The organism is Formosa algae, assembly GCF_001439665.1.
In the GTDB taxonomy this organism is placed as follows: domain Bacteria; phylum Bacteroidota; class Bacteroidia; order Flavobacteriales; family Flavobacteriaceae; genus Formosa; species Formosa algae.
On sequence record NZ_LMAK01000014.1, the window covers coordinates 1 to 115,343 of the forward strand.

Sequence of the window (115,343 nt, forward strand, 5' to 3'; positions counted from 1 at the left end):
GCTATGGAAGCATTTGTGCGCTGGCATTTTTAATAGTATAATATGTTGTTCCTTATTTGATTATTTATAAAATGAGCAAATTTCTTTATTTTCAAGATGCTGAGACGATACCTCTTTGGAAGACAAAAATTCCTAATGAAATATCAAATTCAGATTATAAAGAATTGCCGGTTTATAAAGAAAATTTGTTAGTAAGTACATCTCATGTTTCAACCCCAACTTTAACCATTTTCCAACCAAAGTTCGAAAAACCGAATCAGACAGGTGTGTTAATTTTTCCTGGTGGAGGGTATTCTCGTTTATCGATAGATAAGGAAGGATTTAAAATAGGAAAATGGTTAAGTAGTATAGGAATTACTGCATTTGTGTTAAAGTATAGGTTACCATCTGATGTAATCATGGAAGATAAGACAATAGGTCCATTACAAGATGCTCAAGAAGCTATGCGGTATGTCAGAGAAAATGTTAAGAGGTACAACTTAAATATTGATAAAATAGGAGTTCTAGGTTTTTCGGCAGGTGGACACCTTGCCGCAACATTATCAAATTGTTATAATGATGTTGTTTATAAGTCAAATAAAACAAGTGCGAAACCAAATTTTCTATTGCTAATTTATCCAGTGATCAGCATGGAAGAAACCATAACACATAAAGGCTCTAAAAGCAAATTACTGGGAATATCGCCATGTAAATCGTCTGTTATAAAACATTCAGCAGAATTACATATTGATAAAAATAGTATAATGACTTTTATAGTTCATGCATCTGATGATTTATCAGTACCGGTAGAAAACAGTCTTAAATATTATTTAGCCTTAAAGAAACAGAATGTTTCAGCAGAGCTACACGTGTTCGAAAAAGGTGGTCATGGATTTGGGTTATGTAATGATAAAACTAATTTACATTGGAAAAATAATTGCCAAAGTTGGTTAAAGCTCCATGGATTTCTTTAATCATATTTTGTAATTGTAGTCATTCTAGAAAAGGGATCAAGAAGGCAAAAATTTGGCTTCTGTAATAATAAATTACTGAGATATATTTTTTTGATTAAAAATGTGCTCGAGAACACTAATAACTTAACTTTAAAACCAACATTATGAGAAAAACCAACATTTATTATGTAACAACTTTATTTTTTATAAGTCTAATTAATATTCCGAATTTAATGGCTCAAGAGGCACAAATTTGGAAGAAATATATTGGAGAGATTAATAATTCAGAGATTCCAGATCTGCCAAACTATAGTTATGCAGGGTATAAGCTAGGAGCAGAATCCATTCCTAGTAGTAACGCTACAATATTTAATGTTACAGATTATGGAGCTATAGCAAACGACGACACTTCAGACGAAGATGGTATTAGAGGAGCCATAGCTGCGGCAGAAGCAGCAGGAGGAGGAATAGTGTTTTTTCCAGAAGGTGAATTTATTGTTAATGCGACTTCGGGGAATGATCAATCAATAATAATTTCGGGATCTCATATTGTGTTAAGAGGTAGTGGCTCAGGTATTGGAGGTACTATTATTAATATGAAGAATGTTATGGCTCAAGAACCAGGAATGGTGGGTGTATCTCAATGTAATCCTATGTTTAGTTTCATTGGTACAGAAGAAGTATCAACTCACACAAATTTAATAGCTGATAGCGATAAAGGTACAAATTATATAACCGTTGATAATGCTAGTGTTTTTAATGGATTTAAATTTATCCGAATGTATATGGCTCCTAATATAGATGCAAATAGTTTGTATCTAGATGGTATTACAGAAGTAAATAGTATTTGGACAAATATTAATGACACAGGAGTGGAAGCAAAAGAGTTCCATGAAATTGATTATATATCTGGTAACAAAGTGTACTTAAAAGATGAATTTATTGATGATATTGAATCAACTCATGGTTGGACTGTTCAAGGGTGGAATATGATTGAAGAGTCAGGGTTTGAAGATATTCATTTTAAAGCAAACTTTAAAGGACCATATGTTCATTTACAAAACTACCAAGGAGATTCAGGATGGAGAGCTACCAGATTTACAAATGCAGCTCATTGTTGGGTAAGACGTTCACGATTTACAAATGTATCTTATATAGCATCTACAGTAGACTCTTATGCGATCTCTATAATTCAAATTTTATTAGATGGAGTTCGTGGACATAGTACTGTAGATATTGCTAAAGCCTCACGATCATTAGCTGGATTAATTTGGGACAATACTAATACAGGTCAATACCATGGTGTTAACATGTCTGGATATACTACAGGATCGGTTGCTTGGAGAGTAGAATCTACAAATGGGCGAGGTATAGATTTTCATGGTAGTTTTCCTAGATCAAACCTCTTTGATGCTTACGAAGAATATGATCTTGTAGGAAATGGAGGTGCAACAGAAAACTTACCAAATCACCTAGGAGGGTTAACATTATGGAATTTAAGTAGAGTCGGACCTTTAGCTGTTTCTAATTATAATTTTTGGTGGTTTTGTAATTATTGTGCAGCTGTAGTAGCAAATCCAATTATAGTAGGAATGCATGGTACATCAACGACCTTTAATCAAGAAAGTGTAAAATATGAAGAAAGTAATGGTGCTAAAGTGTATCCTGAATCTTTATATGAGGCCCAAATAGAACATAGGTTAGGAACTAAACCGGCTTGGATTGATGCCGCAATGTCTGAATTTGAGGAGTTAAAAGATGAATGGTATTTAGTGGCTGATAATTACACAGAGACCATCAATAATTTAGAGCTAGATACTTGGGGAAGCGTATCCTACATCGGAGATAATGGCTTTAATTGGAATGTGAATGCTAAAGGTGTTAGTGGGTTTATAGACGATACTAAAGAAATATATTTTCAGAAAGGCGTTACCGGAATTACTTCTAGCCCAATTCGCGGAGGTTTAAATTCATTTTCAGTGGAATGTAAAAATCTTTGGGATTTAGCCGAAACCAGAAAAGTGGAATTACTTATAAATGGAGTTGTTGCTGGCTCTATTGAACATAAAGGAGATGAAGTTTATACTTTTTCTGTTGATAATATTGATGTTACAGAAGACTTTGTATTGGCCATTCGCAATGCAAGTGTCCCTGACTCAGGAGAGGAATATAGAAGTTTGGCTATAGCATTCGATAATATTAAATGGTCTCGAACGTCAACACTAAGTGTATCAGAAAGTGATTTTTTAGATGTTAAATTATACCCTAACCCTTCCAATACGGGAGTATTTAATTTAAAACTCGATAAACCAGCTACTGCTGTTATTTACGATATTGGAGGAAGAATTATCCAAAAAGAAATAAATTTAGATAGTGGAGTAAATCCAATAAATATTCCAAATACTAACGTGGGAGTCTATTTTCTTAGCTTGACTAATGATATAGGGGAGACTAAAATTTTTAAGCTTTTAAAAAATTAATTTTTCACAGAATTTCAAACCTATATTTTTTTAGTAAATACTATAATTATTTTATAAGTGAAGTGGGTATCTTATTGTTAGATACCCATTTAATATTTTTTAAAACATTAAATCACAGTTTTTTATGTGTTTTTGTGTTTAAATCAATTCTATGAATGTTTATTTATAATATTCATCGGCTTTCATATATTATAAATAATTTGATTACTCTATTTTTAATCGGAATGTTCATTTGATTTCTCATCCTTTGTCTCATTGTGGTTTGTCTTGTCATTCTTTTCTTTAGGCTTATCTTCATCGATATAGACAAGCGGATGATCTTCAACGCCCAGTCCTACAATTTTAATAATGCTCGCTACAGTATAGTAAAGCATTAATACAACGACAATTAGACCACCACTAATTATGGCCGATAAACCCAAACTCATGTAGTACACTACGGTAAACCAAGAAGGAGGCACACTATCTGCTTCCACAATGGGAATATTAAACAGTTGAAAGATAATCATGGAGGTTACGAGTACGATGGTTACTGTTTTGGCAATGGTTAGAATGTGCTTGTAATGATCGTCTGTTAATTTCGATTTGGTATTCGAGCTTACACTTAATAAGGTCAGTAATAAAGCTAAGATAGTAGCCGAAGCAAGCACTACTGTATTGCATAACGTATTAATTCCAGATAAGGAGGCTCTGATTAATTGTTGGGCTTCATAGCCACTTACGGATCCTAAAACAAAAGCTCCAATTCCAACAATAATGGTTGCTGTGAGTCCGCCCAAAAGCGCTTGCATGTTGTGTTTTGATAGTTTCATAAGCTGGTAGACATGTGGTTATACTGGTATTGTTTGTGACGGTTATCTGTATATTAATATCTAGAATAGAACAATGGTTGTACTATGTCTTGTATACAGTCATTATAATGAAAATATTTTCTCTTAAATGCGTCTGCCGTCAATCAAATTGTTAGAAATGGCCATTAAGGCTACCACAAGCAATACATGCGTTAAACTCTCTTGAGTCAGACTAGCGATGACTCCAAAAAATCCTAATATCCAGGTTACAATACAAATTAGAGCTATTAGCCAAAGTATATTTCTCATATTACAGTTTTTTAGGTTTTACATTGTATTTATTAGATTTTTAATTCTACAACTTCCGTTGCAAGACCTAAATTAGTAGACTTTAAGGATATATATTAACTCAAAGCATCTCGGATGTTAACTCTATTCATTTTTAGCGTCTGTGTTAACTACTTATAACGAGTGTGTTATATGTGGTTTTTGTCGTTTTTAATGTCTGAAGTAGGGATGAGATTTGTAATCTGATGAATTTATAGACGTGAGTTTGATTGATCTAGTTGTATAAAATATTGCTCTTCAGCTTAGTATTTATGGAAGGAGACTCTTAATAAGAAGTATCTCATGTTATTTAAAATATTGACAATTGGTACGAGAAGTGCAGGTCATTTTTCATGGAAACCAAATCTCTTGAAGTAATGCGTAGTACGTTGCAGTTGTTATTAGGCGGTATTAATTGCTATGTTGTCAATCATTATAGTAATGAGGTATCGACACTAAAAACCCGCATCCACATAATTTATCTGTTTCAGCGGGTATTAAGGATTCAAAAATTTAATACCGTAAAATTACTTATTGAGTTTCTTAAGGTTTAACTCGAATGCACTAAATATTGTTCTTAATCGACTGTTTATCTGTGTATTTTACTAGTTTGACCTAAATAACAAGCATCTAAACTGTCAAATAAAGATATGATGTGTTTTAGTATTTACGCCTAGAGAGGTGTGTTTGGTAATGGTGAAATAAGCTGCTGAGCTTAAGACTTTTTTTGACAATTGTTAGTCTTAGTCTTATTTCGTGTTTATAGTTTAAGTATGGCAAAATGATAGTTAAGAGCTTTGTTTTATGTGCTTTTGGATAATATGGTTACTTGTTGGTATGAATTGAGGTAATTTTTTTATCAAGTGATTTTTAAAATAAAATGGTTGTACAATAAAACCTATAATTATTACGGCTTTCCGTAAGACAATATGCAATGTGTTTTGTATTTTTAGAACGTGATAAATTATTACTACCCGTCTATGTCTAAATACAATACAGTTCACCTTTTAAAAACAAGTTCTATAGATTCGTTGCAAATTACTTGTCTATTGAAGTTAATAAAATGCTTCTTTGTAGTAGGTTTTAAATACATTTAAAATAATGCAAAGTTTCAATATTATCCTTTTAATAACACTAAGTGTTATTCTAATAATAGTTGTTTATGTTTTAAGTACGCGTATTAAAGTCTTAGAAAATGCTTTAGAAGAGGTTGTACAAGAGATTGATTTTTTAAATAAAAAAGTTTTTAAAATACATAATCAATTAGATTTAAGCTCTAAATCTCAGACAAAACCTTCAGATAAGTTATCACCACAAAGAGGTATATCACCAAAAGAATTTACTGGCCTTGACACAGGTCTATCGGATCTAAAAAGACTAGGTAAAGGTGCTACGATCTATTTTATAAATAAAGATCAAGATCGTTATGATCTTACCACTTCGAATACACGTTTTTCAAATATAAACTCAACAGTGCCCGTATGGTGGTTTGATATTCCTATTGAATTATTTAAACAAGATTTGCATTTACTTTTAAAAGGAAAACGTCAATTGTATTGGCTACGACTGCCAAAAGGAACCTTTGACTTACCACAACGGTATTTTTACATCAGACAGGATAATGGGAAAGTTCAGTTGCGTATTTCAACAGAACCTGGACGTTACTTTATGTGCGATACAGCACCTACCAGTCGAGGAATTGCCTTTGAAAAATATGTGGTAAAAATTTATAAATAGAATTAAGATTAAGTAGATTTTTTTGTTCAAATAAAACAGGTCATAATAACACAATATGAATACAGCATTATATACATTAAAAGTAGATTTTTTAGCCAATTGGCCCATTGAGAAGTTAGAACAGATGACCTTGGAGGAGTATACAAATCTAGATAAAACATCTTTTTGTTATTGGGTAGAAGCTATAACATCTGATTTGGGAAGTATTTGGGGTGGGTCTTCTTATAAATTTGGAATATTTAAAAGAAGAGATTTAGAATCTGTAAATTATGATGATAAAAGAAAATCTGATGGAGATTATGCTTGGTATGGAAAATATGGCGACACTAAAGAAGATGCTTTTACTACTATTAAAACGATTATTATAAAAATAGCAAAAGCTATTCAATTCGGAAACCTAAAAGCAATAGACGCTATTGATTTAGGCCATGCCTATAAGTGGAAGATCGCTTTTTTATATGGAGAATATAATTGCTTAAATGTGTTTAAGTTGGATGCCTTACGTGTTATTGCTAGTAATCAAAATATTAATTACACTAATAAAACACCTGTTTCTGAATTTCATCAATCTATACTGGCTTTAAAGCCAAAAGAGACCGATTATTTTATCTATGTCCATGATCTTTGGAAACAATACGAAATGCGATTAATTAATGTAAAAAAGGATTTTGCAAAATGGTTAAATATAAACACTTTCGAGTCGTATAGAGCCTATTTTGGTAATTCGACACTTTCTATTGAAGAACGATTAGATGAAATTAATACTTATTTTGAAGATATAGACTTTTTCTTAGTAGATCCTAAAAAAATAAATGACTTAGTAAGTACAATACTGTTTTTGTTAAGTAAGAAAGAGCGAAGTAAAAATCCTGATTTTGTAGCATACGATTCTAAACATAGTAATGGTATTCCAAAAGCTATTTTAGGTAAAAATAATTACATTAAATTTTTAAAGGAGCAATATGATTATACGCCACCTAATTATTGGCTATATGCACCAGGAAATAATGCAGAGCATTGGGATGCATTTTATAAGAATGGTATTATGGCCTTAGGTTGGGACGAAATAGGTGATTTAACGCAGTACAGCTCTAGAGACGCAATAAAAGAGGCTTTAATAAATAGTTACGGTGGCGATACAGATAAAAGGAATGATGTCACAGCAAATGACGATTTGGCTAATAAAATAAAAATTGGTGATGTTATTATATCAAAAAACGGGCGCAATGTATTGTTAGGGTATGGTACCGTAAGTTCTAATTATTTTTTTGATGATCACCGAGAGGGGTATAAACATTGTAGAAAAGTAGATTGGAAGCTTAAAGGTAGATGGGAGGTATCTCATAATATGATTACAAAAACGCTAACAGATATTACAACCTATAATTCGGAATCTTCTAATCACGAATTTTATTATCAATACCTTATGAGTACAATGAATGAAGAAAAAACGGAAAGATCAGCTTTGCCTGTTATAAAATTTCCTCTAAATCAAATTTTTTACGGTCCTCCAGGAACTGGGAAAACCTATAATACTATAAATACAGCCATTGCTATTGCTAATCCTGAGTTTGATGTAAATCAAGATCGGACTATTCTAAAAAATGAATATAACAGGCTCGTTCAAGATGGGCAAGTTATGTTTACCACTTTTCATCAATCTATGAGTTACGAAGATTTTGTCGAAGGGATAAAACCCGTACTAAATCAAAACGACAAAAATATAGCATACGAGATTCAAGAGGGTGTTTTTAAAATTATTTCTAACCGTGCCAAAGGGGTTCAAGGCGATATAAAGTCAGGATCTGTAAATGTCGATTTTAGAAATTGTAATTATTTTAAAATGAGTATTGGCGGAAAAAACCGTAAGGATGTTCACGATTGGTGTATTGCCAATAACAAAGTGGGGCTTGGTTACGGAGAAAATAATGATTTATCTAGTCTAAGGTCTAAAGATTGGAATACTTACAAAAAAGACTTTATAGCTAAGTTTCCAGATTTAGCAGAGCAAACAACCTATTCCATAACGGCTACTCATAGGTTTATAAATACGATGAAAAAGGGGGATGTTGTTCTAGTATCTTTGGGAAATCATATTATTGATGCTATTGGTGTTATAAAAGGCGATTATGAATATGTCGAGTCTTCAGATATTAAATATCATCAATTTAGAGATGTAGAATGGATTGCTACTGGGGTGGACGCAAACCCCAGTGTATTTGTTGAAAAAGGCATATCGCAACAAACAATTTATCAGTTTGATAATGATGATATTAAAATATATTACCTAGAAAGCTTGTTATCTAATAAAACAAAGCCTTCAAATCATCTTAATTATGTTTTAATTATCGATGAAATAAATAGAGGTAATGTATCTGGAATTTTTGGAGAACTGATAACGCTTTTGGAATCCGATAAAAGAAAAGGGAATAAAGAGTCCTTAAGTCTCACGCTTCCCTATTCAAAAGAATCATTTTCTGTTCCTAAAAATCTATTTATTATAGGTACGATGAATACCGCCGATAAATCGGTTGAAGCTTTAGATTCGGCCTTAAGACGGCGTTTTGAATTTAAAGAAATGGCGCCCAGACCAGATTTGCTAGATGGTGTTACCGTAGATGGTATTGATTTAAAAGAATTGATGAATAATATAAATAGTCGGATTGAAAAACTTATAGATAAAGACCACTGTATAGGGCATAGTTACTTTTTAAAAGTTAAAGATTTAGAGGGTTTAAAATCCTGTTTTAGAAATAACGTAATTCCTTTACTCGAAGAATATTTTTATGGTGACTTTGGAAAATTAGGTCTAGTACTAGGTGGTAGTTTTGTTGAGAAAGTACCGACTTCAAATTTTAGTTTTTCAAGTTTTAATGATTACGATGGCGACGTTATTTCAGATTTAAAAGAACGGCCTATCTATATAATTCGAGACGAACAATTTTGGGATTTTAAAGCCATTTAAGTTATGAATCAACTCATTCAGGTCTTCGAATTTGAAACTTTAAAAGCTAATGATACGCGATATTTTACCTCGGAATCTATAGGCTTAAAAGTTATGAATACTTTATGGCAATATAACGATACGCATCACAATATGTATTTTGAAGGTGTGAGAAATGGCGTACGTTTTAAAAACTATGTTGGCGTTTTACAAGTTGGTAGTGTGACCATTGAGATATTGCCGAAAGCCGACAAAAATATTGGAAATTCAGGAGATAAGAAAACATGGCATACCGTTTTACTACATATGCTAGCAAAATGTAAACGTATAAAAGTTGATGCTGTTAGTGATGCCGCCTTAAGGCAAAGAAATAATTCTTTACTCGATCTGTACTTCGGTATTTTTATTCAAGAAGTGAATATGCTTTTAGGGCAAGGATTGGTAAAGCAATATCGGAAGTATTCAGGAAACATAAAGGCCTTAAAAGGTCAGTTACAATTTAGTCAACACATTCAACAAAATAGTATTCATAAGGAACGTTTTTTTACCAAGCATCAAGTTTATGATCAAAACCATTTAATCAATCAAATTCTGTATCAAACGTTACTTGTTTTAAAACAGATGACTCATCAATCTGTCTTAAGTGATGCTATAAACCGAACACTTTTTCGGTTTCCAGAAATGCGTACACCAAACATTACAAAAAGTAGTTTTACTAGCTTAAAATTAGGACGAAAAACGGCATCGTATGCAGAAGCTTTAAAAATCTCTAAAATGATTTTGTTTAATTATTCTCCAGATATAAGAGGTGGCTCAGAACAGATGTTAGCCTTATTATTTGATATGAATAAGCTTTGGGAAGAATATGTGTATAGAGCCTTAGCAAAATATCAAAACGATTGCTTTAAAGTGAGTTTTCAAAATGGGACCAAGTTTTGGGAGCATAAACGGATTAAACCAGATATTGTTATTCAGTTTAAAAAAATGGGGATAGACAATACTTGGGAAACGGTCGTTATTGACACAAAATGGAAAATGATTGATCCAGCACACCCTAGTGATGCTGATTTGAAACAGATGTATGCTTATAATATGTATTGGAATGCACCTAAAAGCATGCTATTATACCCAACAAATAACCATATAGTTACCACTTTTGGAAATTTTCATAAAGGAAGACCTGAAGTCAATCAATGTAAATTAGGATTTATTGAAGTGTTAAAGGATAATAAGCTGAATGCTGATTTAGCCCGTGATATTATCCACTTATTAGATTTAGGATTAAGTATAAATTAATAGCGATTTAAATGATTGATTTAGTAGTAATAACAGCATAATACATGGATAAAAGTATAGCATTTATTGATACAGAAGTTGATGTTAAAACTCATAAGTTGTTGGATTTTGGAGGTGTAACACAAAATGGTTCCGTTTTTCATTCACATTCCATTAATGAGCTACTTGAGTTTATATATCTAAATGATTATTTGTGTGGTCATAATATTATAAAGCATGACTTACCTTTCATAGAAAAAGCAACACAATTTGATTTTTCTGGCTTTAGAATTATAGACACGCTTTTTTTATCTCCCTTACTATTTCCTTCCACTCCTTATCATGCCCTACTTAAAGATGATAAGTTGCAAACAGAAGAGTTAAACAATCCCTTAAATGATGCTAAAAAGGCCAAAGACTTATTTAATGATGAAGTCAGTGCTTTTTACGATTTAGATACAGAATTAAAATACATTTACTTTACCTTACTTAAAGACAAGAAAGAGTTTGCTGGGTTCTTCGAATATTTAAATTTTCCCACTCACTCTTGCGATGTTGTCACTCTCATTCAAAGTAAATTTAGAGATTATATATGTGAGCATTCCATCTTAGAAAAAATTATAAAAGATAATCCAGTAGAATTGGCGTACTGTTTGGCTTTAATAAATACAAATAGTAGATACTCGATTACGCCAGCTTGGGTAATTAAAAATTATCCAGAAGTAGAACGCGTCATGTATGTCTTACGAAATTCTCCTTGTTTGTACGGTTGCACCTATTGCAACAATCATCTTGATTCCAAAAGGGGGTTAAAAAAATATTTTGGTTATGAAGCTTATAGAGTATATGGGAGCAAAGCTTTACAAGAGGAAGCTGTTAATGCCGCCATTAATAATAAATCTGTTTTAGCTGTTTTTCCTACAGGTGGAGGTAAATCTATAACATTTCAAGTCCCAGCTCTAATGAGCGGAGAAAGTGTGAAAGGTTTAACTGTAATCATTTCACCACTTCAATCTTTAATGAAAGATCAAGTCGATAATTTAGAACGGTCCAATATTACCGAAGCAGTAACCATTAATGGTATGTTAGATCCTATAGAACGTGCTAAATCTTTTGAAAGGGTAGAAAATGGTTCCGCTTCATTGTTGTATATCTCTCCAGAATCGCTAAGATCAAGGTCAATAGAACGCTTGCTATTGAATAGAAATGTGGTAAGATTTGTTATTGATGAGGCCCACTGCTTTTCATCTTGGGGACAGGATTTTAGAGTAGACTATCTATATATAGGTGATTTTATAAAAAATCTTCAAGACAAAAAGCGACTTGAGACACGTATACCAGTTTCTTGTTTTACGGCAACCGCTAAACAAAATGTAATTCAAGATATTATTACATATTTTAGATCCAAATTGTCTTTAGAATTAGAGTTATACAGTTCTAAGGTTTCTAGAACAAATTTAAGTTACAAAGTTATTCCAAGAGAATCGGACATTGATAAGTATGATATGTTACGTAATCTAATCGATGGTAAAAATTGTCCGACCATTATTTATGTGTCTCGTACTAAGCGGGCATATGAAATAGCTGAACGGTTGTGTAGTGACGGCTATTTAGCTAAGCCTTACCATGGCAAAATGGATAAGCAAGAAAAATCGGAAAATCAAGATGCATTCATTCGTGGCGATGTGGATATTATGGTGGCAACCTCTGCTTTTGGAATGGGCGTAGATAAAAAAGATGTTGGTATCGTGATCCATTACGAATTGTCGGACTCTTTAGAAAACTATGTTCAAGAAGCAGGGCGAGCAGGTCGAGATGAAAATATTACAGCAGATTGTTATGTGCTTTTTAATGAACAAGATTTAGATAAGCACTTTATCTTACTAAATCAAACTAAGTTGAGTATAAAAGAGATTCAACAAGTTTGGAAAGCTATAAAAGAGTTAACACGGTTTAGATCTAATGTTTCAAACTCAGCCCTAGAGATAGCAAGAAAAGCAGGTTGGGACGATAGTGTTATGGAAATAGAGACGCGAGTAACAACAGCCGTTTCAGCCCTCGAAGAAGCAGGCTATTTAAAACGCGGGCAGAACATGCCACGGATCTTTGCGAATAGTATCCTTTCCAAAAATGCACAAGAAGCTATAGATAAAATTAATACATCTGTTAATTTCAACGAAAGACAAAAACTACATGCTGTCCGCATTATAAAAAAGCTTTTTTCAAGTAAAAGTAGAAAACAGGCTTCGGATGAAGAAGCCGAATCTAGAATTGATCATATCTCAGATCATCTTGGTATTAAAAAGGAAGAGATTATTAATATTGTAAACCTGTTACGTGAAGAAAAAATATTAGCAGATACTAAAGATCTTACAGCATTTATAAAACGAGGCGAAAATAAGAATCGTTCTTTAAGCATTGTTAATTCCATTAGTAAAATAGAAAAGTTTCTATTGACGCAATTTGAGGAACAAGAAAATACGTTTCATATAAAAGAACTTAATGAATTGGCAGAGGAACAAGGTTGTTTAGATGTCTCTCCAAACAAATTAAAGACTATAATTAATTTTTGGGTAATAAAGAATTGGATAAAGCGCAAACCAAAAGATTTCTCGAAAAATCAACTGACTATAATTGCAAACTACTCGCAAAAAGAGCTTACTGAAAAATTAGAAAAGCGTCATGAATTAGCAGGTTTTATTGTCGATTTTCTATATTCAAAAAGTAATGAAGGTCTATCCGGAGCAGATAAAAAAAAGGAAGAGTTACTTGTCGAGTTTTCTGTTCATTCCCTAAAAGAGGAATATGAGACTCAGAATGCTTTATTTAAAATGGGCGTTTCGATTGACGATATTGAAGATGCTCTATTTTATTTGTCAAGAATTAGTTCTATTAAAATTGAAGGAGGATTTCTAATCGTATACAATAAATTAACAATTGAAAGACTCGAAGAGGATAATAAAATAAGGTATAAAAAGGAAGACTACGAAAAATTAGATAACTTCTATAAAAACAAAGTGCAACAAATCCACATTGTTGGAGAATATGCTAAGAAAATGATTTTAGATTACAAAGAAGCTTTGCAATTTGTAGAAGATTATTTTCAGCTTAATTATACATCATTCCTAAAGAAATATTTTAGGGGAGAGCGGGAAAAGGAAATTTTGGTTAACATTACACCTAAAAAATTTAGACAACTTTTTGGAGAATTATCACCTGCACAATTGGGTATAATTAAAGATGCTACTTCACCATATATTGCCGTAGCTGCTGGACCTGGAAGTGGTAAAACAAGAGTATTGGTTCATAAACTTGCTTCCTTATTACTTATGGAAGATGTTAAGCATGAACAGTTATTAATGGTAACATTTTCGAGAGCAGCAGCAACAGAATTCAAGAAAAGATTACTTGACTTGATTGGAAATGCTGCTAATTTTATTGAAATTAAAACATTTCATGCCTATTGTTTTGATCTTCTTGGAAAAATAGGTTCCGTAGAGAAATCGCAAACTATAATAAAAGCCACTGTAGAGAAAATACAAAATAAGGATATTGAATCAAACCGCATTACCAAAACAGTTTTGGTGATTGATGAGGCTCAAGACATGGACAAACATGAGTTCGATTTAATTACTGTCTTGATGGAATATAATGAAGATATGAGAGTCATTGCAGTAGGGGATGATGATCAAAATATTTATGAATTTAGAGGTGCCAGTTCTAAATACCTAGAACAATTTATAACGGAACAAAAGGCAAAAAAGATAGAGCTGATTGAGAATTTTAGGAGTAAAGCGAATCTTGTAGAATTTACTAACATTTTCGTTGAAAAAATAAAATCTCGACTTAAGGATAGTCGTATATTTACTCATACCAATGAACTAGGAGAATTAGAGATAATTAAATATACTACAAATAATCTTATGCTTCCCGTTGTAAAGTCGATAATAGATACAGACTTTGTTGGTACAACTTGCGTTTTAACGCATACCAATTCAGAAGCATTACAACTTACAGGATTGTTATTACAAGAAGGATTAAAAGCAAAACTGATTCAAACTAATGAAGGGTTTAGTTTATACAATCTAATTGAAGTGCGTTATTTTATTGAACAACTTAATTTTAGCAAAGATAAGTTTATTATAAGTGAAGCTAATTGGAAGGCGGCAAAAAGAAAGTTATGGAATAATTACAAGGAGAGTAATAAAATAGATATATGTATTCATATCATAAAAGATTTTGAACTGTCTAACCCTAAAAAGAAATATCAATCGGATTTTGAGATATTCATTAAAGAATCGAAACTAGAAGATTTTACTAAAACAAATGGTGAAACCATTTTTGTATCAACTATTCATAAATCAAAAGGAAAAGAATTTAACAATATAATCCTTCTTTTAAACAAATTTAATCCCGATAACGATGCAAAGAAACGTGAGCTTTATGTGGCCATGACTAGAGCTAAAGATAATCTATCCATTCATTTAAATGGAAATTATTTGGATAATATTGATTGTTCAAACGTGGATCTTAAATTTGATGGTTCGGAATATAAATTATCTAATTTATTATTAATAAATCTATCATTTAAAGATGTTTGGTTGAATTATTTTGCATCAAAACAGCATATTATATCTAATTTCAGAAGTGGAGATTCATTAAAAGTAAATGATCTTGGGTGTTATGATAATTCAGGCCATTGTGTTCTGAAGTTTTCAAATAGTTTTAAAGCTAAAAAAATAGCGTATCAAAATAAAGGATTTATGATAAAGGAGGCTAAAATTAATTATATACTTTATTGGTATAATGAACAAACGGATAAAGAGTTATTAATTATTTTACCCGAGCTCACTTTTATCAGAAGTATGTAGTAATCATAAATTTGAGAAATTAAAGTATTAGCTTAAATTCGTGTAATTATAGACTTAATTCACCCATTAAATCAGCTCTCAAACAATGTTAAAGTCTTCTTAATAAATCGATTGCGTTAAAAATATCTAAATGGGTATTTTATTTTTAAAAAAAAGCATTGATATGACTACACAAAAATTACTTGTAATGCTTTGTGTTATGGGCGCTTTATGGTCCTGTAAGACGAAGACTGAAGACAACAACACGGAAACGCTATCTGAAACTGTGACTGACGCCGATACGGTGCAAACAGCTATTGGTCCGCTAATATTACCAAAGCCTTATGCGACCAAATCTGTAAGGAATGAAAATAAACTAGTCGATTGGCCGGAAGGCAAACAGCCCGTGGCTCCAGAAGGATTTACAGTGTCTGTATTTGCTGATGGCTTTACCCATCCGCGATGGACGTATATTGGTCCGAATGGCGATGTGTTTGTTGCAGAATCGGATACTAAAAATAGTGCGAACCGCATTACCATTTTAAGAGATACAAATCAAGACGGAAAGTTTGAAGTCCGCGACACCTTTTTAGACGATTTAAAGCAACCTTTAGGGATGCTTATTATTGGCGATGCCTTTTATGTAGCGAATACAGACGGACTCTATAAATATCCGTATCAGGCCGGGCAAATTTCTTTAGAGGGTGTTACAAGCGAAAAATTAGTAGACTTGCCAGCTGGCGGGTATAATAATCACTGGACACGTAATATTATTACGAATGCTACTCAGGATAAGATTTATATTTCGGTTGGATCGGCCAGTAATGTCGGGGAGCATGGAATGGCTGAAGAAGAGCGACGTGCTAATATTTTAGAAGTTGGTTTAGACGGGAGTAACGAAGTGATTTATGCTAGTGGTTTACGTAACCCTGTAGGTATGGACTGGAATCCTGTCGATGGTACGTTATGGACGGCGGTAAACGAGCGCGATAAGATAGGCGATAATTTAGTACCCGATTATGTGACAGGTGTTAAACGCGGTGGTTTTTACGGCTGGCCTTATGCGTATTACGGCCCGATAGAAGATCCGCGTTTGGCAGGGAAAGCACCAGATTTAGTGAATAAAACCCTAGTGCCCGACGTTTCTGTTGGTGCACATACTGCATCTTTAGGTCTTACATTTTATACCAAAGACCAGTTTCCATCCAAATACAAACACGGGATATTTGTAGGTCAGCATGGGTCATGGAACCGTGCAGTATTGTCAGGATATCGTGTGGTTTTTATTCCTTTTGAAAAGGGTGAGCCAGCAGGTGAACCTCAAGACTTTCTTACGGGATTTATTGCAGAAGACAATAATTCTGAAGTGTATGGGCGTCCGGTATGTGTAATTGAAACTCCTGAAGGTGATTTGTTGGTTAATGACGATTCGGGGAATTTGATATGGAAAGTCAGCTACACCAAATAAACTAAATATTTTAAATTCCAAACCCATATTATAATGAGGATACCACCTTTAAAATACGTACTGGTGATGGCATTGCTGTGCGGTTTGCAGTCGCTTAGGGCACAGCAACTTCAGGGTAAGATTCAAAACTCAGAAGGTGCTGGCATCTCTTGCGTTGAATTGTACGTCAAAACCACACTAATTACGACCACAGATGCCACAGGAGCATTTCAGCTTTCAGATGCGTGGGACGTTCCATTACGGCTCACATTGAAGCATCCCGATTATTACGTGAAAACGGTTAACTTAACATCAGATGATGAAGTGTTGACGCTTTTACCATTGGACCATGATCCAGAGTTAGACCCTGTTGTAATCTCTTCTACTTATCAGAAGGCGAGTCAGCTTATCATTCCTACAACAAAAGTCACTTCAGAAACCTTTGATGCATATAGTCCGATAGATATCGTGTCTGCACTCAACCAAACTCCAGGTGTTTACATTCAAAGTGGCGCGCTAAACACGAATAGAATTACCATTCGCGGTGTGGGGTCTAGAACGCTCTATGGCACCAATAAAATTCGAGCTTATTATGATGGAATTCCGATAACCAACGGAGCAGGAGAGACTTCTATTGATGCCTTTGATCCTGAATCTATGGCAAATGTAGAAGTGGTTAAAGGCCCTAAAGCTACACAGTATGGTACCAATTTGGGAGGAACCTTATTGCTGAATACCAAACATGCGCTTGCGGGAGAGACTTATATACAGAATAATTTTAGTGTGGGGAGTTTTGGATTGCTAAAAAATAGAGTTGCTTTGGGGACTGCAGAAGATCGCTATGCCATACAGTTGCAGTATGATCATTTGGAAACCGATGGATTTCGTGATAACAGCCGCTATCGTAGAAATGCACTGTTACTCACGTCGCGCTATCAGTTAAATACTAATAATGAGTTTGGGGTGTTATTAAACTATACCAATTATTTTGCGCAAATACCCAGTTCTATTGGGAAAACAGCCTTTGAAACCGATCCTTCTCAGGCAGCTTATACCTGGTCACAAGCTCAAGGTTATGAAGATAATGACCAAGTTTTAGTGGGCTTGAATTATACCCACCGTTTTTCTGAGCGCTTTAGTAATACCATGGCTGTATTTTATTCGTACTTGGATCATTACGAACCACGTCCTTTTAATATTTTAGATGAATACACTAACGGTTACGGAATACGAACTTTATTTGCTCAAGATTTTGATTTTTTTGACCGTCAGTCGACTTTAAGCTTTGGAACCGAATTGTATCAAGATGCTTACACTTGGCGTACTATTGAAAATCTATATGAAAGTAATGATGGCAATGGAAGTTTAGAAGGGGAGTTGTTGAGTGATAATTTGGAAAAGCGATATACCGCACAGCTATTTGCGACAACCACTTTACAACTTACAGGCGCGTTGAAACTCCAAATGGGATTTAATCTGAATTCGACACGCTATCAGTTTACCGATTATTTTAATGTGGGAGATTCTAATACTTCTGCCGATCGTAATTTCGATCCGATATTTGCTCCAAATCTTAATCTTCTCTATCAATTAACCTCAGATATAAAGTTGTATGCCAACGTGAGTCGCGGTTTTAATTATCCGTCTATAGAGGAAACGTTGACGCCAAGCGGACTCATTAATCCAGATTTGGGGCCAGAAACCGGTTATAATTATGAATTGGGGAGTGCCTTTTATACCTTTCAAGGACGGATGCACGTCCAATTGTCTGCCTACTTACTCGATATTGATAATTTGTTAGTTGCCGATCGGGTGGGAGACGACCAATATATTGGTAGAAATGCAGGGCAAACCGAGCATAAGGGTGTTGAAGTGGCTGTATCGTTCTCGCAATTGTTTGCCAACGGCTGGTCGCTGCGACCGTATGTGAATGCCGAATTTAGTGACAACCGTTTTGTGAATTTTGTTGATGGAGAAACTGATTATTCTGGGAATGTATTAACGGGTGTGCCGAGTACCAAAATCAATGGAGGCCTGCAATTGGCTTACAAATATTTTAGTTTGAACACTAATGTATTACACATAGGAGATATGCCTTTAGATGATGCCAATACGCTGTATTCTGATCCGTATACGGTATTAAATACGAAACTCACATACCGTAGCGATTTGAGTCCACGGCTTTCGTTTGAACTTCATGCGGGTATCAATAATTTTACAGATGAAACTTATGCATCTTCGGTATTGATTAATGCTGTAGGTTTTGGGGATTCCGAACCTCGGTACTATTATCCTGGAGATCCAAGAAACTGGTATGGTGGGCTAAAACTTAATTATGCATTATAATAATTAGAATAGATTACATTTTTAAGTGTAAACCGTTGTGTATACTAGGATTTTTATAAAGACCTATAGAAATGGCGAATCGGTATGCTTATGTGTATTAGCCTTATGGATTTTCTTGTAACCAGTTTTGATAGCATTGGACTAAGAAATCGGTGCCAGCTTGTTTGTACTCATCTGTAAATAGAGTGAAATGGTCGCCTGAAACATAACTAAATTCCATTTGAGCCTTTAATGCGTTCATTTCTTTTTCTAACAGTGCTACAGAGCGGTTTAAAAATATATTATCGCTGGTGCCCACAGATATTCTAATTTTACCGTTCAGGTCTTTTTTAAGACTGTCCCAATGGTTTCTAAGTAATATAGAGAGGTCGTATCTTTTCCAAAGCGGGATGGCATTCTTGTTAATTTTACCCGTTGCATCATCGACTAATCTGATGCGTTTTCCATCGGTATCATATCCGCCAAACACCGCATCAAAAGCATGTAATTGCGAGCCTCTGTAAATAACATCTTCAGTTTGATAGAAGTCCTTAGAAAAGGTCACGGGAAAACGACCTGCTATGGTAAAAAGCGGACGTGATTGCCCTTTACTGTTGTAATATATATTATCGGCATCATAAATATTTACGTCTTGATAGTTTCTAAAATCCACTTGATCTGGCGCACTAGCCCAAGCTCCAACAAAAGTTTTCGGATAATTAACCTGTAACCAGAGGCTTGTCCAGCCTCCACTACTATGGCCATGCAGTAAAAAGGCGCCATTTGTTCTGTAGGTTTTTTGTAATGCTGGGATAAATTCTTTGACAAGCGCATCTCCCCAAGGTCCGTTTACATCACTATTGGCATAGGTAGAATGGCCTTCGGGGCAATTACCATCCAGATAAATAACGATGGTGGGTTGGTCGCCCAATTGCTCTAAAAATGTGTTGTGTCCGGAGTATAATTTGTAATTCGCACCAAAACCAAAAATTGAGAAGATAACGGGGTAAGTTTTATCAGGTTGCTTGTAGTAGTCTTTAGGTAAACTGACGGCCGCATTTACAAAGATTGCTGTGTTGTGAAAGGCACTTAATAGAGGTGATTGTACTTTGAATTCTTTTAAATAGTCTGTTTCATACATACGTATAGGCTTCACAGACTTAGTGGCCTCAATTTGGATGACTTTAAGAAAAGCCTTATCTATTTCTACTCTTACAGGTTCAGAATATAGGTTGCCTGTACCGGAACCTATATTCCCATCGCCAAGATTTAAGTCGAAAACCACTTGCACATAATAAGTTCCTCGTTCTATATTTGATAATGCAACCGGATATGAGATTGCGTGATCGTCAAAACGGACGGCCTCACCAGGTTTTAAATCCGTGACCGACACTCTGAATACGGGTGTCAACTCTAAGCCTACAGCAATATCTTTAGGCGATGTATTTACTTTAGACATATAGAGCAATACTTGTCCTGTAAAAGAGTCTTGCCTGAGATTGGTATTAAAGTTAACTTCAAATTGTTGTGCATCTACGTGGAACCCAATTAAGATAAAGCACAGACTTATAAGGTATATTTTTTTCATGAGTACACATTTTAAGATCATATTTAACCGTTACATTAGAAATATGAGTGCTTAATATAGTGTAAAAGCATGTATTTTAGCGTGTTAATCTGTTGTAATGCGAAGAATTTAGTTGTAAAAGCTTTACTGCTAAACTTTAATCTGTGGTATTTATATACACATCGCCACCTTTCATAACGAATACTACAGAATTTATAGTTGTTATGAAATTATGGATTAGGTCTCCTTTTACAGCAATAATATCGGCATAGGCCTGCGGAGCAATATACCCTATATCATTAGTCTTATTTAAATGTACTGCAGAGATGTAGGTGCTAGATTGTAAAATATCTAACGGTTTCATTCCTGCTTCAGCATAATATCTAAACATATCTTTAGACGATTCGCCTCGCGAGACTTTAATATCTGTATAATTATCAGAACCAGCAACTATAGGCACGCCTAGATCTATCGCTCTGTGTAGTCTGTCTTTCATTTTTTTTATATAACTATCTATCCAACCTAACTCATTCGGATTGTAACCGGCAAGTTTTGCATACGTATCCATATAGGCTCTACTGTTTTCTGTAGGTACTAAATAGATGTTTTTTTCTGCCATTTTAACAAGTGTGCTATCGGCTAAATTAAATCCGTGTTCAATACCGTCTACACCAGCTTCTATAGCATTCCAAGCCGATTGGTTGGTAATACTGTGGGCGGTGACTTTTAAATGGTAAGCATGTGCTGTGTTTACGACAGATTTAATTTCATCTACGGTTAAATAGGTTTTATTGGGAATATTATCTGCACAAATTTTAATAACATCAACATTCTGATTTACATGTTCATTAACCGCATTTTTTGCATCTTCAGGACCTGAAATGATACGATATTCTAAACCAATTATATCTTGATGTTCAGGTAGTACCCCATAAATTTGTCCGCCCTCAGCTGCTAATATTGGTCCAGACGCAAAAATACGTGGTCCAAGAATACTACCTTCGTTAATGGCATCTCGTAGCGAGACATCAAGATATATCCCGGAGTTTCCTAAATCTTTAATACTAGTAATGCCTTGGTCTACATAGCTTTTTGCTCTTTTAGAACCGCGCAATACTCTTAAAGCGTCACTTTCCATGGTTAGAGAATGTACACTGTGTTCAGCAAAATCTTCTTGCGCTTCTTGAGAAAATAGCACATGAGTATGCGCATCTATAAGTCCAGGAAGTACGGTGTATTCTGATAAATCTATAACTTGTTGTGTTTTAGGAAGTGTTTTAAAATCTGTAATCGCTATAATTCTTTCACCTTGAATTTCTATCAGTTTATTTTTAAGCAAGGTGTTAGATTTGCTATCGTATAAGAGGCCGGCTTTTATGTAGGTTGACTTTTGTTGCGCTAGTATTTTGGTTTGCGCCGTTATAAGAAATGTGAGTGTTATGAAAAGTATTTTGTACATGTCTCTGTATTAATGCATGCCCAAGATAAGCATAGTTTTAGAGTGAAGTGCTTCCAAGAGACTGTTTTATGTGATTTTTTTAATGTAATATATGGTAGTTCTGTACCTTAAGGATTTTAAACTCTTAATTTAAATGTTCTAATTTTCATTTCTGAATCTGTGTTCTATAGATCACTTAAATCCCAAAAGACCTTTTTGCTAGTGTGATGTAATGCTGTTAAACCAAAACATAATATGGTTACAAGCTTCACCGTGAAACCTGTAACCATATTTTATAATTACTGATGCTAAATTTCTTAGTATATCACTAGGAAAATAATCTAGAAATTGACTAATTAGTGTTTAGGTCGTCTTCCTGATATAACATTATATAATACGACAATTATCGCTATAACTAACAATATATGAATTAAACCACCTATTGCAAGTCCTGCGAAAAATCCTAAAAATCCTAAAATCCATGCGATAATACAAACCACCGCAACTATCCAAAGTATACTTCTCATAATTCCATTATTTTAAATTCATCACACATCATTATGTGCTTCTACAAGTCAAAGCTACATGTATTTTAATCTTCCACTTGATGCATATGATGATGTTTTTTATCGCAATCCCTATGGCATCAAATTTAAGACTTAGACTTGATTATTAAATAATGCTACATTTAAATGAGCTACTTTTTTATTGATTTGTGTCAATCTAAAACATTTATAATAAAGAGTTTAGTGTGATTTTATTTAGAAAACCTTATCAGCTAACACTAAAACATTAAAAACATGGCAAAAGACAAAAGTAATTCACCTAAACTCAAAAAGATAGAAGATTTAGAAGCATCGTACAAGGAAATGGATAACAAGGCGATGACGACAAATCAAGGATTGAAAGTTAACGATACCAATAATTCTTTGAAATCGGGGACACGAGGCGCGACACTTTTAGAAGATTTTTTATTACGTGAAAAGATAACAAACTTTGATCATGAAAGAATTCCAGAGCGTATTGTACATGCTAGAGGTAGTGGTGCTCATGGTTATTTTGAGCTTTATGAAAGTATAGAAGAGTACAGTAAGGCTGGAATATTTACAGATGTTAATCGTAAAACTCCGGTATTTGCTCGATTTTCAACGGTTGCCGGTTCTAAGGGATCTACAGATTTGGCCCGAGATGTGCGTGGATTTGCTGTTAAATTTTATACTGAAGAAGGGACTTGGGATTTGGTAGGAAATAATATGCCGATCTTTTTTATTCAGGATGCTATGAAGTTTCCAGACTTAATTCATGCTGTAAAGCCCGAACCTAATAAGGAAATTCCTCAGGCTGCTTCTGCTCACGATACATTTTATGATTTTGTATCTCGTACTACCGAAACACTTCATAATCAGATATGGGTGATGAGTGATAGAGCAATTCCGCGTAGTTTACGTATGATGGAAGGTTTTGGAATTCATACATTCCGATTAATCAATGATAAAGGAGAATCTCATTTCGTGAAGTTTCATTGGAAACCAAAATTAGGTGTGCATTCTGTGACTTGGGACGAGGCCGTAAAAATTAGTGGAGCAGATTCCGATTTTCACAGACGCGATCTATGGGATGCGATTGAAGCTGGAGCATATCCAGAATGGGAATTGGGTGTGCAAATTGTGCCCGAAGAAGATGAGTTTAAATATGATTTTGACTTACTTGATCCTACAAAATTGATTCCTGAAGAATTGGTGCCAGTTAAAATTATTGGGAAAATGACGTTAAACAGGAATCCAGAAAACTTCTTTGCAGAAACAGAGCAAGTTGCCTTTTTACCAGGACATATTGTACCAGGAATAGACTTTACTAACGATCCGTTGTTACAAGGCCGTTTATTTTCATATCGAGATACGCAATTGTCTAGATTAGGCGGACCAAACTTTCATCAGATTCCTATAAATCGCCCTGTAGTAGATACGCATAACAATCAACGAGATGGGAAAATGCAAATGGATATACCTAAAGGCCAAACGGCATACTTTCCAAATAGTATAGGTGGTGGTTGTCCTCATTTATCTAAAATGGCTGAAGGTGCTTTTCATTCGTATGAAGAACGTATTGATGCTAATAAAATAAGAACTCGTAGCGAAAGTTTTAACGATCACTTTTCACAGCCAGCATTATTTTATAGAAGTTTATCTGCTTGGGAACAACAGCATGTGGCGGATGCGTACACCTTTGAACTTGGTAAATGTAACCATCAAGATATCCAAGAACGTATGTTATGGGTTGTCGCTCAAATTGATACAGATTTAGCAAAACAAGTGGCAAAAGGATTAGGATTAGAAATACCGAGTACAATAGAGCAACCTATTAATCAGGCCATAGGTGCCGATGCTAAGGTAGAAGACCAGCAGCCTCCAAAAAAGAAAAATTATTTAGATGCTGCACCTTCATTAAGTCAAGCACACACTAAGTTTGAAAGTATAGCCACCAGACAGATAGCTGTATTGGTTTCGGATGGATTTTCTATGACCAATTTCAAAGCGGTAAAAGCGCATCTTGAAAGTAAAGGCGCGGTTATACAGTTAATCGCTCCACATGGCGGACAAGTGACTTGCGATGAGAATATGAAACATAAAGTGGATGCTGCAATTATGACGACTGAAAGTGTGTTGTATGATGCAATTTATATTCCAGGCGGTAAAAAATCTATTACTGACTTAAAAAGCACTTCAAAATTTATAAGCTTTATTAACGAAGCTTTTAAACACTGTAAAGCCATTGCAGTGGATGATGAAGGGGAAGATTTAATTGATAAAACTTATGTCGCGGACTATAAAGACGATGCAGCCGTTTTTATTAATGCAGATGTTACAGCATTTGCAAAAGCTATTGCCAATCACCGTAATTGGGATAGAATGGAGATTGCAGACAGTTTAGCGGTGTAAATTTTCACTTCTAAGTATATTAAATATCAACTTGTTTCATTACTAATGTAGTGAAACAAGTTTTTTTTTGTTTAAGTCAATATATTATAGGAATACTATTCACTTCTATATTCAGAATATTTAATACCTACTAAAAATGAAGACTAAGACGTTTTGGTTTTAGCGTATTCAAACTTGTTAATTTGTATCTGTAATATCTATGGTAATCACTTGGTTTGTGTTTTTGTCGAAAAGGAGCAAAGCTTGGTCCCATGGCGTATCGAAAAACCAATAAGCGTGTTCAGGGGCGTAGGTAAAACTATTGACTTCGTTAAAGCGATTGTCAAACTCGTCTTGAACAAAATCTAAAGCTAAAGCCCATGCTTTTTTTGTTTTTATACTGTTGTAAGCACCGCCGTAATGTAAGGTGCGTGCCAATTGGCCTGGTAAATCAAAGATATCACTAAACCATTTGGTTTGTTTACAATTTGGAGTATCGGTATGGTAATCTAAATCTGTTCTATACTGCTGTAATTCTAGTCTGTTAAAAAAATGCGCGATAAAATATATATCGCTTAATCTGTTTCTGGAAGCAAACCATTGCAGACACTCATGGTCTGATATTTGAAATTTATGTAATTGTATACCTCCATTAGTGTGCGTTGTAGTACAAGCTGCTTTAAAAGCCTCTGCACCAGCAGACCATTCCTGAAGTTCGGTAATGGTAAGCTCCTGCCACATGTTTACAATCTCTTGCTCTGATGGCATATCTTGAGTAAAATCTACTTTTAGTCTGTTGGTCATAATAGAGTTGTAGGTGTTTGTGTGTGTTTTTGGCTTTGCTTGGGACTAAAATAGAAAAGTAAAGGGTGTGTTGCGCAAAAAAAAATCGGGAGTTTTATTTGATAACATGTTCTAAATAGGCTTTGGCCTTTTTAATCATGGCTTTAGCAGGTTCACCTTTTACCACAATAGATGATTCTTCTCTAAAATATTTACTTTCTTGATTACGAAGCGCAGAAAACCAATTAAAGGAACCATCAATAATAATTTCATTATCAATTATAATGGTTTTGCTATGAATACCGTCTACAAGTTTTAATGTAGCGCCACTTTCTTTAATTAACTCTCGCCCTTTTTGTGCTGTAGTTTTTAACTGATTGTTGCATATATCAAGCGTAGAGTCTGTGATTATTAAAACTTTGACACCTTTATTTACTGTAGCATGTAATTGTTCCTTTACCGAATGTATCTCGATTGAATTTAAAATCTGTGTGTTCCCACCATCAAAGTAATTAATTGTATTGCATTCTATTGCGTTTGAAGAAATAAACGGAGAGACAATAATGAGTTCTGATTTCGCAATTTCAAATGCTCGATTAAGGGTGCCAATATGTGTCTTTAAGTTGCTAAGACGTATTACTCCATTTTCAGTATTTGTGTTTTCAAAAACAATTTTGTTAGATAATTCACAATCTTCATCTTCTTGTAACCATTGTTTTAAACGACCTAGAGGATTGTGTTTTGTGGCATTTATAGCATTTAAATTACCAAAAACAAGAAAACTAGATTTAGCTCTTGAAACTGCAACATTAAGCATATTAAGATTGTCTGCAAAAAACGTACTATCACCTGGAGTTAATACAGATGAGAAAATGACAACATCAATTTCTGCACCTTGTAAGGCATGTACAGTACCAGATATTAAGTCTTTATAGACTTTCTTGTTAATTTTTAACAACTCGGATTTAATAAGTGAGGCCTGAGATTTATAAGGTGTAACTATGGCCAGTATTTTGGAAATACACTCATTATTAAAAGCTTTTTCAAGCTCAGGACGCTTATTTTCAATCCATTTGGCAATGGTGATGGCATCTTGAACGTTGTGTCTGCTATTTCCAATTTTTTCACTACCGCTTTCAATATGCATAAAGCCTTTTAAAGGTAAACCTGTGTCTGCTTTTATTGTATTCCCTTTTGTTAATATCAGTTTGTCATTATACACATTCTGATTTGAATAAGAGATAATTTTGTCTGGACATCTTCGGTGCTCTCTTAAAAGAGTTCCTCCCAAATCTTCATCTTTTACGAAACATGAATTTTGAGCTATTTTCATTAAGTTCCCAGAAGAACAAAGTAATCCTGATGCTTTATAATTATTAATCACATCTTCAGAAGCATCTTCTGCAAGAACATGATTCATTTTAAGATTAACAAGATCGAGTTTTTCTTCTACAGACCAAACCGGTTCAATTTGAAATATATCGCCTACAATTAATGCTTTTTTTGCAAGAGAAAATGAAGGGATTGCAATATCTGGAGCCACCTGACCAGCTTCATCGACTATAATTAAGTCGAACAAATTATAATACGCCTTTTCTCCTTCTGCTTTATCATAATACGTACTAAATCTAGGGATAGAATGAAATGTTGAAATATAGATAGGAGTTATTCCTGCAAAACGCTGTAATTTTTCTTTATATCTAATTTTACCACGTTCTCGGTCCTTATTATTTTTTTTCAGATTTGCTTCTAGAGTTAACAAATATTCTGCTTCTCTAAAGTGTATGGCAAGCCAGAATGCTTCAAAACGACAAGATATATCCATTCTAACATGCATGTCTTCTAAGGGATGAAGCTTTTTATATTCTTCACCCGTTAAATTATGAAGTTTCTTTAATTTATTCTTATACGTGCTGTTCCAAGCCTCAATACAAGATTTGTAAGTAGAAGTCTGTTCTTCAATTTTAACTTTTAAATCGACTAATGTATTTAAGTCATCTTTAAGTTGTTTTAACGTATTCGATATTGAAATAATCTTCTCATTAAGCAAATATATTAAAGCATTGTAGTTGCTATAATCTGGAACCAAATTAAAGTCTATATCTAATAATGCTCTTTGGAAAGACGAAGCTCTAAGTTTTTTGTATTTTGAAAGGAATGATAGAATATTTTGAATAAAAGGCTGTTGATTTTTGGCAAGAGTCAGCTTTTCTTCTGAACGGATAATATGTTTAAGTTCTATATTGCTTTTATCAATGTTAGATTCAATTATTGAAATACTTGTTTTTAAATCATTACAGTCGGAAAAACCTTTCTCTTTTAATACTTGAGAGATGTTCTCGTATTGTTCTGCTATTTCAAGATGTCGTTTTATATTGTTTACAGTAGATTGTACTTTATTTAATAATATGTCCTTACACGTTTTAATATCTGTTGCTTCTTTAAGATAATCAGAAAATTTCTCTAGGAAGTATGCTTTTTTAGCATCTATATTTTCATGTTCAAAATCGTTCAAAAACCCTTTTCCAAATTCAGAATTGCAAGTTTGGTAACTATTATTTTCATTAGTAGAAAGATATAAACCTAAAGAACGTAAGCCAGGTAACCAGCGCTGGGTTAATGTTTGATCAGAATTAAGAACAAAACTGTCTAGTATGTTCGTGATGGCTTGATTATTAGCAGAACAAGCCACTATTAATTCAGGTTTTTGTTGATAGAATACAGTAGATACTACACTATTAGCAACGACAGATTGTAAAAATGTTGTTTTCCCGGTTCCTGGAGGTCCATTAACAGCCAAAACATTTGATTTTTGAAGCATATTATAACAAGTAATACTTTCTCTTTGTGATACAGAGAGAGGGAAATCACCGCTCATCTGTCCGATATGATCCTTGTTTCTAATGACCTTAGATTTTTCAGGAATGGGTATTTGTTTTATGTTTCCGGCATCTATAAAGTTGTTAAGTAAACCTGCTTTTGGAGGATTTTCTTCGAGTCTGTTGTACAGTTTTCTGATATTTTCTGTAAGTCCGCGTAATTCACCTTTCTGAACGAATATATGTTTCTCTAGTTTTATATTGAATTCATCAAAGTCTTTTTGAGTAATAACCGAAAAAAAAGATTCGCACTTGTTCCAATAAGACTGCCACGATTCATCTCTAAACTCAAATTTCTGTAGCTCCTTGTCTACTTTTTGTATTGTTCCAATACTGTATGTACCTTTAAAATTGGGTGTAAGATATTCTCTAACAAAAAAAGGTTTCGCTAAGCCTTTATTCAATTTTTGTGGGGCAAGAGTGCCGTCTTTATACATTATTGCAGGAATCCAAAACGGATAAAAAATATGTGGCTCTAATCCTTTTGATTTACCATGTTCAAAATTAGACTGTATTGAGCACGGACAAATATCTACGTTTATAGATTTTTTATCTTTATTTTTAGGCGAAATACTCCATAAATATTGTGCATGCTTTAATGGAACTTGTTCTATAAAATAGGATGCTACAGGTATTGGGTAAGTGGTAACATCAATTTGCTTTCTATCAGCATCAATTAGCGTTTTTTTCCAATAACTTAACCAAGATTTTAAATCTAGAATTTTTACCACAATGTTTCGTTTTATAACTCTAACGACTAATATACTAAATACAAATTGCCTTGCTTATGAGAATGTTTAAAAAACACTTTTTTGTATAGGTGTTATTTAACACTTTTTAGTTGCGATTATAATTCCAGTGGACCAATTCATTTTTGTCAGATTAAAATCTTTCCGATTTTCTAAATATGCAATAAGTTTGTCAACATTGTCTTGATGTCCGTTAGGCCAATTTGGTTGCGGAAGCATATCATCAATAATGTAAAGTCCACCAATGTGTATTAATTCCAATAACTCATCAACTTCACTATATTTTCCTGGCCAAGCATCTGCAAAAACCAAGTCAAATTTTTCTCCTTTATAATTTTTAATCCATTCCGTGCCATCTGTTTCTATTATTTTCACTCGTTTATCTTGTCCGAAATAATTTTGAACGATTGCTATAAGTTTAGGATCATTATCAATACTTGTCAATTTAGATTCAGCATCCATGCCATCTATCATCCAAGATAATGACAGTCCAATACCTGTTCCCAATTCTAGTAGATTTGAATTTGGTTTAGACGTTATTAAAGTTTTTAATAGCGTTCCAATGTAAAGATCAGAAGGCATTGTAAAACCAATCGCTTTAGATTTGTTTTCAATTTCCGAATGTATTTTAGGTTTATCTAAGTTGTTTAAATCGTTCATGTTTTATCTAAAGGTGTATTGCTTGTCTAACATAATTAAAAGAAATGTTGATATGAGTTGCCATACTACTTGCAAACGATTATTTGTTTTTCAGAATGATTGTCAAAAGCCTCCTTTTCAAAACTGCCATATTTTTGAAGAATTTTAAACCCATGTTGTTCCAAGTAACTGTCTAATTCTTGCGGAAAAAACAGCCTCATATCTAAATTTTGTATCGAATGAAAGTCACCATTAATGTAATAGTGCCAAGCAATACGATTAATTTGGGATTTAGTCTCATAACGCATGCTTTGTGTTATCAAGACGTCTCGTCCATCTTTAGTTTTATATTCAGCAATCGTGTGTTGTGTTTGTTCCGCTTCCACGATATATTGAATATTTGGATTAAAGCAATCCAAAACAAATAATCCATCGTCTTTCAAATGTTTTTTTACAGCTTTAAATGCCTGATATACGTCCACATTATGGTATAAATGATGTATGGAATTAAAGGGAATAAAAATGAAGTCGAATTTCTCAGACAAGTCTAAAGTTCTAATATCGGCTTCAATAAAATCAATGTTTACATGCGCTTCTTCAGCTTTTGCTCTGGCTTGTTCTAACATGGAAGGCGTAATGTCTACACCACTAATTTTAAATCCGTCTTGTGCAATGGGAATGGTAAGTCTGCCTGTACCACAACACAATTCTAAGATGCGTGCATCTTTGGTTTTTGGTAAGTATGATTTGTAAAAATTTAAGTCGGCAAGATTGGTATTCATGCCATCGTATATCTGTGCATCATAAATAAAATCTCCAACCTTGTAAATATGTTCCATGTTAACTTGAGTTTTGATTGCTGTATATTAATACTAAGTGTGTTGTATAATATTTAAAGTAAAACCTAGCTTTAATATTTAAAACAGATTAATTAAGATTTGGTTTTTAGTCTGTTGGCATTCAGTTTTCCTTTCAATACTTTAGCTGCTCTAGTATATCCACTACTACCGCCATCTACAAAATGGATGTGTTTGGCATTTCTATTTCTAACATAACAAGACATGATACTGGTTGTACTCACGTGACAGCCATAAATAATCTGTCCTTGCTGTTCTAGATTGTCTAAATAGGCGGTTAATAATTGCCTTTGGGTGGTTGTACCTGAGATCACCATATTAATGCGTCCGTCGATGACTAAAATATCAGATAATTGGGTTAATTCTTTTAAGTATTTCCGGCCAGTGGCTGTAGGTAAATAATAGTATTTACCAATAAGTCCGTTCATCCATACTTTTAAAATGTTTTTAAGACCATCCGCTTTATTACTTACTTTTAGTTCTGTTTTAATACGTTTATAATTAAAGCTCAATTTTAGTTTGGGAATTGAAATCGGATTTCTATGGCGTAAAGAGCCATATATATCATTGGTGTGTTCTAAAATATGTTGAAATATAGGCGCTTGTTCAGAAGCGTTAGTTGCAGTGATTAATAAGGAAACCACTTCGTTTGAGTTTTTTGGCGGCGGAATTTTATTCCATCTGCATTCCATACCGTCTAAGTCTAAACGCGTTTGATTTATAGAAGCTTTGTCAGGCACACTATCTCTAGATTTTATTAATCGTTCTGCAAAGTGTAATCCGTTTCCTAACACTATGGGAATGGTATGTAGGGAATTTATACTGGCCTTAGCAATTTTTAATTCTTGGTTATTCTCATAGACATGAGACACTGAAATGCTCCCAACTCTTAGATAGATGTTAAATTCCTTCTGAATATTTTCTTGATGCACCGTTAAAGCCGCCATGATGTCTGTAAGTAATGTAGACGGAATTAATAGTGTTGCACCATCACCACCAAAGAAAAAAGGAATATCAATGACATGTTTGGCAGCGATATTTAAGGCAGCAATAATACTTCCGGTCGCGATAAGGTTTACGAGTTCAGAAAACCCATTTTCTACAGAAGCTGTAGAGCCTTTAATATCGGTGACCACAATATGCCAATCGTCTGGAATATCCTGAAACCGCTCTGGTTTAGAGAGTATGGTGGTTACCGGGGCTTTGTAATTTTCTAAAGCGGTATAAAATAGCGTGCTGTTCATGTATGTGTGTTGCTCCGTTATTGAAGCATGCTGTAAATGGTTAAGAGGATGATTTTTCGATGTTTCCCATATTAAACATAACTGTTTTATTCATGCATGACAAGACTTTTGTATTGAAATGGTGTAAACATACAGCGTGGTTTAAGCACCTAATTTAGTAAATTAAATCGGGATGACTAAGCTGTGCTGTATTTTGGAAACGAACTAAAAATGCCTGCTCAATTATAATTAGGCTGTGTGGCGTCAGATTCCAATTTAAGCGTGGCGCTTTTTAATCGGCTTGAGGTTTTAATGGGGATTGGAGAAGGATAGTATTAAAATACTCTGAATCTAAAATTAGCTTGTTTAATATAAGTTCCATGCGTTTCCCTACTAAAAAATTATCAGTATAAGCGACAAAGACATCGGCTTCGGGCTGAAAATAGACTTCCGAGATCTCTAATTTACTAGTATGGGCAGCTGTTTTTAATAGGATTTCCCATAGTTCTCCTTGGTTTATATTATGCAATTCCACGAGCGCATAAGCCATATCATGATCCGGTTGTTCGGGTAGCCAAACTGTATAATTTTCATTTATATCAGATTTTTGTATTTTACATAAATAGATGGGATTGAGTTGCATTTGCTATTTAGTGTTTTTGTCTGCTTCTGTAGGTTTTACAGTTACTAATTTAGTAAAAACATGAATATTACAAAGGTGTTCTCGTTATGTTTTAAAGAAATTATAGTTGTTCTAGTATGTGCTTAGTCGTTAATTTCGTGATCATAAATCTTCTCCCAAGCTTTCCGTTTCATTGTAAACAAGGTTTCTTTATTTAAATCGAAAATAGAGACCTCTTTATCATGCATAACTATGTGCTGCTTCCATTCTACATAATCTTTATATAGTAATAATGTGCAAATATCGGTGGATGATATATACTCGGTAATGAGATGCGTATGGATTGTCGACACTGTGGGGTTATCTTTATCTTCTGAAGTATATGGGAATTGTAAAATGCTCTTATGAATCTTTGCTTTAGTCTTAAACTCATTTTTCTTGTTATAGCTTAATTTGTAATCGTTACCCAGTAATACAATCCCAGAAACTTGTGGTCCAGTTATAACAAATACAGTACGTTTTTTTTCTGTAATAACGGGTATAAAATTTAGTGCAGTGTTTTCATAGAAAGAGAAAAAATTATCTGTGTTTTCTGATGCTCTATCTCTTGCATCTTGCCTAATTTTAATTAAACTGTGTTCCAATTCAGAAGCTACCTTATGAATTGTATCTGTTTGTAAAGGTTTAATTTTAGGTAAGCTATCAAAGGTATAACGTATTAAAATATGGTCAGTATTATAACGGCTAAAGAATATAGTGCGGATCAGGTGTTCGTCAGTTTCATAAGAAAGATAACCACCAATAGAATCTTTTTTTGACTCAAATCTCGAGAGCATATCATCTGTACCATACCAAGACCCTTTTTCTAATCTAAAAAGTAATTTACCTTCCTCCAAGATGCTTTCAGTTACTTTGTTTTGAGAACATATTACAGATGTAGAAGCGAGAAAGCATAGTAAGATTATTTTTTTCATGTTAACAAGGCTAGAGTGATGTTATAGATCGGGATTTACAGCATGCAACTTGTCTAAAACTACAATCACAAAGCGGTTTATGCTAGCATCTGATGCGCTTTTTACCCAAACCTAAAGATAACACAAATCCCCCTAAACGCCTTGCGGAAAAACCGTACTTCAGCCAAATTTAGAGGGATAGATTTAATGTTTCGTATGTAAGTGCAACTGCGGTTTAAGATGTATATTAACACAGCAGTCTACAGCGCAAAGTTCAGGTATTTACACCAAAGCGCCGTTCGCACAGATTACTTGTCCGGAGATCCATTTAGAGTCGTCGCTCGCTAAGAATAGTACGACTTTAGCTATATCTTCAGGTTCGGCTATTCTATCAAACGGACTTTTAGAGCCCAAGGCTTTGATGGTCTCTTCAGATTTTCCCTTTTTAAATAGTGCTGTGGCTGTTGGGCCAGGAGCAATGGCATTTACCGAGATGCCACGACCTATTTCTTGAGAAAATACACGTGTAATTTGTTCTATGGCAGCCTTAGTTCCCGAATATAAGGCGTAAGTGGGTAGCATCATTTTAGTAGTGCTAGACGAAAAGTTTAATATAATGCCATCATCGGCCAATTTATCGTTGGCTTCTTGTAGGGTATTAAAAACCCCTTTCACGTTAATATCAAATACTTTAGAAAAATCGTCTGCCGTATGGTCTTTCAATAATTTATTATCCATCACTCCCGCGTTATTAATCAGAACATTAATTTCACCAAAGGTTTCAAGTGTTTGGTCAAATAGCATGGTGACATCTTCTTTTTGGCTTACGTCTGCTTTAATGGCTATGGCCGTTCCGCCATGGTCTGTAATATGTTTTACGGTGTCGTTTGCTTCTGTTTCGCTGTGTGAATAATTAATTACGACTTTTGCACCATGTTGTGCTAAAAGTATGGCAATCTCTTTTCCTATACCTTTTGAAGATCCGGTAACGATAATGACTTTATTTTGAAGTTTCATAGTGTCTTATTTTAAATGGTTGTCTCGCTTTAGACGAGGTGATAGGCTAAACCTAAACACTCTAGCGCAATATAATACATAACTACACAAAAATAAGCTACGGTCTAGGCCTATTGTAATGCAATCGGTGTTCGTTTTAATCGATATCGGTTGTTCAGTGTGTACTTTGTTTCAATGTTCTAAAGGAATATAACGCGCAATAAGTGTCCGTTTCAAGTTCTCCTAATGTTTAGATCTCAAAGCCGCAGTTAAAACCTCTGTAATTTTAATGTTTTTTGGTTGAATTTAATCCTCTAAAATTCAGACTCTATCATTATTTAACTCAATGGTAATACGGATTAACGCTCGGGTCAGCTGCAAAACCTTTTATTTTGTAACGCTTGTATTGCGCAAACCCACAAGCACAGATCTATGAGTAAAACACTGGATTTTAATACGGCTTATGATGCCCATTGGTATGAATTATTCGCCTATGCTAATAATATTTTACGATCGCGAGAAGCGGCGGAAGATATTATACAGGAAGTGTTTCTGGATCTGTGGAATCGGTTAGACGATTTAACCATAGACCATTACAGAGCCTATTTGTATAAGGCGGTTAAATTTCAATGTGCCAAACGCTTGCGACAAACGCCATTTACGGCCGTAATGCTGGATCATATCGGGGCATCTCTGGATGTAGACGATTCTGAAGATCATCAGACCATTGAAGCGAGTAAAGTTCAATTGGTACAAAAAATAGATGTCTTGGCAAACGACCTATTACCAGAGCGTTGCCTACAAATTTTTAAACTCCGCTTTAAAGATAATCTCAGTTATAAGGAAATTGCACTTCAACTCGATATTTCTACCAGCACAGTAGACAATCAGATTAATAAAGCCTTAAAATTACTTCGCGAATCGGGTGTATACAATACAGAAATGGTGTTATTACAACTTCTGGTTTTTGGCATTTCTGCCGCTGCATGTTAATTCAGTGTTAGCAAGGTTAACAAAACTTTAAGAACAAAAAATAAGATAGGGGACGTTTACATTTTGGGTACTTCATAGTAGAGGATCGTTAGATTCTCATGAAAACCCAACTATGACAGAACAACATTTTAAACGTATTTTAAAGCGCTACGAAAACGGAACCGCTACAGCAGAAGAAATCGCAGATGTCGAAGCTTTTTTTGAGGCCATGCATGCTTCAGGCGAACCTGCAAGAACCTTTAAACTCGACTTAGGTCTAAAAAACAAACTATACGCGGGCATTGCCCAACACACTACAGCCAAATCCAAATCTAAATTTAGGTGGACTTGGGGGATTGCAGCATCGCTTATAGTCTTATTAGGCGTTAGTCTCTTTACGCTGTTTAATTATACTGATACTTTCAGTGGGGCATTTCAAATGCAAGAAGATGCACTAACGATACATACACAAGCAGGCGAACAAAAACGCATAGTGTTGGCAGATGGTTCGACCGTGATTTTAAACGAAAATAGTGCCCTAAACTATCCGCAAACTTTTCAAGATTCCACGCGTATGGTGTCTTTAGAAGGGCAGGCATTTTTCGAGGTGACTAAAAATCCAGAACACCCTTTTATTGTCAAATCTGGAGGTTTATCTACTAAAGTCTTGGGAACGTCTTTCAACATTATAGAACGCGATACCATTATAGAAGTCATGGTGAGTACCGGATTGGTTAACGTCACTTCCGCATCGGAAGGCGTGTATTTAAAACCCAACCAGAAAGTCACCTACACCCAAAAGACAGCAACACTCACCAAAGCAACGGTAAATGCAGAACTGAATAACCTATGGTGGAAAGGCGAAGTGGTGTTAGAACAGGTTCAAATTCAAGAGTTGGCGGTAGCTTTAGAACATATATATCAAATTCCGTTTCAGATTACAGATGCCCGAGTAGCAGACATGTATCTCTATTCGTTACGCTTAAGACAAGACGAACCCTTAGACGATTTAATTACACGTATCAATTTTATAAACGAAGTCCACCTCATTAAACATGATCATATGATAGACATTACAACACACTAGACCATTTAGAAAAAAGAGAAGGATCTGCGGCAACAGATCCTCTCGAGATTAAGCATTGCATTTGAAAAAAAATTAAAAACCAATACTAAATTACATGAAAGCATTATTTAGGAATGTATTCCGATTAACACTGTTTATATGTTTTATAAGCGCGTATCCAAGTTATGGTATGTCCGAAAACATGGATTCAACACAAGTCACTCTGAATGAAAGAGGCGCGACCCTTGTTGAAATTTTATCTAAAATATCAAAAATAACTGATTTTAATATTACTTATGGCGATTTTATCGCAAAAAACAAACAACCCTATGATGCGGTGTATACCAACACGGCACTGCATACGGTATTATCAGATTTAGGAAAGCAGGCGCATTTCAGCTTTAAAGTGAACGGAAGCGATGTCTTAATTGGACATCCTACTAAACAGACGGCAGAGACTGCTGTACAAGAAAAGATGACCTTAACAGGGAAGGTGTTCGACGATATGAATTTGCCTTTACCGGGCGCAAACATTGTAGAACAAGGCACAACTAATGGGGTGACTACAGATTACGATGGGAATTTCACCATCACTCTATCTCAGGCTAATGCTACTATTATTGTATCTTATTTAGGGTATACAACGCAGCACGTTGCTGTAAACGGACGTCCAAATATTTCAATCACCTTAGAGGTCGATGCAGCAGGTTTAGACGAAGTGGTTGTTGTTGGATACGGTAGCGTTAAAAAGAGCGATTTAACTGGAGCAGTTTCGTCTGTGAGTGCAGACGATTTAGTGGCTTTTCCAGTCGTCGATGCCACACAAGCCCTACAAGGGCGTGCAGCTGGTGTGTCTGTACAAGCAACAAACGGGGCTCCAGGTTCCGATTACAGCATTCAAATTCGTGGAAATACTTCAATTAACGCCAGTAATGATCCGTTGATCGTTGTAGACGGATTTATTGGAGGCATCATGCCACCTGCAGAAGATATTCAATCTATAGAAGTCCTTAAAGATGCGTCTTCTACAGCCGTATACGGAGCAAGAGGTGCCAACGGGGTGATTATAGTGAGTACCAAACGTGGCGCAAAAGGAAAACCTCAATTTAGTTTTTCAACCTCGTATTCGTCTCAAACAGAAATCAACCGTTTGGATTTATTGAATGCCGATCAATTTACTGAATATATCACAGAATTAGATCCAGATTTTATTCCTGAATTGACAGGCGAAGGTACAGATTGGCAAGACGAGATTTATAGAACCGGTGGCGTTCAAAATTACCAATTGTCTATTGCAGGAGGTTCAGATGCCATCAGTTATTATGTGTCTGGTGCGATTTATGATCAGGAAGGTGTGGTTAAAGATTCAGATTATAAAAGATACTCTGTAACAACCAATTTAGATTTACAAGCTTCTGAAGCTGTTAAATTTGGAACCAGCTTATTCGTCCGCAGAAGTTATACCAACGGTGTAAAAAGTCAAGAAGGCGGAGATGCTGCACAAACTGGAGTCATTTCAGGGGCGTATAAATTCTCTCCAACACAAAGTATTACCGATGCCAATGGCGATTTTGCCTTAAGTATTGTGGGGTATCCTATAGACAATCCGTATGCTTTGGCTACCGAATATCAGAATGAAGTAATTGCCGATGTGTTTCAAGGAAACGTTTATGCCGAAATCGATTTGTTAAAAGACCTGAAATTTAAAACAACTTTAGGGACAAGTATACACGATTCTAGAACGGGACAATATTACCCAACCACTTTAGATCGTGGAAATAGTGTTGGCGGAGAAGCGACATTAAATACATATAAAGCGACGAGTTTTATCAGTGAAAATTATTTAACCTACGCCAAAACCTTTGCAGAAGTGCACGAGTTTGCGGCTATGGCAGGATATTCGTTACAAAAAGACCGTACAGAAGTGACTACAAGTTTAGCCTCAGGCTTTATCTCTGATTCTTTTTCGTTCTGGAATTTAGGAGCAGGTTCTAATGCTTCATCTGTAGATTCTGAATTATACGAGAGCACATTCGAAGCTGTTTTCGGACGTATCAACTACACCTTAAACGGAAAGTATTTATTCACCTTTACGGGGCGTCGCGAAGGGTCTTCTGTATTTGCTAAAAACAACAAATACGGTTTCTTTCCTTCAGCAGCCTTCGGTTGGAAAATTTCTGATGAAAATTTCTTAGCAGATTCTAACACCATCAGTTTACTAAAATTACGTGTCAGTTATGGTGAAGTAGGAAACCAAGCCATCAGTCCGTATCAATCTTTAGCATCCTTTACAGATGTATTTACTACGGTGCAAGGGAGTGCCGTTACTGCCATTCGTCCGTCTACCATTTCTAATAACGACTTAACGTGGGAAACTACAGCACAGACCAATGTGGGGATTGATGTGGAACTGTTAAGAAACCGTTTCGGATTGACTTTAGATTATTACAAAATGAAGACGACAGATTTGTTGTTCGATGTGCCAACCCCAAATTATACAGGGTTTGAAACTCAACTTCAAAATATCGGAACGGTAGATAACGAAGGGTTTGAATTTGCAGCCAATGCCGCTATTTTTCAAGGCGATTTCAGATGGAACACCTATGCGAATATTTCATTCAATGACAATACAATCGTTAAGCTAGTAGAAAATGATACCGATGGGAATGATATTTACTATTCATCTAATCCGTTATCTGGTGGAGGTACCACGCAATTATTAAGAGAAGGCGAATCTGTTGGGACGTTCTGGGGTTATATGTACGATGGCGTGGTACAATCTGAAGCCGATGTGCTTGTTGGCGGAGAAGCTGTTGGGGGCGAAAGCTTTAAAGATTTAAATGGCGATGGTGCGTTAACCGACGAAGATCGTGCTATTATTGGCGATCCGCATCCAGATTTTAATTGGGGATGGAATAACGACTTTAGTTATAAAAACATCAACCTAAATATCTTTGTACAAGGGTCTCAAGGTGGCGAAATATTAAACTACACTTTAATGGAATTGGGCGCTTTAAACGGCCGTACCAATGTCACAACAGAGGCACTTAACCGTTGGAGTCCGACCAATACCGATACCGATATTCCAGAAGCGCGAGTAAGCAGAAGTTTTGTAACGTCAGACCGTTGGATAGACGATGCGAGTTATGTTCGTATTAAAAACATCTCTTTAGGCTATAACTTTTCAGCAGACTTTTTATCAAAAATCCATATGTCGGCAGCGCGATTATACGTGAGCGGACAAAACCTATTCACCTTTACCAATTACAAGGGGATAGATCCCGAAGTATCCTATAGCAATTCCAGTAGTAATATTGGTTTAGACTACGGGAGTTACCCGAATGTAAAATCGTATACCGTAGGATTAAATATAAGCTTCTAGTAGTTCACAACACTTAACATTATAATTATGAAACAGATAATACAATATGCAGCACTTACGCTAACGCTATGCGCGTCTTTAGTGAGTTGTGCAGACTTAGACGAAAACCCAGTGGGGACTTTAACGCCAGAAGGTTTTTTTAATACCATAGACGATGTGTACCCAATGATTGATGGGACTTACGGCCTTATGGCATCTTCAAGTTATTATGGCGCCGGACTTACCGTGCCTTTACAACTGATGAGTGATATGGTAGATAACGGTTACGAATTTAGTGATTATGCCGAGTTTAGTCGGTTTTTAACCACACCTACCAACTCGTATGTGTCCGATTTATGGGCTTCATCTTACCAAACCATTGCCACAGCCAATACGGCCATTCAAGGCGTGGGGTATTTAGACGATGAAACCGAAGCCGTAAAACTGGCAGCAGAAGGGGAAGCTAGATTTGTAAGAGCTTTTTTATACTATCATTTGGTGCGACTGTACGGTAGCATTCCGTATATCGATAATCCAGATATCGAAGATCCGTTAAGCATTACATTATCGACGCCAGACGAAGTTTACGCCCATATTATTGAAGATATGACGTTTGCTTTTGAAAACCTAGATTACGATCCGCGTGATGGCGTGCGTTCTAAACCGTCTAAAGGTGCTGCAGCCTCGTATTTAGCTTCGATATATATGACGCGTGGCGAATGGCAATTGTCTTACGATTATGCCAAATGGGTAATAGATAATTCAGGCGCTTTAAACTATGCTTTGGAAGACGATTATCAAGATTTATTTAGAAATAGCGAACAGTGGGCCTCTTCAGAATATATTTTCTTGGTCGATTTTACCAGTAACCAAACCGGTCAGAATCCCAACCCGACAACCTATGAAAACGACAACAAAATCGGTCCTTTTAATGGGGTAGAAGGTGGCGAGTCGCCTTTAGGTGGTTGGAGCATGCTTGTGCCACATCTTAATGTGTATAGCGCTTGGGACACCGAAGATTACCGTTTAAAAGTGAGTATGACGGACTCTTTAATTTTAGGCGATGATACGGGTATAGTGAGACCGTATACCGATTTTGAAATTCCAAGACCACATATTGCCAAATACACCAGATTTCCGGGCGATGGTCGTACTACAGCAGGCTGGCGTTCAGATTTTGATTATGTGGCCTTTAGATACGCTGAGGTATTACTTATTGCAGCCGAAACCGCTAACGAATTAGGATTCACCGATGAGGCAATAGGTTATGTGAATCAAATACGCGCTCGTGCCAGACAAGCCGGAGTGATTGAGTTTGATGGTGGTGGTTTAGGCACGTATGCACCAAGCACTTTTCCGGAAGATGTAACTTCAGGATTAGGAACGTCAGAGTTAAGAGACGTGATCTTAGAAGAGCGCCGTATAGAATTAGCGTTTGAGTGGAAGCGTTGGTACGATATTGTACGTCACGATATGGGGGCAGAAGTTTTTGGCACAAATGGTTTAGAACCTCAATCAAATTTTAATACCTTTAGATATTTATTACCGATACCACAAGACGAAATGAATAAGAACGAAAACTTTGTTCAGAATCCTGGGTATTAAACTTTTAATCCGCGTGATCCCATGTCGTTAGCTTAGCTTTCGGTGATGCTCACAGCAATACCCCCTAATTATTGGATTCGCTCCCCTTAAACACTGTATGTGATTTGAGGGGAGTTTTTTTTGTGTATGGGTTTGGGGGATATTTTAGTTGGTCTTTTACGGGATTCCGTAGTTTTTATTAGTTTGGATTTAGTATTTTTAGGGATTATTTAAATTAAAATATTATCATGTTTAGATTTAAGTAATGAAGGTGATACTTTACGGATTTCCGTAAGTTTTACGTGTAGAATTTTATTATTTTTATTGCGTTCTATTAATAAAATTCCAATTTAAATGCAGAAAACTTTTACTATAAACATTTTAATATTTTCTATATTTAGCATCCCTCATAAAGTATGTATTTTATATAAAGTACATAACCATCTAAAACTTAAATAACTGCTGTTTAAAATCAGCTACAATACTACTTAAAACCCAGAAGGTTTAAGACTTATACATGACTCACGATACTATTAAAAAGCTGGAAACCGAACTTTGGGATGCAGCAGACGATTTAAGAGCAAACTCTAAACTTACAGCTTCCGAATACAAAGATCCCCTATTAGGTTTGGTACTACTACGTTTCGCGCAAAACCGTTTTGAAGATTCTAAAATAGAAATTGAGAAAGGACTAGCAATAAACCCAAGAACGGGGAAAAAAAGAGAAGTTAACAAAGGTGACTATGCAGGTCAAGGTGCTATGTTTTTACCCGAAAAGGCAAAATACGATTATTTAGCCGACTTGCCCGAAGCCGAAAATATAGCGGAAGCCATTAATAATGCCATGAAGCTTATTGAAGCCGAATATCCAGACCTTGAAGGTATTCTACCAAAAAGCTACCAAGAGTTTGATGATAAACTTTTACGAGATTTAGTTCGTGTTTTTAACAAAGATGCCGTAAAACAAGCCAAAGGCGATGTGTTTGGGCGTATTTACGAGTTTTTCTTAATGAAATTCTCTATGCAAGGTGCCGGTGCACAAGAAGGCGGAGAATTCTTCACGCCACCATCTTTAGTAAACCTAATCGTTAACTTTATACAACCCAATCATGGTATTATACACGATCCGGCCTGTGGTTCTGGAGGTATGTTTGTGCAAACGGCACATTTTATAAAAGACCATGAGAATAAAAATGTTAACGAGGCCATTACAGTATATGGTACAGAACTTAAAAGCAATAACACACGCTTAGCAAAAATGAACCTTGCCATTCATGGTATAGAAGGTAGAATTATAGAAAGTAATAGTTTTTACTCCAATCCACACCATTTAACAGGGAAGTGTGATTTCGTCATGGCGAATCCACCATTTAATGTCGATAAAATAGATGCTAAAAATAAGTTTTTAGCAGATGATGATCGTTTACCATTTGGCGCACCATTAACAGGAAAAGGCACCATAAGTAATGGTAATTATTTATGGATTCAGTATTTTCATAGCTATTTAAACGCAACAGGAAGAGCAGGGTTCGTCATGGCAAGTTCTGCCACAGATGCTGGAAATGCTGAAAAACTAATCCGTCAAAAATTAATAGAATCTGGCGATGTAGAATGTATTGTAGCTATTAGCAATAACTTTTTTTACACACGTAGTTTACCATGTCATGTTTGGTTTTTTAATAAAGGAAAAAAAGCCGAAAATAAAGACAAGGTGTTAATGATAGATGCGCGTAATACGTTTAGAAAAGTAAGCACTACGATTAACGATTTTAGCGACGAGCAACTAGAAGGTTTAACAGCAATCATGGATGCCTTTAGAACCAATAATCTTAAAGCTGTCAGTTCGAGCGCAGTCGAGAACGCTTGGATAGCAGAACACTTCCCGAAAGGAAAATACCAAGACGTAGAAGGCTTATGTAAAATAGCCTCTATTGAAGACATTGCAGAACAAGACTACAGCCTAACACCAGGACGCTACGTTGGTGTGAAGATTGACATTGATATGGACTTTGACTACAAAACACGTATGACCGAAATCCATACCGAATTAGCACAACTAAATACCGAAGCCAATAGTTTAATGGATAAAATTCAATCTGTTAAATTATGATGGAGGGTTGGAGAAAAACAAAAATAGAAGATGTAGCATTGGTAGGAGATGGAGCTCATGCTTCAATAAAACGCAAAGAGACAGGTGTAATGTATTTCACATCTAAAAACTTTGACTCAAATGGTTTAAAACTTAATAAGGTCGATTACATTTCTGAAGAGGATTTTAAAAAATATTTTAACCCTAATTCCAAAGCTTTAACTAAACCTAAGAAGAATGATGTTTTACTTAGTATTATTGGTTCCATGGGTGCTCCATATTTGGTTAATGGAGATTTTGAGTTTGGTTTATCTAGTAGTGTTTCAATTTTAAGACCAAAGTATGAGGTTGTAAACTCAAAATATTTGTTTTATTGGATTAAAAGTGAATATTTTCAAAAATCAATAGATAGTATAAAAAGTGGAGTCGCACAAAGTTTCCTTAGCTTGGGAATGATTCGCAGCTTACCTTGTATTATACCACCACTAAAAACCCAACGCAAAATAGCATCCATTTTATCGGCTTATGATGATTTAATTGAAAACAACCTAAAACGCATTAAATTATTAGAAGAACAAGCACAACAATCCTATGAAGAGTGGTTTGTACGTTTTAAATTTCCTGGTTATGAGGATGTAGCGTTTGATGAGGTTAGTGGGTTGCCTGTTGGTTGGGAGAATAAAGATTTAAACTTTTTGTGTGATAAAATAACTGATGGTACTCATGCAACACCAAAACAAGTTGATGAAGGATATAAACTTATTACAGGAAAACATATTGGAGAAGGATTTGTGAATTTTGAATCAGCTTATTTAATAAGTGAAGAAGATCATTATTCAATAAGGAAAAGAAGTGGTTTAGATAAAGGAGATATTCTATTCTCAAATATTGGAACTTTAGGAAATATTGCTGTCGTAACAGAAGATTTTGAATACAGTTGTAAAAATGTAATCATATTCAAGAAAAAAAACTTTTTTCAAAACTATTTATATTGCTATTTAACAAACACAAATACTAAAAATAAACTAGATAATCAGTCTTCTGGCGTCGCTCAAAAGTTTTATAGTTTAGGTTTTATAAGAAATTTTAAAGATAATTTTCCTGATGAAGAATTAGTTCAAAATTTTGATAAGGTTGTTAATCCATTATTTCAATTAAAATATAATCTTTTTACCCAAAACCAACACTTAAAAGAAGCACGCGATATTTTGTTACCACGTTTAATGAGTGGGATGATAGACCCTTCGACAAGCTCAGGGCAAGTTGTGGATGGTTTGGTGGTTAATGAGCAGTGGGGTAAGGTTGCAGAGGAGAGAAGTAATTATTAGAACATAACATAGTATTGTTATGAATAAAAAAATATGAAAAGTATAAAACTAACACCACAAAGAAAAGAACAACTTACTCAGTTATGGCATAATTACAGAGATCGCGTAGATTCCCATCAAATTAAATATATTAGTGAGGAATTAGATTCGATTGCATCAGACTGGAGTAGGTATAAAATTAAGATTCAAGATGAAACTTTTAATATAGACGATTATACTAATCGGATAAACACCGATGAAGATCAGATGCCAGGTGGCTATTTATGTAATTTTTTAGAACGTACTACAAAAACAGTTTTAGGGTCTTCTAAACCCGCAGGTTCAGCATTAGCATTTGGTGTAAAATTAAATTTAAATGGGAGCTATTCTATTGGAATTAAAAGACCTAATGAAACTAAAGAAACTGCAATCGAAGTTTTTGATGAAGAAATAAAACCTTTATTTGAAAAAGTGACATTATGTACAGAGCCATCGCATAAGGCAGATCTTTTTGAAAACTCGAAATATCCATCAAAACAGATTTTACGTAAATTATCGGTTTTAGATCATTTAAATGATTTCCTTTTTATGTATTCAGATGAATCCATTGATGCCTTACATGATGAGATTATTGATAGTGAGACAGCAACTAATTTGGGTAAAAATCATGAAGTAAGACAGGTTTTAAATGAGACTTTCAAAATGCCTAACGATCCTGTTGAATCGGTATTGTTGTCTAAATTTATGTGGAACTATGTTAACGCTAAAGTAATAGCAGATGCAGATTCGCCTAATGTTATTTTATACGGTCCTCCAGGAACAGGTAAAACCTATGCCGTAACCCAAAGTTTAGATTTTGCTTGTAAAGGAGATGGTTCTCGTTATGAATTTGTACAATTTCATCCATCATTTACGTACGAAGATTTTATAGAAGGTATTAAACCTAAAGGCGTAACTAAAGATGGAAATATAAAGTTTGAACTTACAGATGGCATTTTTAAAAAATTCTGTAAAAGAGCAAAACAAAACCCTGATGTTGATTACTATTTTGTGATAGACGAGATTAATAGAGCTAATTTATCCAGTGTTTTTGGCGAAACCTTATTGTGTTTAGAAAAGGATTATCGCCATGATGTAAAAACTTCAGATAGAATAGGGCTTTATAAAACGCAATATTCTGCGCTTATAGAAGACATGATAAAGGATGGTGCTCCTGAAGATTTAGCATATCACTATGAAGATGGAAATGCATATTTTGGAGTCCCGAAAAATGTATTTTTTATAGGTATGATGAATGATGTCGATAAAAGTATCGATGCCTTCGATTTAGCTTTAAGAAGACGTTTTAAGTGGATTAGAAAAGATTGTAATTATGATGTTATAGAACAAAATACACGTTTTAGAAATGGAGATGAATTTACCAATATAGAGGAGTATGTAAAATGTTGTAATACATTAAATGATTATATCTCGAAGGAATTAAATCTTGGAAAGTCTTATGAATTTGGGCATTCATTTTTTATGAAAATGGGAAGCATCTCAAAGCTTAAACAAATAAGTTCAAAAAATCTTGATGAGTTGTTCAATCTTCATTTACGACCAACATTAAAAGAATATTTAAGAGCGTTATATTCTGAAAGTGATTTGGAAAGTAAATTAGATTTGGCGCTAATAAAGTTTAAGAGTCCTTTAAAACGAAACAAATAAATGAAAATCACAAAACCCGTAAATCATAATTTCTATGAGGAAGCCCCCCTTTCTTTAAAAAAACTATGCGATGGTTTTGGGGTTAAATTAACCCAAAGAAAAAAAATAGAACACACGCTGTTTTCATCGGTGCTTGAATTAAAAAGGGGAGATCCTAGATTTGAAAATATTAGTGTTTTTGGGTTCAAAAATATAGCTAACGAAAAAGCAGACGAAGACGGCTTAATTTTAAAGTTATACAATAAAACAAATGCATCTAATGAAATTGACTATTTCATTCAGACCGGTTTATTTGCAGGCATTGTATATCATAAGGGATATCAGTTTAATATAAATACAAGATATGGCGATGCTTTTTTAAGACGAATGCTAAATTTTGTAAATGATATTTTTGTAGATGATGTAGACGTTAATGCAACAAAAAATAATAAGAAAAATAACTTCTTATTTATATTAGCATATTTATTTATTCAATCGCTAGAAAAGGCCGCTGTTTTAGGGTTACCACAAGAATACCAAACCTTTACACAAACAAGTAATAAGGTAAGAGGTAAAATAGATTTAAACTCCTATCTAAAAAATCATATGCCGTTTAAAGGGGAAATTACAACCACCTTTAGGGAACAAACATATATTAAAGAAATAATAGATGTATTGTATTTGGCTTTATTAAAACTAGAAAAGTCTTTTGGAAAAGAAATCCATAAGCGCTTAATGGGTGTACAAACTTTGCTGAAACAGAATTATTCAGGCACATATGCAACCCAAGAAACAATTAGAAAAGCAAAACAGCATAGAGTTTTAAATAATCCATCATTTTTCTCTTTTAAAAAAGTTCTAGAATATGCCGAGATTATTTTGTTAGATCAGAGTATGGATCCATCTACAAACATAAAGAATAAAACTGCTGGCTATTTATTTGATATTTCACAATTATTCGAGATATATTTAGAGAAACTGTTGGCGCATAATTTTAATGATTGGGAGGTAACATCACAAACAGAATTACAATTATACCAAGGTTTATTTTATGGTAGAAAAATGTTTCCAGATTTAGTAATGAAACACAAATACTCTAATAAGATAATTGTTTTCGATGCTAAATTTAAGAATATGCGATTGGAAGGTCGAGATTTGGATCGCTCAGATTTTTACCAGATACATACTTATATTCAGTATTATGAACCAAATGTCTTATTTGGAGGCTTAATTTATCCGTGTTCAGAGCCTTTAATGACTCAAAATGCACATTCACCAAATTTATTTGGTCATAATTCTTCTACTCATTTTATTGTTGATGGTATATATGTTAATGAATCGATGTCGATGGAAGATATTTTAGAAAATGAACTTGATTTTGTGTCAAGAATAGAAGTTTTAATTAATGAAACGATGCCTATGGAATCCGATGTTATCAATTCCCAAAACCTAGTATAATTATGAGCTACGAGTATTCAGAAGATGGTTTAGTAGAAGCTGCGACCAAAGATGTTTTAGAAGAATTAGGTTGGACAGTAGTTACCGCCTGGAAAAATGAATCATTCGGGGAAGATGGATTATTAGGTAGGGAGAATAAAAGTGAAGTTGTTTTAACTCGATATTTACTTAAAGCTCTAGAGCATTTAAATCCTAATCTGCCACAATTAGCATACGATCAAGCCATAGCTCTCATCACACAAAACATAGCCGATCAAACTTTAGGATACGTTAATAAACACAAAAGCAATTTACTTAAACAAGGTGTACCTGTAAGTTATACTAATGATAAAGGTGAACTAATAAAAACAAAGCTAAAAGTATTTGATTTTAGTAATTATAGAAATAATGACTTTCTAGCGGTAAGACAATTAGAAGTCTTAGGAGAGCTTTATTTAAGACGGCCAGATGTTATTGGTTTTGTTAATGGTATTCCGCTTGTGTTTTTTGAATTGAAAGCACATCATCAAGATTTAAGACATGCTTATACCGACAATTTAAAAGATTATAAGGACACTATTTCGCAAGTATTTCACAATAATGCATTTGTTATTTTAAGTAATGGGACTGATGCAAAAGTTGGTACGATTACAAGCCCATATAAATATTTTCTAGATTGGAAACGTATTGAAGAAGATGAGGAAGGCGAAGTAAGTTTAGATACTATGCTACGCGGTACTTGTGATAAACATCGCTTCATGGACATCTTTGAAAACTTTCTATTATTCGATGATTCCCATGGGGATGTTGTAAAGTTAATGGCTAAAAACCACCAATACATAGGTGTAAATAAAGTTATTGAAAATGTAAATAATATTGAAGATCTAGAAGGGAAGTTGGGTGTGTTTTGGCACACGCAAGGTTCTGGAAAGTCTTATTCTATGGTGTTTTTATGCGAGAAGATACATCGAAAATTAGGTGGTTCTTATACTTTTTTAATTGCTGTAGATAGAACCGAGTTAGAAAATCAGTTATATGATACCTTTTCAGGCGTTGGAGTCGTTAATGATAAAAACGTAATTGCGGGGAAGAAAAAAGGAATGACAGGACGGGAACATTTACGAGAGCTGTTATCTGAAAATCATCGCTATGTGTTTACATTGATTCATAAGTTTTCTATAGATCCAAAATTAGAAACTGAATATCCATTAATTACAGATCGTAAAAATGTTATTGTAATTAGTGATGAAGCGCATAGAACACAATCTGGAACCTATGCAAGAAATATGCGTTTTCATGGCTTGCCAAATGCATCTTATTTAGGTTTTACGGGAACTCCAATAATTAAAGAAGAGGAGGAATTAACGAAAAATATTTTTGGAGAGTATGTATCTGTATACGATTTTAAACGTGCTATTGAAGATGAAGCAACCTTACCATTACGTTATTTAAATCGTGGTGAAAAGTTAGATATTACAAATCCTGAATTGGATGAGCAAATGGCTGCGGTTTTTGAAAATGAAGATCTGGATGATGACCAAAAGAAGAAATTAGAATATCTGTTTAGTCGAAATTATCCAATTCTTACAGCGCAACCAAGACTAGAAGCTATTGCTAAGGATTTAGTATGGCATTTTAACGAAAGAGGCTATCAGGGTAAAGCGATGTATGTGGCTTTAGATAAACCTACTGCGGTTAGAATGTATGAACTGATTCAGGGCTATTGGCCAGAATACTTAAAAGAACTTGAAGAGCGTATAAAGAACGCAGAAGACGAGCAAGATGCACAAGAGCTAAAACGTAAATACAATAACGTAAAAGAGACAGAAGTCTGCGTTGTGGTTAGTAGTGAGCAAAACGAAGTAGATAAATTCCGTAAAATGGATTTAGATATTGAGATCCATCGTAGAAAAATGGTAGAGCGCAATCTAGAAAAGGAGTTTAAAGATGAGGACAATCCGTTTAGGTTAGCTATCGTTTGTGCCATGTGGATTACTGGTTTTGATGCACCTTGTGTCTCTACAGTGTATTTAGACAAACCAATAAAAGGGCATACGCTAATGCAAACTATTGCAAGAGCTAATCGGGTTTATGATGATGAAAAAGAAAATGGATTAATTGTAGATTATGGTAATGTATATAAACAATTAGAGCAGGCGTATTCTGTTTATGGAGAAGGTGGAAAATCTGGTGGAAAAGGAAATCCCAATGGAAAACCAGTAGAACCATTAGAAGATGTCGAAATAGAATTAAAACAAGCAATAAAAGATGTCAAGACATATTTAAAAGAGCTTAGTTTTTCAATTCAAGACTTAAAGGATGCAAAACCAATGTCTAAAATTGCGAAAATTAAAGATGCTACAGATTGTGTGTGTTTAAACGAAACGACGCGTACTACGTTTGAAATGATGGCTCGTAATGTGTTTAGAAAGTATAAAGCCCTATTTCCATCAGATAAATTAAAAAAACATGAAAAGGATTACAATGCCATAGAAGCTATTTACACAGCGTTAAATCAGAATGTTAAATCAGCTGACGTTACTCAAATTATTATGGATTTACAAGCTATTGTAAGCGATAGTATAGTAATAAAAGAATCTGAAGTGAATGTAACTGAAGGAGGTGTTTATGTAGATTTGTCTGTTTTAGATTTTGACAAGTTAAGAGCTGCTTTTGCAATAACCACCCGTAAAAACACCTTAGTTTTTAATTTACAAAATGCAATTGAGACACGTTTAGAACAAATGCTAAAGGAAAATCCTTTACGCATAGAGTTCTATGAGCGTTATAAAGAAATAATAGATGAATACAATAAGGGTAAAAGCTTAGAAGACACCGTAAAAACCTTTGATAACTTGAATAGTTTTATACAAGATTTATCAGGTGAAGAACAACGTGTAGTTCGTGAAAATTTAAAGAACCAGGAAACTCTAGCCATTTTTGATTTACTTAGAGAAGGTAAAAATCTTTCCGAAAAAGAATTAAAAGAAGTCAAAAAAGTTGCTGCCAAAACACTAGATATTTTGAAAACTGAAAAGTTAAAATTTGAAAAATGGCGTGAAAGTCGACAAATAAAGGCACAGGTAAAAAGTACTATTTATGACAATCTTTTGTACTTGCCACAAGATTCATATTCGGATGAAGAGGTTGGAATAAAAACAGCTAATGTATATCAGCATATTTATACTAACTATTCTGGCGGTGGAAATAGTGTTTATAGTAGAACCATTTAGAGTAGTCATGTGTTAGAAGTTTTTACCGACGAGATTATAGATTTGTATCATGAACTCAGAAAAGAAAAAGAATCATTTCAAGGCATGGGCATCAATTTTGAAGAGAAAGCGTTTTATGATATATTAAAAGCAATAGCTCATAAATACGATTTTGATTATCCAGAAGATAAATTAATACATCTAGCCAAAGAAGTCAAGAAGGTGGTTGATGATAAAGCAAAATACACCGAATGGAACCAAAGAGACGATATTAAAGCCGAATTAAAGGTAGATTTAATCATTCTACTTGCAGATAATGATTATCCACCCATAACAAAAGATGAGGTTTTTAAAGAAATTTTTGATCAAGCCGAACATTTTAAAAAGTATAGTAATTTGTGATAGTTTAGTTTAAAAATACTTTGCTTTAAAGTCGATTAATTATAATAAGCATAACTCATATTCTACTTCATTAGATTATATTGAGCACTCCATTTATAAGGGAAGCATTTACTATGCCTTCCTGAATATTCATCTTTTTTTAAAATGTAACTATCCCCATTCCCCAAGACCACATAAACATATCTGCACATTTTAAACCACAATATCCATGTTACTTTTTACGTTTCATGTCATTGTGGGTTCCTTCGAGAGTGCTTCGACAATCCTTCGAGGATCCTTCGTAAAAACGCCTGTTTTAGGGAGCTGACTCGAACAATCCTCGAAGAAGTCTCGAACAAAGCCCCTAAAAGGATGAAAATTGGTATTTGGAGGTGACAAAATAAGCCATACAGGTCTATGTCATGAGGTCAAATTTGTGCACGTTTTAGGGAATAATTGTATAATATTGGGTGTCGTATTCTAGACGGTGTTAGCTTTTAAAAGCAACGCGTTGCAACCTTTGTGTTTGATGTTTAGCAGTATTTTAGGTATGCCTGCAGGGGAAAAATTGACAAGTCGGTGATGTGCGAACCGCACTGGATATCATCCCATTCCCGATTTTTAGGAAACAGCGGGAGTCGGCTAAACCAAAAGTATCCTAAGCATTCTTATTTTTGGTGCATCGTTATGGCTGGTACAAGGCGTTACTTTTTGCATCAGATAAAATCAAAATCCTCATAGATAATGTTTGCTTTCGGCACATTCAGGGCATCAAACCCTTTTAGTAAGGCGGTTCTTAGGTTCTTCGGACTGCAAATAAACAGGGTTTTGTTGTGTGGCCCTGCAATAGCACTGCTTTGTATATGTCCTGAGGTATTGGAACAGTGTATATGCACATGAAAATGAGGCATGCGGGCAGCTAAAGTTTCAAAAGCTTCCCCATGAAAGGTTTCCGAACTTTGGTGCACACAATAGTATAAATCCACTTCAAGCTCAGGCCAAGGGTGTCGTTCTAAATCGTGACACCAACTCACAAAGGGCGCAATACCTACACCGCCAGCAATCCATATTTGTTTAGAGGTCCCTAATTTATAATCGAAGCACCCATAAGGGCCTTCGGCCAAGGCTACGGTATGTGGAGTTAAGGTGTCATACAACTGAGAGGTATAATCGCCTAAGGCTTTAACCAGAATGTGGATTTCATTTTTTTTAGGGGAACCACAAATGGTAAACGGATGCGATTCCATGCTGAGGTGAGGATGTTTAAACTGAAAGAAGCAAAATTGTCCTGGCACAAACTTAAAGTTAAAACCGGTATCGAATAGCGTGATGTCCATGACCGTGTCACTTAATTTTTCTATAGCCAAAACTTCGAAGGTGTATGTGTGAGACAACCATTTATAAAATATGGATTTGTATAAAAACGACAAGACAGCAAGTGTTCCCAGCACGATAAAGTATAGAGCGAGATAGCGATTGTGTTCATAAAAGTGCTGTACTCCAAAGACATGTACGAGCATTAAAATAAAACTAAGGCCCATAAATTTGTGAGTGATTTTCCAACTGTTATAGGGTAATTTTATCACCAATGTAAACAGTAGGAGTACAATAAGTAACCATAAAGCCCAACTTCCAGCATTTATTTCTAGTTTTCTGTGAAGCGGTAAGAGGTACCAAAATGTTTTTTCGATATCGTCTGGAATCCATCGCAGTAATAACAATAGAGGATGCGCTAAAATCATGAAAAATGCCCATGTTCCGACGGTAATGTGTTTTTGATACAGTTTATCGAGTCCGCCAAAATAGGTTTCTATACCCTTAAGCCGTGTGGTTAAAATAAAAGACATGGCAAATAAAGAAAATCCAATGACACTACACCACTGACTGGTATATACAAAAAACGGAAACGCATCGTGCTTAATGGTGGTATTGGGGAAGGTGAGTAACCAGAGTCCGCTGGGAATAAGAACAGTAAACAGAATTAAAATGAGGTATCTATGTTGTGTCTTCATAATACAAGGTGTTTTCCTAGAAGTATAGGTTTAACGAAAAGACAACAGTGTGGTGTGTCATGTATTACAAGTGTACGTAACACATGACCATGCGCATTGTGCTGTATGAATGTACAATAGCTATTTAAAATGAACTATGACATTAGGCATATTTATCGTTTTTTTGTAGCAAAATACACTCAAGTGACAGCTAACAGAATAACACAAGACACACCTTAAGAAGGGAATTACCCGACAAGTCGTATATCTTAAGGGGCGTCGTTGGATGAATATTCCGGTTTATAGACTTCCAGTTCTATTTCGATCATGAATTCGGGAACGGCCAATTCGGTGACGCCTAACCACGAGCCGGTTGGAAAGTGTGTGGTGTAAATGGTATTGCGGTAGGCGGCATGTTCAAGGAATAAGGCCATGTTGGTGGTAAATATATTTTCGACGACCACATCGTCAAAGGTGCAGCCATAATGTTTTAGTATGGTATCCAGATCGGCATAACAATTTTTCATTTGTTGTTCAAAATCACCTACAGCTGTTGGATTTCCATTTTCGTCCATACTTACCGCTCCAGAAATTTTAATGTCGTGTCCTAGTTTTACAGCGTGTGTGTAGCCGTAAGCGTTCTCGACTTCGGGGCGCAGTGAAAAATATTCTGGGGTCATAAAGGGACGCTCCATGCCATATTCTGGAGGTCCGGGTGGGGCATTACGACGTTGGTTGCAACTTGTAAAACATAAGGTAAGCAAGAGCGCCAGTATGATAGGCGAGACCTGAAGTGTTGGTGTTTTCATAATAGTGATGGTTTTTGTGCCATAGGGTTTCGGTTTATGGCAATCCCGTGTTGAGAAATCTTGTATAATGTGTTGTACCTATTAGAAGGTAAAGTGTAGAAGTGGGGTGCTATATGTGTATGCCTTGAAATAAAATTCTTCAATGTGTACCACGTAACACTATCCTAATGTAATCTTTATTTGTTAGATATACAGGGGGTTAGTGGAAATGTTTTAATCAGGTCTTAGTTGTAGACTGTTTAGCTGTTGAATAATTCGTTACATGCCGATGACATTTGGAGCAGACTATAAACAAAAAAACCTTCCGCTAGGGCGGAAGGTTTAACACTATTACTATACTATAGTTGTAAGGGGATTACAGCTTATTTTGACCAAGCAAATGGTTGGAATGCAGCATCTACAGGTGTATTTGCAATGTGGTTAGTGTAATTACTAATCACTTTTTGAGATAATCCCAAAATGATTTCTAACACTTGAGCTTCTCCATATCCAGCAGCATAAAAAGCATCTAATTCTTCTTGAGATACATGTCCGCGATTTCTAACAATAGATAACGTCATGGTTCTTAAAGCTTCTAATTTAGCATCTGCTAAAGGCGTTTCGTTACGCAAAGCTTCTGTAATCGCGTCATCTACTTTCATCATTTTAGCGATACCTGTATGTGCTGGTACACAATAATGACAGGCGTGCTCTACGTTAATGGCTTGCCATACTACAGTTAATTCTTCTTCGTTAAACGATGTTTGTGTAAACAATTCGTGTAGCGTTTGGTAAGCTTCTAAAATTTTTGGAGCTCCAGCTAATACGCCGTGTAATCCAGGAATCATCCCGTAGGCTTTTTGAGAGTTTTCTAATAAACCTTTAGCGTCTTGTGGTGCTGATTCAATACTGTGTACTTTTAAAGTTGTCATAATTTTGTGTCTTATTTAATATTAATTATTATCTAAACGTTCGTTTAGAAATGTTGTGAAAAAAATGTGTTTATAAATTCGTGAAGATCATTTCTATATAATCTTCAATTTCTGTATTAGTATTTACTCGGGCTGCAGCGGCTAAACCGTGCTTAGCTAATAGTAAATAATTGGCTTGTTTTAATATGGTTGTTTCGTCTTTAGTCGCATCCATACGTAACTTGTCAATAATAATGGATTTAATATGTTCCATAAACGCAGTCATTTGCTCCTGAATCAATGCATCTTCATGATCAGAAAACTCATTATACGTATTGGTGACTAGGCATCCTTTGGTTTTGTCGTCATTAAAATTAGAACTTACAGTATCGTAAAAAAATTGTTTAATATCTGCGATACCAGAGGTACCATTTTCAAATTTTTCTAGGGTACTGTGCACTTTGGCTTTGTAGCATTTTAAACTTTCTAGAAATAATCCATGCTTATTGCCAAAACTAGAATATATAGAAAACTTATTAATGCCCATTTCTTTTTCAAGCATCTGCATAGACGTATTCTCGTACCCTTTCTTCCAGAAGAGGTACATGGCCTTTTCTACAACTTCGTGTTCTTGATATGCTTTCTGACGTGCCATAAGTTTGTATTACGATACAAAACTAAACAAGCGGTTAGAAATAAAAAAGCCTTTTAACGTTTATTTAAAGGTTTGATGATCAATGCGCTTACTGCTGACTCGAAATTAAGATTGTTAGTGTCGTTAAAAAATATGAACTTAATACGGTTTAAAAGGAGTCACTTTATAAGGTATAAATGAAAAGTCTTCGTTTTAATCAGTTTTTAATTTACTAGGCAGATAATTGTATTTCTTTTTAAAGGCGGCGGTAAAATGTTGGGGATTTTTATAGCCAATTTCGTAAGCGGTCTCTGCAATGGTATAGCCTTGTTCGGAGATTAGTTTTTTTGCTTTCACCATGCGCAGTTCGGTGACATAAGTAAAAATAGGCTTCCCAAAAATGAGTTTAAAATTCTGCTTCAGCTTAAATTGATTGATGCCTGTAAGGTGGGACAGTTCTAAAATACTGGGCGGGTTTTTAAGGTTTTTAGAGATGATAGACTCGGCGTGTAGAATTTTTAAATGGTCTTCTTTAGGAATACAGAGGTCGTGTTGGGTTTGTTTATGTGACAGACAATCGAAAAAGATGGCTAATATTTCGGTGATTTTAGATTCTAAATACGCTTTTTTGATGCATTCCCCGTAATTACAATTCACAATTTCTTCAATAATAAGGTGTAATTGCGCCGTGATGGGCTTGCTTTGTTCCCACATAACAAACGGAATATCTTGTTCTAAGGCTGTACCAAATTCAGCACTAAGGTTTTTAAAAGTATGTCCGAATACCCGTTCTAAATAGGCTTTTGTAAATAAAATTTCTAGCGTTTTTCGCTTAGTGCAATCGTATTCTAATTGCCCTTTAACTTCGGGTAAATAAAAGAAGTTATAATGGCCGTTCGGAATATATACGGCTACACTCTTCTCATTTTTAGGGGTATACCTACTGCTGCCTTCAATTTCAAAATGTATTTTTAAAAAGGGGAAATCGTGTTCTACATCTACCACAAAAGGTGGCGTAATACTGCCGTTTCTCACACTAATTTTTATGCCATCTAATACCAATTCTTTGGTTTCGCCTTTTACTAAAGCACCATTAGTAATTAGGGTTTCTTCATTCAGCTTTGCAGTTTTAAAATCTTTAGGAAACGTGCGGGTAATGGTTTTTTGAGCAAAGGAATGACTTTTCAATACAGATTTCATAAAATACTTTTTACGGCTTTATTAATGCCTTTTGCGTTATTAAAATTGAAACGTAATAAAATACATTTGCAATCATTATTTAAAATTAATCTAAATAGTAAAAATAGAAGAATATTATGAACTTATCAAAAATTATAAGAGCAATTATAGGATTGTTTTTTATAACACTATCGCACTTCAGTTTTGCACAACAGCAAACAGCCTTAGTAAAAGGTCAGGTCTTGACTGCAGATAGTAAACTGGCCGAGTCTATTAATGTGGTGATTACACCCTTAAATGTGGGGACAACAACCTCTAAAGATGGGGTATATAAATTCAATAACATACCTTATGGCGATTATACCATAGCCTTTTCTTTAATAGGTATGGAAACGAAAACCATAAACATTCGTGTAGATGCTACCGTAACAAGCATTCCAGATGTGGTGCTTAGTGAAAATGAAGAAGAACTGGAGGAAGTGCTTATTGTGGCCGAACGTTTAAATCAGTTCGCACAAAAAGAGTCGGAATACGTGGCTAAAGTGCCTTTAAAAAATATAAATAACCCGCAATCGTATTCTATTGTTACTGGGGCGTTATTAGAAGAACAACTGAATACAGATTTACCATCGGCCTTTAAAAGTATTACAGGTGGAGGCTATGTAGAGTCTAACGATGGTAATGTGAGTGTGTATTTAAGAGGATTTAGATCTGATGTGCACTTGCGTAATGGCGGAATTGCTTGGATAAAAGCTCCTATAGATCCGCAAAATATTGAGCGTATAGAACTTATTAAAGGTCCGGGATCTTTATTTTATGGTGCTAATGTGAATAATATTGCCAATTATGGTGGGGTGGTGAATAAAGTGACCAAACAAGCCTATAATGGTAAAAAATTAGAGTTGGGTTATATCGCAGGAAGTTGGGAACAAAACCGTGTAACTTTAGATTATAATACAGTGTTAGATGAAGATGAAACCGTGTTTTTTAGATTAAACGGCGCTTATAATTCAGAAAACAGTTTCCAAGATCAGGGGATTAAAAGAGAATTTATGGTAGCACCGTCTTTAACCTTTAATATTACAGACCGTTTAACCACAACCTTTAATTTAGAATATAACCAAAGTGAACGTAATTTATATTTTGCTAGAGGTTTAAGTACATCACTGATTACTGATGAAGTAAACAGTTGGGACGATTTAAATTGGGATTACGATACCAGTTATGGCTCTAACGGAATGGCCGGATATTTTGCTTCTACCGTGATGCAAGTGATGGTAGATTATAAACTGTCGGATACTTGGACGTCTAAAACCACTTTTACCAATGCGTCTTTATTTACAGATGCCAATTACCTTCGCGTGGTCATGTCTGATGAAAATACAGTAGATCGTTACTACTTACAATTAGATCCTAGAGAATCTGGAAATACACACATTCAGCAAGATTTCTTAAATGTAATTGATGGTGAAAAATTAGATAACAAACTGGTTACAGGAATGAGTTATTTAAATAATTTTGATGATACCCAACGTACTGGGGTTTGGAATGCAGTGGATGCTGTAGATGTGAACGATCCGGTAATTGTAGGGATGACTAATGAAGAATTTGAATCGAATATAGCCGATCAGACTAAAAACAAAACGGTTACAAAATTTAAAACTATAGGAATTTATGCTTTTGATGCTTTAACCATAGCAGATAAAATTACCTTGGCTGCAGGTTTACGTTTTGACCGTTACATGGGAGCAAACACAGTATACAATGGTGCCGATTTAAGTAATGGATACAATCAAAATGCATTAAGTACCAAGTTAGGGATTGCCTATAATCCGTTTCAGGATCAGGCCTCTTTCTTTGTGAATTATATGGATGGATTAAGTAATAATGCGCCATCGGATAACGGAACTGGAGAGATTATTACTTGGGATGCAGAACGTGCTAAGCAATTTGAAGTGGGAACTAAATTAAACTTCTTTAACGGGAAATTAAAAAGTACCATTAGCTATTACAATATCAATATTGATAACGATATTATTACCAATGAAGATGGTGTAAGTGTACAAGAAGGAGAAACCTTAAGTAAAGGCTTTGAAATAGATATTATTGCCAATCCATTTCCAGGGTTTAATGTTGTAGCTGGGTATACTAAAAACAATGCCACTTTAGAGAAAGTAAGTGCAGGTAGTGAAAATACTGTAGGAAATAGTTTAACCTATACGCCAGAAACGGTATGGAATTTTTGGTTGAGTTACCACATTCTGAAAGGAAAGACTAAAGGTTTAGGTTTTGGATTCGGAGCCAACCATATGAGTGAAATATACAACAGTACTGCCAATACCTTTGGTTCTGAGGCTTATAGTATTTTTGATAGTACAGTGTTTTATCAAAAAGAGAAATACAGAGTGAGTCTAAAAGCAAATAATATGTTTGATACATCTTATTATAATGGGTATGGTATTCCGCAAGATCCGTTTAACTTTAGTGTGGGCTTAACCTATAATGTATTTTAAAACCCATAATTTTACACAAAAAAAGAGAGCATGTTTTCACATGGTCTCTTTTTCTGTGTCTATTTAAAATCTGAATATCATGAAACATTTTATCACCTCTCTACTGCTATGTCTGTGTTTGTATAGCCATGCCCAAGACGTAACTATCGGATTTACAGAAACCATAGACTCGAAGCTTCTGAAAGAAACACGAGAGTATGACGTGTATTTACCCGAACAGTATAGCGAGGCACATTATAAAAGTCAGCAGTATCCGGTTATCTACATTTTAGACGGCGAAAAGTTTTTTCATGTGGCTTCTGGGATTGTTAAGAATCTGTCTACGGGCTATTATCCGGTAATGCCGGAATGCATTATAGTGGCCATAAAAAACACCAATCGCTCTCGCGATTTAACACCAACTAAAATTGCAGACGTGGGGTATGTTAGTGGTGGGGCAGATACGTTTAGCGCGTTTATTACGACAGAATTAATGCCTAAAATAGATGCGACCTACAGAACCTTAGGGTACAATGTGCTGGTTGGTCATTCGTTTGGTGGCCTATTTACCATAAACTCACTCTTTAAAACTACCGATACATTTCACGGGTATTTGGCTATCGATCCTAGTTTGTGGTGGGATGATGCCTTATTTGTTAAGGCTCTGGAAGGTGAATTAGAAACCAAAGACTTTAATAAGCGAGCGTTATTTATAGCGAATGCTAATGCCTCAGGCGCTAAAACCAAAACTTCGGCTCAAGATGATGCGCATGAGCAAGCAAAAGCAAATGCCATAGCACAGTTTAATACTACAACCCCAAAACAATTAAAACTAACGGTAAAATATTACCCTGAAGAAGATCATGGCAGTGTGGTGTTACCCGCTTTTATAGACGGATTTCGTGCCTTGTTTCCCGACTATCGGATTAATGTAAAAGACGTGATGAGTGATCCAGAAGTGCTGAAGTCACATTTTAAAACGGTATCCGACAATTTAGGATTCCCGTTTAAACCTCAATGTGCATTTATAGATGGTGTGGTCGATTTACTGATTGATAGAAATCGTTTAGAAGATGCTAAAGCCTTAAATGAGTTGAATAAATCCTATTATCCGGAGAATGACTATTTAAAAACCAAATGTAATTAAGTATGCCAAAACCTAAGAAATCCTATACGTTTAGAAAGTTGATTAATGACCTGCATTTGTGGTTGGGTTTAGCTAGTGGCATTATACTATTTATAGTCTGTCTTACCGGTTGTATATTAACGTTTGAAACCGAATTGGTACAGTGGTTTGATGCGGAAGATCATTATGCAGCGCCAACGCATGCCCCTTTAGATTTTAATACGATTATAACCGATTTAGAACAGCAGGATACATTGGTAAAGGACTTTATTTTTTATGGTGAAGCCCATAGAAACTTACAATTCACATTAATAACCAAAGCCGAATTGCAAGCGAGTGGAGGCAAACCAGTACGAGGCAAATCGGTGACCATTAATCCGTATACAGGAGCAACTGTTCAGGCTACAGGACGCACAAAAGCATTTATGCATACGGTAGAAGCATTGCACCGCTATTTACTTTTAGATAAAACTTGGGGTCGTCCCATTGTAGGTGTGAGCACCATTATTTTTGTGTTTTTATGCTTGTCGGGACTGTTATTATGGTTCCCGAAAACACTTAAAAAACTAAAGAAGCGAAAGGCTTGGACACAAGGATTTACCATTAAAACCAAAGCGCATTGGAAGCGTTTAAATTACGATATCCATAATACGTTTGGGTTTTATGCTTTAGTACCGTTATTGCTTATGGGCTTAACCGGTTTATTGTGGTCGTTTACGTGGTATTATGACGGCTTGGAAGTGGTGCTGGGCGATCAGTTAGGGAAATCGAGATTTGAAACCACCATACCTTTAGCGCAAAATAATGCAAATGCCGGTATGGCAACTGTAAATTTATACACGCTGCTACAAAAGACCGATAGCATTTTACCGTATTCTAATTATGCCACCCGAGTGACTTTACCCTTAAATCCGAATGAAAGTGTGATGATTAGAAAAATAAGTGGAGATGCTTTGGCGTTTAACGCTGCCGATAAGCTTCAGTTTAATCCGTATACCAATAGCTTAATTTCGGCGACCTACTTTAAAGATGAATCTTTTGGATCTAAAGTTGCGGGTTTAATACGCGGGATACATGTGGGGAATTTTGCAGGAGGTTTAACCCAATGGATTTACTTTATTTGTTGTTTAGTCGCCACCTCATTACCCATAACAGGTACCTTAATTTGGTTTAATAAGAAGAAGAAAGCATAGAACGAAGTTTTAAGTATGGACATAAAAAAAATCCGAACGCAAGTTCGGATTTTTTTATATAGATGTTGCACTACTTATTTGATTTCAATAAGTTCTAAATCGAATACTAAATCTTGACCAGCAAGTGGGTGATTTCCATCAACTACAATATGGTCGTCTTGAATATCTACCACTCTAAATTGGTGTTCTCTACCATCTTCACTTTTAGAGGTTAATCCCATACCTACTTCAGGTTTCACATCTGGAGGTAACTGTTCGTTTCCTACTTTGTGAAATAACTGTTCGTTAATGTCACCGTATGCGTTTTCCTTTGCAATTTCAACTGTTTTTTTCTCATTTACTTTCATATCAATGATCGCGTTTTCAAAACCAGGAATTAACATGCCCTGACCAATAGTAACTTCTAAAGGTTCACGCTCTAAAGAACTATCGAATACACGACCGTCGTTTAATTTTCCTGTGTAATGCACTTTCACTGTGTCATTTTCTTTTACTTGACTCATACTATAGTTTTAATGTTTAATAAAAAAACAAAGCTAGGACTTTCTAAGGGAAGCACACAGTTTATAGGCTAAAAGTCTGAAAATTAAGAAAGGTTTAACGTTACTTTATACAATATCAGTGTTTTAGTTACGTTTTTATCCTTTTATAATTCTAATAAACCCTAGTTGTGCTGATTAGCGTTTTAAAGCTCCAGAGGTGTCGCCGCCCATAAGGCTAGTTACATTATCTAAAGACGCCATATTTACATCGCCCAAAATGGTATGCTTTAAAGCACAAGCCGCCGATGCAAAGTTAAGGGCATCTAAATCGTCTTCATAATGCAATAATCCGTAAATTAATCCAGCAGCAAAGGCATCGCCAGTTCCCACACGATCAATAACGTGAGAGATTTCGAATATTTCAGTTTTAATATATTCTTTTCCGGTCCAAATACGGCCTTGAATTTCTTGTTCGGAGGCGCTAATCGATTTACGTTTTTTTCCCACAACTCGCTTAATTCTAGGGAATTCATCCATAAGGGCTTTAGCAGAATCTTTAAATTTTCCGCCAGCGTCTCCAAGACCAAACATTTCGTTAATCCCACGCGGACTCGTAATCACGATATCGGTATGTTGTACCAATTCAGGCATGACCTCTTGCATGGTTTTACCATATTTCCACATGTTCTTTCTCGAGTTGATATCTCCAGAAACCATAATGCCCATTTTGTTCGCCGTTTTAATAGCCTCTAGACAACATTGAGCTGCGCCTTCAGAAATGGCTGGGGTAATTCCCGTCCAATGAAACCAGTCGGCATCTTTAAGCACGTCTTCCCAATCTACCATTCCAGGTTGTATTAAAGAGAATGCAGAACCTTCTCTTTCGTAAACCACAACGCTAGGTCTGTGTACCGCACCTTTTTCTAGAAAATACATGCCTAATTTATTATCGCCATATATAATTTGATCGGAACTTAACCAGTTCTTACGTAAAAATTGAGTCGCCGCTCTACCAATGGCATTATCTGGAAAACGCGTCATGTGAGCTGCCTTCATTCCCAAATACGCACACGATATGGCAACGTTGGCTTCGCCACCGCCATAGACCAATTCGAAAGAGTTGGCTTGTGAAAATTTCATATATCCAGGAGGCGATAAACGCATCATGACTTCTCCAAATGTTACTAGTTTTTTAGCCATATATTCAGTTTTATTGTATTAAAATGTTATGGTGTTACAGTGTGTTATTGACAGGTAAAAATAAGGATCTCCGAGTCCTTTAGTCAAGGAAATCCTGTATTTTATTTTTTAAATGTGGTTGTATGTGGTGTTAATCCTGCTCTGATGCCGTATCGGTTTCCGGTTCAGGCTTGGTTTTATTGTATTTGGTGTGTTTAATGTTTTTCTTCTCTAGTATGGCATAAAACTTACGTGGCGATATTTTTAAGTCTTTAGTAATGTCGCTCACTTTTTTCTTGCCTTTTCTGTAGAGTTTTAAATTCTCATTGACGTTTTTGTTGAAGTAATACGCTTTCAGTTTATCGAGTACTTGTAACTCGCTTAAATTTGTGCTCTGGGCGTAACTTTCGATTTCAGATTTAATCGTTTTTAATTGTGTATTCATACTTTTAGCTTTTAAGTGTTGCTAGGTTTTACAACACCGGGTTAATTAAGGGGTACAACAAATGTAATAAAAAATACGAGCTACGAAAATTCATACGGATTTCAACACCGCGACCTAACAGAAACCTATAGTTTAAACCACTGCAATTAGGCTTGGTTTTTATAGGGTTTTGCTATCCGCTTTCCTAAACTACAATATCACTGAAATCGGTTACTAAAGCTTCTAGCTATTAGCTGAACTTTGTCTCAAACAACAATTATACTTATGGATTTTAAAACAATGCTTCAATTACCTGTATTAGATACAACTGAAGTTTTAAACATACTTCAAGAGATAGCAGATCTAGAACGCCACAAAGAACGTCCGCAAATGCCACAAGTCACTATCAGTACAACGAATGATAGTGCAACTGGTTTTTTTGTAAACTACGATTCTGATAAACGCACTATTTTATTATGCGATATGTACGACCGTAAAGCACAGTTTCAGTACATCGCGTCTCATTCAGTATCATCAGTATCTATTAGAAATATAGAGGCTTATGGCTATTTGTTATCTGACGGTACTATATTATTTACACCAAGTGATGATGAGATACCGACTGTACTTCAGCTTAAAAAAGACATTAAAGCTTTAGAAGACGACGCCCAAAGCCTTTTAGGTAAGCCTTTAGCTATTAGCTATAATTATGAGGGTACTCCAGAAGATTTAGATAAATTTTACGCCTCTAAAGTTTTGACAGTATTACAAAATACTTTGTCTAAAATAGGAGCAGATCATCTTGCCAAAACTGCATTTACAGACGCAATTGCAAGTCTTAATTTTACATTAGGTAAAGACAATACATCCGTTTTAAATCAAGATGTATTAACCTTGACTATAGATACCACTAAAGGCTTAAAAAGTTTCCCTAAAGCGGCACAATTACAAGAACAGATAGAAACATTCCTATAATTTAAAAAAATAACAATATGCAAGACTCTAATGTAGTAAGCCAAATAGAATTAATAATTAGAAAAGATAGCAGCACAGCACAAACGTTTATATTAAGTCAGTGTGATTATAATTTTAATATGGATTTTTATGCTGATGAAAGACGTCCTATAGATGTGAATTTCTCTGGAACGACAAAAATGGTAAACGATCCGTTATTTATTCAATGGATTTCTAATCAGGAAGGCGATTGGTCTGGATCTGCAAAAATTTACCATAAAAACCAAGATAAACCGTCGATTGCTTTAGTGTTTGATAAAGCCACAGTGGTGACTTTTAGTCAGTCGTTTTCTGAATATAATGCCCATAGCGACGCGTATTTTAGTATGATTTTAAAAGGAGTGACCTTTAACGACGTAAAATTGGACTAAATTATAAATAGGTTTAATACCAAAAAACGCCTTTAAGATAAATGTCTTAAAGGCGTTTTTTTTTGTTTGAGCTTTAGTGCTATACAGACATAAAAAAAGGAAAACAAATATGTTTTCCTTTTTTTATCTTGTTGGCGCAGACACCTTTATTTTTGGTACTACAAATTGTTTTCTAAATATTCACGGATGTTTAAATCTATAAAATATCCGCTATGGTGACCACCCCAACATGCGGTAAGTGAAAACACACCATCTTCTAATTTTAATTCTTTTTTGGCTTCTGCTCCCTCATTAGGAATACAATACACTTCAATCGTGTTTACTCCCTCTTGAACGGCTTCTTGTCCCATCTCGTCTTTACAAACTTCTCTTAATCCATCTGTTAGACGTTGTAAACATACGCTTGGTACAAATTTTATATAGTCTAATTCAAAAGTATCCCAATTGATGTTAATTGGCACTGCTTTTCCAACGATGTCATTAATCTCTTTTTGGTAATTTTCTAAATATTGATCTTCTATAGATTTGGCAGCTCTTTTTTCTTGTAATCCCATGGTCGTTTTTTTAAGTATAGGTTATATACCCAAAGGTATTTTAAGCGCTTCATTTTATAACACCTCGTTTAAGTGAATGTATAAATTCACGGAATTCAGGGAGGGTCTAGATTGGGGTTAATTCTAATTTTATACGATGATAATTTAAGCCTATGAAATTTACAATACTAACAGTTATTTGTCTTGTCATTATAATGTGTATCGTTTTTGGGTGTGCCCAATATATTGGTATTCCTAAAAAGAAAGCCGCTGCTAATTTAGAAGCCTATTTGCAAAGACAATATCACGGGAAGTTGGTGTTTAGTGATTTAAGTCTGTTTTTTAATGCCGCAACCATGGATCCTAATATGTACGGTATGCTTATTTATGATAAGGACATTCCTGAAATTGCGTTTTACACCCATCTTAATCTGAAACATATATTAGAAAACGACACGTTGCCCATGTACCCTATAGCGGACAAAAAGACTGTAGATGGTTTATACAAAGATGCTGTGATGCGTTATAATACAAGACAAGCCGTGATTGCCGATTTTATAGACGATATTCCTGAAATAACATTTTCAACAGAAACCATTAGTTTAGACGTTAAGCGCGATATAGAACCACAGGAATTATACGCCTTAATAACGCGTTTTATTGATAGATTAAATCAATCTTTTAGGGAATTAGATACGGCTTTTCAATTTCATTTACTCCTTAAAACAGTGACACATCCAGAAGGGTTTGTAACTATTCCGTTAGAGATAGAAGATAGTAAATGGCAAGCAAAACCGATGGTATTGTCTGAAAAAGCAGTTGGTTTTGAACGTTTAAAATCCATGATCTTAGAACATATACAGGCTAAATTGGACACACCATATCCGTATTATAAACCTACTGAACACAATAAAATATATATAGATAAATCGACTTTATCTAGAGGTGCTTGGTTGCAATATTTGGATGATACACGGATTGTAAATAACGGAAAAGGGAAGTGGAGAAATCCGCAAACAGGATTGTATGTGGTGTATTTTGATTTAGAGACGCAATTTATTTATCGCGGTGAGTTATTAACCAATGAGAATGATACAACATCTTACCGTGAAGAATTAATGCAAATTATAAGCACGATAGAGGCGGAGGGTATTAAAACCAAATAAGAAAGAACATATAAACCTTAAAAAGTTCATATAACATCGGCTTGTATTTTAGAGTTCAAGCCGATGATTATATTAATCGAATAAGCCCGATTCTATGGCGTATTTTACCGCTCCAGTTGTGGTTTTAGAGCCGGTCTTTAACAGAATGTTTTTACGATGTGTTTCTACTGTATTCACAGAAATAAAGAGTTTTTCTGAAATTTCTTTAGACGTGAGTTCATCTCCTAAAAGTGCTAACACTTCTTTTTCGCGAGGCGACAGTTCGATGTTTTTATATTTTTTACGTTCAAAGACGCTTTCCATATAACGTTGCTTAATCACTTCAGAAAAATACTGTTCATTATCTAAAACGGTACGTACCGCTTTTTGTAATTCTTCTTTACTGGTAAATTTAGGTACAAAACCATCGGCGCCTTTTTGGATGACTTTATGTACGGTTCTGTGATTATCTAACATGCTTAGCATGATAATTTTTACCTCGCTATGTTTTTTCTTAATCTCGGTGAGTAATTCTATACCATCCATTTTTGGCATGCTAATATCACTGATGATTAAACCTATTTCAAATTGATTGAGTAACCGAATCACTTGCTTGCCTTCAGTCGCTAAATGCACGTCTCCAACCTCTTCCATATCGCTTAAAATGGTATTTATACCTTCAAGAAACATTAGATGATCGTCTGCTATAATGATGTTTGTCTTTTTCACAATTTATATATGTATTGGAATGTCTATAGTAATAGAAGTGCCGCGGCCCGGACTACTATCGATCTCGATAGTTCCTTGTACTTTTTGCAAGCGCTCTTTAATATTACGAAGTCCAATTCCTTGTTTTTTATTTTTTTGAAAGCCTTTACCGTCATCATTAACCACTATGTTTAAATGATCTTCATGTCGGGTAAGCTGTACATCGACATGAGTGGCTTCGGCATGTTTTAGAATATTATTGATGAGTTCCTGAACAATACGATAAGCATCGGCTAATAATACTTCTGGGAGCTGATCGATGTCTTCTTCAGGAAAGAAAAAGGTCTGAATTTGGATAGCCGATTTTTGTGTAATCTGATCAATAAAGTCATTTAAAAAACTGGTAAATCCTATTTTAGAAAAGGATAACGGATGTAATTGATGCGATAGGCTACGCACATCTACACAGGCATTACTAATGGCGGTGGCGATGCGTTTAGATTGAAAATCGTTATTGTGTTGCTCTGAATAATGTTCGAAAGCTATTTTTATGCTGGCCAAATCACTTCCAATACCATCGTGAATTTCTCGAGCAAGTCTGGAGCGCTCTTCATCTTGGCCTTCTTGATACCGCTCAATCACAGAGAGTTTATGATCGTTTATCATCTGATTAATCTTCTGCTTGGCGTTTTCTTCTTGTTGCAGACTCAATTCTTTTTGAACCCGTAAACGCTTGACGTAAGAGAGTCTCAAAATAATTAAGGTGATTAATACTAAGATAAATCCGGAGATGAGTGCATTTCTAACTAAGCGTTGACGTTTAACCGTCAGTTCTGCTTTTTGCAATTCCGCTTCACTTAATTTCTGTTCTTTTTCTAACAGCTGTATTCGCGCTTCTTTTAATTGCGTTTCGTAGCGTTCCTGAATATTTGCGACATATTTTTCTTTGTCCAGCGTATTTTGTTCCGCAACACTAGTCACTCCTTTTTGGTAATATTCTAATGCTTTTTCATAATTCTGCTCTTCTTGATAAAGTTGCGCCAGGTTTTTGTAAATATCCGATTTATAACGTGATAGAGATTGTTCCTCACCAATGGCTAAGGCCCGCTGAAAATACCTGATGGCCGAAGAGGTATGTCCTAATTTGGTTTCGCAAAGTCCCAGGTCGTTTAATACAATGGTGATATCAGAATTAAATTTTAGCTCTTCTAACAAGGCCAATGTTTTCTTTAAAGCCACTACAGCTTCCTCGCATTTTCCTTCTTCAACTAACATTTGCGAGAGGTTAATATTCACATAAGCGACCACGGCTTTATTGCCCTCTTTTTCACGATATCCTAAAACCGTATTGTAATGTTTACGGGCTTCATCAAATTTACCTTCTTCTTTCTGAATATTAGCAAAATTGAATAGGGTAGTAAGCACCCCATCATCATCGCCGATTTCGCGATAGAGATTAGCGGCACGATCTAGATTTTCAGCCGATTTTTTATACTTCTTTTGAAGCAGGTAAAGCGTCGCAATATTTTGATATGCATTGGCTTCTTGGACTTTATTATTTGTCTGTTCAGAATAACGCAAGCACTCCATAAAATTGTCGATGGCTTTTGGGTATTCGCCTAAATTTTTATAGGCTGTAGCTATAATGTTGTAGCAGGCTGCCAAACCCTTTTCTATCTCTAGTTTTTTTAGAAGCGTAATGGCATCGTTGGTATAAGCTATGGTATTTTTATAGTCGCCAGTAATATTACTCAGATTTCCTAAGGCATATAGCGCTCTCACTTCTTGGAGTTCTAATTGCAATTCTCTGCTCCCTTCAAGCCATTTTACAGCAGCGCGCTTAGCCACTTGTGGTTGCGTATATACACTGTTATAATATATAGCTGAAAGTGAATCTAATACGGCGGTCTGTTCTGCATTTTGTGCAAAAGATAGGCCATGTACTCCTAAAAAAAGGAGAATAGAGAATGTAAGATGTGTTGTAAATAGCTTCATTAAATACTGTAAACTTAAGACCTTTATACGAAATAAGCACGCCTTAGTTCAGATTTGATGTCTTTTAATGTGTTTAATTCATCGTTTTCAAATTCGACCTCCATTTTAGAAAGTTGCTCGAGTAAATTATGATGTAAAAATAAATCATCTTTACTATATGTGTTTGCAATTTCTAAATGCTCTAATAAAGCTTGTGCTGAAGGCTGATCTTTACTTAAAAACATGGCGTTGTATTTGATGTAATTTGGTATGTTTTCTACCCCTTTTGATGCTTCTTTTAAGACTGTTAATAGCACATGATATTCGTCTTTTTCAAATTGAAAAAAAGAGTAATCCGGATAGTGTTGTAATAACTGTTGATAGGCACTATAACTTTCATGATATCGCTTTTCCGAATGTAAAGCTCTAGCATAATCAAAACCCAGTTTCCAATCCTTAGCTTGAGGCACTTCATTTTGAATATATTCATTAAGTGCAAGAGTTGGTGTTATATCGTCAAAGTTTTCGTCGGCACACGACAGTGCTAATTTTAAATAATAGGCTTTGTTTGTCGCTTGTTCTGCGGCCAGTTTTAAAGCTTCTGAACCAGCTGTAAAATCTCTTAACATCCAGTAAATAAAGCCGTTGTTTCTGTGTTCTAGAAACGTTGTAGGATTATCTATTAGCTGGGCTGTTGAAACGGCTTCTAAATCTTCTGGTTTTGCTAAAAAATCGTAAAAACAAATCCACTGAAATACCGTATATAACTCTGGAGCCAATTGTTCTTGCTCGTAATTATATATCGCATATTTGTGAGCTTCTTTATAATCTCCCATTTCTATAAGGGCTTCAACACACATATTCATGGTGCTACAATAGTCCGAATCACCTATCTGATAATAATTAATTTCAGAATACATATCTTCAAAAAACGCGGTGTAGTTCTGATTGTGTTTATGAATTATCATGCGTAAGTTATACAACCAAGGCGCGTAGGAATGTTGCGGTAGCGGAAAATCGGCTAAAGCTTCATTAATCACCTCGTGGGCTTCATCCAATCTGCCTAATTTCACTAAGGCACGCGCTTGAAAAAATAAGGTTTTAAGCGTTGGTGTTTGTCTTCTATGAAACTGTACAACAATATCTAAAATGCCTTGCCAGCTTTCAATCCTGCTATTCACTTCCAATAAATAGAATAAATACTCACTCATCCGGAGTCCGTTTCTAAAGGCTTCGTGATAAGCTTGTCCGGTCTCGTTATAATTTTGATTAAAGAAAAACGACTTCGCTTTTAAAACTAAAAGTAAGGGGTTTTTAGGATTTAAAGCTAGTCCGCGTTCGACACAAATTTCAATGGTTTTCTTGTTTTTTGAATAATAGTAAGCCGAGTTTCCTATCAATTCATATTGGTGTTGGGCCAATTGCCAACCCGAGTGTGCTAAGGCATGCATATAGGTTTTATAGTCTTCAAAACTCGTGTAATCTTCTTCTGGGAATTCCGGCTTTGAAGGTGCTCCTAAAATTTGAGACACCATATCGTACATCATAAAAGATTTAGCATAATCTGCTAATAGCATGCGTGTGGTATCGGCCAATTCTAGATGGCGCCATTCTGTAATCCACAGATTTTTATTTTCAGACGATTTGTTCTCCCATAAGGCCACGTGGATGCGCGCTAAATCCTGACTTTTTTGGTCTAAGCGTTCATCTAATAACACTCCTTTTAAAACCTTTATATTATGAGTGTTAGAGGCTAATTGTAACAATTCCTCTGCATTGGCTTCTTCGGTAGTTTCGCATAAGTGTTCCAATTGTTCAGACTCAATATCCCAAAGTAACAATCGTGCTTCTGTTAAAGCGGGATAACATTCTAGTACATATTTTAGCACTAAAATGGCTTCAGAATAGCGTTTGTCGTGTTGTAATTTTAGAGCATAGTGCAGGTGTAACGTTTCGTTATACGGGTATAGCATTAATGCTTTTTCGTACAAAGCTTCGTCACATAAAGTATAGTAACTACACACATGTTCATAATCTGATGCCTTCGCTTCTCTGATGTTTTCTAAAGCCACAACATACGATTGTAATACCTCCATATTTACGATTTCGAAAGCTCCTACATATAACATATACAAGCGATAATAACGGGCATAATCGGTATAATGATCCTCGTCTAAAAACACTATAAGTTCCTGAATGGAATCCATAAGAGGTTGTAAAGGCCCATATAAATTGGCTTTATATAGGGCTTCTGCACGCTCAATTTGAGCAATAATATCTTGTCGTCTTGTTACACTCATTTGTTCCATGTTTTAAACCAATCGGCATGTTGTATATGTAAACGTTGGTAAGCTTCCCAAAGGGTAGAGGTACCAGGAAATGTACTTAGGTTTTGTTCGGTAATGCCTAAGACATATTCGTCTCCTAGACAGACATTACGATGAAATTCTCCCCAGCTTGAAAAGGTGTTTTTAATGATGGTGTTCGCGTCTTCTAAACGCAGTAGCATTTCGTCTAAATTCAAGAAACCTAAAACATAACCCAGACGCATTTGAAAAATATAAGTCGCCATTTCGTAGCCAATAAGCTTTTGGGTTTTTAGGCTAAAGCGGTATTTCCATACCATTTTATAAATGCCTTTAGTGTTTTGGTTGTCTTCGGCATTGTATTTCGCATCAAAGCTAGTGGTAGTATCCATACGGAATTCTAATGCTAATTTTTCGAATTTTTGCGACACCATTTGTCCGCTTTCATAACGCTGTAAACTGTTGCGTAAATGCAAACCAGATTTAATGCCATATAAACTCAAAAGGCGTTTGGCTTGCTTAACTTCCATCGGATCTTCTAGGTCGAATCCTGTCCAACTGCTTAAGTCGGCTTTATTATAATGTTTCTTCAATAGCAAGGCCGATAAATTTAATTGATCTTGTATTTCGGGTGTAATATTTTGTGTCATGTTCTATGCGTTTAAATCATCAACCACTTGTAATAATGCGGTTGATACTTCTGTTGAATAAGCTCCAGATTTTGCCATAGCTTGTAATCCCATACCGTATGAGGTAGACATTTTAGTGCCTTTGACAATATGTGCAAACAAACTTCTGCACAGTGTTCCATAGGTGTCTTGGTCGGTTCCTGGTGCTAAATTGGTGTCGAGTAAGGCCATATAAAGTGCCTGACTGAATCGGTTTTCCATGCCGGTTTCATCGGAACTTAACCATGTTTTTAATTCTTCTATATTTTCGTTGAAAAAAGCTAAAAGTTTGGTTTCGTATACGCCTGTATCTTTATACGTTTCTAAATTAGTAAGTAGCGCTTTTATGTAATGCTGATTCATTGTAATAGCATTCAAATTCGTATCAGATAATGGCATTGCATCATCTGTGTTTTTTGCTATTGTGACTGATTCTGTTGCGTGTTCTGGATTAGATTTTTCAGCGGTTGATGCTTCAGAATTTAAGACAAACTGACTATAACTTTCAATTTGATCATATAAAACATCATTACTGCTAAAACGAGAATCGTCGCTATTGCTGTATTCATACAGATAAGTGATGGTATTCAGATGAAGTTTTTCTGGCATTAATTCACCTAAGAAATCACTTAAATATGTTTCTATTTCAGTAGCTATACTAGTAAATATGGTGTTGGTTGTTTCTTTTTGTTTACAACGTTTATGAAAACTAATTACGCGTTTTACCAATCGGTCTAGAAAATAACCCACATCGTCTTTGTACGCATTAAAATACGTTGCCGTACGCACACCTTGTGTGGTTAAAACCGTTGTAACCCAAACGCCTTCCTGTTTATAACTGTAATAATAATCGCCCAAATAATTAAACCATGCCTGGATATTACTAAGGTTTAACGGACGATTTTCATTAATATAATGTTTGCGTGCAAATTGGTTACATAGGTCTACAATAGTGTCATCTAAATTTTTTAGTGCCCAAATTTCGTTTACGCGGGTAAAATTTCCGGGCTCTACACATAAGGTGAACAGGGTGTTTGCAATACACGGCATATGTTGTGCTTTAATAGCCTGGTTGGTGTCTCTTGCAGAATACGCCAATTCTAATAAATACACCTGTAAATCGTTTTGCTGTTCGGGTGTGTATATCTCAGATAAAACCTCGCGAGCATCGAAAAATGTGCGGACCAAAAATTGATTTAACGGATTTTTAAGTCCGAGTTTTAAATAATGTTGAAGCCACGTTTTTAAGTGTTCTTTAGCTAAAAAAACCTCTTTAATTAAAAAAGCACCGGTGACTTGAACCTCTTGATTCTGATAACGCATTACAGGAAGTGTGCCTTTACAATCTTCAATCAGTAATTTTGAAAACAAAGTGTTGTATGTTTCGGTTTGCGAAGCGATACCAGTTTTTGGGTGACACGTATCAAACCAAAACGGAATACATTGTAAAGGAAGCGCTTCAGCGGTATTGTCGCTTAAAATATGAATGCCATAGTCTTTAAAAGCTTCGGTGTAAAAATGACTTCCACCATCGGCAGAGAGCCATTGTATAAAACGTAAATAACAGTTGTCTAGTTGATCTTGCGGAATTGCCTTATCGCGATTATTGAATAATAACACATCTCCAGCGTCCCAAACTTTAGACGCTAAAGCGTTTATTAACGGATAGTTATTGTCGGAGGTTTTGATGTTGAGGAGTTCCAGACTTTTGACTTCACCAAAAATTAATCGCTCTTTTAAAGCATGGTGAGCATCTATTGCTACATTTAAATGGTCTTTATAAAATGTTGCAAGCGTGTTACTAAACCAGGGTAACATCAAATCGTAGGCACCTGTAACATATACACGCCCGACAGGTAACATGTGATGAAATTTTGAGATGAATGTATACCAATTAGTATCAAAAAAATGCGCAATAAAATCAGTGTCTATTTTAAACGGAAAAGCGCTTAGTTCATCTTCTGAATTGGTTACAGTGTATTGTCCTACCAATATTTGGTGTTGTAGACATTGCTGAATTAAAAAATCGGAATTCAAAACATCTCGAATATCGAAAATGCTATCAATTAAAAATCGAGTAATAGGAAGCGAAGCCTTAGAGGTGCTATGTACAAGTGTTTTTAAAACCAGAAACAATTGCGTTTTTAAACCATCTGAAATGGCATCTGACTGTAAATAACTCAGACTGAATTTCAAAAATTTGACAAGTGTATTCGTGCTTTTTTCATCTGGATAAAAGCCGTGTTCTAGCAATGGAAGCCATGAAATTATAAATTCTAAACCGTGTTGTTCATTGGCATATATACTGGGATGAAAATAGATTTGCTGTGCTAAGTTTGCTGTGAAATTTGCAGTTAAACCATCTGAAACAGTACTGTTTGTAGCAGTTGTATAAACCTCTAGATGTGTGGCATTCACCAATTCTAAAACAGTAATAAAGGCTTTAGTTTCAGAAGCGTCTAAAGATGCTATATGTATTTTGGGTAGGATGTATTCTTTAAAAATCGCAGACATGTGCTGGGTGTTATTCAAATTAGTTGTGCTATGTTATTCGGTTTTCCAGACGTTAGGCTTTATAAAACCATTCATGGTCTTCAATATCAGTTGTGTTGTCTATTAAACTTCTCAAAAATGTATTGAGGTCTTCAGCTTCGATATATCCAATCTCTTGGTCGGCACCAAAACGTATAATCTGCCCCGCTGTACCTTTGGTGTTAGGAGCAAAATCGAAGGCTAAAAAATTGCCGTTTTGTAAATCGAAAAACGGAATCCAATAGGGCGTGGTGTACATTAATAATGCTTTTCCCGTGTTGGTAGAGTAGGTGTTAAATAGCTCTTCCTGCGTCCATTCGTCGTACACATTTTTCCATTCTTTCCACTCATTATAGATGTCTTCGGCACCCATTATGGCGCAACGTTCAATGCCGTTATGTAGACTTAAATAATCTTTAATAAGTTGTGGAAACGGAAAGCCCGATTCAGCTTCAAAAGTCGCATATAGGGCATCATTGTTATGAGGCGGATTGATTGATAATCCTTTTTCTGTCACTAAAGCAATAAAAGATTGTGCTAATTCTTTCATATCAACTTGAGCTTTTAGCTGAATAAAAGGGGCTAAAAAATCATTTTTTTCTTTAGCTAACCGCTCTGCTATAAATTGATTAGGAATACAATGATCTATAAAAGTACCGGTGTGGTCTTGAAACGTAAAAGACTTAAAATTAGAGAGGGGTTGCGAACTATAACCATTCGTACTAAAGGTATACACTGATGCGGTAGGGGTTTCATCTTCTTCATTATGAATAACCGAAAACCATGTTTCAAATTTTGGTGTATGTTCTATTTCAAACGTAAAAATAGTTTTGTCCTCTAAATACGCGATGCCGTAGAATTTATGAATAGAATCATTGTCGGGTGTAATAAATAAAAGCTTGAATACAGACTTCCCCGATGCTTTTTCTGTAGCTTCTAAAAGGGCATCTCTAAACGTGAAACTATTGCTGTAATGTGTGGCATCTTTTAGAGCGGGTAGGGTGTCAATTAAAAGGATTTTAAAATTGAAATCTTCCCAATTCATCTGTTTTACGTGATCTGAATACGCGGTAATATGACTCATTTATTCCTGTTTTTTAATACCGCTAAGATACTTGTGAAGCCTGAAATCCTTATCCCTGAAACTAATGATTTTAAAAAATGAAGAGGTAAATTTAAACTGTAATTTTGCTTTTTAGAGTGTGTTCTAGTACTTGAAATTGATCTGATTCAATTTGACTGATTGGAAATTTGATCTTTTTTTCTTTTTCATTCGGATTCTGATAGGTGATGACTATGATTTTTTTCTCGACAGCATACGACTTTAATGCACTATAAGCTACGTTTTTTTTGCCTATTATACCTGCTTGAAACACAAAATGCTTTTCGAAAAATGTAAAAACTTTAAGGTTTTTATTGAAGATATATAGTGTGCTAAATAGTATTGCCAATCCAATAGGCATACCTGGTATGGTTGATGTTGCTTGTAGGGCTATTATACTTATTGCTCCCATAAACAGTGCAAAATACAAGGGTTTGTTTTTTGCGCTCGAGCTTAATCCGATTTCAGTTTCTATTTTATTCATAATGTAATTTTTTAAATTTTTCTGCTTCTATGTGCTCTACTATTTTTCTAACACCTATTATACCAACAAGACCAATAGGAATAAATAGCACACTCCCAATACAAAATATAATACTCCCAATTTTAGCTTGGTTACATTGCATGACGATAAAGCCTATATAACACATTATTAGGGCTATAATCATGACAATATCTAAGCCTTTATATGCCTCTGTAAAATAAATAAAAGCTGTAATTAGGGTATTAATTAAGATGCCAATACTAGTAAGAGTATTTACTTTCATTATTTAATTCTATTTTTTTATATGGTTTGTATTTGGGTGTGATTTAAGTATATTATTGTGATAGTGTCTTAACACACTCTCGTTTAGGGCCGTAACTGCCGTAGACGATTTTAAATGTGGTATCTAATTTTTGAAGTAGATTTTTATAAGAAAAATCAGGTAATTGGTCTAGGCAAGTCAGTACGAAATGCTTTTGAATATTCATGTTTTGATGATGCATGGCATCGCAACTCAAAGCATAATTGAGCAATTCAGAATCTAAAGCTTGGGTTCTAAATACACCCTGAAACTCATTCGTTACGTTGGCTTCATTTTCATTATTCTGAAGTTTGACCGTTTCTGTATTAGACATGGGGCCATTACCGTGACGCGTTTGGTAACAGCGCGATACATAATAAATGTCGATGTCTGTAATGTGTTTTAGATGAGATTTAATAAGTTGAATTGCATTTTTAGAGGTCGTATAACTCCAAGTGGTATGCGGATGAAACCCATGTTGAGTATCGAGTAAAATCCCCTGACTCCCTTCAAAAATAAAATGCTCGAATGTTGTCGCTAAATCTGAAAGTGTGTTTACACTGTAGAACTTCTGAATTGCGACACAACTGTCTATAAAATAGGCTTCGTTATAATCTTTCAGTTCGTTTTTATAATAATCTTGTACCGATTTTGGCTGACTGTCTAGTTTGGTATCGTAATAAGTTTTAATGCTTTGTAACCGTTGTTGTAATACCCATGGGAACTGTAAATCGTTCGCATATAAAAAGACTTCGGCTTTATTCCTTTCAATAGTAGTTCCAAAACCTAAACCACAAGATCCGTGTTTTTGTTGCTTTTCGACGGCTCTATTATAAGCAATATCGTAAATGGTGGTTATCATGGCCAACGGATGTAAATACAATTTTGGCTGATAGGTTTTTAAGAATTCGCCTTCCTGTAAAATGGCTGGCGGAAATACCGTGGTATGCTCCGAATAATAGGTCGGCACGCCCAACAACGTCCCCGAACCAAAATTACTAAACGTATGTGTTAGCTTCTCAGTGCTTACGGTATGCCCAATTTGGTGTCCGCCAGAAAAGCGAATCACTAGACTGTGTTCAGGATGTTGCGATGCCAGAACATCGGTAGTTACCCCTTTTCCGGCATCGCCAAATCCTAAATCTATAACTAAGCTACACTTTGGCATTTATAGCATGTTTTCAACTTCAACATCTGTAGTACCAGAAGCTGTATTTGTGGTTTTGGTCGTCGTGCTTGGTTTATGGTTTTGAATGACCACCTCTGCAATGCGTTTTGCTACCGTTTTATAATCTGGAATGTCTATATAGTTATCACCTAAAAGTGTTTTCCAGTTTCCCTTGCGTTTTTCTTGTTTCGCCCATTCATTATGCTCTAAATGCATATGAAACACATTGTACTTGTCTTGAGCTTCAGCAATAATAGCCTCTGTGGTTATGGTTTCTGCTTCATCTGCATTGGTGTATCTTTTTATAATTTCTGCAGGAATGGTTGGGAATACAGGTTCGTCTCCAATCGTAAATAAAAAGCCTTTTTGTTGTCGTTTTTCCCAGCAATCGATAGATGTATGACGTGCCGCAAACAAATGGGCTAGATTGTAACCTTCTTGATTATTTCCACCACCACCGCCTTCTAGGTATACGCGGGTTAACCAACGGTCTAATAATTCGGCAGACGATTCAAATTGTCCTACTTGTATAGGGGCACTATCATAAATAAAATCGCCAATCCCTAAAAATAACACTTGCGGATCTTCAATTCCAGCTTCCATTAACGAGCCAATAAGGTCTGGCAAGGCTTCTTTTACAATATGTTCTGGAACAAACCCCATACTTCCGGTAACATCTAAAGCGACTATAATAGATACGGTTTCTGGATGTTCTTCAGAATCTCTAGACTCTCTAAATACCACATTTGATGGATCCATTTCTGGATCTATGTGTCGAGACGTAAAAATTTCTTCTCTAGATTTATTGCTGTAGTCTTTAGATCTTCTTAATTTAGAATATGCATCATGACTAAATCTTCCTCCTCCCATAATTATAATTCGTTTATTATTCCACCAAATAAGTACGTATATCGCTTTTTGGCTAATTCTAGTTTTATTTCTAAGTTTCTAATTTTTACAGACATCTCTAAGTCTTTTGAGACATAATCTTTCGCATCAAAATCGGATGCTAACACCAAACTATTGGCATCTGTGGGACTCATATCTAGCATGTTTTCTTGTTCGCGTTTTAGGCGTTTTAAAGACAAGGCTAAATCTTCTGTTTCGCGTTTGTACATCAGCTGTGCATCTTCTGCTATAGCGCTAGCGCGATCGTCTCTTATTTTTTCGTTATTGCGTTTTAAAGACTCTAAAAACGCAGCACTTTTAACTTGATCTTCCATAAAAAAAGGTTTTCAACAAAGTTAAAAGTCGTCTCTATGCATTTTATCCCTGAAAAGGGTGATTTTGTATTTGAGACATAAAATATTTCTTTTTAGTAATAAAAATCACTGATAACCGGCATATGTTTTTTTTATGTAGTTTTTATCTTTGATTTTCTAAAACGTATATATGATTACCATAGATTTATCTTCAACAGGACTTAAAATTAATACTACTGTGATTCAATTTCCAGTGTCTATAGACACTTTAAAACAGGCTTTTGGTGAAGCCTGCAGAATATCTAAAGGCAAACATAATACTGTTTTCACTTGGGACGATTCGGGAGTTTTAGCTTATTCTAGAGGTGGTGAACTGATTGAATCTCTAAGTGTGGTGTTGGCTTTACAGACGTATGATTTTAGTCCGAAACAGACCTTTACAGGTATATTTAATTACAATTATCGTGATATTGTTACCTATTATAAAACGCATGTAGATGAGCATATTAAACTTTTTGATGGTGATAATACGGGCGCATTAGTACAAGGAAATTATAGTGCTTGGTTTGATGCCGATAAAGACACTATTAAGACGATAGAGATAAGTACATATACACCATTTGTACGTTGGGCTGGAATTCCTGAAGATAAATATACCATTAAACCCATAGAAGAGGATGAGATTACCTTTGTAGATTTTGGGTTTAAACTCTCTATAATAGAAGAATTGATGTATATGAAAGGTTTGATGAAACCTCAGTTTGATATTCATGAATTTGCAAAGTGGTATAGAGGTCGCGAGATAGATCTTGATGAAGAAGGCTATGAGCCGATAGCAGAAGTAGAGCAATATTTTAAAGCTTTGCCTGTGCCGAAGCGTTTAGCTTCAGAAATCACAGAAATTTATCAAGATGGCGGAAACGATATTTATATGAATTTATCGCCTTTTTCTGGTGGTGCGGTGGAATATTGGGATATTAAAACTTGTGTTGATGCTAAACACTTTCCTAATTTAAAAAAAGTAACCTTATGCTATGCTACCGATGCTGCTTATGATGAATTTATAGCTCTGGGTATTGATGCCGATTGGTTATAAAATAGCTTATATTTAGCGTTATGATTCAGGAACTCTATCAAAAAGCCATTCAGTTTTCGGGAGAAAAACATAGTGAACAGAAGGTGCCAGGAAGTAATGCGAATTACGTGTTACACTTGTCTAATGTAGCTATGGAAGTACTTATGGCGTATCAAAACACCCTAGATTTCGATTTGGCATTTGCCATACAATTGGCACTTTTACATGATACTTTAGAAGATACATCTACGACTTTTAAAACGCTTGAAAAGAAATTTGGAATAGCGATTGCTGAAGGAGTAAGTGCTTTAACAAAAGATGAAACGTTACCTACAAAAACGGAACGGATGTTAGACAGTTTGAAGCGCATTAATACCTTAGAAAAAGAAGTGGGTTTGGTAAAGTTAGCCGATAGAATTACCAATTTACAACGTCCGCCAAAACATTGGAATACCGCCAAAATACATGCATATGGTGAAGACGCAAAACTGATTTACCAGCAGCTTCAAGATAAAAACACATATTTAGCAGATCGGTTAAAACATAAAATAGAAGACTACAAAAAGTACGTGGACTAAGGCGTACTTTTTTATTTTTAATTATTGGCAAAAGCCAAATCACCTGAATACCGTAGCTATCGATTTCATTAATTTCAGGGATAAAAAAACACGTCTTTCGTACTAATTTTGTTTTATATAAATAAAACATCAAGATTATTATGGGATTAACGATTTCAACAGGGATTTTAGCAGATTTTAAAGAGAACGAACCTGAAGGTTATGAAGCGTATAAAATTATTTTTGATAACATCAATGTCATTTTAGAAGCCAATAATGTCGCACCACACCACGAACCAGAAACTTTACATATAACGCCTTTGCAGTTTGGAGGTTTTCCTTATAGTTTTCTACATCATTTAAGACGTTTTGCTGCGCACGTATGGGAAAACAGAGATAATGAAAACTTGGACTGGACACCAACACCATTTCCTACCGATGATGAACCTGGAGCAGATCCTGTTTTAGAAGATCATTATTCATATATGTCTAGTCATTTGTTAACGCATTCAGATTCAGAAGGGTTTTATATTCCTGTAGACTTACCAGAAGTGCTTTTTGATACCGATAAAAATCCAGTTCCTGGTGCCATGATTGGATCTTCTTATAGTTTGTTACAAGAGTTAAAAAGTCTGACAACACATTTAGGTATAGGATTAGACGAAAATAACAACCTCACTAATGTGGATAAACTGAACTCAATTATAGAAATGGAAGATGATTTTTGGATCGAGATATTAGTCTGTGTAACGCTTTTAGATGCAGTAAAATTCAGTATAGAAAATAAGACAGCTATTCTTTTCAACTAAATCAACAAACTCAGCATAAGCCTTTCTAAACATAATTAGATCTACCATCAGATCAATCGTATTTAAATACATAGCAATGAAACTTACAGATAAAAATATAGAAGACCTTAAACAGGAGTGGAATCTTAAAGGAAGTACATATGCAACAAACGTTAACAACATGGTTGAGTTTGGTGAAACTAACGGTTGGGAAAATTGGAAAGGCGAAGAGCCTAAAGATGAACGGGGACATTTAGCAATTTCTGTATTTCAGCTTTTAAAAGAAGCTAATAAAACTCATACAGTTACTCAATTTAGAACAGATTTTCCGCCTGCTCACATACCTTTTGTCCACTTAATGCAGGACAAAGGACAAAGTATTATGCAATTGAATTTTATAGACCATGAGAAAATTGTGTTTGTAACAGGAACAGCGTATGAGCAAAGACAAGCTTATATACTTAGTGAAGATAAAACTCTAAAACTGGACGAATCTATTCATGCCATAGGTAAATCTAAACAACAAAATGTGTTTGCAATTGCAGCAAATAATACGATTGTAACTACTCAAGGTTGGGAAGGTGAAATTATTTCAGCATTTATTTTAGATAAAGCAAAGGATATCGGTATCACAGAATTAATTCCGTTTAACGACGGACTAAAAGTGCTATTGGTATCATCAGATGGAATTTATATTATTTCTAATGATGATGAACATATGATTCACCCATTACCAGATCCGGAAGATGACGAGTGGGAACCATACATAGATATGGAAAACGCTACACTTTCTAATGACAATACATACATTGTGGTTGGCGATCAATGTTACGATCACAGAGTTTTAGATAATACAGGGAAAGAAATTACACAAATAGGCACACAATCTGCTTATCCGGATTTCTGTTTGTTTTCTAAAAATGATGAGCAGTTAATTACCAATTCGTGTCATTTTTATAACGGCGTTACCATTGGTGTAGATGCTTCTAATTTTAATAATATTAATATTCCTGCTTATGAAGGTAGCGAAGACTGTATCACTATAGAAGACGGGATGCGCGTGTATTGTGGTGTGGCAACTTCAAAATTCTACATTTTAGGAGATGCTTTTGGCTACATTAAAGCTGTAGATAGTAAAGGGCATTCTATTTGGAAACACTTTTTAGGATCTACAATTACTGGAATGACTATTTCAGACGATGAAAAGACACTGTGGGTGGGTTCTGCTTCTGGAATGATTCATAAACTGAAATTAAACCAAGGCCTTCGAGATAATCATACCATAGGTACTGGCAACCATCATGAAGATTTCCGATTAATCTTTTGGAAAGATGAACCCGTACTAAAATGGTAAAATAGTTCCGTTTAAAACATTGAAGGTAAGCAATAACATAAAGATGTACACCTAGTTGAAGCTTCAATTTAGCATTCTATTACATCGCAATTTTTTAGTCAAAAAAGCACGTCCAAAAGGCGTGCTTTTGTTGTTGTTTTCGCTTGTAAAAACAAAACAACCTGAATACAGTATATATCAATCTCACTAGTTTCAGGGATAAAATTAAGAGGCATAAGTTCTAGTTTTGAATTGTAAAATAAACACATCCAAATTGAAAAATCAACTCCTTTATTTCGCCTTAGTATTCATGATGTTTTCATCATGTAGTAAAAAAAGTTATACCGCTTTATATCAAGACCACACGACAATGGCGTCTAATGCGACTCCATATTTTTTGTCTAAAAACCTTTTAAGAGTAGAAGTTATTTATACATTAAACGAGCCTAGAGCATACAGAAATGGTATTGATCAGGCCCTAACTTCAAGCACTACTAAACTGACTATTGAAGATCCTATTAAGATTACTAATATTTTAGTTCCAGACCAATCTCACACCTTTGTGTTAACCGGGAATCAGATTCCTGATGCTTTATTTGTAGATGCAGAATCGCAAACAAATCCACAAGTTGAAGGTGAAACCATAAGTCTGCCTTCAGAGATTATCGCCTACAAAGGACCATATGCTTCGGCCTCTTTAACAGACACTAGTTTAGAGGCAGAGGCCTACAGATCTGTGTTAGAAATTATGAATAACATTTCTGAAATAAAGACGCAAAAAGACATCGATTTAACCTTAAAAATTGTTTCATTTTATAAGAGTCAGATTAAGGTGTTAAATGAAGATTTTAAACCTTACATTAAAAAATCCAAAGTTAAATACACCACCATCATAGATCCTACAACGCTATATACTGAAGCTGGATTTTGGTCTAAAACAGCAGAGAATACAATCTATCACACCATAAATCCGAAACATATTTTTGAAAACGTAGAGTTTTTAAATGATGCGTTAACCTTACAGTTTCCACAAGTAGAAGTATCTTCTTTACCCCAGTTTGTTACTGAACAAGGTGTAGAAGGTGTTGTATATCGTATTCCAGCTGCAGTAGACTTTACCTTATCGCTAAAAGATGTGTTTGTAGAATCGGATTCTTTATCCTTAGCCCAATTAGGAAGTACAGAAGTGCTTTCTGTTAAAGATTTAGAATCTTATGAAGATGCGCCTGCGATTTTGTTTAAAGCAGAGCATGTAGAAGGTATTCAAAACTTTCAAGAAAAAATGGAAAAATTAGAGTTTCAATTTAATGACAACATAGAAAACTCTCAGCAGGTATTAAGAAAGGAATATGAGGATAAATTAGTTACTATAGATTTACTTTTAAAACGTCTTCAAGAACGTAAAACCGAGTTGTAAATAGCTCGCAGGAATTATAATATCACTGAAAACCGTTACTCGAAAACCTAAGCAAAGCTTCATTTTTGTAATGTATCAGAAATAAAAAATAACCTTATGGACAAAGCTAAATTTGAAGAGATAGTTAAAATTGAAAAATACGATTTATATAAAAAAGAAGCGTATTTAAGATCTGTAATGTTACCCTCTATTAAAATAGTAGGAGAAAATCGCAGTAAAGAAAATATAGGTTTAAGTAAACAAGGAGGCTATCCAGAAGTGCCTGAAGATTTTGAATGGCCTAAACACGAGTTTGGCGATTATCGTTTTGCATTACAAATTAATTTAAGTGAAATTAAATTTGAAACGCCACTACCAAAAACAGGAATGTTAAGCTTTTTTATTGCTAATGATGATGACAAAAATGTATTCTTCGGAGCAAAAGATTATGCAAAAGTCTATCATTTTGAAGAAGGTACACCCTTAAAAACCTATGTAAATCCTAATTTAGATTACTTCTATGTAGATCATTGTATACGCATTGATTTACTCGAAAATGTAGATATACCTTACAGAGAAGAGTTATATAAAGATAAAGGATTAAATAAAAAGCAACTAGATTACGTTTGTAGCAAAGTACCAGATATGGTAAGCAAAAAAACGTTCAGCTATTTATTTGGATACCCATATTTCAACACCTTAGCTTACGATCCTCGTAAAACAGATGAATGGACGTCTTTACTTACTTTACGATGGGATAATGTTTTTTCTTGGGACTGGGATATGGATGAGTTTCTAATGTTTTTTATTGAAAAAGACAAACTTGCCAAAGGCGACTTCTCTAACATTAGAACCGATTTAGGATAATTATACAGCGCAAATTCTTAAAAACAAACACTAATGAAAATAACAAAAGATACGCTTAAAAAAGATCCACGAAGTGAAGATTGTTATAGAACAACCTTTTTATCTGGTAATAATACAATTGATGTCAGTCTAAATTTAGAAGACATTAGTTTAGAGGACATGATTGCTTTAGGAAATTCATTTTTTGAAGATTTTGAGGATAAAAAGAACAAAGCCACAGATGAAATCGTAAATGCGTTTTACGAAAATTACAATGAAAACTGGGCCGATGAAGACAATGGATATCCTGAGTTAAGCAAGCAAGAATTCAGAAAAAAGTTAACGATAACAGCTATTCATTTTTATGCAAAAGACTTGATAGACGTCATTTATAATGAAGATGGAATGTTCGGGAATCATTATTTAATTGCACAATCTTACGATGGTAAAACTTTTTCTGATAGCACAATGTTTGGATAAAAACACACAAATGACTGTAGAAGAACTTAAAAATAAAATATCTAAACCGATTACCAAATTTACCACAGGCGGCTTTAGACCAAAAAACACCCTTGATGAAAGTTGGATAGGTAAAGTCTTTGCTTATAATGAAGACGAAGACATTCCGTTAGATAAAAACGGAGATCAAATGTTTCCGTTAGCGCAGTTTTACCTTCCTAATTTGCCTTACGTTCATCCAAGTCTTAAGGATACCAAACTCATCACTGTTTTTGTTTCTGCAGAATGGCCAGAATGTTTTGAAGATATGGGAGACCATTGGGTAATAAGAGAATATAACAACTTAGAAAATATTCAAATTAAAAATATAGAAAATTCAGACTCGTTTATAAATGCTTTTCCGCTACAAGCAGAATTAGATGAAAATGATTTCCCATTATGGGATGGTGGTGGTTTGACAATGGAAGATGAAGCCGAAGTTTTGAGATTAGAAAAAGAAGGTGTTATTGAAGATTATTTTGATATTACAGATCATATCTACGACCATAAAATAGGTGGTTATCCTTCTTTTTGTCAATCTGGAATAGGCGATGCTGATGGTTTTGGTGAAGGCTTTCAGTTTGTGTTTCAAATTGTATCAGATTATAAGGCAAATTTCAACGTGGTAGATGGCGGTAGTTTAATGTTTGCTAAAAATAACGACACCAGCCAGTGGAGTTTGTATTACGATTTTTATTAATTGTTAATTGAAAATTACAAAATGGAAAACATAAAAATAGAACAGGCCTACCAAAATACATTTTCAGGTTTAACAATGTATTATAGAGATTGTGAGCTTTCAAAAGATTTAGTTACGCGCTATAAAGTAGACCAAATTATACAAGAACGTGGTTTTACAGATCTCTCTAACCAGGCAGAAGGTTTAGCTAAAAATGTACGCTTTGCTATAGCCTCTAATTCGGCTTCTAACTTAGGAGGTATAAATCCGGATGTAGCTAAATATGGGTTTCATTTAATTGCTTCTGGAGCCTATTTCAAAGTATTAGATATTTATAAAATTCAGAATAAAACACAGATTATGCTAATGCATTTTAATGAAGCCTATTTAGAAATTTTCAACAGCACTAAATCTAACATAGAAGACAAAATGGTACTTGTGGGTAGAAAAAGTTTAGATACCAAAATAGTAATGCAACCTCATTCTATTTTAAATAATGAAGAATGGACAGCACGCACACAAAACCCAATCGGAATGTCTGAAACAGGTACATTCTTTCTTTAAAAAAAATTAACAAAAAACAATTTACTATGAGTCAAGATAACAATATCGTTTTTGCTAAACAAAACGAAAAAATGAAAGCGGCTTACCTTAAAGCACAAGACACGTTTAACTATTTCTGGAGAGAACTATATTGGGAAGCAAAACGTGTGGTTCCTGCACATAATTTAGCGTTGGTAAAGATTCCTTTTCAACAAATGGCTGAAGGTGATGAGCAACTTACTGTAGAACATATGTGGATTAGCGAAATAGCTTTTGATGGGGAACATATTACTGGTGTTTTAATGAATTCACCTAACCTATTAACTAATGTTGCCGAAGGCGATACCGTAACTAGAAAAGTTTCAGAAATATCAGATTGGATGTTAGCTATAGACCGAAAAACTTATGGCGGTTACACCATACAAGTCTTACGTTCGGATATGACGGCGGAAGAAAGAAAACAACACGATGAGGCTTGGGGACTAGATTTTGGTGATCCTAACATTATTCTAGTGGCTTATCAACAAGAAGACAATGAAGAGAACCTTATTGAGCACCCAATGAGCAAAGTAATGGAGCAACCTGCAAGAGACTATTTTGAAGCTAATCTAGATGTTGTAAAAGCTGCAGATGAAAATGGAGTCACGAGATTACACACAGAAACTATTGCAGGAAATAAAATAGCTGTAGAGATTTTACTAGAATTAGGTGCAGATAAAAACGCAAAGACCAATACAGGAAAAACAGCTCTAGATTTTGCTACAACCTTAAATTGGTCACATATTATTCCTGTTTTAAGTTAATCTATATATTCTTACTATTTAACTCATCAACAATACCCAATGATATTCGCTTTTGATACTTATTATTACGACGGAAAAGCCAAAACAATCGCGGTAAGTTTTAACGATTGGGAAGATGACGAACCAACAAAAATTTACACCGATATTATTGAAGGCGTAGCACCCTACGAACCAGGATCTTTTTACAAACGCGAATTACCGTGTATTTTAAGTTTACTAAAACAAGTGAATCTAGAAGAAGTCGAACTAATCATTGTTGATGGTTATGTGATTCTAGAAGAAAAACATTTAGGTTTAGGTGGCTATTTGTACCAAGCTTTAGAGCATAAAATTCCGGTTGTTGGAATTGCTAAATCTGAGTTTGTATCTAAAACTTCTGTATTTAAGGAAGTATGTCGTGGCGAAAGTAAAAAACCATTGTATGTAACTGCTATTGGTACAGATAGAGATGAGGTTTGTAACGCCATAGAACGTATGCACGGTAAATACCGAATGCCAACGCTACTACAGATTGTAGATACTAAAACAAAAGAACTAATACATTAAAAAATACAACTATGAATGAAGATTTAATCGTATCCTCCGAAGATGAACTAAAACCACTATTTAGAAAAAATTATAGGGAGTTTATAGCCGAAAAACCACGGACTGTTGTCTTTGAAGCCGAAGAATTTACCTTATATAATTTTGAAAAGATGATGGAACCGACAAATATAGACGGGATGAAAGTAAGTCTAATTCACGCATTAAAACCATATGTAAAGACATTAAGTGAATTTATGAATCCCATATTTAAAGATTTAAATGGGTACAAATGGAGTTTAGAAAAATTGGCTTTAGGTAAAGCTGTAGGAGCTAATTCCGAAGGTGATTTATTGTTCTTTGGTTGTTATGATAATACTAATGTACATCTATTTCGTCACGATGACGGAACAATACAAAGAACTAATTTAACGCTCTTTAAAATTGTTAAACAATTTTCAGAATAACAAAAAGAAGTCTGTGAGTTATACTTTATTGCGTTGTCTCTAATTGACTGTATAACCTAAAATAAAAACTTAAAGAGTTCTTAATAAATTATAAAATAACGTTAAGTGTGTCTTTTTAATTGGCAATGCATAATATTACTTATAGGTTTGGAAAAACTACATAAAAAAATCGTTATGATCAAATCATTAAAAACTAGTGTTTTATTATTATTTATCTGTGTGTCAACCACGCTAATGGCTCAAGAACAAAGTGTTTCTGACGAGCAATTGGGACAGTTTGCAGATGCTTATGCTGTGGTACAAATGCAAAACCAAAAATCTCAACAAGAAATGATTGCCGTTGTTGAAGAAGAAGGTCTGGACATCGCCCGTTTTAATGAGATTCAGAAAGCTATGATGGATCCAAATCAAGAATCGGATGCAACTGCCGCGGAACTAGAAAAACATGGAAAAGTAACCAGTAAGTTTGAACAAATGCAACCTGAAATGGAGAAAAACACAATTGCCAGCATCGAATCAGCTGGAATTTCTTTAGAGGACTTTGAATCACTGGCGGCTAAAATTCAGCAGGACGAAAGTTTACAACAACGATTACAAGCTATTTTTGTAAAACGGCAAGGCGATAAGTCTTAGTATTTCAAAAATATTCTAAATTATTACTTTAATATACATGCCAGGGTTCTTTATAAAATAAGAATCCTGGCATTTATATTTCATCTAAGTTTTAGATACAATTTATGAGTGTTTTAATGCTCTCCAGCGTTTTTACGACTGAAATTATTCAGTATATCTTAAGAACAAATGATTTTTATCTTTAATGATATCTGCTAATTTTTCAAACTCTGATTCTGTGGTGTTATACAGTTTTGCTAAGTCAGTTACCAATGCTTTTAATTCATTGTCTTTTAAGGGTTCATTTCTAATAAATCCTAAAAAGGAAGCACCTATGCCAAAAAGTTCAAAATTATAGGTTTCAAAGAGGTGTTTTGATAACGCATAATTTTCAAAAGGACTAAAGTCGGCATTAAAATAACCATTAGGAAATCCGGTAAGTCCTTCGTACGGTTGTTCTACAGGAAGAATCTTCAGGACAACCTGTTGGTCTAAAAAAGCCAATGGAGATTCATTAATGTTTTCTAAATCTAAAACATCGTCTTCAGAATTGCTTATGTCTTTTTCACAAACGATTTTAAAATCAATGCTTTTTGTTTGTTTTAAAAAGTTTTCTCTGATAATAAAATATTCCGATGGTGTAGACAAATGCCCCAAATGCTCGTTATCTTCATCATAACAGGCTTTGTCAAGTCCAGATAAATCATAACCGTCTGTATCTAGCAGAGCATTGTAATCACAAGCGTGCCCACTAGTATATTCTGCTTGACCTAAATCATCAAGCGTTAACATTATGGTCTTGTCAGGATGATTTTGTTTATAGGTTTGATAAACCCCCATAAGATCCTCGTACGATTTTATATTTTCGATTAAGAAACTGTCAAATAACCTTTCTTGGTAAGGCTCTCGAGTTCTAATTAATTTTTCTATGTTCATAGCTTTGGTTTAAATACTAAATAGCATCAAAAATTACACATTTGATTCTTTACTGAATTCTTTTTTCAACTCCGTATAACCCGGTGTTATTAAGTTCTTGTATTTTTCTGGATTCATATTATATCCATCAAAACCAGAGATGTAATATTTTAGTTCTTTCAGTTTTAGTTTCTGAAAATATTCAGGAACTGCATTTTCAAATTTACAATTGTCAATATCTAAGCGTTCTAAATGAGGTAAATCGGCTATCCAAGTTGGTAAATCTACAAAGTCATTTCCGCCTAAGGATAAGGTTTTTAAAGTGGTCATATGCTGAATGAATTCTGGCAACACTTCAAACTTATGGTTGATTAAAAACTCGGTTAGTTTTAATTCTGAAATACTTTCCGGAATACTATTTACCTCGTCACTAATGCCCATAAAACTTAATTTTTTCAAGGCTTTAAACTGATTTAGTTTTGCATAGCCTGCCATTCCAAATTGATAACTTAAGGCAATATAAATCGATTCTAAAACAGGTGCTTCTAAAGTTTCAAGACTTTCAAAGGTGGTATAACTTAAATCTAAAGCTTTTAAATTCGGCAACGTCACTTTAGGAAACGAAGTTGAAACGTCATAATGTGCCATATTTAAGCCCTCTAAATTGGGCATATTTTTAATAATAGATTCTAGGTTGTCTTCTTTATAAAAATCTAATTTAAAATATTTTAATTTCGGAGCAGGTAGGCTTGTTAACGTTGCTTGACTCGCTTCATTATTATCTAAATGTAAATGCTCTAAATTGGTACAATAGACCAGTACATTTTGAAAATGACCTGTATTTGTATAGGCTTTTAGTGTGGTTAATACTTCCGGTTTTGGTAAGTATTGCGTTAGATCTTCTTGGGTGTTTTCGCATTCATTAATACCTGAAAAATGAAGTGATGTCGTGATTAAATTTTGAAACAAAACTTGAGGTGCTTCAATCGCTAAATTCCCAAAATAAGCTTGTTCTGTTTCAAGTGATTTTTCAGCAGGAACATATGCTTTAATGTCAAATAAGTGCAAGTCTTTAATTTCAGAAGGTAAATTCTTAGCTTCTAAAACCAATTCACGACAGCTATTGAAACTTAAATACTCTAAATGTTCCAAGTCTTTTAAGCCTTCAGGAATGCTTATAATAGTAACACCGTATAATTTTAAATAGCGTAAGTGCGTACAGTTTTCTATGTTTTGAAATAAGGTTTCGGTATGACTTCCTTGATGAATATCAATAGACTCAAGTGTTGTTAATTGTCCTAAACCTGTTGTAACATCAGCGAAAATAGTGATGTAATGAATTTTTAACTTTTTAAGGTTGACAAATCGTTCAGGATGCGATAATACGTAATTTAAAATTTTGACATCTCTGATTAACAATTCAGAATTTGAAATTGGTGATACAGCAGGAATTATTTCTATGTTATCATCTAACGTAATATACTCGCAATTGGCAGTAAATATCTGATGGTCTTCAAGGGTTTTAATTAAAGGAACAGCTTTAAACTTAAGCACAAAAAGCTTGTTTAAATTGTGAAAGACATTTGGTATTTCAACTAACAGTGGACACTTAAATAAGTTGAATTTTTCAAGATTTACGAGTGAAGAAATACTTGTAGGAAGTTTTGTTAAGTGTTCTAGTCTTATAAAATCTAATTCTTTTAAACTTGAAGGAAGTTTTAGTTGAGAACTATCTTTTAAATTGACTTCGTAGAAGCCTAATTCTTCTAATTTTGTAAGTTTTTCCAGTTGAAGCGACGCTTGAATATCTGTTTCTATATCGCTTAATTCTAGTTCTTTTATGTTGTTTAAAGACCAGAATGACTCTGGAAATACAATTAATTTAGGTAATTCTAAACTGACGTCTTCTAATTGTTTTAAATGACCTATGGAAACGGGTAACGCTTGGTAATCGCCTTCAATGTCTAAAGCAGTTAATGAGGTGATATCACAAATTTCCTCTGGTAAACCGTTAGTAAATACATTGGCTATTTTTAGTTTCGTTATACCGTTTAAACGCGAAATGAGGTCAGGTTGTTTTTCTAGTGTTTCAGCAATAGTTTCCGTTCTAATAGAAAGTGAAGAAAACCCAAACATAGTGTAAAGTTTACCTATAGGAAATAATGGGTCTTTAAGTCCGTATTTGAGTAATGCTTTTAAAACTTCTGTGGAATTTTGACCATCTTCAGGCAATTTATTAAGAGTGTTAAAAGCACTAAGAAGTTCTGGCGTACCGTGCGTTTCTAGGATTTTAGAAACTTCATTAACAATAATTTCATCTCTAGACGTTTTACCAACAGCAAAAAGCTCATATAAATAAGTTTTTGGGTAATTGGGTTGCGTTTTTAAATGCGTGTAGTATGAGGTCAGATCATTTATATTAAATTCCATAGTATTAAAAAGAAAGACAGTGTATTAATAAAGCGGTTGGGGATGGGTTTTTTATGATGATGCTATAGCCGTTTACTGCGTTAGCGAACTACGATTAATAAGCTCCATTCGTTTTAGAATAATGGGTACAAAAATGGCAAACTTGGCATTAAATTCTTCTTGAGTTTTTGCTGTGTTTAAGGTGTTTCCCATGCTAATCCATGTAGTGTACAAGGCATCTTCCAAGGCGTCTTCATCAGTGTCTATATTCAAAGCTTTAATCAGTTTAAAGTTTTCATCGGCATTATAAAATCCGGTTTCTCTTACAATTTCAAACACAAGTTCAAAAATACTTTGTGTGTCTAGAAGTTCACCTATTTTAATTTCTGTTTCCTTGGAAGCGCTAACAGATTCAAAAACGTCAACCATTAAATTTTGTACTCTTCCGTTAATACTAAAGTCTAGATTTTTCAATGTATATAAGTTTTAAATTAAACTATTTACCGTTGCTAATCCAACGATAAATAGTTCTTGTGTCGTCTTAAATTATAATGGGATATGTCCTACAATTGAACCTTCTTTTACAACAAAAAGGGCATTGGTAATAGGTGCGTTACCATAACTGTCGTCTTCCCAAGTGTGGTTGTGTAAGTAGATGAATTTATTAATGGTGTCTTCGTCTGCTGTTTTAGATATCACCATCATACAGGTTCTTCTTGGCACAGAAACTAGTAATTCGTCGGCCTCTAGCATGGTGTGTGCTTTAAGCATATGTGCTTGAGAAAGCAGGCGTTCACTAGAAAAATCATTCCCACTAGAGGCTAAGGCTTTATTGTGTAAAGCTTTAACGAATTCGAAATCGGTGTCGTAGTTTTCTAAATTGGTGAAAGCTTCTTGGGTAATTTGCTTGGCATCCATAGTTTCGAGATGCTGTTTGTTTAAAAACACAAAGTTATCTGGGGTATCCATACCGTAAGCAATTACAACCTCAGCACCATCTTCTGAAGGAATTAAAGTAGAACTTAAGGCTCCTGCTTTTAATCCTACCCAATTTCCAGGTTTTAAAATAGGGTAAATCTTTTTATCACTATTTTCAGTTTGCTCTACTATTTTGGCTATTTCTTCAGGTGTTTTTTCTGGTCCGTATATGGTATTGCTCATAATTATTGATTTTTATTTCTTACAAAATTAGAGCAACACACCAATTATTTTATCACGGTATTCAGCTATTTCAGGATTTAGCTATATACTTTTTGGGCATAAAAAAAAGGTGTTACAGTATGGTAAACACCTTAGCACTCTATATCTAAAGACACATTATTTGTACTCTAAATACATTATGTGATTAGGATTTTTATGCGTCTCCGATATTTTAAAATCAAATGCACCTACAATCTTAAAGCCCATTTTTTTATAAAAGGTTACAGCCTTTTGGTTCTCTGTCCAAACGGCAAGCCAAATGCCGTTCTGATTTTGTTTTTTAGATAATTCAATATTATACTGGAATAATTGTACGCCTAATTTTTTACCGTGGAAAGCTTCTAAAAGATAAATCCGGTCTAATTTAGTAAGAGCAGAAGCGTTTATATTTTCGTTCTCAGTGTGTAATTCAATTTTTGAAAATCCTGCAATACTGCCATCACTATAAATGAGATGATAATGCACATTTCTATGGTCAAATTCTTTGAGAATTTTGTCCGTATTATAGGTTTTAGAAATGTAGTCATCTATATCTTCTTTGGAAGCACTATGGCCGTGAGACTCTCTAAATGCTTGTGTTCCTATTGCCACTATGAGCTCTGTATGTGTGGCGTTTGCTTGTATAATTTCAACCATTTAAATTTGTTTTACTTCTCTATGCTGAAGGCGTTTTATACCGTCCAATTTAATATAAAAAGAAAGGTATTCTAATTGATAAGAATACCTTTTTTTTTTAATACATAGAGTAGGGGATTAGTCTACTTTATAAACCAACTTCATAGTAATAGAAGCTGTTTTTTCTCTATTTGCTGTGTTAAAGGTTCCTCCCCAAGAATAATCTTCTCCAGAATTTTGTCCTGTAATTTGAAAGATACCCATTTTAGCCGATTCTAAATCACTTAATGCGCCTCCAGAATATTTAGCAATATTTTCGGCACGTAAACGCGCGTCTTCCGTGGCTTTAGAAATCATTTCAATTTTTAAATCAGCAAGTTTGGTGTAATAATAGCGTGGTGCTTGCGAATAGAATTGAACGCCTTGATTTAGTAATTCTGTGATTTCTCTAGAGACTTTTTCAATTTTATCGACGTCTTTAGATTCTATTTCTAAAGATTGTGTGAGTTCGTATCCCACAAATTCTTCACCGGCATAATCGCCATTAATGGTATATATTTGTTTGGTTTTCTGATGTGTTGATACCGCACTGTAAACTAGTTCCTCTGGCTTAATTCCTTTCTTTGTCAAGTAATTATTTATGGTCGATTTCTTTTGTTCTAAAGCGATGTAAGCTTGTTGTAAATCTAAATTCACGGAACTAAAACTGCCTTCCCAAACAATTAAATCGGATGAGAAATCTGTTTTTCCTAAGCCAGTGACTTCAATTTCGCCATCTACTTTATTTCTATCGGTGTAGGCTTTACCTAAGAAAATTGAAGATGCCACGATGGCTATTCCAAAAATAATGGCGTTTGTATAATGTTTCATAATGTGTAATGATTTTTTATTTATTTTGATGTTTTAAAACCTTTTTTTAAATGTGGTCTTCACATTTTATTCATTTAATAACTTCTCTTTTTCCATTATTTTTTTTGCTATTTCTGTTTCTTTTTTTCCTTGATGGATTGAACCGGGTAACATAATGATACGTTTCTTAATTTTTCCATTTTCGTCTTTAAAACGGACTTCAAATCGAGAACGCGTTATTCCTAATATTGCTTTTTTAAATTTGATATTTTTAATATCTTTTCTTTCGATTATTGGTGTTGTAGAATTATTAAAGCTAGAACATATTCCATACATAAGAAATAAACCAATAATTAAATAAAATATTGATATCGGAACTTGACCTGTTTGAAAACTATCAAATGCTGAATAAAGTAAGAAAGCAGAAATTCCGCCATAAATTATTAAAACTCGAGTGATGCTTTTCCCAACAGCCACTTTTGCTACATTTCCGATAATACCATCTCTTGTTAGAATAATTTTATCTGGTAAAATATGACAAAATCCTGTTTTAGTTTTAAATTTTGTTTCCATTAATTTTCTATTCGTTTCTAAATCCTATGCTTCAATTTTTAGTTCTGTTAGATGTATTGTTTTGTCATCTATAAATTGATAACTTCCTTTGCCAGAAACTTGTTTCGTGAAAATGCTAACGTCATCACCATAAGAAACACCAGAATTTATATCAAACCTAAATTCTGCATTTTTGAACGTGAAAAAAGTATTATTAAGCTCGACAGAAATATTAGTGGGTTCTAATGTAACATCCCAATAACTGGAAGCTTCATTGCCAAGTTCTAGGTTGACTAATAAATTGCTCCAAGTTTTATGATGATTCATAATTTGTGTGGCTAATTGGGTTTGAATGTTTTCAATATTCATGATTACTAAATTAAAAAAACTACCAATAGGTGCCGACTAAAAAGGTGAGCCTGATAAAGGCAATGACACTTTCTGAGGTGAGTTCTAGCGGTGTGCTTAAATCAGTGATTTCATCATCGTCTACAAACACCACGAAAAGCCCGTCTTTAAAAGCTAGCAACACATTGTCTATGGCTTGTTGATGATTAGCAAGTGTTGTATTAGTAATATCTCCAAAATCGACTTTACCACTTTGGGCTTGTTCTTGGATTTCGGCTGGACTTAAAAACCCGATAACATTTACTTCGGTGCGTTTTTTATTATACGCATCGACTTGATGTTTAACACAGCCAATTAATAATTCTTCTAGATTTTTAGGACTTTCCTCTAGAGTAAAAGGGACTTCTTTTACTTTTTTCTTCCCGAGTCTTTTTAGTTGTAACGTGAGTTCCATGATTTACGTATATTTTGCGTTAGGGATTGCCGAGGAAAGCCCACAGTGCGCTAGCACGAGGACTTGCAACAGAAAGCCCGACCTCGCCTAAGCGAGGTAACGCCCTAATGCTTGTATTAACTATTAATTTGTGCCAAAATGGTTGGATCTTGGATTTTATGGTCTTCTGAAAGTAATTTCATTTTTGAAATAATTTCTGCCGATTTTGGGTCTTCGTCTACGAAAGGCAAGAACATGCGTCCGCGATGCTGACTGTGCACCGGAATGATGAATAACGACAGTCCGTTTTTACTCACCTGACCACTTCCTAAATGAATGCTATATTCGCCTAAAGTTCCTTTTATAAAGATATGACGCTCCTTAACCGTGATGTTTTTAAGCTTGAATAATTGAGCTGAAGCTTCGGCCAAGGCACCGCGCATTTCCATGGTACTGTGACTCGCCTCAGGGTCTACGCCACCAACGTGAGCAACACTTACCACAAGGTCGATATCTCGCATAATTTCGCTAAATACTACTGGCGGAATCTCTGTTAACGGAATTCTTTTATAAGAATCTATAGCATGAAAACAGATGTCTTCTAACGTTGGGGCTTCGGCCTCTGATGGTGAATACCAGTCTGCCATAGCGTACATGGTGGCTATAAATCCGCGTTTATGATACACTTTTTGCAGGCCATCTTCCATACTCACCGTCCAACCACGACCGCGCAATAAGGCTACGGTTTTTTTAGGCTGAATTTGATGACCTTGGTAACGCTCAGACCTGTTGCTGTGTTCGCGCTCGTCATTCGTGATTAAATACAACTCTCTAAACACTTGTTTAAAAGGTTGGGTAATGCGCTCTGCAAATACATGTTTTTGGTACATATCCCATTCTACCCCTTGGTATAGGTGAGAGGCGTGTGCAATAAGCAAGACATCGTCTTCGTTTAATGGGTGTGTTTGTCCTGAAGCATCGGTTAAAACACCTTCGTTATAAAAACCAGATATTTCCTGCTCAGGAACGTACAGAACCAACTTGCTCAACATCACTTTTACAATAGGATGTTGCATCATATTATGAATTTCTAGCGCTGTAAATTCATCTTCGTTAACCATAGCGTTTTCTAGGGAGATACGCGTTCTGCTGTATTGTCTAGACAAGTAGGTTTTGTGCTCTTTTAAAGCGATAATTTGCTTGTCTTTGCGCAATTTGGCAGGAATATTTTTTAGTGATTTTCCTGCTTTGGTAACTTTAATATCTGCTTTACCAAGGTCGTTAATTACGAGTTCAATTTCTGTTTCTTCTATGTTGAGTACGGCATGTTCCATAATGGCTTGTGTCGCTTTAGCTTCCATGGCCCAACTGAAACGCACACGGTCTTGATAACCTGCATTTCGGGATAAATTATCTAGTGCAATACCAACAGCAATGGCTTCGCTTTCTTGACGTTGTTGTCCAAATTGTTTGCTCTCTTTTAAGAAGTCTTGCAACAGGTTATAACGTTTTAAGACGTCTTTTTCGGGTACGGTTTTACTTAACGGAATTAATCCTAAAGCACGCACATAATCCTTATCGCGTTTGTCTTTAATTTTCTTTAAGGTTTCGGTAATTTTTACTTCACCTAACATGACGCTAGAATAGAGTTTGACTTGTCGATGGCCGTTTCCATCGGTAATGTATTTGGCGGCATCGTGAAGTAATTTCCAATTCGATTTTCCGATGGTTTGATATACTTTATTAAACCAATCGATATCTATGGCACCAATGGCAAAATCACTTTTTGGTATGTTAGAATAACGCGAAATAATGGTTTCTTTTTCACTATTCATATAATCTGAAGCGTGTGCCTGAAACCACCAAACGGCACTGTCTAAGTTTTCTAAACCTAAATATTCACCCACAAAGGCTGTCCATTGTGTGGCATAACAAGCCAGTTCGATTAAACGCTTTTTAGTTATTTTAGAGGCGTCTGCATGTTTAGCGAAATCGGCATAACTTTCGGTGTCTTTAAAGGTGGTTTTCTTTAAAAGATCACTAAAAATGGTTTTCTTACTATCGCCGTAATAACTGTAACCACGTTCAAAATTATCTTTGCCTAAACGTTCTAAAATTCGGAACACATAATCGATGCCTTCTACGCGGTAAATAGAACTTATATAGTCTGTTGCAGGCGTCGCTAAATCGCCACGTTCTAGTTCTGTTTCTAATATGTTAGCTTTTAATGGCGCAATGACATGCTTAGGAATGGAATCTCTTTCAACCAATTTATAGTTCATTCTGTAGTTAAAACCTCCATCCATAATGACCATTAATTCACGAGAATGTAAGGCCTGAAAGCGTAAGTCATCATCATTTATTAGCCCTGCTTTATAAAGCTTTATTGTCGTTTCTACCGCTGGGAATGGTACAATTCCTGGTCTTTTAGCTTGTTCTGTAATTACTTTTACCTCTGTAGTAGGTAAAGGATGACTAATATCTTGCGCTATTAGATACATGTAAATTCCCCAGTAGCGTTGAAGTTCTTCTTGAGATACATGTTCTAAATTACTGTGGCTTAAACTTGGTGCGAGTGGTAACACCACGTTGGCCCAATTATAGGTTTTAACCTCGTAACGATAACGAGAAGATTGAAATTGAAGTAACTTAAGGTTTTTAGGAAAGTTAGCAATCATGTCTTCTAAAATATCTAATTTAAAAGATGCGATTGTTTTTTCTTCGCAGTAGACTTTAAATAAACGACTTAAAATGGTGACGTATTCATTTGATGTATTGTAATAGGCTTGTTTTTCGCCTAAATTTAAGCCGTTTAAATCGGGATAATATTGTCTACCAAAAGGCTCTAATTCTTTGTATTCGCCAAAAGGTGTGTTTCGTCTTTTTATGTAACGGATGGTCGCATACATTTCAAAATCGTTTAAACCACTTTTTTCGTACCAAGCCATCCAAACATTTGCTAACGGAATATTATGTAAAAGCTCTTCTGCCGTAGCATCGTCTCCTAATTTTTTGATATCACGAATGCCTTTTTCTATGTATGTAGTTGCAATTTCACCATCATAAACTTCTGTTTGATATTCGTGCTGTTTATTTTCGGCAACAAGCGCAATTAACTGATTGACTTGAGTGATGATTTTCTTAACATCAATAAAATCTTTGAACTTAAATTTTGAAGATTCCGACATTGAAATCCCTAATTTATCGAAGATATTTGTCTTGGTTTCAAAACGTGTTTTTGGGATGTATAGCGGTGTTAAATTATCGTAATCTATAGCACCAAAACCGTTGCTGTAGTTTAACTCTTCTGAAGTATCCGAAAACTTATCTAAATACACCTGTTCGTTTTTAGTGATTTTAGGACGCTCGTTGTACATGTGAATTTGCTCTTCTACATAATTAGATTGTCTGTTGGCATCATGCAAAAGGGTTAACACTTCTAATCCTGCTAAACGCTGGTCGATGCTTTTTGAAGACACTAAATTGGTCGTATAGGTTCTTAAGCTGTCTACAGGTAATTGGAGTAGTAACTGAATTAAAGCCGTTCGTAAACCTTTATGTTTTCGTCTTAATAAATCTTCAACAATGTCTAAATCGGCATCATAAAGATGCATTTTACTGAACAAATTTAATCCCGTAGACATGAGCAGTTCATTACGGTTGTAAATGGCTTTTCTTGCTAAGGCGCGCTTCCAAGAATATTGGTCGAAATTTAAACGTTCTTTCTCCTTTAATTTTTGTTCGTAATTGTAAAAAGAATAGCTGTAATGTTTTGGGAATACCTTACGGATGTAACTCTCTCTGAATTCTGTTGGTAAAACTTCCAAATCGGTAGCCATGAGTTCTAATTGCTGTTCGGTAGCACCGTTAATTAGAAACTGATAGAAATAATATGAGCTAGGTGTAAAACTCCACCACGAGAATATTTTACTCTCGAAAGATTTCCCTTTGTCTTCTGCTGTTTTTGCTACAGCAAATAATTTTTCAAAGGTTTCATTATCTAAAGTGGTAGGCGGTAAGTTTACTGCCACCCAATGGTCTACGGCATAATCTTTACCCAATTCTTTTTGGAAATAATCGACTAATAAATCATTCGTTCGGTCTGTATTACTGATAAAGTATAATGCAAGAATCTTTTTGGCTCTATCTTCAGATTCAAAAACAATATCTAAGGCTTTTCTATTTGCCGTGTCCACATCTAAAATCGCTATAGACCATAAACCGACTAAAACTTCTAAATTGTCTTTACTCTTTAAGTAGGTGTCTACTTCTTTTACATTTAAAATTAGAGATTGAGCCATTTCTAATACGCGGTTAATCACCGATTTTTTAGGCGTTTCCCAATTTAATCCAAACCACGTGCTCACGGCTCTATTCACACTGCTAAAACGAGCTAAATCGTTTTCTAAAAGCACGTTAATCATATATTTTAGGGCGCCAAGACCCGACTCATCTAAAGATTCTAAAATGGTTTGTCTTAAACCTTCTTGACGTTGGGCGGCGAGTAATAATTTAGCCGCCATTTCCCAATGTTTTTTATCTTCGGAGAGTAATAAGGCTTTAATAATATCGGAGCTAACACCTCCAATATCATCTTCATTTTGAAGGATGTCATCTAATAATTCATCAAACATGCCATGTCCATTATGGAGCAAAGTCGCTAAAAAGTAACTGTTTCCGTGGGGAAAGTAAGTGCTGTATTGAAAATGCTCTTGTAACGATAATCCGCCAAAACCTTTTCTGCTTAAACTTAAAAATTGTGTAAAACTCTGTAATTTATTACGTAAGGTATCTTTAGTTTTAACAGACCTAAAAGCCTTTCTGCTGTAACCTTTTTGATAGGGAAGTGTATCCATAAAATCCCACATATCGGCTAAATAAGGGGCTTGCATAATACCAAATAACTGCATGCCTAAGCGCATACCTTCTTCAGTTCGCCACGGATTGTTATTAATGGCATCTTCAGAAACCGCCATATAATCGCTGGCGGTGTAATAACTTCTTCGTTCACCTTTGTCAATGCGCCCTAAAATTTTAGCTAAAACCCGATACGGTTCAGAAAAAGCACGAAATTCAAAACGGTCTACATCTGGTTTTTTAAACTTATGAATATATTTTTCAGCGTTTTCTATGGGAATCATATCTCTTAAATATTTTTAACTATGGTCATTAACAATGATTTGTCTTTTTCTAAACAAACCGAATTACTGATGGCAAGGTAAAAGAAATCTGTTTGTTTAAACTCACGGTATTTAGTGATTTTTATAAGGCGCTTTTTTTACGTTTTAAATATCACAGAATACAGTGACCAGACGCTAATGATTTTGAAATAGTTTTGTATAACCTTAATCGTTATAAGTCTTATGCCTGAATCTATAGAAACTCCAATATTTAATTTTTTTGAACTTGAAGCCTCTTTTGAAGCTATAAAAGGGTGTAAAAACTTTCCTGAAGCTTTTTATTATGAAATTTTTGTCATTGCAAAATCAACAGCAGACAAAAACATGAGAACCGAATGTACCAATATCATAAAAAAGCAGGCACCAGAAGCTTTACAACTCGCCTTTACAAGTCGCAAAAAACTCACCCAAAAAGGAGGGATAAAATCTGTAAACGCAAGACTGATTAGCATTTTAGAATATGGATTGCTTTCAGTAGACTTAGACTTGTTTAAACTCTATACCCTTATTAGTAGAGCGCCAGAATTGGGATTATACAGTTTCTCGAAAGAATTTTTGGTTCAGTTGTTAGAACATCCTGAAATTTTAGGACGCTTTAATGGGATTGAAAGTCTAGAGATTCATTTAAAAGGCGAAGGCAATACCTATGATAATATCCTTAATGAAATACCAAAACTAACAGCTTTAAAAACATTGGATTTAGAAGGTGAGTTTGAGCAATTACCTGAGGCTATTGGTAATTTACCCAATTTAAAAAAATTAAAGCTTGTAGTGCCTTGTTTAAAAAGCTTCCCTAATACAATGTCACAGTTAACCTCCTTAAAAAAAATTGGTATTGAAGGTGCATATTGGTCTGGAAACTCTGCTGATAACCTGAATTTAAATGACTTTAATTGGCTTTCAGCATTAACTAAATTAAAAGCGTTGAAACTACAATATGTTGGGGTTCAAGATTTATCTCAAGTCGTGTTTCCTGAATCCTTAAAACGTATGGATTTATTTAACCTTGATGAATTAACAGCATTACCTAAAGATGTTAGTCATTTAAAGCAACTAAAAAGGTTTATGTTGCTATCCAAAAGCATAACAAACCTACCAAATGGATTTGAAGATTTACCTAAGTTAGAACATTTTGAGCTGATAGCACCTAAGATAGATACCGTATCGGCTACCTTATTTTTTGGAGATGCGTCGAGACCTAAATTGGTCACTAAAATAGGTAATAGTTATATAAATATTACACCAATGACAGAAGTAAGTCTGCGAGAATCTATAGAAGTAGATTCGCCCAAACTACTTCATTTTGTGTTAGATAATGCGTCGTTTTTCCCTAATTTAAAGACGATAACTGTAGATTGTGAAGCACCAGAAATTCCGCATAAAACATCATTAGCTGTATTTAAAAACCTAACAACGCTTCATTATAAACTAGAACATAAATTAGATTGGCTTTTTGAAGGGATAGAGCAATGTATAAATCTTAAAAATATTGAATTATACAGATTTCAAGAATGGCATACTAAAGATATAAAATTAGCTGTTAGAATTTTCCCTTCAGTATTTTCAAAAATTGAACAGTTAGATAACCTGACGATTAAAAATGCGAGTGCTTTAGTTGTAGACACTGACCATTTACCTAAGCATATTACCAATTTAACTATTTCTGAAATTAAAGGCATAAAAGCAGGAACAGAACAGTTTGATGTGTTTAATGTGGAAGTTAAAGCCACACCAATTCTTAATTTACAGGAATTTTATGCACTAATTAGTGCGGCTAAATTTAATCTTGGACATAGAAATGATGATGTCAATAATGTATTAGATTTTGAAAACTTTAGACATCCAGAAAAAATTGAATCGTTTGATTTTACCAGTGATGTGAGTCAGTTAGATAGCTTACTTAAAAACTTCGTGAATTTAAAAGAGCTTACCATTACGTGTAAAAAAAATAATCCGGAACATAATAATGCATTAACTGCCTATAAACATACAAATCTAAAAGTATTACGTATTGAAGGTTATAACGGAACTACCGAAGCTTTAGAACGTTTATTAACTCACACGCCTAACCTTGAATTTTTAGGGATATTTGAAGCCACAGGTTTTGATACTTTTCCTGCTGTAAATTTGCCTCAGCTTAAAAAATTAAGAATGCAGAGTGTCGCGTTTAAAACCATAGACAATCTAAGCGTTGAAACTATTGAAGCGGTAAAACTGATACATTGTGATCATATAGCAGATGAAAGTATTGAAGTAATATCAAGTTGGAATACTTTAAAGCACCTTTGGTTAGAAGGTTTAAATGAAAATGTCACGGCATATCCTGAATCGATTGCTAAATTAAATTTAGAAACGTTTTTTATCAGAGCACATAATAGGGAAACCGAAATTCCGACTTGGATTGCTCATATGCAGAGTCTACGTGTTTTAGGACTAAACCATTTCAAACAGGTGGTTTTACCAACAGAATTAGCGTCATTATCACAGCTTGAAGTGTTAAGTATTAGTGGATGCGAATTTTCAGAACAAGTATCTGAAGACTTTAGAAATCTTAATCTAAAGAAATTGGTGTATTGGACCTCTAAATTTAATGGTAGTAATATGAAGTCTGAACTCTATGAGCCCTTAGAACATAAATTAGTGTCCCAACGAAATTTTGATGATGTAGATAGTGAAGCACCTTTTAGAATATAATAAATCATTCTAAAAAGTTATGAGTGAACTGATAAATAGTTTGGATTTTGTAACATAGAAACGCATGGAGTTTATATTGATGTGCTCTTAAGCTATTGCTGAAGAATTATTTGTAGATTGTTTTACAATCACTCCAAATTACTTATGAAATAGTGAATACCCCATGTTTTCTATGGTGTTCGAGCGGAGTCGAGAACGTAAAAATGTAAATTAGTAGACAATCACGAATCATACTATTAATCGAAGTAATGGAAAATTGTTTGTTGATTTTTAGACTATCATTTGGATTCTTGACATCACTCGAATGCCGTTTAAATTTTCAATATTTAATCTTTTAGAGACACTTCCAAATTACTTATGAAATAGTGAAAATCCCATGTTTTCTATGGTGTTCCAGCGGAGTCGAGAATGTAAATTAGTTGACAGTCACGAATCGTACTATTAATCAAAGTAATGGAAAATTGTTTGTTGATTGTGATTGTCATGGGAAATTCTCGACTCCGCTCGAATACCGTTTAAATTTTCAATGTTTAATCTTTTAGAGACACTTCTAAATTGCTTGTGAGATAGTGAAAACCATATGTTTGTTAATGGTGTTCGAGCGGAGTCGAGAACGTTAAAGTATAGATTTTTAATAAACGACATACATGTAAAACACAATAATTGCTCTTGATCCGAATGAATAGTATATACCAGTTATCACAAAAAAAAAGCGCTTCATAATTTTATGAAGCGCTTTGAGCGAGAGACCGGGTTCGAACCGGCGACATTCAGCTTGGAAGGCTGACGCTCTACCAACTGAGCTACTCTCGCAGTTGTGGTAAGCGGATGCAAATTTACATGTATTTCACTCTAATTTCCAAATTAAAAGGCTTCGATTTTTAAAGTATTATTTACTTTTTTTAGTCCTTAAAACTAAAGTGTTAAATTATAGATTATTACGAATTAGTTATTGTGCTTTTTAGGTAAGGTAATAATTAATTGTCCGATGTTTTTTTGAAATAAATACCAAACATCATATATAATCCGTTTCAATACCCCTTTTTCTGAGTTAAACTTTGATTGCATTGCATCATCTCTAATTGTGGTTGTTTTGTAATCTTGTAATCAACTTATTTTGAGTTAATAATCAGAAAAAAAAGATAATCATATGAGCAATGAAAATTTATATAAAGACGAAGCAAAATTAAAAATTAAAGAGATGGCAGAAGACATTGACTTTACCATGATGGCAACCAATCTCAATGAATTGCCTTTGCACATGATTCCGATGAGTACTAAAAAAGTCGATGATGATGGAGTCATCTGGTTTTTAAGTAATAAAAATAGTACACATAATCAGAATATTAGTATAGATTCTAATGTGCATTTAATCTATGCAGATAAAAGCGATATGCAGTTTTTAAATGTTTATGGGAAAGCCAGTATTACAACAGATAAATCTGTAATTGAATCGTTATATTCTAAGGCGGACGATATGTGGTTTGAAGGTAAAGACGACCCGAGCATAACGGCCATTTCTATCACACCCAAAGAAGCGTTTTATTGGGATCCTAAACATAATAAATTGGTGACTTTGGTAAAGCTCGGTGTAAGTGCTTTATCAGGTGAAAAACCTGATACCATGGATTATGGTCAAATAAAATTGTAAAGTATTCAAATCGGGTTTCGGCTCGATTTTTTATTGTTTTATTTTGAAAATTGGAATAGAATATCATTCAAAATGTGCTCATATAAAGTAAAGATTAACGCTATAGAATTTGGTCTGAATGAATGTTGCTAGATAGTTATATCTTTAAAATAAAGAACCACATGAAAACCCCTTTATTAGTATTTAATGATAATGGTATATACTGTGAGGTTGCCAATGTGTATTTAGATCCTTGGAAACCTGTAGATTGTGCTATAATCACTCATGGTCATGCCGATCATAGTCGATATGGTCATAAAAAATACATTACACATCACACCAATGTTCCAATTATTAAACACCGATTGGGCGATATACAAGTCAGTGGGGTAAATTACAACGAGTCTTTTGTCATTAATAACGTGAAGTTTTCTCTACATCCTGCGGGACATATTATTGGAAGTTCGCAAATACGTGTAGAACACCGTGGCGAAGTTTGGGTGTTTTCTGGAGATTATAAATTGGAAGATGATGGGGTTGCGGTTCCTTTTGAACCCGTAAAATGTCATGCTTTTATAACCGAATGTACATTTGGTTTACCTGCGTTTAACTGGACACCTCAAGCAGAAGTTTTTAATGATATTAATAACTGGTGGGCAACGAATAAAGAAGCCAAACAAACGTCAATTCTTTTTGGCTATTCGTTAGGGAAGGCCCAACGATTATTGAAGTATTTAGATACCGATATTGGTAAAATATACACTCATGGGGCTATAGAAAATATGACGGAGGTTATTCGTCCTATGGTTAACTTCCCCGAAACAACACGTATAACACGAGAAACAACAAAGAACGAGTTATTAGGAAACATCGTATTGGCACCACCAAGTGCTCATGGTTCGACATGGATACGAAAAATGGTGCCTTTTGTAACAGCGTCTGCAAGTGGCTGGATGGCATTTAGAGGAGCAAGACGCCGGCGCGCAGTAGACAGAGGTTTCGTGATGTCCGATCATTGCGATTGGCAAGAACTCTTAAAAGCTGTTGAAGCCACAGGTGCAGAAAAAGTAATTTGTACGCACGGCTATACAGATGTTTTCTCTAAATATTTACGAACTCTTGGCTTAGATGCAAGAACGGAACATACACAGTTTGAAGGCGAATTAAATGAGTCGGATACCAAACTTGAAAAAGAGTTAGATTCATGAAAAACTTTGCAGAATTAGTCAGAACTTTAGATAGCACCAATAAGACTACGCTAAAAGTAAATGCACTCTCCGAGTACTTTAAAAGGGCGAGTGATCAGGATCGGGTGTGGACCATCGCGATTCTTTCTCATAGAAGACCACCAAGGCCCGTTAATACGACTTTACTAAGAACTTGGGCTTCAGAATTAGCCAATATACCATTGTGGTTGTTTGAAGAATCTTATCATATTGTTGGAGATTTAGCAGAAACCATTGCTCTCATTCTACCAACCAATCAAAACACTAGTGAAAAGTCGTTAACGCAATTCTTAAATGAAATGCTTGCGCTTAAAAAAGAGAGTGATGACGTTAAGAAAAAGTATGTTACCGAAAATTGGAGCATCTTAAATTACTACGAGCGTTTTGTGTTTACTAAATTAATTACTGGAGGTTTTAGAATCGGAGTGAGTCAGAAATTAATGACACGCGCTTTATCTCTAGCCACTGCAGTAGATGAAGATGTCTTAGCCTATAAATTAATGGGTAAATGGGACCCGAGTACCATATCTTTTGAAGATTTGGTATTAAAAGAAAAAGCGTCAGATTTTATTTCTAAACCGTATCCTTTTTATTTGGCTTACGGGTTAGAAGGTCCTGTGTTTAACTTAGGAAATATTGAAGATTGGAGTTTCGAACACAAATGGGATGGCATTAGATCGCAAACAATTATTCGAGATAATGAATTGTTTATTTGGAGTAGAGGTGAAGAATTAGTTACCGATAAATATCCCGAATTTCATGTGTTTAAAGATGAAATTCCTAACGGTACTGTATTAGATGGCGAAATTTTACCCTATCCCAATAATGCTATCGGGACTTTTCAAGATTTACAAACCCGTATCGGACGAAAAACAGTGAGTAAAGCACTTTTAGAAAAAACACCCGTCGTTTTAAAAGTGTACGATATATTAGAATGGAAAGGGAAAGACTTACGACAACATTCATTTTTAGAGCGACGCATTATCTTAGAAGATTTAATAACGAGACTAAATACAGCGCATTTGCCTCTTCAACTTTCAGAAACAGTCGTTTGCGAATCGTGGGAAGCCGTTGCACAAGAACGGGATCGTGCTAGAGAAATGCATAGTGAAGGACTCATGATTAAGCGAAAAGATTCTAAATATTTAGTAGGCAGAAAGAAAGGAGATTGGTGGAAGTGGAAAACAGATCCATTTACTATAGATGCTGTTTTAACCTATGCCATGCGGGGACATGGTCGACGTAGTAATTTATTTACGGATTATACATTTGGTTTATGGGATGAAAATGATACACTCGTCACCTTTGCAAAAGCCTATTCCGGACTTACAGATGCCGAATTTAGAAAAGTAGATGCTTGGATTAAAAGAAACACTTTAGAACGTTTCGGACCGGTGCGCAGTGTAACACCAGAATTGGTTTTCGAAATTGCTTTTGAAGGCATTGCACCTTCAAGCCGACATAAAAGTGGCTATGCGACACGATTTCCAAGAATATTGAGATGGAGACAAGATAAAAAGATAGAGGATGCGAATAAACTAGAAGATTTAGAATTGTTAATGCGAAGTTGAATTATGAATAGAAAGGAGTTAGAGCAATTAGCACACGATTGGTTTACAGCCCAAGGTTGGGAACCGTTTCCGTTTCAGAAACAAACATGGACCGCTTTTTTACAAGGAAAACATGGACTTTTAAATGCACCTACGGGAAGCGGAAAAACCTATGCGCTTTGGATTGCCATAGTTTTAGAGTATATCAATCAACATCCAAATTACAAGTCGAAACCCACAAAAGGACTTTTGGCGATTTGGGTTACGCCCTTGAGAGCCTTATCGGTAGAAATTAAACAGGCGGCCGAGCGCTTTGTAAATGATTTAGATGTGCCTTTAACGGTTGGCATTCGTTCTGGAGATACTTCGGCAAAAGAACGAGCATCTCAGAAAAGAAAAATGCCAAGCTTACTAATTACCACACCTGAAAGTTTGCAATTATTGTTAGCCACTAAGGGGTACGATAAAATGTTTAAAAATATAATCGGTGTAGTTGTAGACGAGTGGCACGAACTTGTGGCGAATAAACGTGGGGTGCAAATGACATTGGCTTTGTCGCGCTTAAATACTATTGCGCCAACTATGCGCACTTGGGGTGTGTCTGCAACTATTGGGAATTTAGACCAAGCGCGGGAAGTGTTATTTGGTGTGAACAAGGAGCGTCTATCGAATTCAGTTTTAATTAAAGCGCATATAAAAAAGAAGATAAACGTCTTGTCCATCATTCCTGAAACCATAGATAAATTCCCTTGGCGAGGTCATTTGGGATTACATTTACTAGAACACGTTATTCCCATTTTAGAAGAGAGTCAGTCGACCTTAATTTTTACCAACACAAGGTCACAGTGTGAAATTTGGTTTCAAAATATATTAGCAAAACATCCCGAGTTTGCTGGCGATATTGCCATGCATCATGGAAGCATTAGTCGAGAGACACGACTTTGGGTAGAAACTGCTTTACGAGAAGGCAATCTTAAAATTGTAGTGTGTACTTCGAGTTTAGATTTGGGTGTAGATTTTGCTCCTGTGGATACCATTATTCAAGTTGGCGGACCAAAAGGCGTATCCCGATTTATACAACGCGCTGGACGAAGTGGTCATCAGCCAGGAAAAACCAGTGTCATTTATTTTTTACCAACGCACGCCTTAGAATTATTAGAAGCTTCTGCTTTAATTAAAGCCGTTTCGAATACCGTTGTAGAAGACCGCGTGCCATATCTTAATAGTTTTGATGTGCTTGTGCAATATCTTGTGACGTTGGCAGTGTCGGATGGATTTTATCCGGAGGAGATTTTTCCAGAAATAAAAAGTACATTTTGTTTTCAGACACTAACAAAAGCACAATTTCAATGGATTCTAAATTTTATAACTCTTGGCGGACAAAGTTTACAAGCGTACGACGAATATAAACGTGTAGACATAGAACCCGACGGAAAATTTAAGGTGAACAGTCGGGCAGTAGCCATGCGCCATCGGTTGCAAATAGGAACAATAGTTAGTGATGCCGTATTAAATGTAAAGTTTTTAAAAGGAGGTTATATTGGTTCTATAGAGGAAAGTTTTATTTCCAAATTAAGACCAGGAGATGTGTTTACATTTGCAGGTCGACAATTGGAATTGTTTCGTGTAAGAAATATGCAGGTTTTAGTAAAAAAATCTAAACAGAAAAATGCTAAAATTCCGAATTGGATGGGAGGAAGAATGAGTTTTTCTTCAGAAATGAGTCATCTGATTCGTGAAGAACTGTATCTTTTAAATTCAAATGAAAAACAAAAAACAAAAGAATTAAAAGCTTTAGAACCCATTGTAATTCGGCAGAATCGGGAAAGTATGGTGCCAAATTCAGATGAGTTTTTAATCGAAACCTTTAAAACAAGAGAAGGCTATCATGCCGTTTTTTATCCGTTTGAAGGTTATTTTGTGCATGAAGCTATGGGAAGTTTATTGGCGTATCGCTTAAGTTTGTTACATCCCATTTCGTTTACCATTGCGTTTAACGATTATGGTTTCGAGTTATTATCCGATCAGCCCATAGATATACAGGCTGTTTTAGATAATAATTTGTTTTCGTCGGAGTATTTAAGAAGTGATTTAGAAAAAAGTATCAATGCCTCGGAAATGGCGAAACGAAAATTTCGAGATATTGCCGTAATTTCAGGACTTGTGTTTACTGGATACCCGAGTAAGTCGGTAAAGAGTAAACATTTGCAAGCCAGTTCTCAACTTTTATTCGGGGTGTTTGAAGATTACGAACCCGATAATTTATTGTTTCAACAAGCGTTTACAGAAACTTTTGAGCATCAATTAGAAGAGGGCAGATTACAATTGGCTTTAATGCGTATTAGTACACAAACCATTATTTGGAAATCGTGTGCCAAACCCACACCATTTTCGTTTCCAATTATTACAGACCGCTTACGCGCTAAATTGTCATCGGAAAAATTAGCAGACAGAATTAGGCGAATGACTATTCAATTGGAAAAATCGTAACCTATATTTACATTTAATGAAAACACTTCCAATACACTGTAATAATCAACGTTTTATTTTACATCCTTCAGGCGTCGCATTCTGGGAAGATAAAGGCATGTTATTGATTGCAGATGTGCATTTAGGTAAGATTACACATTTTAGAAAACACGGTAGTGCTATTCCCCAAATATCCTTGCATCATAATTTTAATAGGCTGAAAACCGTAATTGCTACTTTTAAAACCAAAACAGTGTGTTTTCTTGGCGATTTGTTTCATAGTCATATTAATAACGAATGGTTAGTATTTAAATCTTGGGTAGAAACGTTGAACTGTAAAGTGGTTTTAATTTCAGGAAATCATGATATTATTGATGTTGAACGCTATACCCAATTGGGAGTTGAGGTTTTGCAAGACTGGGAACTGGATGGTTTTTTATTAACGCATCATCCGGAAGAACGTCAGGGATTTTATAATTTTTCTGGGCACATTCATCCTGGTGTGGAGTTACGCGGATTAGGAAGACAAAACTTAAAATTGAGTTGCTTTCATTGGAAAGAGAATCAAATGATTTTTCCAGCATTTGGAGTCTTTACAGGTAAATATATAATTAAACCCAAAACGAATGATCGCATCTTTGTAAATACTGAAGATGAGGTTTTAGAAATTCCTCTTAAGTCTCAAAACTAAATATTCTAATTTCATGTTTTCAATGCATTAAATTTATTGTCTTTTGAGATAATCTATTTGAAGAAAAACAGCTTCTTTTATATGAGTTAATTGAAATGATAATGTACTACAGAAAAAAACATGGTAAAGGTTTTAGATATGTCGATGCTTCTAACACTACCATAAAAGATAAAAAATTAAAGTCATGGTTTAAATCTTTGGTTATTCCTCCGGCGTGGACTAATGTAGAAATAGATCCGAAGAAAAACGCCAAAATTTTAGTGACTGGACGAGACGATAAAAATCGTAAACAGTACATCTACAATCCTAAATTTAGAGCAAAACAGAATCAAGAAAAGTTTGATCGCATACTCAAGTTTGCCGATCAACTTGAACATATGCGACGCGTTACTGGTCAGCATTTACGAAAACGTAAACTAGCAAAAGAAAAAGTATTGGCGTGTATGGTTAGGCTTTTGGAAGCGGCGTATTTTAGGCCGGGAAGTGATCATTATTCTAAAGAAAATCATAGTTATGGCTTAACGACCATGAGGAGTAAGCACATGCAAATTGAAGGCGATGAGCTCATTTTTAATTATATTGGTAAATCTGGAAAAGAACAAGAACGACATATAGTCGACAAGAAATTAGCTAAAATAGTTCAGGAGATAGACGATTTACCAGGGTATGAGATATTCAAATTTATAGACGAAGATGGTAGTAAGCAAGATGTAAAGAGTGATCATCTTAACGCCTATATTAGAGACGTCATGGGCGAAGCTTTTTCTGCCAAAGATTTTAGAACTTGGGCAGGAACGGTGATTGCCGCCATGGCTTTAGACGAAATAGGATATTCTAAAGAACAGGATCAGAAAACGCTAGATAAGAATATTCGAGATGCGGTTGTAAAAGTGAGTGAAAGGCTTGGGAATACGCCTTCTGTAGCACGGAGTTCTTATATCGATCCGCGAGTTATAGAAGAATATATTGATGGAAAAACAATCAATTATTTTCAGAAAGAAATATCTCGAATGCTTAAATCAAATGAAAATTTATCTCGTGAGGAAATAGGCGTATTGTGTTTATTAAATAAAAAATTAAAGTAATCTTAAACAGAAAAAACATGACTTTTTAGGGTTTAGATACCGTAATAGAATGTAAATGCATAGGTCTGAAATTTAAATTATTCGCTTAAAAATTATATATTGAAAGCGTCAAGATTTTTTTTATCAATAGATCTTGGCGTTTTTAATACTATTTTATTCATGTATCAATTAAATTATCATTCTAAATCTGTATCAGAACTCGAACTAAATCAACTAGAACATATATTGGAAACAGCCAATGTGGTTAATGCAAATAAAGATGTTTCAGGTTGCTTGGTGTATTACAATAGTAGTTTTGTTCAAATTTTAGAAGGAAACAAAAAAGATGTTTTAGACGTTTTTGAAAAAATTAAAACAGATAACCGTCATCATTCTATTACGCTATTATGGGAAAATTATGTCGATAAAAGATATTTCAATAAATGGAGTATGGCATTTCATAGTCCAGAAGACCAATTTTCTACGCAATTTGTAAATAATTTACTGATGTTATCCTCATTCTCAGAAAAAAATTCAGGGTCTTTAAGGAGTTTTTGGGGACATGTGCGTAGAGTATTAGAATCTGATTCTAATCAAAACATTGAGGCATAAAAAAAGCCTCATTTGGTTAAAATGAAGCTTAAAGTGTGTTGAAAAGATATATTAATCCCAATCTTTGATTTCCTTCAGAATCTCTTTACGCGTTCGGTTGGTGCGTTCTGCTAAACGATCGGTCATAGAATTAAACTCTCCAGAATTATAATCGACATCTTCTGAAGTTAATGATGGATATTTTTCTCGGTATTCTTTCTGAATTTCATTCCATTTTGTTTGCAAATCGTCCAGGTTTAAATGACCGTTTTGTTCTCTGTATTCACGCTCTTGCTGCTTGTTGTTATTATGTTCATTATCTGAATGTTCCATAGCTTTGTTTGTTTAAATTAATGAAGTTAAAGTACTTCTATTAAACATTATACATGGCTTCAAAAAATTAAAAAATTAACCGTATTAGTTTTGTAATTGAAGTTTGTAATACCCTTTAAAAAAGGCCTTTTGCGAATTATTAAGCAAAAGACCTTTTAAAATCATTCCATTTTATAGTTAAGCTGAAATGTATTTGTTACCGAAACCGATTCCAATTCCAATTTATAAGCTTAGCCATAGTGAGTGCATAATATAAATTGTGAATTTATCTGAGGTTAACACCTTCTAAAAGTGTAGAACCATGTTCTCCAGATTTTAAACCTTGATTTATGGTGAGGACTTTACCTAGACCATTTTTTTCTAAAGCTATTAATTGTTCAATTACTTCACTTTGACTTTCTGATTTTCTCTCTTTTATCATGGTGTTGTGTTTTAGAAATTATAATGTCTTTTTTTTATTTATAATTTGAGAACTAAATTCTTAATTTCCACCTATAGCGATTAACTTAAATGCTCTTTTTTTTACTGCATTACATTTAAAGTGATAAAAACAACTTAGGACTTGGTCTATTTTAAAGTCAATCCATCTGATAGATAGTTATTTGTCTGATACAAAATGTTTAAAATTTGTCTGAAGTTTTACTTATATCTCTATGTTTTACTGAAGTTCTTTACATTAATATCTGAAAAGAGGCATTCTGATAATGAAGATGCTAAAAACCATTGTTGTTCAAATAAAAA

91 protein-coding genes and 1 tRNA gene are annotated in these 115,343 nt (G+C 34.8%); 46 read left to right on the plus strand and 46 right to left on the minus strand.

The annotated features are described in order from the left end of the window. The first annotated feature begins 71 nt into the window (after nt 1-71). Nucleotides 72-953, plus strand: a complete 882-nt coding sequence (locus tag AST99_RS05010) for an alpha/beta hydrolase (protein ID WP_057779817.1) — start codon at nt 72-74, stop codon at nt 951-953. Between the two features lie 143 nt (nt 954-1,096). Next, nucleotides 1,097-3,412: a DUF4955 domain-containing protein gene (locus AST99_RS05015; RefSeq protein ID WP_057779819.1), complete on the plus strand. Its 2,316-nt coding sequence runs from the start codon at nt 1,097-1,099 to the stop codon at nt 3,410-3,412. 215 nt (nt 3,413-3,627) lie between these two features. On the opposite strand, the gene AST99_RS05020 is transcribed toward AST99_RS05015, so the two are convergent. Continuing rightward, a complete protein-coding gene (locus AST99_RS05020) occupies nt 3,628-4,224 on the minus strand; it encodes a hypothetical protein (RefSeq protein WP_057779821.1) in 597 nt (198 codons plus the stop codon). Between the two features lie 123 nt (nt 4,225-4,347). Beyond that, nucleotides 4,348-4,512: a lmo0937 family membrane protein gene (locus AST99_RS18535; RefSeq protein ID WP_103192351.1), complete on the minus strand. Its 165-nt coding sequence runs from the start codon at nt 4,510-4,512 to the stop codon at nt 4,348-4,350. A gap of 1,119 nt (nt 4,513-5,631) precedes the next feature. On the opposite strand from AST99_RS18535, the gene AST99_RS05025 reads away from it, so the two are divergent. The 6 genes from AST99_RS05025 to AST99_RS05050 all read left to right on the plus strand — a co-directional run bounded on the left by AST99_RS05025 (nt 5,632) and on the right by AST99_RS05050 (nt 19,129). After that, nucleotides 5,632-6,267 (plus strand): hypothetical protein, encoded by a 636-nt coding sequence (locus tag AST99_RS05025; RefSeq protein WP_057779823.1) that lies wholly within the window; start codon nt 5,632-5,634, stop codon nt 6,265-6,267. A 55-nt stretch (nt 6,268-6,322) separates the two neighbouring features. After that, complete coding sequence (locus AST99_RS05030; protein ID WP_057779825.1) at nt 6,323-9,232, plus strand: AAA family ATPase; 2,910 nt, start codon at nt 6,323-6,325, stop codon at nt 9,230-9,232. Between the two features lie 3 nt (nt 9,233-9,235). Further along, nucleotides 9,236-10,507, plus strand: coding sequence for an McrC family protein (locus tag AST99_RS05035; protein ID WP_057779827.1), 1,272 nt, complete (start codon nt 9,236-9,238; stop codon nt 10,505-10,507). A 344-nt stretch (nt 10,508-10,851) separates the two neighbouring features. Continuing rightward, nucleotides 10,852-15,357, plus strand: coding sequence for a RecQ family ATP-dependent DNA helicase (locus AST99_RS05040; RefSeq protein ID WP_232301581.1), 4,506 nt, complete (start codon nt 10,852-10,854; stop codon nt 15,355-15,357). Nucleotides 15,358-15,520: 163 nt separating this feature from the next. Continuing rightward, a complete protein-coding gene (locus AST99_RS05045; protein ID WP_057780280.1) occupies nt 15,521-16,804 on the plus strand; it encodes a PQQ-dependent sugar dehydrogenase in 1,284 nt (427 codons plus the stop codon). 33 nt (nt 16,805-16,837) lie between these two features. After that, nucleotides 16,838-19,129 carry a TonB-dependent receptor family protein gene (locus AST99_RS05050; protein WP_057779831.1) on the plus strand — a complete coding sequence of 764 codons (2,292 nt, stop codon included), beginning with the start codon at nt 16,838-16,840 and terminating at the stop codon, nt 19,127-19,129. A gap of 103 nt (nt 19,130-19,232) precedes the next feature. Here AST99_RS05050 and AST99_RS05055 read toward each other — a convergent pair whose 3' ends face one another. The 3 genes from AST99_RS05055 to AST99_RS18540 form a co-directional block, all read right to left on the minus strand. Continuing rightward, nucleotides 19,233-20,696, minus strand: a complete 1,464-nt coding sequence (locus AST99_RS05055; protein WP_198151408.1) for an alpha/beta hydrolase-fold protein — start codon at nt 20,694-20,696, stop codon at nt 19,233-19,235. Between the two features lie 136 nt (nt 20,697-20,832). Further along, nucleotides 20,833-22,134 (minus strand): metal-dependent hydrolase family protein, encoded by a 1,302-nt coding sequence (locus tag AST99_RS05060; RefSeq protein ID WP_057779835.1) that lies wholly within the window; start codon nt 22,132-22,134, stop codon nt 20,833-20,835. A 335-nt stretch (nt 22,135-22,469) separates the two neighbouring features. Beyond that, a complete protein-coding gene (locus tag AST99_RS18540; protein WP_057779837.1) occupies nt 22,470-22,640 on the minus strand; it encodes a lmo0937 family membrane protein in 171 nt (56 codons plus the stop codon). 273 nt (nt 22,641-22,913) lie between these two features. Here AST99_RS18540 and AST99_RS05070 point away from each other — a divergent pair, with 273 nt between their 5' ends. Further along, complete coding sequence (locus AST99_RS05070) at nt 22,914-25,052, plus strand: catalase (RefSeq protein WP_057779839.1); 2,139 nt, start codon at nt 22,914-22,916, stop codon at nt 25,050-25,052. 177 nt (nt 25,053-25,229) lie between these two features. Here AST99_RS05070 and AST99_RS05075 read toward each other — a convergent pair whose 3' ends face one another. The 8 genes from AST99_RS05075 to AST99_RS05110 form a co-directional block, all read right to left on the minus strand. Next, nucleotides 25,230-25,835 carry a hypothetical protein gene (locus AST99_RS05075; protein WP_157486302.1) on the minus strand — a complete coding sequence of 202 codons (606 nt, stop codon included), beginning with the start codon at nt 25,833-25,835 and terminating at the stop codon, nt 25,230-25,232. A 94-nt stretch (nt 25,836-25,929) separates the two neighbouring features. Continuing rightward, nucleotides 25,930-29,424, minus strand: a complete 3,495-nt coding sequence (locus AST99_RS05080; RefSeq protein WP_057779843.1) for an AAA domain-containing protein — start codon at nt 29,422-29,424, stop codon at nt 25,930-25,932. A gap of 96 nt (nt 29,425-29,520) precedes the next feature. Continuing rightward, nucleotides 29,521-30,102, minus strand: a complete 582-nt coding sequence (locus AST99_RS05085) for an O-methyltransferase (RefSeq protein WP_057779845.1) — start codon at nt 30,100-30,102, stop codon at nt 29,521-29,523. Nucleotides 30,103-30,167: 65 nt separating this feature from the next. Next, on the minus strand, nt 30,168-30,920 hold the full coding sequence (locus AST99_RS05090) for a class I SAM-dependent methyltransferase (protein ID WP_057779847.1): 753 nt from the start codon (nt 30,918-30,920) through the stop codon (nt 30,168-30,170). 92 nt (nt 30,921-31,012) lie between these two features. Further along, nucleotides 31,013-32,182: a DUF3095 family protein gene (locus AST99_RS05095; protein WP_057779849.1), complete on the minus strand. Its 1,170-nt coding sequence runs from the start codon at nt 32,180-32,182 to the stop codon at nt 31,013-31,015. Between the two features lie 271 nt (nt 32,183-32,453). Further along, complete coding sequence (locus AST99_RS05100) at nt 32,454-32,804, minus strand: hypothetical protein (RefSeq protein ID WP_057779851.1); 351 nt, start codon at nt 32,802-32,804, stop codon at nt 32,454-32,456. A 122-nt stretch (nt 32,805-32,926) separates the two neighbouring features. Continuing rightward, complete coding sequence (locus tag AST99_RS05105) at nt 32,927-33,757, minus strand: hypothetical protein (protein WP_157486303.1); 831 nt, start codon at nt 33,755-33,757, stop codon at nt 32,927-32,929. A 261-nt stretch (nt 33,758-34,018) separates the two neighbouring features. Further along, nucleotides 34,019-34,753 (minus strand): SDR family oxidoreductase, encoded by a 735-nt coding sequence (locus AST99_RS05110; protein ID WP_057779854.1) that lies wholly within the window; start codon nt 34,751-34,753, stop codon nt 34,019-34,021. Nucleotides 34,754-35,164: 411 nt separating this feature from the next. Between AST99_RS05110 and AST99_RS05115 the strand changes: the two genes are divergently transcribed. The 10 genes from AST99_RS05115 (at nt 35,165) to AST99_RS05160 (ending at nt 51,848) form a co-directional block, all read left to right on the plus strand. Further along, complete coding sequence (locus AST99_RS05115) at nt 35,165-35,725, plus strand: RNA polymerase sigma factor (RefSeq protein WP_057779856.1); 561 nt, start codon at nt 35,165-35,167, stop codon at nt 35,723-35,725. A gap of 112 nt (nt 35,726-35,837) precedes the next feature. Next, the gene (locus AST99_RS05120) at nt 35,838-36,791 is read left to right on the plus strand and encodes a FecR family protein (protein ID WP_057779858.1); all 954 of its coding nucleotides are present in this window, start codon (nt 35,838-35,840) and stop codon (nt 36,789-36,791) included. 94 nt (nt 36,792-36,885) lie between these two features. After that, a complete protein-coding gene (locus tag AST99_RS05125; protein ID WP_069727803.1) occupies nt 36,886-40,152 on the plus strand; it encodes a SusC/RagA family TonB-linked outer membrane protein in 3,267 nt (1,088 codons plus the stop codon). A 27-nt stretch (nt 40,153-40,179) separates the two neighbouring features. Next, entirely contained in the window at nt 40,180-41,736 is a 1,557-nt protein-coding gene (locus AST99_RS05130; RefSeq protein ID WP_057779861.1) for a RagB/SusD family nutrient uptake outer membrane protein, read from the plus strand. Between the two features lie 496 nt (nt 41,737-42,232). Continuing rightward, the gene (locus AST99_RS05135) at nt 42,233-43,825 is read left to right on the plus strand and encodes a type I restriction-modification system subunit M (protein ID WP_057779863.1); all 1,593 of its coding nucleotides are present in this window, start codon (nt 42,233-42,235) and stop codon (nt 43,823-43,825) included. Next, nucleotides 43,825-45,132, plus strand: coding sequence for a restriction endonuclease subunit S (locus AST99_RS05140; RefSeq protein ID WP_057779866.1), 1,308 nt, complete (start codon nt 43,825-43,827; stop codon nt 45,130-45,132). The genes AST99_RS05135 and AST99_RS05140 overlap by 1 nt, the downstream gene beginning before the upstream one ends. Nucleotides 45,133-45,165: 33 nt before the next feature. Further along, entirely contained in the window at nt 45,166-46,818 is a 1,653-nt protein-coding gene (locus tag AST99_RS05145; RefSeq protein WP_057779868.1) for an McrB family protein, read from the plus strand. Beyond that, nucleotides 46,819-48,255, plus strand: coding sequence for a 5-methylcytosine restriction system specificity protein McrC (locus tag AST99_RS05150; protein WP_057779870.1), 1,437 nt, complete (start codon nt 46,819-46,821; stop codon nt 48,253-48,255). Between the two features lie 2 nt (nt 48,256-48,257). Next, complete coding sequence (locus tag AST99_RS05155; RefSeq protein WP_057779873.1) at nt 48,258-51,467, plus strand: type I restriction endonuclease subunit R; 3,210 nt, start codon at nt 48,258-48,260, stop codon at nt 51,465-51,467. 9 nt (nt 51,468-51,476) lie between these two features. Next, entirely contained in the window at nt 51,477-51,848 is a 372-nt protein-coding gene (locus tag AST99_RS05160) for a type I restriction enzyme endonuclease domain-containing protein (protein ID WP_057779875.1), read from the plus strand. Nucleotides 51,849-52,543: 695 nt separating this feature from the next. On the opposite strand, the gene AST99_RS05165 is transcribed toward AST99_RS05160, so the two are convergent. The 5 genes from AST99_RS05165 to AST99_RS05185 all read right to left on the minus strand — a co-directional run bounded on the left by AST99_RS05165 (nt 52,544) and on the right by AST99_RS05185 (nt 57,351). Further along, the gene (locus tag AST99_RS05165) at nt 52,544-53,839 is read right to left on the minus strand and encodes a ferredoxin reductase family protein (protein ID WP_057779877.1); all 1,296 of its coding nucleotides are present in this window, start codon (nt 53,837-53,839) and stop codon (nt 52,544-52,546) included. Nucleotides 53,840-54,087: 248 nt separating this feature from the next. Beyond that, nucleotides 54,088-54,513 (minus strand): RidA family protein, encoded by a 426-nt coding sequence (locus AST99_RS05170; protein ID WP_057779879.1) that lies wholly within the window; start codon nt 54,511-54,513, stop codon nt 54,088-54,090. Nucleotides 54,514-54,989: 476 nt separating this feature from the next. Next, on the minus strand, nt 54,990-55,538 hold the full coding sequence (locus AST99_RS05175) for a carboxymuconolactone decarboxylase family protein (RefSeq protein ID WP_057779882.1): 549 nt from the start codon (nt 55,536-55,538) through the stop codon (nt 54,990-54,992). Nucleotides 55,539-55,608: 70 nt separating this feature from the next. Continuing rightward, the gene (locus AST99_RS05180) at nt 55,609-56,172 is read right to left on the minus strand and encodes a TetR/AcrR family transcriptional regulator (protein ID WP_057779883.1); all 564 of its coding nucleotides are present in this window, start codon (nt 56,170-56,172) and stop codon (nt 55,609-55,611) included. 192 nt (nt 56,173-56,364) lie between these two features. Beyond that, the gene (locus AST99_RS05185) at nt 56,365-57,351 is read right to left on the minus strand and encodes a helix-turn-helix domain-containing protein (protein WP_057779885.1); all 987 of its coding nucleotides are present in this window, start codon (nt 57,349-57,351) and stop codon (nt 56,365-56,367) included. A 116-nt stretch (nt 57,352-57,467) separates the two neighbouring features. Between AST99_RS05185 and AST99_RS05190 the strand changes: the two genes are divergently transcribed. The 3 genes from AST99_RS05190 (at nt 57,468) to AST99_RS05200 (ending at nt 62,141) form a co-directional block, all read left to right on the plus strand. Next, a complete protein-coding gene (locus AST99_RS05190; protein WP_057779887.1) occupies nt 57,468-59,843 on the plus strand; it encodes a TonB-dependent receptor domain-containing protein in 2,376 nt (791 codons plus the stop codon). 79 nt (nt 59,844-59,922) lie between these two features. After that, entirely contained in the window at nt 59,923-60,969 is a 1,047-nt protein-coding gene (locus AST99_RS05195; RefSeq protein WP_083495603.1) for an alpha/beta hydrolase, read from the plus strand. A 2-nt stretch (nt 60,970-60,971) separates the two neighbouring features. Then, nucleotides 60,972-62,141, plus strand: a complete 1,170-nt coding sequence (locus AST99_RS05200; protein WP_057779891.1) for a PepSY-associated TM helix domain-containing protein — start codon at nt 60,972-60,974, stop codon at nt 62,139-62,141. A 74-nt stretch (nt 62,142-62,215) separates the two neighbouring features. Here the strand turns inward: AST99_RS05200 and AST99_RS05205 are convergent, their stop codons facing one another. The 3 genes from AST99_RS05205 to AST99_RS05215 form a co-directional block, all read right to left on the minus strand. Next, the gene (locus AST99_RS05205) at nt 62,216-62,644 is read right to left on the minus strand and encodes an FKBP-type peptidyl-prolyl cis-trans isomerase (protein ID WP_057779894.1); all 429 of its coding nucleotides are present in this window, start codon (nt 62,642-62,644) and stop codon (nt 62,216-62,218) included. Between the two features lie 174 nt (nt 62,645-62,818). Continuing rightward, a complete protein-coding gene (locus tag AST99_RS05210; protein ID WP_057779896.1) occupies nt 62,819-63,823 on the minus strand; it encodes a sugar kinase in 1,005 nt (334 codons plus the stop codon). 130 nt (nt 63,824-63,953) lie between these two features. Beyond that, entirely contained in the window at nt 63,954-64,247 is a 294-nt protein-coding gene (locus AST99_RS05215; RefSeq protein WP_057779898.1) for a hypothetical protein, read from the minus strand. A gap of 264 nt (nt 64,248-64,511) precedes the next feature. On the opposite strand from AST99_RS05215, the gene AST99_RS05220 reads away from it, so the two are divergent. Next, nucleotides 64,512-65,201 carry a hypothetical protein gene (locus AST99_RS05220; RefSeq protein ID WP_057779900.1) on the plus strand — a complete coding sequence of 230 codons (690 nt, stop codon included), beginning with the start codon at nt 64,512-64,514 and terminating at the stop codon, nt 65,199-65,201. Between the two features lie 17 nt (nt 65,202-65,218). Next, nucleotides 65,219-65,611: a hypothetical protein gene (locus AST99_RS05225; protein ID WP_057779902.1), complete on the plus strand. Its 393-nt coding sequence runs from the start codon at nt 65,219-65,221 to the stop codon at nt 65,609-65,611. Between the two features lie 158 nt (nt 65,612-65,769). Here the strand turns inward: AST99_RS05225 and AST99_RS05230 are convergent, their stop codons facing one another. Next, entirely contained in the window at nt 65,770-66,165 is a 396-nt protein-coding gene (locus AST99_RS05230; RefSeq protein ID WP_057779904.1) for a hypothetical protein, read from the minus strand. 152 nt (nt 66,166-66,317) lie between these two features. Between AST99_RS05230 and AST99_RS05235 the strand changes: the two genes are divergently transcribed. Beyond that, nucleotides 66,318-67,310, plus strand: coding sequence for a hypothetical protein (locus tag AST99_RS05235; protein WP_157486304.1), 993 nt, complete (start codon nt 66,318-66,320; stop codon nt 67,308-67,310). 72 nt (nt 67,311-67,382) lie between these two features. On the opposite strand, the gene AST99_RS05240 is transcribed toward AST99_RS05235, so the two are convergent. The 11 genes from AST99_RS05240 to AST99_RS05290 all read right to left on the minus strand — a co-directional run bounded on the left by AST99_RS05240 (nt 67,383) and on the right by AST99_RS05290 (nt 79,755). Next, nucleotides 67,383-68,018, minus strand: a complete 636-nt coding sequence (locus tag AST99_RS05240; protein ID WP_057779908.1) for a response regulator transcription factor — start codon at nt 68,016-68,018, stop codon at nt 67,383-67,385. Nucleotides 68,019-68,021: 3 nt separating this feature from the next. Then, a complete protein-coding gene (locus AST99_RS05245; RefSeq protein ID WP_057779913.1) occupies nt 68,022-69,992 on the minus strand; it encodes a tetratricopeptide repeat-containing sensor histidine kinase in 1,971 nt (656 codons plus the stop codon). Between the two features lie 23 nt (nt 69,993-70,015). After that, entirely contained in the window at nt 70,016-72,271 is a 2,256-nt protein-coding gene (locus AST99_RS05250) for a tetratricopeptide repeat protein (protein ID WP_157486305.1), read from the minus strand. Beyond that, on the minus strand, nt 72,268-72,927 hold the full coding sequence (locus tag AST99_RS05255; protein ID WP_057779917.1) for a DUF1266 domain-containing protein: 660 nt from the start codon (nt 72,925-72,927) through the stop codon (nt 72,268-72,270). Before AST99_RS05255 ends, AST99_RS05250 begins: the two co-directional genes overlap by 4 nt. Before the next feature lie 3 nt (nt 72,928-72,930). Continuing rightward, nucleotides 72,931-75,459, minus strand: a complete 2,529-nt coding sequence (locus AST99_RS05260; RefSeq protein WP_057779921.1) for a hypothetical protein — start codon at nt 75,457-75,459, stop codon at nt 72,931-72,933. Between the two features lie 52 nt (nt 75,460-75,511). Continuing rightward, nucleotides 75,512-76,561, minus strand: a complete 1,050-nt coding sequence (locus AST99_RS05265) for an SMI1/KNR4 family protein (protein ID WP_057779922.1) — start codon at nt 76,559-76,561, stop codon at nt 75,512-75,514. Between the two features lie 91 nt (nt 76,562-76,652). Next, on the minus strand, nt 76,653-77,063 hold the full coding sequence (locus AST99_RS05270) for a hypothetical protein (RefSeq protein ID WP_057779926.1): 411 nt from the start codon (nt 77,061-77,063) through the stop codon (nt 76,653-76,655). Next, nucleotides 77,056-77,346 carry a hypothetical protein gene (locus AST99_RS05275; protein WP_057779928.1) on the minus strand — a complete coding sequence of 97 codons (291 nt, stop codon included), beginning with the start codon at nt 77,344-77,346 and terminating at the stop codon, nt 77,056-77,058. Before AST99_RS05275 ends, AST99_RS05270 begins: the two co-directional genes overlap by 8 nt. A gap of 52 nt (nt 77,347-77,398) precedes the next feature. After that, entirely contained in the window at nt 77,399-78,532 is a 1,134-nt protein-coding gene (locus AST99_RS05280) for an adenylosuccinate synthetase (protein WP_057779930.1), read from the minus strand. Continuing rightward, nucleotides 78,533-79,402: a hypothetical protein gene (locus tag AST99_RS05285; RefSeq protein WP_057779932.1), complete on the minus strand. Its 870-nt coding sequence runs from the start codon at nt 79,400-79,402 to the stop codon at nt 78,533-78,535. Nucleotides 79,403-79,404: 2 nt separating this feature from the next. Further along, nucleotides 79,405-79,755 carry a hypothetical protein gene (locus AST99_RS05290; RefSeq protein ID WP_057779934.1) on the minus strand — a complete coding sequence of 117 codons (351 nt, stop codon included), beginning with the start codon at nt 79,753-79,755 and terminating at the stop codon, nt 79,405-79,407. 169 nt (nt 79,756-79,924) lie between these two features. Here AST99_RS05290 and AST99_RS05295 point away from each other — a divergent pair, with 169 nt between their 5' ends. The 13 genes from AST99_RS05295 to AST99_RS05355 all read left to right on the plus strand — a co-directional run bounded on the left by AST99_RS05295 (nt 79,925) and on the right by AST99_RS05355 (nt 89,874). Continuing rightward, nucleotides 79,925-80,830: a DUF6892 domain-containing protein gene (locus AST99_RS05295; protein WP_057779935.1), complete on the plus strand. Its 906-nt coding sequence runs from the start codon at nt 79,925-79,927 to the stop codon at nt 80,828-80,830. A 20-nt stretch (nt 80,831-80,850) separates the two neighbouring features. Continuing rightward, nucleotides 80,851-81,387, plus strand: a complete 537-nt coding sequence (locus tag AST99_RS05300; protein WP_057779937.1) for an HD domain-containing protein — start codon at nt 80,851-80,853, stop codon at nt 81,385-81,387. Nucleotides 81,388-81,527: 140 nt separating this feature from the next. After that, a complete protein-coding gene (locus AST99_RS05305; RefSeq protein ID WP_057779939.1) occupies nt 81,528-82,175 on the plus strand; it encodes a hypothetical protein in 648 nt (215 codons plus the stop codon). 76 nt (nt 82,176-82,251) lie between these two features. Then, nucleotides 82,252-83,508: a hypothetical protein gene (locus AST99_RS05310; protein ID WP_057779941.1), complete on the plus strand. Its 1,257-nt coding sequence runs from the start codon at nt 82,252-82,254 to the stop codon at nt 83,506-83,508. A gap of 253 nt (nt 83,509-83,761) precedes the next feature. Next, on the plus strand, nt 83,762-84,904 hold the full coding sequence (locus AST99_RS05315; protein WP_157486306.1) for a hypothetical protein: 1,143 nt from the start codon (nt 83,762-83,764) through the stop codon (nt 84,902-84,904). A 96-nt stretch (nt 84,905-85,000) separates the two neighbouring features. Further along, a complete protein-coding gene (locus tag AST99_RS05320) occupies nt 85,001-85,750 on the plus strand; it encodes a DUF1963 domain-containing protein (RefSeq protein WP_057779944.1) in 750 nt (249 codons plus the stop codon). Between the two features lie 33 nt (nt 85,751-85,783). Next, nucleotides 85,784-86,209 (plus strand): DUF2262 domain-containing protein, encoded by a 426-nt coding sequence (locus AST99_RS05325; protein ID WP_057779946.1) that lies wholly within the window; start codon nt 85,784-85,786, stop codon nt 86,207-86,209. Nucleotides 86,210-86,219: 10 nt separating this feature from the next. Beyond that, on the plus strand, nt 86,220-86,927 hold the full coding sequence (locus AST99_RS05330; protein WP_057780282.1) for a DUF1963 domain-containing protein: 708 nt from the start codon (nt 86,220-86,222) through the stop codon (nt 86,925-86,927). Nucleotides 86,928-86,948: 21 nt separating this feature from the next. Continuing rightward, the gene (locus AST99_RS05335) at nt 86,949-87,470 is read left to right on the plus strand and encodes a hypothetical protein (RefSeq protein WP_057780284.1); all 522 of its coding nucleotides are present in this window, start codon (nt 86,949-86,951) and stop codon (nt 87,468-87,470) included. Between the two features lie 26 nt (nt 87,471-87,496). Next, a complete protein-coding gene (locus AST99_RS05340) occupies nt 87,497-88,252 on the plus strand; it encodes a DUF2314 domain-containing protein (protein WP_057779948.1) in 756 nt (251 codons plus the stop codon). Between the two features lie 39 nt (nt 88,253-88,291). Continuing rightward, nucleotides 88,292-88,798 carry an endonuclease V gene (locus AST99_RS05345; protein WP_057779950.1) on the plus strand — a complete coding sequence of 169 codons (507 nt, stop codon included), beginning with the start codon at nt 88,292-88,294 and terminating at the stop codon, nt 88,796-88,798. Nucleotides 88,799-88,809: 11 nt separating this feature from the next. Next, complete coding sequence (locus AST99_RS05350; RefSeq protein WP_057779952.1) at nt 88,810-89,241, plus strand: hypothetical protein; 432 nt, start codon at nt 88,810-88,812, stop codon at nt 89,239-89,241. Nucleotides 89,242-89,415: 174 nt separating this feature from the next. Continuing rightward, nucleotides 89,416-89,874 carry a DUF4168 domain-containing protein gene (locus tag AST99_RS05355; protein WP_057779953.1) on the plus strand — a complete coding sequence of 153 codons (459 nt, stop codon included), beginning with the start codon at nt 89,416-89,418 and terminating at the stop codon, nt 89,872-89,874. Between the two features lie 144 nt (nt 89,875-90,018). Here AST99_RS05355 and AST99_RS05360 read toward each other — a convergent pair whose 3' ends face one another. The 10 genes from AST99_RS05360 to AST99_RS05405 all read right to left on the minus strand — a co-directional run bounded on the left by AST99_RS05360 (nt 90,019) and on the right by AST99_RS05405 (nt 102,315). Continuing rightward, nucleotides 90,019-90,789 carry a hypothetical protein gene (locus AST99_RS05360; protein WP_057779954.1) on the minus strand — a complete coding sequence of 257 codons (771 nt, stop codon included), beginning with the start codon at nt 90,787-90,789 and terminating at the stop codon, nt 90,019-90,021. Nucleotides 90,790-90,822: 33 nt separating this feature from the next. Continuing rightward, nucleotides 90,823-93,198, minus strand: a complete 2,376-nt coding sequence (locus AST99_RS05365) for a leucine-rich repeat domain-containing protein (RefSeq protein WP_057779955.1) — start codon at nt 93,196-93,198, stop codon at nt 90,823-90,825. Between the two features lie 72 nt (nt 93,199-93,270). Beyond that, entirely contained in the window at nt 93,271-93,651 is a 381-nt protein-coding gene (locus tag AST99_RS05370) for a hypothetical protein (protein WP_232301582.1), read from the minus strand. A 72-nt stretch (nt 93,652-93,723) separates the two neighbouring features. Further along, the gene (locus tag AST99_RS05375; protein ID WP_083495604.1) at nt 93,724-94,338 is read right to left on the minus strand and encodes a DUF1444 family protein; all 615 of its coding nucleotides are present in this window, start codon (nt 94,336-94,338) and stop codon (nt 93,724-93,726) included. A 156-nt stretch (nt 94,339-94,494) separates the two neighbouring features. Further along, a complete protein-coding gene (locus AST99_RS05380; protein WP_057779957.1) occupies nt 94,495-95,013 on the minus strand; it encodes a GNAT family N-acetyltransferase in 519 nt (172 codons plus the stop codon). Nucleotides 95,014-95,130: 117 nt separating this feature from the next. Further along, nucleotides 95,131-95,862, minus strand: coding sequence for an SIMPL domain-containing protein (locus AST99_RS05385; RefSeq protein ID WP_057779958.1), 732 nt, complete (start codon nt 95,860-95,862; stop codon nt 95,131-95,133). Between the two features lie 66 nt (nt 95,863-95,928). Continuing rightward, a complete protein-coding gene (locus tag AST99_RS05390; protein WP_057779961.1) occupies nt 95,929-96,414 on the minus strand; it encodes a hypothetical protein in 486 nt (161 codons plus the stop codon). 24 nt (nt 96,415-96,438) lie between these two features. Next, nucleotides 96,439-96,762 carry a hypothetical protein gene (locus AST99_RS05395; RefSeq protein WP_057779962.1) on the minus strand — a complete coding sequence of 108 codons (324 nt, stop codon included), beginning with the start codon at nt 96,760-96,762 and terminating at the stop codon, nt 96,439-96,441. A gap of 19 nt (nt 96,763-96,781) precedes the next feature. Then, nucleotides 96,782-97,195, minus strand: a complete 414-nt coding sequence (locus AST99_RS05400) for a hypothetical protein (RefSeq protein WP_057779963.1) — start codon at nt 97,193-97,195, stop codon at nt 96,782-96,784. Nucleotides 97,196-97,311: 116 nt separating this feature from the next. After that, a complete protein-coding gene (locus AST99_RS05405) occupies nt 97,312-102,315 on the minus strand; it encodes a DUF4132 domain-containing protein (protein WP_057779965.1) in 5,004 nt (1,667 codons plus the stop codon). Nucleotides 102,316-102,537: 222 nt separating this feature from the next. Between AST99_RS05405 and AST99_RS05410 the strand changes: the two genes are divergently transcribed. Further along, nucleotides 102,538-105,048, plus strand: a complete 2,511-nt coding sequence (locus tag AST99_RS05410; RefSeq protein ID WP_057779968.1) for a leucine-rich repeat domain-containing protein — start codon at nt 102,538-102,540, stop codon at nt 105,046-105,048. 740 nt (nt 105,049-105,788) lie between these two features. Here the strand turns inward: AST99_RS05410 and AST99_RS05415 are convergent. Beyond that, nucleotides 105,789-105,861 (minus strand) — tRNA-Gly (locus AST99_RS05415). 337 nt (nt 105,862-106,198) lie between these two features. Between AST99_RS05415 and AST99_RS05420 the strand changes: the two genes are divergently transcribed. The 7 genes from AST99_RS05420 to AST99_RS05450 all read left to right on the plus strand — a co-directional run bounded on the left by AST99_RS05420 (nt 106,199) and on the right by AST99_RS05450 (nt 114,290). Further along, complete coding sequence (locus AST99_RS05420) at nt 106,199-106,699, plus strand: pyridoxamine 5'-phosphate oxidase family protein (protein WP_057779972.1); 501 nt, start codon at nt 106,199-106,201, stop codon at nt 106,697-106,699. A gap of 161 nt (nt 106,700-106,860) precedes the next feature. Continuing rightward, nucleotides 106,861-107,886 (plus strand): ligase-associated DNA damage response exonuclease, encoded by a 1,026-nt coding sequence (locus tag AST99_RS05425; RefSeq protein WP_057779975.1) that lies wholly within the window; start codon nt 106,861-106,863, stop codon nt 107,884-107,886. After that, nucleotides 107,883-109,475 (plus strand): ATP-dependent DNA ligase, encoded by a 1,593-nt coding sequence (locus tag AST99_RS05430; protein ID WP_057779977.1) that lies wholly within the window; start codon nt 107,883-107,885, stop codon nt 109,473-109,475. Before AST99_RS05425 ends, AST99_RS05430 begins: the two co-directional genes overlap by 4 nt. 3 nt (nt 109,476-109,478) lie before the next feature. Next, nucleotides 109,479-111,944 carry a ligase-associated DNA damage response DEXH box helicase gene (locus AST99_RS05435; RefSeq protein WP_057779979.1) on the plus strand — a complete coding sequence of 822 codons (2,466 nt, stop codon included), beginning with the start codon at nt 109,479-109,481 and terminating at the stop codon, nt 111,942-111,944. A gap of 16 nt (nt 111,945-111,960) precedes the next feature. Next, the gene (gene pdeM, locus AST99_RS05440; protein WP_057779981.1) at nt 111,961-112,614 is read left to right on the plus strand and encodes a ligase-associated DNA damage response endonuclease PdeM; all 654 of its coding nucleotides are present in this window, start codon (nt 111,961-111,963) and stop codon (nt 112,612-112,614) included. Nucleotides 112,615-112,715: 101 nt separating this feature from the next. Next, a complete protein-coding gene (locus AST99_RS05445; RefSeq protein ID WP_057780290.1) occupies nt 112,716-113,699 on the plus strand; it encodes a DNA topoisomerase IB in 984 nt (327 codons plus the stop codon). A 159-nt stretch (nt 113,700-113,858) separates the two neighbouring features. Then, a complete protein-coding gene (locus tag AST99_RS05450) occupies nt 113,859-114,290 on the plus strand; it encodes a BLUF domain-containing protein (protein WP_057779983.1) in 432 nt (143 codons plus the stop codon). 51 nt (nt 114,291-114,341) lie between these two features. Here AST99_RS05450 and AST99_RS05455 read toward each other — a convergent pair whose 3' ends face one another. Beyond that, entirely contained in the window at nt 114,342-114,602 is a 261-nt protein-coding gene (locus AST99_RS05455) for a hypothetical protein (RefSeq protein WP_057779986.1), read from the minus strand. 265 nt (nt 114,603-114,867) lie between these two features. After that, a complete protein-coding gene (locus AST99_RS18545; protein WP_157486307.1) occupies nt 114,868-115,023 on the minus strand; it encodes a hypothetical protein in 156 nt (51 codons plus the stop codon). Nucleotides 115,024-115,343: the final 320 nt, after the last annotated feature.

Excerpts from the sequence above, each read along its gene's own strand:
- AST99_RS05010 (WP_057779817.1), top strand. The coding sequence starts at position 72 with ATGAGCAAATTTCTTTATTTTCAAGATGCTGAGACGATACCTCTTTGG.
- AST99_RS05015 (WP_057779819.1), top strand. The coding sequence starts at position 1,097 with ATGAGAAAAACCAACATTTATTATGTAACAACTTTATTTTTTATAAGT.
- AST99_RS05020 (WP_057779821.1), bottom strand. The coding sequence starts at position 4,224 with ATGAAACTATCAAAACACAACATGCAAGCGCTTTTGGGCGGACTCACA.
- AST99_RS18535 (WP_103192351.1), bottom strand. The coding sequence starts at position 4,512 with ATGAGAAATATACTTTGGCTAATAGCTCTAATTTGTATTGTAACCTGG.
- AST99_RS05025 (WP_057779823.1), top strand. The coding sequence starts at position 5,632 with ATGCAAAGTTTCAATATTATCCTTTTAATAACACTAAGTGTTATTCTA.
- AST99_RS05030 (WP_057779825.1), top strand. The coding sequence starts at position 6,323 with ATGAATACAGCATTATATACATTAAAAGTAGATTTTTTAGCCAATTGG.
- AST99_RS05035 (WP_057779827.1), top strand. The coding sequence starts at position 9,236 with ATGAATCAACTCATTCAGGTCTTCGAATTTGAAACTTTAAAAGCTAAT.
- AST99_RS05045 (WP_057780280.1), top strand. The coding sequence starts at position 15,521 with ATGACTACACAAAAATTACTTGTAATGCTTTGTGTTATGGGCGCTTTA.
- AST99_RS05050 (WP_057779831.1), top strand. The coding sequence starts at position 16,838 with ATGAGGATACCACCTTTAAAATACGTACTGGTGATGGCATTGCTGTGC.
- AST99_RS05055 (WP_198151408.1), bottom strand. The coding sequence starts at position 20,696 with ATGAAAAAAATATACCTTATAAGTCTGTGCTTTATCTTAATTGGGTTC.
- AST99_RS05060 (WP_057779835.1), bottom strand. The coding sequence starts at position 22,134 with ATGTACAAAATACTTTTCATAACACTCACATTTCTTATAACGGCGCAA.
- AST99_RS18540 (WP_057779837.1), bottom strand. The coding sequence starts at position 22,640 with ATGAGAAGTATACTTTGGATAGTTGCGGTGGTTTGTATTATCGCATGG.
- AST99_RS05070 (WP_057779839.1), top strand. The coding sequence starts at position 22,914 with ATGGCAAAAGACAAAAGTAATTCACCTAAACTCAAAAAGATAGAAGAT.
- AST99_RS05075 (WP_157486302.1), bottom strand. The coding sequence starts at position 25,835 with ATGACCAACAGACTAAAAGTAGATTTTACTCAAGATATGCCATCAGAG.
- AST99_RS05085 (WP_057779845.1), bottom strand. The coding sequence starts at position 30,102 with ATGAACGATTTAAACAACTTAGATAAACCTAAAATACATTCGGAAATT.
- AST99_RS05090 (WP_057779847.1), bottom strand. The coding sequence starts at position 30,920 with ATGGAACATATTTACAAGGTTGGAGATTTTATTTATGATGCACAGATA.
- AST99_RS05095 (WP_057779849.1), bottom strand. The coding sequence starts at position 32,182 with ATGAACAGCACGCTATTTTATACCGCTTTAGAAAATTACAAAGCCCCG.
- AST99_RS05100 (WP_057779851.1), bottom strand. The coding sequence starts at position 32,804 with ATGCAACTCAATCCCATCTATTTATGTAAAATACAAAAATCTGATATA.
- AST99_RS05105 (WP_157486303.1), bottom strand. The coding sequence starts at position 33,757 with ATGAAAAAAATAATCTTACTATGCTTTCTCGCTTCTACATCTGTAATA.
- AST99_RS05110 (WP_057779854.1), bottom strand. The coding sequence starts at position 34,753 with ATGAAACTTCAAAATAAAGTCATTATCGTTACCGGATCTTCAAAAGGT.
- AST99_RS05115 (WP_057779856.1), top strand. The coding sequence starts at position 35,165 with ATGAGTAAAACACTGGATTTTAATACGGCTTATGATGCCCATTGGTAT.
- AST99_RS05120 (WP_057779858.1), top strand. The coding sequence starts at position 35,838 with ATGACAGAACAACATTTTAAACGTATTTTAAAGCGCTACGAAAACGGA.
- AST99_RS05125 (WP_069727803.1), top strand. The coding sequence starts at position 36,886 with ATGAAAGCATTATTTAGGAATGTATTCCGATTAACACTGTTTATATGT.
- AST99_RS05130 (WP_057779861.1), top strand. The coding sequence starts at position 40,180 with ATGAAACAGATAATACAATATGCAGCACTTACGCTAACGCTATGCGCG.
- AST99_RS05135 (WP_057779863.1), top strand. The coding sequence starts at position 42,233 with ATGACTCACGATACTATTAAAAAGCTGGAAACCGAACTTTGGGATGCA.
- AST99_RS05140 (WP_057779866.1), top strand. The coding sequence starts at position 43,825 with ATGGAGGGTTGGAGAAAAACAAAAATAGAAGATGTAGCATTGGTAGGA.
- AST99_RS05145 (WP_057779868.1), top strand. The coding sequence starts at position 45,166 with ATGAAAAGTATAAAACTAACACCACAAAGAAAAGAACAACTTACTCAG.
- AST99_RS05150 (WP_057779870.1), top strand. The coding sequence starts at position 46,819 with ATGAAAATCACAAAACCCGTAAATCATAATTTCTATGAGGAAGCCCCC.
- AST99_RS05155 (WP_057779873.1), top strand. The coding sequence starts at position 48,258 with ATGAGCTACGAGTATTCAGAAGATGGTTTAGTAGAAGCTGCGACCAAA.
- AST99_RS05165 (WP_057779877.1), bottom strand. The coding sequence starts at position 53,839 with ATGAAGACACAACATAGATACCTCATTTTAATTCTGTTTACTGTTCTT.
- AST99_RS05170 (WP_057779879.1), bottom strand. The coding sequence starts at position 54,513 with ATGGAGCGTCCCTTTATGACCCCAGAATATTTTTCACTGCGCCCCGAA.
- AST99_RS05175 (WP_057779882.1), bottom strand. The coding sequence starts at position 55,538 with ATGACAACTTTAAAAGTACACAGTATTGAATCAGCACCACAAGACGCT.
- AST99_RS05180 (WP_057779883.1), bottom strand. The coding sequence starts at position 56,172 with ATGGCACGTCAGAAAGCATATCAAGAACACGAAGTTGTAGAAAAGGCC.
- AST99_RS05185 (WP_057779885.1), bottom strand. The coding sequence starts at position 57,351 with ATGAAATCTGTATTGAAAAGTCATTCCTTTGCTCAAAAAACCATTACC.
- AST99_RS05190 (WP_057779887.1), top strand. The coding sequence starts at position 57,468 with ATGAACTTATCAAAAATTATAAGAGCAATTATAGGATTGTTTTTTATA.
- AST99_RS05195 (WP_083495603.1), top strand. The coding sequence starts at position 59,923 with ATGAAACATTTTATCACCTCTCTACTGCTATGTCTGTGTTTGTATAGC.
- AST99_RS05200 (WP_057779891.1), top strand. The coding sequence starts at position 60,972 with ATGCCAAAACCTAAGAAATCCTATACGTTTAGAAAGTTGATTAATGAC.
- AST99_RS05205 (WP_057779894.1), bottom strand. The coding sequence starts at position 62,644 with ATGAGTCAAGTAAAAGAAAATGACACAGTGAAAGTGCATTACACAGGA.
- AST99_RS05210 (WP_057779896.1), bottom strand. The coding sequence starts at position 63,823 with ATGGCTAAAAAACTAGTAACATTTGGAGAAGTCATGATGCGTTTATCG.
- AST99_RS05215 (WP_057779898.1), bottom strand. The coding sequence starts at position 64,247 with ATGAATACACAATTAAAAACGATTAAATCTGAAATCGAAAGTTACGCC.
- AST99_RS05220 (WP_057779900.1), top strand. The coding sequence starts at position 64,512 with ATGGATTTTAAAACAATGCTTCAATTACCTGTATTAGATACAACTGAA.
- AST99_RS05225 (WP_057779902.1), top strand. The coding sequence starts at position 65,219 with ATGCAAGACTCTAATGTAGTAAGCCAAATAGAATTAATAATTAGAAAA.
- AST99_RS05230 (WP_057779904.1), bottom strand. The coding sequence starts at position 66,165 with ATGGGATTACAAGAAAAAAGAGCTGCCAAATCTATAGAAGATCAATAT.
- AST99_RS05235 (WP_157486304.1), top strand. The coding sequence starts at position 66,318 with ATGAAATTTACAATACTAACAGTTATTTGTCTTGTCATTATAATGTGT.
- AST99_RS05245 (WP_057779913.1), bottom strand. The coding sequence starts at position 69,992 with ATGAAGCTATTTACAACACATCTTACATTCTCTATTCTCCTTTTTTTA.
- AST99_RS05250 (WP_157486305.1), bottom strand. The coding sequence starts at position 72,271 with ATGAGTGTAACAAGACGACAAGATATTATTGCTCAAATTGAGCGTGCA.
- AST99_RS05255 (WP_057779917.1), bottom strand. The coding sequence starts at position 72,927 with ATGACACAAAATATTACACCCGAAATACAAGATCAATTAAATTTATCG.
- AST99_RS05260 (WP_057779921.1), bottom strand. The coding sequence starts at position 75,459 with ATGTCTGCGATTTTTAAAGAATACATCCTACCCAAAATACATATAGCA.
- AST99_RS05265 (WP_057779922.1), bottom strand. The coding sequence starts at position 76,561 with ATGAGTCATATTACCGCGTATTCAGATCACGTAAAACAGATGAATTGG.
- AST99_RS05270 (WP_057779926.1), bottom strand. The coding sequence starts at position 77,063 with ATGAATAAAATAGAAACTGAAATCGGATTAAGCTCGAGCGCAAAAAAC.
- AST99_RS05275 (WP_057779928.1), bottom strand. The coding sequence starts at position 77,346 with ATGAAAGTAAATACTCTTACTAGTATTGGCATCTTAATTAATACCCTA.
- AST99_RS05280 (WP_057779930.1), bottom strand. The coding sequence starts at position 78,532 with ATGCCAAAGTGTAGCTTAGTTATAGATTTAGGATTTGGCGATGCCGGA.
- AST99_RS05285 (WP_057779932.1), bottom strand. The coding sequence starts at position 79,402 with ATGGGAGGAGGAAGATTTAGTCATGATGCATATTCTAAATTAAGAAGA.
- AST99_RS05290 (WP_057779934.1), bottom strand. The coding sequence starts at position 79,755 with ATGGAAGATCAAGTTAAAAGTGCTGCGTTTTTAGAGTCTTTAAAACGC.
- AST99_RS05295 (WP_057779935.1), top strand. The coding sequence starts at position 79,925 with ATGATTACCATAGATTTATCTTCAACAGGACTTAAAATTAATACTACT.
- AST99_RS05300 (WP_057779937.1), top strand. The coding sequence starts at position 80,851 with ATGATTCAGGAACTCTATCAAAAAGCCATTCAGTTTTCGGGAGAAAAA.
- AST99_RS05305 (WP_057779939.1), top strand. The coding sequence starts at position 81,528 with ATGGGATTAACGATTTCAACAGGGATTTTAGCAGATTTTAAAGAGAAC.
- AST99_RS05310 (WP_057779941.1), top strand. The coding sequence starts at position 82,252 with ATGAAACTTACAGATAAAAATATAGAAGACCTTAAACAGGAGTGGAAT.
- AST99_RS05320 (WP_057779944.1), top strand. The coding sequence starts at position 85,001 with ATGGACAAAGCTAAATTTGAAGAGATAGTTAAAATTGAAAAATACGAT.
- AST99_RS05325 (WP_057779946.1), top strand. The coding sequence starts at position 85,784 with ATGAAAATAACAAAAGATACGCTTAAAAAAGATCCACGAAGTGAAGAT.
- AST99_RS05330 (WP_057780282.1), top strand. The coding sequence starts at position 86,220 with ATGACTGTAGAAGAACTTAAAAATAAAATATCTAAACCGATTACCAAA.
- AST99_RS05335 (WP_057780284.1), top strand. The coding sequence starts at position 86,949 with ATGGAAAACATAAAAATAGAACAGGCCTACCAAAATACATTTTCAGGT.
- AST99_RS05340 (WP_057779948.1), top strand. The coding sequence starts at position 87,497 with ATGAGTCAAGATAACAATATCGTTTTTGCTAAACAAAACGAAAAAATG.
- AST99_RS05345 (WP_057779950.1), top strand. The coding sequence starts at position 88,292 with ATGATATTCGCTTTTGATACTTATTATTACGACGGAAAAGCCAAAACA.
- AST99_RS05350 (WP_057779952.1), top strand. The coding sequence starts at position 88,810 with ATGAATGAAGATTTAATCGTATCCTCCGAAGATGAACTAAAACCACTA.
- AST99_RS05355 (WP_057779953.1), top strand. The coding sequence starts at position 89,416 with ATGATCAAATCATTAAAAACTAGTGTTTTATTATTATTTATCTGTGTG.
- AST99_RS05360 (WP_057779954.1), bottom strand. The coding sequence starts at position 90,789 with ATGAACATAGAAAAATTAATTAGAACTCGAGAGCCTTACCAAGAAAGG.
- AST99_RS05365 (WP_057779955.1), bottom strand. The coding sequence starts at position 93,198 with ATGGAATTTAATATAAATGATCTGACCTCATACTACACGCATTTAAAA.
- AST99_RS05375 (WP_083495604.1), bottom strand. The coding sequence starts at position 94,338 with ATGAGCAATACCATATACGGACCAGAAAAAACACCTGAAGAAATAGCC.
- AST99_RS05380 (WP_057779957.1), bottom strand. The coding sequence starts at position 95,013 with ATGGTTGAAATTATACAAGCAAACGCCACACATACAGAGCTCATAGTG.
- AST99_RS05385 (WP_057779958.1), bottom strand. The coding sequence starts at position 95,862 with ATGAAACATTATACAAACGCCATTATTTTTGGAATAGCCATCGTGGCA.
- AST99_RS05390 (WP_057779961.1), bottom strand. The coding sequence starts at position 96,414 with ATGGAAACAAAATTTAAAACTAAAACAGGATTTTGTCATATTTTACCA.
- AST99_RS05395 (WP_057779962.1), bottom strand. The coding sequence starts at position 96,762 with ATGAATATTGAAAACATTCAAACCCAATTAGCCACACAAATTATGAAT.
- AST99_RS05400 (WP_057779963.1), bottom strand. The coding sequence starts at position 97,195 with ATGGAACTCACGTTACAACTAAAAAGACTCGGGAAGAAAAAAGTAAAA.
- AST99_RS05405 (WP_057779965.1), bottom strand. The coding sequence starts at position 102,315 with ATGATTCCCATAGAAAACGCTGAAAAATATATTCATAAGTTTAAAAAA.
- AST99_RS05410 (WP_057779968.1), top strand. The coding sequence starts at position 102,538 with ATGCCTGAATCTATAGAAACTCCAATATTTAATTTTTTTGAACTTGAA.
- AST99_RS05420 (WP_057779972.1), top strand. The coding sequence starts at position 106,199 with ATGAGCAATGAAAATTTATATAAAGACGAAGCAAAATTAAAAATTAAA.
- AST99_RS05425 (WP_057779975.1), top strand. The coding sequence starts at position 106,861 with ATGAAAACCCCTTTATTAGTATTTAATGATAATGGTATATACTGTGAG.
- AST99_RS05430 (WP_057779977.1), top strand. The coding sequence starts at position 107,883 with ATGAAAAACTTTGCAGAATTAGTCAGAACTTTAGATAGCACCAATAAG.
- AST99_RS05435 (WP_057779979.1), top strand. The coding sequence starts at position 109,479 with ATGAATAGAAAGGAGTTAGAGCAATTAGCACACGATTGGTTTACAGCC.
- pdeM (WP_057779981.1), top strand. The coding sequence starts at position 111,961 with ATGAAAACACTTCCAATACACTGTAATAATCAACGTTTTATTTTACAT.
- AST99_RS05445 (WP_057780290.1), top strand. The coding sequence starts at position 112,716 with ATGTACTACAGAAAAAAACATGGTAAAGGTTTTAGATATGTCGATGCT.
- AST99_RS05450 (WP_057779983.1), top strand. The coding sequence starts at position 113,859 with ATGTATCAATTAAATTATCATTCTAAATCTGTATCAGAACTCGAACTA.
- AST99_RS05455 (WP_057779986.1), bottom strand. The coding sequence starts at position 114,602 with ATGGAACATTCAGATAATGAACATAATAACAACAAGCAGCAAGAGCGT.
- AST99_RS18545 (WP_157486307.1), bottom strand. The coding sequence starts at position 115,023 with ATGATAAAAGAGAGAAAATCAGAAAGTCAAAGTGAAGTAATTGAACAA.